The sequence below is a fragment of the Kocuria subflava genome (assembly GCF_012163155.1).
Classification (GTDB): domain Bacteria; phylum Actinomycetota; class Actinomycetes; order Actinomycetales; family Micrococcaceae; genus Kocuria; species Kocuria subflava.
Window position 1 is genome coordinate 1 of the sequence record NZ_JAAVUN010000007.1, and the last position, 106818, is coordinate 106818.

98 protein-coding genes, 1 tRNA gene and 3 pseudogenes are annotated in these 106818 nt (G+C 65.2%); 56 read left to right on the plus strand and 46 right to left on the minus strand.

All coding sequences use genetic code 11. The features are described from left to right. A partial coding sequence (locus tag GTW58_RS04945; RefSeq protein ID WP_168023464.1) for a transposase occupies positions 1 to 522 on the plus strand: 522 nt, incomplete at its 5' end. Positions 523 to 664: 142 nt separating this feature from the next. Here GTW58_RS04945 and GTW58_RS04950 read toward each other — a convergent pair. Beyond that, a complete protein-coding gene (locus tag GTW58_RS04950; protein ID WP_119932686.1) occupies positions 665 to 1162 on the minus strand; it encodes a TetR/AcrR family transcriptional regulator in 498 nt (165 codons plus the stop codon). Positions 1163 to 1222: 60 nt separating this feature from the next. On the opposite strand from GTW58_RS04950, the gene GTW58_RS04955 reads away from it, so the two are divergent. Then, positions 1223 to 1561 (plus strand): VOC family protein, encoded by a 339-nt coding sequence (locus GTW58_RS04955; protein ID WP_068478672.1) that lies wholly within the window; start codon positions 1223 to 1225, stop codon positions 1559 to 1561. A gap of 85 nt (positions 1562 to 1646) precedes the next feature. On the opposite strand, the gene GTW58_RS04960 is transcribed toward GTW58_RS04955, so the two are convergent. Further along, the gene (locus GTW58_RS04960; RefSeq protein WP_369792959.1) at positions 1647 to 2651 is read right to left on the minus strand and encodes an HAD family hydrolase; all 1005 of its coding nucleotides are present in this window, start codon (positions 2649 to 2651) and stop codon (positions 1647 to 1649) included. 308 nt (positions 2652 to 2959) lie between these two features. Between GTW58_RS04960 and GTW58_RS04965 the strand changes: the two genes are divergently transcribed. Continuing rightward, positions 2960 to 3955 (plus strand): hypothetical protein, encoded by a 996-nt coding sequence (locus GTW58_RS04965; protein WP_157980467.1) that lies wholly within the window; start codon positions 2960 to 2962, stop codon positions 3953 to 3955. A 118-nt stretch (positions 3956 to 4073) separates the two neighbouring features. On the opposite strand, the gene serS is transcribed toward GTW58_RS04965, so the two are convergent. Next, positions 4074 to 5381, minus strand: coding sequence for a serine--tRNA ligase (gene serS, locus GTW58_RS04970; protein ID WP_119932698.1), 1308 nt, complete (start codon positions 5379 to 5381; stop codon positions 4074 to 4076). Between the two features lie 156 nt (positions 5382 to 5537). Here serS and GTW58_RS04975 point away from each other — a divergent pair, with 156 nt between their 5' ends. Further along, positions 5538 to 6497, plus strand: coding sequence for a diacylglycerol/lipid kinase family protein (locus tag GTW58_RS04975; RefSeq protein ID WP_119932684.1), 960 nt, complete (start codon positions 5538 to 5540; stop codon positions 6495 to 6497). Between the two features lie 114 nt (positions 6498 to 6611). Here the strand turns inward: GTW58_RS04975 and GTW58_RS04980 are convergent, their stop codons facing one another. The 3 genes from GTW58_RS04980 to GTW58_RS04990 all read right to left on the minus strand — a co-directional run bounded on the left by GTW58_RS04980 (position 6612) and on the right by GTW58_RS04990 (position 9408). Further along, on the minus strand, positions 6612 to 8012 hold the full coding sequence (locus GTW58_RS04980; RefSeq protein ID WP_119932683.1) for a GntP family permease: 1401 nt from the start codon (positions 8010 to 8012) through the stop codon (positions 6612 to 6614). Positions 8013 to 8135: 123 nt separating this feature from the next. After that, on the minus strand, positions 8136 to 9059 hold the full coding sequence (gene pheA / locus GTW58_RS04985; RefSeq protein ID WP_119932682.1) for a prephenate dehydratase: 924 nt from the start codon (positions 9057 to 9059) through the stop codon (positions 8136 to 8138). A gap of 13 nt (positions 9060 to 9072) precedes the next feature. Beyond that, positions 9073 to 9408 carry a rhodanese-like domain-containing protein gene (locus tag GTW58_RS04990; protein WP_047692267.1) on the minus strand — a complete coding sequence of 112 codons (336 nt, stop codon included), beginning with the start codon at positions 9406 to 9408 and terminating at the stop codon, positions 9073 to 9075. Positions 9409 to 9614: 206 nt separating this feature from the next. On the opposite strand from GTW58_RS04990, the gene GTW58_RS04995 reads away from it, so the two are divergent. Then, positions 9615 to 9986, plus strand: a complete 372-nt coding sequence (locus tag GTW58_RS04995; RefSeq protein WP_119932681.1) for an ArsR/SmtB family transcription factor — start codon at positions 9615 to 9617, stop codon at positions 9984 to 9986. Positions 9987 to 10028: 42 nt separating this feature from the next. Here GTW58_RS04995 and GTW58_RS05000 read toward each other — a convergent pair whose 3' ends face one another. Beyond that, entirely contained in the window at positions 10029 to 12431 is a 2403-nt protein-coding gene (locus GTW58_RS05000) for an ATP-binding cassette domain-containing protein (protein ID WP_198673420.1), read from the minus strand. A 152-nt stretch (positions 12432 to 12583) separates the two neighbouring features. Between GTW58_RS05000 and GTW58_RS05005 the strand changes: the two genes are divergently transcribed. The 5 genes from GTW58_RS05005 to GTW58_RS14540 all read left to right on the plus strand — a co-directional run bounded on the left by GTW58_RS05005 (position 12584) and on the right by GTW58_RS14540 (position 19379). Continuing rightward, positions 12584 to 14062 carry an APC family permease gene (locus GTW58_RS05005; protein WP_370448267.1) on the plus strand — a complete coding sequence of 493 codons (1479 nt, stop codon included), beginning with the start codon at positions 12584 to 12586 and terminating at the stop codon, positions 14060 to 14062. 272 nt (positions 14063 to 14334) lie between these two features. Next, complete coding sequence (locus tag GTW58_RS05010) at positions 14335 to 15846, plus strand: NAD-dependent succinate-semialdehyde dehydrogenase (protein ID WP_052209438.1); 1512 nt, start codon at positions 14335 to 14337, stop codon at positions 15844 to 15846. Positions 15847 to 15989: 143 nt separating this feature from the next. After that, on the plus strand, positions 15990 to 17339 hold the full coding sequence (gene gabT / locus GTW58_RS05015; RefSeq protein WP_119932679.1) for a 4-aminobutyrate--2-oxoglutarate transaminase: 1350 nt from the start codon (positions 15990 to 15992) through the stop codon (positions 17337 to 17339). Further along, the gene (locus GTW58_RS05020) at positions 17308 to 18921 is read left to right on the plus strand and encodes an amidase (RefSeq protein WP_119932678.1); all 1614 of its coding nucleotides are present in this window, start codon (positions 17308 to 17310) and stop codon (positions 18919 to 18921) included. Before gabT ends, GTW58_RS05020 begins: the two co-directional genes overlap by 32 nt. Positions 18922 to 19058: 137 nt before the next feature. Next, on the plus strand, positions 19059 to 19379 hold the full coding sequence (locus GTW58_RS14540; protein ID WP_119932677.1) for a putative quinol monooxygenase: 321 nt from the start codon (positions 19059 to 19061) through the stop codon (positions 19377 to 19379). A 9-nt stretch (positions 19380 to 19388) separates the two neighbouring features. Here the strand turns inward: GTW58_RS14540 and GTW58_RS05030 are convergent, their stop codons facing one another. Beyond that, positions 19389 to 19961: a PIN domain-containing protein gene (locus tag GTW58_RS05030; protein WP_119932676.1), complete on the minus strand. Its 573-nt coding sequence runs from the start codon at positions 19959 to 19961 to the stop codon at positions 19389 to 19391. A gap of 36 nt (positions 19962 to 19997) precedes the next feature. Further along, positions 19998 to 20447 (minus strand): helix-turn-helix domain-containing protein, encoded by a 450-nt coding sequence (locus tag GTW58_RS05035; protein WP_047689328.1) that lies wholly within the window; start codon positions 20445 to 20447, stop codon positions 19998 to 20000. A 135-nt stretch (positions 20448 to 20582) separates the two neighbouring features. Here GTW58_RS05035 and GTW58_RS05040 point away from each other — a divergent pair, with 135 nt between their 5' ends. From GTW58_RS05040 to GTW58_RS05060, 5 genes are all read left to right on the plus strand, one after another. Next, a complete protein-coding gene (locus tag GTW58_RS05040; RefSeq protein WP_119932675.1) occupies positions 20583 to 21545 on the plus strand; it encodes a nucleoside hydrolase in 963 nt (320 codons plus the stop codon). 1 nt (position 21546) lies between these two features. Continuing rightward, positions 21547 to 22512: a ribokinase gene (locus GTW58_RS05045; RefSeq protein ID WP_119932674.1), complete on the plus strand. Its 966-nt coding sequence runs from the start codon at positions 21547 to 21549 to the stop codon at positions 22510 to 22512. A 153-nt stretch (positions 22513 to 22665) separates the two neighbouring features. Then, positions 22666 to 23247, plus strand: a complete 582-nt coding sequence (locus tag GTW58_RS05050) for a YceI family protein (RefSeq protein ID WP_047689322.1) — start codon at positions 22666 to 22668, stop codon at positions 23245 to 23247. A gap of 86 nt (positions 23248 to 23333) precedes the next feature. Beyond that, on the plus strand, positions 23334 to 24968 hold the full coding sequence (gene pgm / locus GTW58_RS05055) for a phosphoglucomutase (alpha-D-glucose-1,6-bisphosphate-dependent) (RefSeq protein WP_047689366.1): 1635 nt from the start codon (positions 23334 to 23336) through the stop codon (positions 24966 to 24968). A gap of 159 nt (positions 24969 to 25127) precedes the next feature. Then, on the plus strand, positions 25128 to 25601 hold the full coding sequence (locus GTW58_RS05060) for a nucleotidyltransferase family protein (RefSeq protein ID WP_232817999.1): 474 nt from the start codon (positions 25128 to 25130) through the stop codon (positions 25599 to 25601). A 232-nt stretch (positions 25602 to 25833) separates the two neighbouring features. Here GTW58_RS05060 and GTW58_RS05065 read toward each other — a convergent pair whose 3' ends face one another. Beyond that, entirely contained in the window at positions 25834 to 26859 is a 1026-nt protein-coding gene (locus GTW58_RS05065; RefSeq protein WP_157980466.1) for a hypothetical protein, read from the minus strand. Between the two features lie 218 nt (positions 26860 to 27077). On the opposite strand from GTW58_RS05065, the gene GTW58_RS05070 reads away from it, so the two are divergent. The 6 genes from GTW58_RS05070 (at position 27078) to GTW58_RS05095 (ending at position 33226) form a co-directional block, all read left to right on the plus strand. Next, positions 27078 to 27605: a DUF4242 domain-containing protein gene (locus GTW58_RS05070; protein WP_119932672.1), complete on the plus strand. Its 528-nt coding sequence runs from the start codon at positions 27078 to 27080 to the stop codon at positions 27603 to 27605. 113 nt (positions 27606 to 27718) lie between these two features. Beyond that, the gene (locus tag GTW58_RS05075; RefSeq protein ID WP_119932671.1) at positions 27719 to 28798 is read left to right on the plus strand and encodes an acyl-CoA dehydrogenase family protein; all 1080 of its coding nucleotides are present in this window, start codon (positions 27719 to 27721) and stop codon (positions 28796 to 28798) included. Then, positions 28795 to 29556, plus strand: a complete 762-nt coding sequence (locus GTW58_RS05080) for an ABC transporter ATP-binding protein (RefSeq protein ID WP_119932670.1) — start codon at positions 28795 to 28797, stop codon at positions 29554 to 29556. Before GTW58_RS05075 ends, GTW58_RS05080 begins: the two co-directional genes overlap by 4 nt. Positions 29557 to 29603: 47 nt before the next feature. Then, the gene (locus tag GTW58_RS05085; protein ID WP_245195080.1) at positions 29604 to 30755 is read left to right on the plus strand and encodes an ABC transporter substrate-binding protein; all 1152 of its coding nucleotides are present in this window, start codon (positions 29604 to 29606) and stop codon (positions 30753 to 30755) included. Continuing rightward, positions 30752 to 31651 carry an ABC transporter permease gene (locus GTW58_RS05090; RefSeq protein ID WP_198673419.1) on the plus strand — a complete coding sequence of 300 codons (900 nt, stop codon included), beginning with the start codon at positions 30752 to 30754 and terminating at the stop codon, positions 31649 to 31651. Before GTW58_RS05085 ends, GTW58_RS05090 begins: the two co-directional genes overlap by 4 nt. Before the next feature lie 150 nt (positions 31652 to 31801). Further along, positions 31802 to 33226 carry a uracil-xanthine permease family protein gene (locus GTW58_RS05095; protein WP_119932668.1) on the plus strand — a complete coding sequence of 475 codons (1425 nt, stop codon included), beginning with the start codon at positions 31802 to 31804 and terminating at the stop codon, positions 33224 to 33226. 228 nt (positions 33227 to 33454) lie between these two features. Here GTW58_RS05095 and GTW58_RS05100 read toward each other — a convergent pair whose 3' ends face one another. The 11 genes from GTW58_RS05100 to ptsP all read right to left on the minus strand — a co-directional run bounded on the left by GTW58_RS05100 (position 33455) and on the right by ptsP (position 45100). Then, positions 33455 to 34516 carry an enoyl-CoA hydratase/isomerase family protein gene (locus GTW58_RS05100; RefSeq protein ID WP_119932667.1) on the minus strand — a complete coding sequence of 354 codons (1062 nt, stop codon included), beginning with the start codon at positions 34514 to 34516 and terminating at the stop codon, positions 33455 to 33457. 42 nt (positions 34517 to 34558) lie between these two features. Further along, the gene (locus GTW58_RS05105; protein WP_119932666.1) at positions 34559 to 35458 is read right to left on the minus strand and encodes a glycerophosphodiester phosphodiesterase family protein; all 900 of its coding nucleotides are present in this window, start codon (positions 35456 to 35458) and stop codon (positions 34559 to 34561) included. 81 nt (positions 35459 to 35539) lie between these two features. After that, positions 35540 to 36364, minus strand: coding sequence for an HAD family hydrolase (locus tag GTW58_RS05110; RefSeq protein WP_231559378.1), 825 nt, complete (start codon positions 36362 to 36364; stop codon positions 35540 to 35542). Between the two features lie 50 nt (positions 36365 to 36414). Further along, positions 36415 to 36933, minus strand: coding sequence for a YbhB/YbcL family Raf kinase inhibitor-like protein (locus GTW58_RS05115; RefSeq protein ID WP_047689307.1), 519 nt, complete (start codon positions 36931 to 36933; stop codon positions 36415 to 36417). A 355-nt stretch (positions 36934 to 37288) separates the two neighbouring features. Beyond that, positions 37289 to 37540, minus strand: coding sequence for a type II toxin-antitoxin system prevent-host-death family antitoxin (locus GTW58_RS05125; RefSeq protein ID WP_047689303.1), 252 nt, complete (start codon positions 37538 to 37540; stop codon positions 37289 to 37291). Between the two features lie 79 nt (positions 37541 to 37619). Further along, entirely contained in the window at positions 37620 to 38564 is a 945-nt protein-coding gene (locus tag GTW58_RS05130; protein WP_119932665.1) for a carbohydrate kinase family protein, read from the minus strand. Positions 38565 to 38640: 76 nt separating this feature from the next. Then, on the minus strand, positions 38641 to 39978 hold the full coding sequence (locus tag GTW58_RS05135) for a M18 family aminopeptidase (RefSeq protein ID WP_119932694.1): 1338 nt from the start codon (positions 39976 to 39978) through the stop codon (positions 38641 to 38643). A 35-nt stretch (positions 39979 to 40013) separates the two neighbouring features. Beyond that, the gene (locus tag GTW58_RS05140) at positions 40014 to 41567 is read right to left on the minus strand and encodes a CPBP family intramembrane glutamic endopeptidase (RefSeq protein WP_119932664.1); all 1554 of its coding nucleotides are present in this window, start codon (positions 41565 to 41567) and stop codon (positions 40014 to 40016) included. A 51-nt stretch (positions 41568 to 41618) separates the two neighbouring features. Then, the gene (locus GTW58_RS05145; protein WP_119932693.1) at positions 41619 to 42368 is read right to left on the minus strand and encodes a glutamine amidotransferase; all 750 of its coding nucleotides are present in this window, start codon (positions 42366 to 42368) and stop codon (positions 41619 to 41621) included. 43 nt (positions 42369 to 42411) lie between these two features. After that, positions 42412 to 43311: a formate dehydrogenase accessory sulfurtransferase FdhD gene (gene fdhD, locus GTW58_RS05150; protein WP_119932663.1), complete on the minus strand. Its 900-nt coding sequence runs from the start codon at positions 43309 to 43311 to the stop codon at positions 42412 to 42414. 22 nt (positions 43312 to 43333) lie between these two features. Next, the gene (gene ptsP / locus GTW58_RS05155; RefSeq protein WP_119932662.1) at positions 43334 to 45100 is read right to left on the minus strand and encodes a phosphoenolpyruvate--protein phosphotransferase; all 1767 of its coding nucleotides are present in this window, start codon (positions 45098 to 45100) and stop codon (positions 43334 to 43336) included. A 128-nt stretch (positions 45101 to 45228) separates the two neighbouring features. Here ptsP and GTW58_RS05160 point away from each other — a divergent pair, with 128 nt between their 5' ends. The 6 genes from GTW58_RS05160 to GTW58_RS14545 all read left to right on the plus strand — a co-directional run bounded on the left by GTW58_RS05160 (position 45229) and on the right by GTW58_RS14545 (position 51195). Next, a complete protein-coding gene (locus tag GTW58_RS05160; protein WP_198673418.1) occupies positions 45229 to 46164 on the plus strand; it encodes a DeoR/GlpR family DNA-binding transcription regulator in 936 nt (311 codons plus the stop codon). After that, entirely contained in the window at positions 46161 to 47126 is a 966-nt protein-coding gene (locus tag GTW58_RS05165) for a 1-phosphofructokinase family hexose kinase (protein ID WP_119932661.1), read from the plus strand. The genes GTW58_RS05160 and GTW58_RS05165 overlap by 4 nt, the downstream gene beginning before the upstream one ends. 41 nt (positions 47127 to 47167) lie before the next feature. After that, complete coding sequence (locus GTW58_RS05170; RefSeq protein ID WP_119932660.1) at positions 47168 to 49300, plus strand: PTS fructose transporter subunit IIABC; 2133 nt, start codon at positions 47168 to 47170, stop codon at positions 49298 to 49300. A 238-nt stretch (positions 49301 to 49538) separates the two neighbouring features. Then, entirely contained in the window at positions 49539 to 49808 is a 270-nt protein-coding gene (locus tag GTW58_RS05175; RefSeq protein WP_047689288.1) for an HPr family phosphocarrier protein, read from the plus strand. A gap of 118 nt (positions 49809 to 49926) precedes the next feature. Beyond that, positions 49927 to 51033 carry a hypothetical protein gene (locus tag GTW58_RS05180; RefSeq protein WP_232817998.1) on the plus strand — a complete coding sequence of 369 codons (1107 nt, stop codon included), beginning with the start codon at positions 49927 to 49929 and terminating at the stop codon, positions 51031 to 51033. A gap of 12 nt (positions 51034 to 51045) precedes the next feature. Next, complete coding sequence (locus GTW58_RS14545) at positions 51046 to 51195, plus strand: hypothetical protein (protein WP_232817997.1); 150 nt, start codon at positions 51046 to 51048, stop codon at positions 51193 to 51195. Here the strand turns inward: GTW58_RS14545 and GTW58_RS05185 are convergent. Continuing rightward, complete coding sequence (locus GTW58_RS05185; protein ID WP_052209430.1) at positions 51176 to 52528, minus strand: glycosyltransferase 87 family protein; 1353 nt, start codon at positions 52526 to 52528, stop codon at positions 51176 to 51178. The genes GTW58_RS14545 and GTW58_RS05185 overlap by 20 nt on opposite strands. Before the next feature lie 365 nt (positions 52529 to 52893). On the opposite strand from GTW58_RS05185, the gene GTW58_RS14290 reads away from it, so the two are divergent. From GTW58_RS14290 to GTW58_RS05200, 3 genes are all read left to right on the plus strand, one after another. Continuing rightward, positions 52894 to 53424 (plus strand): hypothetical protein, encoded by a 531-nt coding sequence (locus GTW58_RS14290; protein WP_119932659.1) that lies wholly within the window; start codon positions 52894 to 52896, stop codon positions 53422 to 53424. A 92-nt stretch (positions 53425 to 53516) separates the two neighbouring features. Continuing rightward, positions 53517 to 54077 (plus strand): hypothetical protein, encoded by a 561-nt coding sequence (locus tag GTW58_RS05195; protein WP_047689283.1) that lies wholly within the window; start codon positions 53517 to 53519, stop codon positions 54075 to 54077. 185 nt (positions 54078 to 54262) lie between these two features. After that, a complete protein-coding gene (locus GTW58_RS05200; RefSeq protein WP_168023466.1) occupies positions 54263 to 54712 on the plus strand; it encodes a hypothetical protein in 450 nt (149 codons plus the stop codon). An 82-nt stretch (positions 54713 to 54794) separates the two neighbouring features. On the opposite strand, the gene GTW58_RS05205 is transcribed toward GTW58_RS05200, so the two are convergent. Continuing rightward, a complete protein-coding gene (locus GTW58_RS05205) occupies positions 54795 to 56255 on the minus strand; it encodes a metallophosphoesterase (protein WP_157980463.1) in 1461 nt (486 codons plus the stop codon). A gap of 207 nt (positions 56256 to 56462) precedes the next feature. Here GTW58_RS05205 and GTW58_RS05210 point away from each other — a divergent pair, with 207 nt between their 5' ends. Then, positions 56463 to 57068 carry a hypothetical protein gene (locus tag GTW58_RS05210; RefSeq protein ID WP_119932656.1) on the plus strand — a complete coding sequence of 202 codons (606 nt, stop codon included), beginning with the start codon at positions 56463 to 56465 and terminating at the stop codon, positions 57066 to 57068. Between the two features lie 78 nt (positions 57069 to 57146). Here the strand turns inward: GTW58_RS05210 and GTW58_RS05215 are convergent, their stop codons facing one another. The 12 genes from GTW58_RS05215 to GTW58_RS05270 form a co-directional block, all read right to left on the minus strand. Further along, positions 57147 to 58457, minus strand: coding sequence for a ThiF family adenylyltransferase (locus GTW58_RS05215; RefSeq protein ID WP_198673417.1), 1311 nt, complete (start codon positions 58455 to 58457; stop codon positions 57147 to 57149). Next, positions 58442 to 59536, minus strand: coding sequence for a molybdenum cofactor biosynthesis protein MoaE (locus GTW58_RS05220; protein ID WP_119932654.1), 1095 nt, complete (start codon positions 59534 to 59536; stop codon positions 58442 to 58444). The genes GTW58_RS05215 and GTW58_RS05220 overlap by 16 nt, the downstream gene beginning before the upstream one ends. Continuing rightward, complete coding sequence (gene moaC / locus GTW58_RS05225) at positions 59533 to 60060, minus strand: cyclic pyranopterin monophosphate synthase MoaC (protein WP_304999791.1); 528 nt, start codon at positions 60058 to 60060, stop codon at positions 59533 to 59535. The genes GTW58_RS05220 and moaC overlap by 4 nt, the downstream gene beginning before the upstream one ends. Before the next feature lie 112 nt (positions 60061 to 60172). After that, positions 60173 to 61411, minus strand: a complete 1239-nt coding sequence (locus tag GTW58_RS05230) for an MFS transporter (protein WP_047692222.1) — start codon at positions 61409 to 61411, stop codon at positions 60173 to 60175. Positions 61412 to 61512: 101 nt separating this feature from the next. Further along, entirely contained in the window at positions 61513 to 62331 is an 819-nt protein-coding gene (gene narI / locus GTW58_RS05235) for a respiratory nitrate reductase subunit gamma (RefSeq protein WP_047692221.1), read from the minus strand. After that, positions 62328 to 63089 (minus strand): nitrate reductase molybdenum cofactor assembly chaperone, encoded by a 762-nt coding sequence (gene narJ / locus GTW58_RS05240; protein ID WP_119932653.1) that lies wholly within the window; start codon positions 63087 to 63089, stop codon positions 62328 to 62330. The genes narI and narJ overlap by 4 nt, the downstream gene beginning before the upstream one ends. Then, positions 63086 to 64780, minus strand: a complete 1695-nt coding sequence (gene narH / locus GTW58_RS05245) for a nitrate reductase subunit beta (protein ID WP_047692220.1) — start codon at positions 64778 to 64780, stop codon at positions 63086 to 63088. The genes narJ and narH overlap by 4 nt, the downstream gene beginning before the upstream one ends. Then, positions 64780 to 68517, minus strand: a complete 3738-nt coding sequence (locus tag GTW58_RS05250) for a nitrate reductase subunit alpha (RefSeq protein WP_119932652.1) — start codon at positions 68515 to 68517, stop codon at positions 64780 to 64782. Before GTW58_RS05250 ends, narH begins: the two co-directional genes overlap by 1 nt. A 186-nt stretch (positions 68518 to 68703) precedes the next feature. Beyond that, positions 68704 to 69198, minus strand: coding sequence for a hypothetical protein (locus tag GTW58_RS05255; protein WP_119932651.1), 495 nt, complete (start codon positions 69196 to 69198; stop codon positions 68704 to 68706). A gap of 140 nt (positions 69199 to 69338) precedes the next feature. Continuing rightward, positions 69339 to 70130, minus strand: coding sequence for a hypothetical protein (locus tag GTW58_RS05260; protein ID WP_119932650.1), 792 nt, complete (start codon positions 70128 to 70130; stop codon positions 69339 to 69341). After that, a complete protein-coding gene (locus tag GTW58_RS05265; protein ID WP_119932649.1) occupies positions 70127 to 70489 on the minus strand; it encodes a PadR family transcriptional regulator in 363 nt (120 codons plus the stop codon). Before GTW58_RS05265 ends, GTW58_RS05260 begins: the two co-directional genes overlap by 4 nt. A 77-nt stretch (positions 70490 to 70566) precedes the next feature. Next, a complete protein-coding gene (locus GTW58_RS05270) occupies positions 70567 to 71850 on the minus strand; it encodes a molybdopterin molybdotransferase MoeA (RefSeq protein ID WP_119932648.1) in 1284 nt (427 codons plus the stop codon). A 96-nt stretch (positions 71851 to 71946) separates the two neighbouring features. Here GTW58_RS05270 and moaA point away from each other — a divergent pair, with 96 nt between their 5' ends. From moaA to GTW58_RS05290, 4 genes are read left to right on the plus strand one after another with little or no spacing between them, the layout of a single operon-like run. Continuing rightward, positions 71947 to 73098: a GTP 3',8-cyclase MoaA gene (moaA, locus tag GTW58_RS05275; protein ID WP_047692681.1), complete on the plus strand. Its 1152-nt coding sequence runs from the start codon at positions 71947 to 71949 to the stop codon at positions 73096 to 73098. Between the two features lie 19 nt (positions 73099 to 73117). Then, the gene (locus tag GTW58_RS05280) at positions 73118 to 73393 is read left to right on the plus strand and encodes a molybdopterin synthase (protein ID WP_047692678.1); all 276 of its coding nucleotides are present in this window, start codon (positions 73118 to 73120) and stop codon (positions 73391 to 73393) included. Next, entirely contained in the window at positions 73390 to 74001 is a 612-nt protein-coding gene (mobA, locus tag GTW58_RS05285; protein WP_119932647.1) for a molybdenum cofactor guanylyltransferase, read from the plus strand. The genes GTW58_RS05280 and mobA overlap by 4 nt, the downstream gene beginning before the upstream one ends. A gap of 33 nt (positions 74002 to 74034) precedes the next feature. Next, a complete protein-coding gene (locus GTW58_RS05290) occupies positions 74035 to 75351 on the plus strand; it encodes a molybdopterin molybdotransferase MoeA (RefSeq protein WP_168023467.1) in 1317 nt (438 codons plus the stop codon). Positions 75352 to 75455: 104 nt separating this feature from the next. Here the strand turns inward: GTW58_RS05290 and GTW58_RS05295 are convergent, their stop codons facing one another. Together GTW58_RS05295 and GTW58_RS05300 are read right to left on the minus strand one after the other, a co-directional pair. Further along, a complete protein-coding gene (locus tag GTW58_RS05295; RefSeq protein WP_047692640.1) occupies positions 75456 to 75959 on the minus strand; it encodes a DUF456 domain-containing protein in 504 nt (167 codons plus the stop codon). A 78-nt stretch (positions 75960 to 76037) separates the two neighbouring features. Further along, the gene (locus tag GTW58_RS05300) at positions 76038 to 77483 is read right to left on the minus strand and encodes a phytoene desaturase family protein (protein ID WP_119932645.1); all 1446 of its coding nucleotides are present in this window, start codon (positions 77481 to 77483) and stop codon (positions 76038 to 76040) included. A gap of 137 nt (positions 77484 to 77620) precedes the next feature. On the opposite strand from GTW58_RS05300, the gene GTW58_RS05305 reads away from it, so the two are divergent. Together GTW58_RS05305 and GTW58_RS05310 are read left to right on the plus strand one after the other, a co-directional pair. Beyond that, on the plus strand, positions 77621 to 79558 hold the full coding sequence (locus GTW58_RS05305) for a BCCT family transporter (protein ID WP_119932644.1): 1938 nt from the start codon (positions 77621 to 77623) through the stop codon (positions 79556 to 79558). A gap of 71 nt (positions 79559 to 79629) precedes the next feature. Beyond that, positions 79630 to 80322, plus strand: coding sequence for a lytic transglycosylase domain-containing protein (locus GTW58_RS05310; RefSeq protein WP_232817996.1), 693 nt, complete (start codon positions 79630 to 79632; stop codon positions 80320 to 80322). A 77-nt stretch (positions 80323 to 80399) separates the two neighbouring features. Here GTW58_RS05310 and GTW58_RS05315 read toward each other — a convergent pair whose 3' ends face one another. Continuing rightward, a complete protein-coding gene (locus GTW58_RS05315; RefSeq protein ID WP_119932689.1) occupies positions 80400 to 85241 on the minus strand; it encodes an NAD-glutamate dehydrogenase in 4842 nt (1613 codons plus the stop codon). Positions 85242 to 85474: 233 nt separating this feature from the next. Between GTW58_RS05315 and GTW58_RS05320 the strand changes: the two genes are divergently transcribed. Continuing rightward, positions 85475 to 86551 (plus strand): glycerophosphodiester phosphodiesterase family protein, encoded by a 1077-nt coding sequence (locus GTW58_RS05320; protein ID WP_232817995.1) that lies wholly within the window; start codon positions 85475 to 85477, stop codon positions 86549 to 86551. 8 nt (positions 86552 to 86559) lie between these two features. On the opposite strand, the gene GTW58_RS05325 is transcribed toward GTW58_RS05320, so the two are convergent. Continuing rightward, the gene (locus GTW58_RS05325; RefSeq protein WP_047692708.1) at positions 86560 to 87093 is read right to left on the minus strand and encodes a histidine phosphatase family protein; all 534 of its coding nucleotides are present in this window, start codon (positions 87091 to 87093) and stop codon (positions 86560 to 86562) included. A gap of 61 nt (positions 87094 to 87154) precedes the next feature. On the opposite strand from GTW58_RS05325, the gene GTW58_RS05330 reads away from it, so the two are divergent. The 4 genes from GTW58_RS05330 to GTW58_RS05345 all read left to right on the plus strand — a co-directional run bounded on the left by GTW58_RS05330 (position 87155) and on the right by GTW58_RS05345 (position 91594). Then, positions 87155 to 88171 (plus strand): aldo/keto reductase, encoded by a 1017-nt coding sequence (locus tag GTW58_RS05330; protein ID WP_119932643.1) that lies wholly within the window; start codon positions 87155 to 87157, stop codon positions 88169 to 88171. 115 nt (positions 88172 to 88286) lie between these two features. Then, a complete protein-coding gene (locus tag GTW58_RS05335; RefSeq protein ID WP_119932642.1) occupies positions 88287 to 88730 on the plus strand; it encodes a DUF350 domain-containing protein in 444 nt (147 codons plus the stop codon). Between the two features lie 276 nt (positions 88731 to 89006). Continuing rightward, positions 89007 to 89621 (plus strand): DUF2617 family protein, encoded by a 615-nt coding sequence (locus GTW58_RS05340; RefSeq protein ID WP_119932641.1) that lies wholly within the window; start codon positions 89007 to 89009, stop codon positions 89619 to 89621. A gap of 68 nt (positions 89622 to 89689) precedes the next feature. Then, positions 89690 to 91594: a bifunctional sugar phosphate isomerase/epimerase/4-hydroxyphenylpyruvate dioxygenase family protein gene (locus GTW58_RS05345; protein WP_119932640.1), complete on the plus strand. Its 1905-nt coding sequence runs from the start codon at positions 89690 to 89692 to the stop codon at positions 91592 to 91594. Between the two features lie 68 nt (positions 91595 to 91662). Here GTW58_RS05345 and GTW58_RS05350 read toward each other — a convergent pair whose 3' ends face one another. Beyond that, positions 91663 to 92094: an acyl-CoA thioesterase gene (locus GTW58_RS05350; RefSeq protein WP_232818000.1), complete on the minus strand. Its 432-nt coding sequence runs from the start codon at positions 92092 to 92094 to the stop codon at positions 91663 to 91665. Between the two features lie 250 nt (positions 92095 to 92344). Here GTW58_RS05350 and GTW58_RS05355 point away from each other — a divergent pair, with 250 nt between their 5' ends. After that, a complete protein-coding gene (locus tag GTW58_RS05355; protein WP_198673416.1) occupies positions 92345 to 92980 on the plus strand; it encodes a YdcF family protein in 636 nt (211 codons plus the stop codon). Positions 92981 to 93168: 188 nt separating this feature from the next. Next, positions 93169 to 93252: transfer RNA gene (locus tag GTW58_RS05360), tRNA-Leu, on the plus strand. A gap of 213 nt (positions 93253 to 93465) precedes the next feature. Here GTW58_RS05360 and GTW58_RS05365 read toward each other — a convergent pair. From GTW58_RS05365 to GTW58_RS05385, 5 genes are all read right to left on the minus strand, one after another. Next, on the minus strand, positions 93466 to 94578 hold the full coding sequence (locus GTW58_RS05365) for a transposase (protein WP_119932638.1): 1113 nt from the start codon (positions 94576 to 94578) through the stop codon (positions 93466 to 93468). After that, complete coding sequence (locus GTW58_RS05370; protein WP_119932637.1) at positions 94521 to 95186, minus strand: hypothetical protein; 666 nt, start codon at positions 95184 to 95186, stop codon at positions 94521 to 94523. Before GTW58_RS05370 ends, GTW58_RS05365 begins: the two co-directional genes overlap by 58 nt. Then, on the minus strand, positions 95176 to 96156 hold the full coding sequence (locus GTW58_RS05375) for a hypothetical protein (protein ID WP_157980462.1): 981 nt from the start codon (positions 96154 to 96156) through the stop codon (positions 95176 to 95178). Before GTW58_RS05375 ends, GTW58_RS05370 begins: the two co-directional genes overlap by 11 nt. 240 nt (positions 96157 to 96396) lie before the next feature. Next, a complete protein-coding gene (locus GTW58_RS05380) occupies positions 96397 to 96849 on the minus strand; it encodes a hypothetical protein (RefSeq protein WP_157980461.1) in 453 nt (150 codons plus the stop codon). 511 nt (positions 96850 to 97360) lie between these two features. Next, entirely contained in the window at positions 97361 to 97612 is a 252-nt protein-coding gene (locus GTW58_RS05385) for a helix-turn-helix domain-containing protein (RefSeq protein WP_119932634.1), read from the minus strand. 130 nt (positions 97613 to 97742) lie between these two features. Here GTW58_RS05385 and GTW58_RS05390 point away from each other — a divergent pair, with 130 nt between their 5' ends. From GTW58_RS05390 to GTW58_RS14855, 7 genes and pseudogenes are all read left to right on the plus strand, one after another. Next, positions 97743 to 98303 carry a hypothetical protein gene (locus tag GTW58_RS05390; protein WP_157980460.1) on the plus strand — a complete coding sequence of 187 codons (561 nt, stop codon included), beginning with the start codon at positions 97743 to 97745 and terminating at the stop codon, positions 98301 to 98303. Between the two features lie 71 nt (positions 98304 to 98374). Next, positions 98375 to 99181, plus strand: a complete 807-nt coding sequence (locus GTW58_RS14850) for a DUF4357 domain-containing protein (RefSeq protein WP_157980459.1) — start codon at positions 98375 to 98377, stop codon at positions 99179 to 99181. A 134-nt stretch (positions 99182 to 99315) separates the two neighbouring features. Further along, a protein-coding gene (locus tag GTW58_RS05400) for an IS3 family transposase (RefSeq protein ID WP_119932632.1) occupies positions 99316 to 100550 on the plus strand; the annotation gives its coding sequence in 2 pieces (ribosomal slippage) (positions 99316 to 99625 and positions 99625 to 100550; 1236 coding nt in all). A gap of 27 nt (positions 100551 to 100577) precedes the next feature. Beyond that, a pseudogene (locus tag GTW58_RS05405) lies at positions 100578 to 100889 on the plus strand (heavy metal translocating P-type ATPase); the annotation flags it as partial. Positions 100890 to 101071: 182 nt separating this feature from the next. Next, positions 101072 to 101686: a TlpA family protein disulfide reductase gene (locus GTW58_RS05410; RefSeq protein WP_119932631.1), complete on the plus strand. Its 615-nt coding sequence runs from the start codon at positions 101072 to 101074 to the stop codon at positions 101684 to 101686. Positions 101687 to 101862: 176 nt separating this feature from the next. Continuing rightward, positions 101863 to 102462: pseudogene (locus GTW58_RS05415) on the plus strand (cytochrome c biogenesis ResB family protein); the annotation flags it as partial. A gap of 76 nt (positions 102463 to 102538) precedes the next feature. After that, positions 102539 to 102670: a hypothetical protein gene (locus GTW58_RS14855; RefSeq protein WP_280842277.1), complete on the plus strand. Its 132-nt coding sequence runs from the start codon at positions 102539 to 102541 to the stop codon at positions 102668 to 102670. Between the two features lie 91 nt (positions 102671 to 102761). On the opposite strand, the gene lspA is transcribed toward GTW58_RS14855, so the two are convergent. Next, entirely contained in the window at positions 102762 to 103256 is a 495-nt protein-coding gene (gene lspA, locus GTW58_RS05420; protein ID WP_035930604.1) for a signal peptidase II, read from the minus strand. 223 nt (positions 103257 to 103479) lie between these two features. On the opposite strand from lspA, the gene GTW58_RS05425 reads away from it, so the two are divergent. The 5 genes and pseudogenes from GTW58_RS05425 to GTW58_RS15090 all read left to right on the plus strand — a co-directional run. After that, positions 103480 to 104163, plus strand: a complete 684-nt coding sequence (locus GTW58_RS05425; RefSeq protein WP_119932629.1) for a DsbA family protein — start codon at positions 103480 to 103482, stop codon at positions 104161 to 104163. Between the two features lie 48 nt (positions 104164 to 104211). Next, the gene (locus GTW58_RS05430) at positions 104212 to 104856 is read left to right on the plus strand and encodes a vitamin K epoxide reductase family protein (RefSeq protein WP_115163724.1); all 645 of its coding nucleotides are present in this window, start codon (positions 104212 to 104214) and stop codon (positions 104854 to 104856) included. 301 nt (positions 104857 to 105157) lie between these two features. Continuing rightward, positions 105158 to 105790 carry a class I SAM-dependent methyltransferase gene (locus GTW58_RS05435; protein ID WP_115163723.1) on the plus strand — a complete coding sequence of 211 codons (633 nt, stop codon included), beginning with the start codon at positions 105158 to 105160 and terminating at the stop codon, positions 105788 to 105790. After that, positions 105787 to 106323: a DinB family protein gene (locus tag GTW58_RS05440; protein ID WP_115163722.1), complete on the plus strand. Its 537-nt coding sequence runs from the start codon at positions 105787 to 105789 to the stop codon at positions 106321 to 106323. Before GTW58_RS05435 ends, GTW58_RS05440 begins: the two co-directional genes overlap by 4 nt. A 139-nt stretch (positions 106324 to 106462) precedes the next feature. Then, positions 106463 to 106750: pseudogene (locus tag GTW58_RS15090) on the plus strand (transposase); the annotation flags it as partial. Positions 106751 to 106818: the final 68 nt, after the last annotated feature.

A 106818-nucleotide genomic window follows, 5' to 3' on the forward strand; every position in this document is an offset into this window, starting at 1 on the left:
GCTCTGGACGACTGTCGGCGCCGGATCCAGCAGCAGCTCCACAAACGCAGAGGCCGTAAGGACGACCCGCTCTACAAGGCCCGCCGCACCCTCCACACCGGGTCCAAGTTCCTTACCGAGCGGCAGAGCGAGCGCCTCAGCACTCTGTTCAGCAGTGAGAAGCACGCCGCGGTCGAGGCGACCTGGGAGATATACCAGGCCATGATCGCCGCCTATCGAGAAGCCGACCGGGTCCGAGCCAGAACGATGATGGAGAAGGTCATCGCGGCACTCAGCGCGAAGGCCCCGGACGCCCTCGTCGAGCTGGGAAAGCTGGGCCGGACGCTGGCCAAACGCGCTGACGACGTCCTGGCATTCTTCGACCGACCCGGCACCAGCAACGGTCCCACCGAGGCGATCAATGGCCGGCTCGAACACCTCCGCGGCTCCGCCCTCGGCTTCCGCAACCTCCCCAACTACATCGCCCGCAGCCTCCTCGAATCAGGCGGCTTCAGAAACCAGCTACACCCTCGGATGCGATGAGCCGAGAATCTCCGCCCTGGACTGCCCGTCGGCTTCGGCAACATCGGCTCGATCAACGACCATTGAGCATCCGAGAGCGACTGAAACCGTGACACGTGTTCAAGGCTCTCAGTCCGCAGACGCACCCTCGGTCAGCCGCGCCCTAGTAGTTCAGCGCCGACAGCGCATCCCTGGCGTCGTTCACGGATACGCCACCAGCCACCGCGAGCAATGCTGCCCGCCAGCCAGCCGCGAGCACCTGACCCACCGGCTCCTTGCGCGGCGCAAGGAGCCGGTGGAGCATCTCCACCAGCAGATCGTCTTCAGCGCCGAGAGGCGGCTGGACGAGCAGGTGTAGGAATCCTTGCCCGGTTGCGAAATCGAACCCAACCTGCAGCGCGGCACGCACCGCGTGCTGCCCCGCGAACTCGGCAGCGCCCTCCATGCGGTCGATCAGCCTTCGTTCGACGTCGCGCCGAACGAAGGCGTACAGGCCGAGCTTGCTGCCGAAATGATGGTAGATCGCTCCGGTGGTCACGTCGGCCGCAGCGGCGAGCTCACCGACCGTCACATCGCCAAAGGGGCGTGCGCCGAACTCTTTGACCGCCGCGAGCGCCAGACGCCCCTTCGGCGAAGTTGAGATCGGAATCCACTCGCGCATAACCACATAATGCCATTATGCTCTGAGGAAAAGCCGCTACGACGCGAAAGTGATGGACCCATGAAGCTCGAACTCCTCTTCTTGCCGACCACCGACCTTGACGCCACGCTCGCGACTTATCGCGATCTCGGATTCGAGGAGGTCTGGCGCGAAGGCGACAGCACCGCCGCCATCACTCTTCCCGGAAGCGAAGTGCAGATCATGCTCGACTCGAACGATCCGACCGCAGTCGCAGGGCCGATGCTCGTGGTGGACAACGTGCAGACGTTCCATGACGCCCGACCGGCGGCGCTCGAAGTCCTGCAAGCACCCGCCGAGATCCCCGACGGGTTCATGGCGACCTACCGCGACGCGGGCGGCACCACCATCTACGTACTCGACCAATCGACCGCGGGCTGAATCCTCTACCGCGCCGCCGTCCTCATCCACGCTGCTATCGCTTGGGCCCGGGCTTTGTCAGACACGCCCTAGGAGTGAATGAGACTCACACCAAACTGCGCAGGATGCGGGCGGCACCGTCGTCGTAGACGCTGTTGGTGACTTCCCGTGCCACGGCCACCACTTCATCGGGTGCCTGTCCCATGGCCACGCCGCGGGCGGCCCAGTCGAGCATTTCGACGTCGTTGCGGCCATCCCCTACGGCAACGGTGTGGGCGGGATCAACGCCCAGGTGGCGCCGGACCTGCTCCAGGGCACTGGCCTTGGAGACGCCGGCGGCGGCAACGTCCAACCATGCGGTCCAGCCGACTGCGTAGGCCACGCCGTGCAGACCGGCGGCCTCGATGGCATCAGCAAAGTTCTCCGGGGTGTCCTCCGAGCTGTAAACCACCAGGCGCACCGCATCCAGCTCGGCAAGCTGGTGAATGTCCGTGCCGATGGCTTGAATGCCGAATGACCGGTCCTGGAACCGCTCGGTGGCAAAAAAGTTCCCGTCGGCGGTTTCCAGGGCGAACTTGGCGGTGGGCAAAGCGTCCTTGAGAGCCTGGAGCGCGGGTCCGGGGTTGAAAGTGACAGCGTCCAGGACGCGGTAGTGGTCAGGGGCGCTCGGATCCAGCTGCAAGGTGATGCCGCCGTTGGATGCCACGGCAAAACCCTCCTCCAAGCCGAGTTGTTCACAGACCGGCAGGGTGGCTCCGCGGGAGCGGCCGGTGGAGATCACCAGGTGGTGACCGGCCGCGATGGCGGCCAGTGCTGCGTCCTTGACCTCGGGGGACATCACGCCGTCGTGGTCCACCAGGGTGCCGTCCACGTCCAAGGCAACCAGGTACTTGACCCCAGGCTCCAGCTCCCAGTCGCTGCCAACCGGTTCACGGTCCGGCTCGGGGAACGGGGAAGTGCCTGATTGGAGGAACTCGGGGGTCTCCACGGCGTCATCGAAATCCTGGAGCGTGTCCGCGGAGGAGCTTGCCAAGTGGGCAGTGTCTTGCTGGGCTGCGGGGCTTTGGGCGTTGTGCCGGTCATCGATGCCGGCGTTGTTCTGCGTAGTCATGACAGTCATGCTGTCACACCACCACGGGACCGTGCCTGCCAGTCAACAGCGGGTGAGCTGTGAGGTGAACTTCTGTTGACGCTGCCCTGGCCCCCGATGTTCAGTGGTCAATTTCCTGGCCCATCAGCGCTGATGGGCCAGGAAATTGACCACTGAACTGAGTACGGGTCGCGACCGTGAGTGGCCGCTGCAAACCATTGGGCACCACGCCTCCACAGACGACGACGCCCCCTGGCCACGCTGGAGGCTGTCCACATCTGGCGGACGTGGCCGTGTTGTGCTCAAAACCATGAGGCTCTACTGGTCACATGCCCACTCCTCAACATGTCCCACCACCCGAACTGAGGGACAGGTGTTTCAGCCTGCGTGATGCCACCCGCACAGGGTTGACCGGCCACCAGCTCTTTGGCCCTGGGTATGAGTCCGTGATGACCGGGGTGTGGCGCTCGGTGCATCATTCAGTGCATCAGGACCCGGTGGCACGGTTGCTGGATGCTCTGCCACCGCTGCTGTCGTCTCTGCCCACCACGGCTGCCAGCCACCTGACATCCGCCCTGCTCCTGGGTCTGCGGCTACCTGGATGGTTGCGCACGAGCACACCGATTCACCTGACCCGGTGGGTTGCCGGGCGTGCCCCGCGGGTCGCCGGGGTGACAGGGCACGTGGCACAGCTGGATCCGCAGGATCGCTGGAGCTCAGGAGACGTCAGGGTGGTGGGGCCCACGCGGACCGTCGTCGACCTGGCGGGAATGAAAGACCCACACAGTGGCACCAACCTGATCACCGATGACGCATTGGTTGCCGTGCTGGACGGCTTGATCAGCTTCCACCAGACGGGTATCCACGCGGGAAAACCTCCTCTGAGGGCCTTGGCCGAGGTGGAGGCGGATCTGGAACGGATGGGGCGTCGTCGTGGAGTGGCTCGGGTGCGGCGAAATCTGAGCCGATGTGCGGCGGGCGTGGACTCCGCCTTGGAGACCCACGCTCGGCTGGCCTTGGAACACGCGGGGTTGGCCGGGTTTGTCACGGACCGGGAAATCCGGGTACCCGGAATGGGATCCGCCAACCCGGGCCTGGCCCATGAGCAGTGGAAGATCGCGATTCGGGTGGAAGGGCCTCACCATGACCAACAGGGCCAGCGCACCAGAGACATCAAGCGTCAACGCATCACGGAAGCTGCCGGCTGGATTGAGATCCGTGTGACTGCCGCGGACCTGGTTCCGCCGTACCCCGGTGGTGAGCCACGCATTGTGAACCTGGTGAGGGAGGCAATGAAGCAGCGCGTGGCCAGCTCCCGGCGTTGAGTGGTCAAAATCCTCAAGCCTGCCTGTGAGTGGTCAAAATCCCCGCTCATCAGCGCTGATGGGCCAGGAAATTGACCACCCAACGCGACGAACGGGGATTTCGACCAGTCAAACCACCTCAGGCGGCGTTGACCACCTCAATGCGCTCCTGATTGCGCATGTAAGGGCGCAGTGCCTCCGGGATGATCACGGATCCATCGGCCTGCTGGTGGGTTTCCAGGATGGCCACCAACCAGCGCGTGGTGGCCAGCGTGCCGTTCAGTGTTGCCACCGCGCGGGTGCCACCCTTCTTGACCTTGCCGTCCACCGTGGTGTCTGCCTGACGCTCACGGATGTTGAGGCGGCGGGCCTGGTAGGTGGTGCAGTTGGAGGTGGAGGTCAGCTCGCGGTAGCGGCCCTGGGTGGGGATCCAGGCCTCACAGTCGAACTTGCGGGCTGCGGAGGTGCCCAGGTCACCGGCGGCGGTGTCGATCACGCGGTAGGCCAGACCGCAGGCCTGGAGCATCTGCTCCTCCCACTCCAGCAGGCGGGCGTGCTCCGCCTCAGCCTCTTCCACCGGGCAGTACACAAACATTTCCAGCTTGTTGAACTGGTGCACGCGGATGATGCCGCGGGTGTCCTTGCCCGCCGAGCCTGCTTCACGGCGGTAGCAGGAGGACCATCCGGCGTAGCGCAGCGGACCGTCGGAGAGGTTCAGGATTTCGTCCGCGTGGTAGCCGGCAATGGCCACCTCAGAGGTGCCCACCAGGTAGAGGTCGTCCTTCTCCAGCCGGTAGATCTCAGCATCGTGTTCGACGTCGAATCCCGTGCCCGCCATAATCTCCGGGCGCACCAGGGTGGGGGTGGTCAGGCTGATGAAGTTGTTGTCCACCGCCAGGTCCTGGCCCATGCGCAGCAGTGCGGTTTCCAGTCGGGCGATGTCTCGCTTGAGGAAGTAGAACCGGGAGCCGCCCACCTTGGCGCCGCGCTCCATGTCAATGCCGTCCACCAGCTCACCAATGGCCAGGTGGTCGCGAGGTTCAAAGCCCTCGGCCTGGAAGTCGCGTGGGGTGCCCACGTGCTTGAGCACAGTGAAGTCGTCCTCGCCACCGGTGGGCACGCCGTCGATGATCAGGTTGGGCATGGCCTTCAGGAGGTCGTCAATGCCCTCCTGAGCAGCACTGGCGCGGGTGTCAGCATCCTTGACGCGGGCGGCCAGATCCTTGACCTCGGCCAGCAGCGCCTGCTTCTCCTCGCCCTGAGCCTGGGCGACCGTCTTGCCGAACACCTTCTGTTCGGCACGGAGGTTCTCGTACTCCGTGATGGCGGAACGCCTGGCGGAATCAGCTTCCAGAACTTGGTCCACGCTCTCCGGGGAGAGGCCTCGGGCGGTCTGTGAGGCGCGGAACTGGTCAGGGTGCTCACGAAGAAGATTGATGTCGATCACCATGCCAGGGTATCGGAGTATTGCAGGTTCAAGGCATCATGGGCCCGACCGGACACTCTCCGTGGTCGTTGTGCCCACACCGTGCCTGTAGCGTGGGTGCCAAGTAATCAGCAGGCTCATTATGTGGTGCCGTGGCACCGTTGCAAGGAGTACCCCGTGGCTTCACAGCCCTCCCCCCAGCGCGTGGCAGTGGTCATCAACCCGTCCAAGTACGACGCCGATTCCGCCCGGGACACCATTGTTGTGTCCTGCCGCAAGGCCGGATGGGCGGATCCCGTGTTCTACGAGACCACTGTGGATGACCCAGGTACGTCCATGGCGCAGGCCGCCTTGGCGGACAACGTTGACGTGGTGCTGGCGGCCGGCGGTGACGGAACGGTGCGCACCGTGGCCGAGGTGATGGCCAATTCCGGCACCCCGCTGGGCGTGATTCCGCTGGGCACCGGCAACCTGTTGGCCCGCAACCTCGGTGCGCAGCTGGATGACGTTCACCACTCGGTGGACATTGCCTTGTTCGGTGACCAGCGCCAGATCGACATGGTTTCCTTTGCCACGGAGAACATGCGCGGCGAGAAGTTCAAACATTCCCTGTGCGTGATGGGCGGCGCCGGATTCGATGCCGAGATCATGTCCAACACCCGCGACGAACTCAAGCGCCAGATCGGGTGGATGGCCTACACGGAGGCCGGTATGCGCCGTCTTGCCGTGGACCCCGTGTGGACGCGATTCAGCATCGACGACGGCCCGTGGCAAACCAAACGCCTGCGCTCCATCATGGCTGCCAACTGCGGCGTACTGACCGGCGGACTGGTGTTGGTGCCCGGTGCCAAGCTCAATGACGGGCGCATGGATGTGGTGGTCATTGCCCCGCGTGGACCCCTGGGTTGGGTGACATTGACCAGCAAGATCATTTTCAAGCACCGGCATGATCTTCCGTCCATGGACCATTTCATGTGCAAGAAGGTCCGCGCTGAGTTCCACAAGCCCACGGAGTCCCAGATCGATGGCGACGGTTTGGGCCGCATCACCTCTTTCGAAGCAGAGATCATGCCGGAGGCGCTGTCCCTACGGGTCCCGCCGTCCCAGGGCGACGACGTCCACGACGTCATCGGCTGACACCAGCCCTCCACACGCCCAAGGCCGGTGGTGGGGTTCCGCAGACCGTCCAGCGAAGGAGGTCACGGAACCCAACCACCGGCCTTGGTTCAAGAAGCCGGTCTCACGGCAGCCTCAGAAGGCTCCGGCCAGCGCAAAGATCACGGCCGAGAGGGCAAAGCCCACCACACCGATGATGGTCTCCAGCACGGTCCAGGTCTTGAACGTGGTCTTGACGTCCATCTCCAGCAGGCGGCCCACCAGCCAGAAGCCGGAGTCGTTGACGTGAGACAGGGCAACCGAACCTGCGGCCACAGCCAACACCAGTGCAGCCACCTGGACCTCGTTGTAACCACCGGCGAGGATGGCAGGAGCCACCAGACCGGCCGCCGTCGTCAATGCAACGGTTGCCGAGCCCTGTGCCACACGCAGGATCAAGGAGATCAGGAAGCCGGCCACGATCACCGGAACGCCGAGGTCGGAGAGGACGTCCGCCAGCGCGTCACCGATGCCAGAGGCCCGCAGCACGCCACCGAACATGCCGCCGGCACCGGTGATCAGGATGACCGAGCAGACGGGGCCGAGTGCGGATTCAAAGGTCTTCTCAATGGCTGAGCCGCTGACCCCACGCGCCGTGCCGATCAACAGTGCGGCCACGATCAAGGTGATGGTCAGCGCAACCGGGGTCTGGCCGATGGCCACCAGGGACTGGTACCAGAGGTCATCCCCCACGGATTCCGGCAGGGTGCCCGAGTTCAGCAGCGTGGACAGCCCGGTGTTCAGGAAGATCAGCACCAGCGGCAACAGCAGGATGAGCACCACGGTGGTGGTCTTGGGCGGGTTCTGAACGTCCTCAGCCTTGCCCAGGATGGCGGGCACGGGCAGGTTGATGCGCTTGCCCATGTAGAGGCCGAACAGGTAGGAGCTCAGGTACCAGGCGGGGATGGCCACCACCAGGCCCAGCAGGAGGACCACACCCACGTTGGCTTCAAAGAACGCCGACGCTGCCACCGGGCCCGGGTGTGGTGGCAGGAAGATGTGCATGGCGGAGAACGCGCCCACGGCCGGCAGCGCGTAAAGCAGCACGGAGCCGCCCAATCTGCGCGCCACAGAGAAGACCACCGGCAGCATGACCACCAGGCCGGCGTCGAAGAAAATGGGGAACCCGAAGAGCAGGGAGGCGACGCCCAAGGCCAGTGGCGCGCGCTTTTCCCCGAACACGCCGATCAGCTTGTCCGCCAGGACTTGAGCGCCACCGGAGGTTTCCAGCAGGCGCCCCAGCATGGCACCCAGGCCGACCAGAAGCGCCACGCTGGCCAGGGTGTTGCCGAATCCGCTGGTCAGAACGGGGACCACGGCATTCATGGGGATGCCGGTGGCCACTGCGGTCAGACCGCTGATCACAATCAGCGCCAGAAAGGCGTGGACCTTGAACTTGATGATCAGCACCAGCAGCACGGCGATGGCCGCGGCCGCAATGGCCAGGAGGGGTCCGGCTGTGAGGGTCTGCTCCCAGCCTTCGAGTTGTTCAACCATGGGTGACGTCACTTCCTTGTGGTGTCATGTGCGCCCCGCCGAGACCTCCGTCATGCCCCAAAAATCCCAAGATTCTGGGCCATGACGGAGGTCTGGGCGGGGTTACTGATTACTGATTACTGATTACTGGGTGCGCAGGGCGGAGACCCACTCGCGGGCCTGAGTGAAGGCCCCGTCCGTGTGATGCCCTGCAACGACGGCGGCCTTGCGGTCCGCCCGGGCGTAAGAGCCCAAGAACCGGGTGGTGGGACAGATCCGGCGCAGTCCCACCAGGGCCTCAGCCACGCGTTCGTCCTGGATGTGGCCGTCGATGTCCACGCTGAAGAAGTAGTCCCCCAAGTAGTTGCCCGTGGGACGAGATTCAATGCGGCTAAGGTTGACTCCGCGCGTGGAGAACTGCTCCAGGATTTCCATCAGCGCACCGGCACGGTCCGCCCACAAAGGAATCACCAGCGTGGTGCGGTCCGCCCCGGTGCGTTCCGGCAACGGGGCATCCGCGGAACCCAGATGCACAAAGCGGGTCACGGCCTGCGGGTTGTCCCCGATGTTCTCGGCCAGTACCGCCAGTTCGGGGTGAGCCGCGCTGATGGTGGGTGCACAGATGGCGGCGTCATGCCCAACTGTCCCGGAACCACTCAACGCCAAGGCACCTGCCGCGGTGGAGGACGCTGGAATGTATTCCGCTTGCGGAATGTTTTCCTCGGTCCACTGACGCACCTGCGCCCAAGCGTGGGAATGGGTCGAGACCGCGCGAACCTCCCCCAGCGGCTTGGGTTCACGGGCCACCAGGTTGAAGCGGATGGGTACCAGCATTTCCGCCAGGATCCGCACTTCCGGACCTGCAGCCACGGCATCCAGCGTGGCGGAGACTCCCCCCTCCACGGAATTCTCAATGGGCACCACGGCGGATTTAGCACGACCCTCACGCAGGGCCGCCAACGCCGCCGGGACAGAGCTGACAGGAAGGTGGTCCGTTCCGTGGGGATCGATCTGCAGCAGAGCGGCCTGGGTGAAGGTCCCGGAGGGACCCAGGTAGGCGATCGTCATGGGTGGTGGGCCGTCACTTCACGGTGGGTTCGGCGTCGGTCTCCGAGACCATGGGCTTGTCAGCATCAGCCCATGCACCCATGCCGCCCAGAACGTTGATGGGGTCGAATCCGGTGTTGGCCAGGAAGGCTGTGGCCTGCAGGGACCGTCCACCGGAGCGGCAGATCACGTAGACGTCCTCATCCACGGGCACCTCCCCGTAGCGCTCGGAGAGCTGGCCCAGGGGAATGTGCTGGGCCCCGTCAATGTGGCCGGCTTCCCATTCAAAATCCTCCCGCACGTCCAGGATCTTGGCGTCGGCGGGGATGTCCTCCACGGAGGTGTTGGGCAGGTTGTTGACGTTGTCCACGGTCTCTCCTCGTTGATGCTCATGGGTAGGAACTGTTCATACACGGCCGGTGCCCGCACCATGGCTGCGCGGGCGGTTTGGGCCACTAGAGTTCAGGCGGTCTGTTGTGTTGACCCCCAGGGTACGCACGGCAGCGCACCCGCAGTGACCACGAACACCGCACGTTGGCGCTTAGTCTGGTGACCAGTCCCCGTGAGGAGCCGACCATGATCGAGAACAACGCGCACCTGAGCCCGTACACCCAGGTGTCGTTGATCTTCTCCGCCCTGGCCAATCCGGCGCGCTCGGCAATCGTCCACCGGCTGACGGTCTCCCCGTGTTTTGTGGCTGAGCTGGTGGAGCACCTGGGCGTGGCCCAACCGTTGGTCTCCCAACACTTGAAGGTCCTGCGGCAGGCGCACTTGGTCTGCGCAGTCCGTCACGGTCGGCAGCACCGCTACGAACTCACGGATCAGCACGTCACCCACCTGTTCCTGGACGCCTTACAGCACACCCAGGAACACTCCGACTCCACCGTTCCCGGATCGACCGACCCCGCAGACTCCGCAGAGCACAACGACGACGCCCCACTCACCTGACCCCCACCAGCACCCCCACCGTGGGGTCAGGAACTAAACCCGTCAGGCGTTGACGTATTCCGCCAAGTGTTGACCGGTGAGGGTTTCAGCGGAGTCCACCAGCTGAGCCGGGGTGCCCTGGAATACCACCCGTCCGCCGTCGCTACCGGCCCCCGGGCCCAAGTCGATGATCCAGTCCGCATGTGCCATGACCGCCTGGTGGTGTTCGATCACGATCACCGATTTGCCCAAGTCCACCAACTTGTCCAACAGCGCCAACAACTGCTGGACATCCGCCAGGTGCAGGCCGGTGGTGGGCTCGTCCAGCACGTAGATGCCGCCGGATTCCGCCATGTTGGTGGCCAGTTTCAACCGTTGGCGCTCGCCACCGGAGAGTGTGGTCAGTGGCTGGCCCAGGGTGATGTAGCCCAGTCCCACGTCATCCAGGCGCACCAGGATCTTGTGGGCTGCGGGAATCCGGGCCTCCTCCGATCCCTCCACGGAACCTGAGAAGAACTCCCGGGCCTGTGCCACGGACATGCCCAGGACCTCACTGACGTTCTTGGTCCCCAGCGTGTACTCCAACACGGCCGGCTGGAATCTCTTGCCTTCGCAGTCCTCACATTCGGTGGCCACACCGGCCATCATGGCCAGGTCCGTGTAGATCACCCCGGCGCCCTTGCAGGTGGGACATGCCCCTTCAGAGTTGGCGCTGAACAGGGCGGGCTTGACCCCGTTGGCTTTGGCGAAGGCCTTGCGGATGGGCTCCAGCAGACCCGTGTACGTGGCCGGGTTGGACCGCCGGGATCCCTTGATGGCGGTCTGGTCAATGGCGATCACCTGGGTGTCACCCGCGGCGTCGTTCAAGAATCCGTGGATCAGCGAACTCTTGCCGGATCCTGCAACACCGGTGACCACGGTGAGCACACCCAGGGGAACGTCCACGTCCACGCCGCGCAGGTTGTGCCGGTCAGCGCCCCGGATCTCAACCGCCCCCGTGGAAGTGCGCACCGATTCCTTCAACTGCACCCGGTCCCCCAGGTGCCGCCCGGTCAGGGTGTCGCTGGAGCGCAGCCCCTCCACGGAGCCTTCATACATCAGCTCACCACCGGCGGTTCCGGCCCGCGGCCCCAGGTCCACCACGTGATCGGCAATCAGGATGGTCTCCGGTTTGTGCTCCACCACCAGCACCGTGTTGCCCTTGTCCCGCAGCTGCAGCAGCAACTCGTTCATCCGCTGGATGTCATGCGGGTGCAGCCCCACGGTGGGCTCGTCGAACACGTAGGTCACATCCGTCAAGGGGGAGCCCAGATGCCGAATCATCTTGGTCCGCTGCGCCTCACCCCCGGACAACGACGACGACGACCGTTCCAACGCCAAGTACCCCAACCCGATCTGCACGAATGAATCCAACAGCTCGGTCAAGGAGGTCAGCAGCGGAGCCACGGAGGTGTCCCGGATGCCGCGGACCCATTCAGCCAGGTCACTGATCTGCATGGCACAGGCATCCGCAATGGAGATGCCGTTGATGGTGGAGGAACGCGCGGCCTGGTTCAGGCGGGTGCCCTGGCAGTCCGGGCAGGCCGTGAACGTGATGGCCCGGTCCACGAACGCGCGGATGTGGGACTGCAGGGACTCCCGCTCCTTGGAGAGCATGGACTTCTGGATCCGCGGGATCACGCCCTCATAGGTCAGGTTGATGCCTTCCACCTTGATCTTGGTGGGTTCCCGGTAGAGCAGGTCGTGGAACTCCTGGTCGGTGAACTGCCCAATGGGCTTGCCCATGTCGAAGTAGCCGGAGCCACCGTAGATCCGCCCGTACCAGCCGTCCATCGAATAGCCGGGGACAATCAGGCCGCCGTCGTTCAACGATTTTTGGGCGTCGTAAATTGCGGTGAAGTCGAAGTCGGAGACTCGCCCCAGGCCCTCACAGGTGGGGCACATGCCACCCGTGATGCTGAACTCCCGGCGCTCCTTGACCTCTTTTCCGCCCTTGGTCACGGTCACGGCACCCTTGCCGCTGACGGTGGCCACGTTGAAGGAAAAGGCCTTGGCGGAGCCGATGTGCGGGGTGCCCAGCCGGGAGAAGAGGATGCGCAACATGGCATTGGCATCCGTCACGGTGCCCACGGTGGAGCGGACGTTGGCGCCCATACGCTCCTGATCCACAATGATCGCCGTCGTCAGCCCCTCCAGGAGGTCCACGTCCGGGCGGGCCAGGGTGGGCATGAAGCCTTGGACAAAGCTGCTGTAGGTCTCGTTGATCAACCGCTGGGACTCCGCGGCAATGGTGCCGAACACCAGGGAGCTCTTGCCTGAGCCAGAAACTCCGGTGAACACGGTCAGGCGGCGCTTGGGGATGGCGACGTCAATACCTTTGAGGTTGTTCTCCCGAGCTCCCTTGACCCGGATGTACTCGTGGCTGTCCGCGGAGCCGGCCGAGGCGGCCGTGGTCTGCGTGTTCACAGTGGGGCTCAATCAAGTCTCCGTTCGTCACAACCGGGGCCCGCGGTGGTTCGTCACCTTGCTGACACAGATCGTCCCTAAGCTTCCGGCTCACACACTGTAGTTGGCGCCGGACGTTTTCATGACCGGTCAATCACACATCAGGAGGCACGGTGAGCACCTCGAGCGGCAGCACCGCGGGCCCGCAGCCCACATCCCCCGCCGGCCACGACCCCGCCGAGCACGACCGCGGTTTCAAAAAGGTCCTGGGCGGACTGGACGCCATTGTCCTGGGCTTTGGAGCCATGATCGGCTTTGGCTGGGTGATCCTCACCGGGGGTTGGATCAACGACGCCGGAACGTGGGGTGCCGTTCTGGCCATGCTGGCCGGTGGCGGGATCATGGCCGTGGTGGGCCTGGTCTATGGGGAGCTGGTGGCCTCCATGCCGGCAGCCGGTGGTGAGCACAACTACCTGATGCGTGGCATGGGTGCCCGGTGGGCCTTTGTGGGTTCCTGGGCCATCACGGTCGGCTACATCACCATCGTGGCCTTCGAGGCCGTGGCCGTCCCGCGCACCGTGGGCTACATCCTGCCCGGGGCCCTGGACCAGGTGAAGCTGTGGTCCGTGGCAGGTTCAGACGTCTATCTGGTCTGGGCCCTGGTGGGCACCGCGTGTGCGGTGATCATCACGGGCATCAACATCCTGGGCGTCAAACAAGCCTCCGTGGTGCAGACCTTTGTGGTGCTGTTCCTGCTGATCATCGGGGCCATGATGGTGGTGGGGGCCTTCACCGGTGGTTCAGCTTCCAACATGGAACCCGCATTCACGGGAGGGCTCGGCGGATTTTTCCTGGTGCTGGTGGTGGTGCCGTTCCTGTTCGTGGGCTTTGACGTGATCCCGCAGGTCTCCGAGGAAATGAACATTCCTGCCAAGAAGCTGGGCGGGACGATCGTGATCTCGGTGATGATGGCAGCTGCCTGGTACGTGATTGTTGTGCTGGCCACCTCGGCCTCTCTTCCGGCGGACCAACTGGTCGTGGCAGACATTGCCGTGGCTGATGCCATCGGTGCAGTGTTCCACTCCCAGGTTTTCGCCAACCTGCTGCTGGCAGGTGGTCTGGCCGGAATCCTGACCTCCTGGAACTCCTTGCTCATGGGTGCCAGCCGACTTCTGTGGGCACTCGGTGCCTCCCGCATGATCCCCACGTGGTTCGCCCGCATCCACCCCCGATTCGGAACCCCGGTGAACGCTTTGTTGTTCGTGGGCGTGATCTCTGCGGTGGCCCCGTTCTTCGGCGCGCAAATGCTGGGCTGGCTGGTGGATTCCGGGTCACCGTCGATTGTGATCGCCTACCTGATGGTCTCCATCGTGTTCGTGATTCTGCGCCGCCGCGAACCTGAGATGCCGCGTCCGTTCCGGATCGGTGGACGTGGACCCGGGGGGTTGGTGATCGGTGCACTGTCCATCGTTTTGACTGCCGCGTTGCTGTCCCTCTACATCCCCGGGATGCCGACCTCCTTGACCCTGCCGCCATACATCGTGTTCGCCCTGTGGTGGGTGTTGGGAGCCGTCTTCCTGTTCCGCATCCCGCGCGGCATCGGCCCCGGCCCGGATGCGGAAGAACGGTTGGTTGCCGCCAAACAGCGCTGACCCGCACCCCACCCACGCCGAGCGGCGACTTGTGCCGCCCATGAGCGCTCATGGGCGGCCCAACTCACTGCTGGACGGAGGTCAGCGGAACAAGTCGCGGCCCAGCGGCACGGAGTACTCCCGCGCCGTGCACTGAAGGCCAACTCCTCGGACCGTGAGGCCTGGTGCCGAGGCGGGCCGGGATGCCTACTATGAGCTGAACGTGCCGGGCATCACCGTGCCCGCCCATCCCCCAGGCTGCCGATGGAGACAGCCATGCAAAGGAGCCCCACATGGCTGAACACGCTGTTCTGGCAACCGGCAAGTCGTCCGTGACCGCCGAGCGCATTCAGGAGGTCCTGGATCGCACGCCCAAGGGTTTGCTGATCAACGGCCAGTGGAGGGAGGCATCGGACGGTGGGTCGTTCGACGTCGAAAATCCCGCCACCGGCGAGGTGCTGGCAACCCTGGCCTCCGCCACCCCGGAGGACGCTCAGGCTGCCATGGACGCTGCCGCGCAGGCGCAGGCCGACTGGGCCCGTACGGCCCCGCGCGAGCGCGCGGAAATCCTGCGCAGGGCCTTCGACCTGGTCCAGGAACGCCGGGATGATCTGGCGCTGCTGATGACGCTGGAGATGGGCAAGCCCCTGGCCGAGGCCAACGGCGAGGTCACCTACGGCGGCGAGTTCCTGCGGTGGTTCTCCGAGGAGGCCGTGCGGCATTACGGGCGCAATGCCTCCACCCCGGAGGGCAATCTGCAGATGGTGGTCCGGCACAAGCCTGTGGGGCCGTGCTATCTGATCACGCCGTGGAACTTCCCGCTGGCCATGGCCACCCGCAAGGTGGCCCCTGCTGTGGCGGCCGGTTGCACCATGGTGCTCAAATCCGCCAAGTTGACCCCGCTGACCTCCCAGTACTTTGCGCAGATCATGCTGGATGCGGGTCTGCCGGACGGGGTGCTCAACGTAGTGGCATCCACGTCCGCATCAGCGGTCTCCAAGCCGATCATGTCCGATCCGCGCCTGCGCAAGATCTCCTTCACGGGCTCCACCCCGGTGGGCAAACAACTGATGAAGGACGCTGCGGACAGCGTGCTGCGCACCTCCATGGAGCTGGGTGGCAACGGGCCGCTGCTGGTGTTCCAGGATGCGGACCTGGACAAGGCCGTGGCCGGCGCCGTGGCCGCCAAGATGCGCAACATGGGTGAGGCCTGCACCGCAGCCAACCGGATCCTGGTGGAGGAATCCGTGGCGGAGGAGTTCACCTCACGGTTGGCGCAGAAGCTGTCCGAGCTGGCAGTGGGGGATGGCACCCTGGAGGACTCCACAGTGGGTCCCCTGGTGGACGCCAACGCCTTGGAATCCGTGACGGCCTTTGTGGACGACGCCGTGGCCAAGGGCGCCCGCGTGGTCACCGGTGGCCATCGGGTGGGTGAGAAGGGTTACTTCTACGCCCCCACCGTGCTGGCTGATGTCCCGGAAGATGCCCGGGTTTCCTGCGAGGAGATCTTTGGCCCCGTGGCACCGGTGATCACCTTCACGGACGAGGACGACGCCGTGCGGATCGCCAACACCACCGAGCACGGCCTGGCCTCCTACGTGTTCACGGAGGACTACAAGCGTGCCTACCGGGTGGCGGACCGGATCGAATTCGGTTTGCTGGGTCTGAACCTGGGCGTGATCTCCAATGCGGCAGCACCGTTCGGCGGCGTCAAGCAGTCCGGCATCGGCCGGGAGGGTGGCTCCGAAGGCATCGAGGAATACAGCATCGTGCAGTACATCGGCGTGGAGAACCACTGGGGCTGACAGCCGCACCCGTTTGTCAGGGAAATGACCGATTCCGCTCACGGAATTTGGCCATTTCCCTGTCAAACGCGAGTGGATCCACCCGGTTCCACCCGTGAGACCATGATCACAACATCGCAGCTTCATCCCAGGAAGGACCCCCAATGACTGAGATCCAGTACCGGCTCCCGCAGAAGCGTGAGATCGTCACCGACTTCCCGGGGCCCAAATCCCAGAAGTTGGCTGGGCGCCGGTCATCAGTCATCGCAGCCGGAGTGGTCTCCTCCGTTCCGGTGTACGCAGCGGATGTGGACGGCGGCGTCGTCGTGGATGTGGACGGCAACTCCCTGATCGACTTCGGTTCCGGAATTGCGGTGACCACCGTGGGAGGCTCCGCACCCAAGGTGGTGGAAAACGTCCAGCAGGCCGTGGAGCGCTTCACCCACACGTGCTTCATGGTGACCCCCTATGAGGGTTATGTGGAGCTGGCCGAGCGCCTTGCTGAGATCACACCCGGGGACCACGCCAAGAAGGTGGCGCTGTTCAACTCGGGGGCTGAAGCCGTGGAGAACGCGGTCAAGATCGCGCGTGTGGCAACGGGCCGGGACGCCATTGTGGTGTTTGACCACGCCTATCACGGGCGCACCAACGTGACCATGGCCATGACGGCCAAAAACATGCCGTACAAGAACGGCTTTGGCCCGTTCGCCCCGGAGATCTACCGGGTTCCCGTCTCCTATCCGTTCCGCGACCCGCAGGGCATGGACGGCACTGAGGCCGCCCAGCGCGCTCTGGAGATGGTGGACAAGCAGGTGGGGGCTGAGAACGTGGCGGCCGTGGTGATTGAACCGATCCTGGGTGAGGGCGGGTTCATTGTCCCGGCGGACGGTTTCCTGCCGACTCTGGCGGATTGGTGCCAATCCAACGGCGCTCTTTTCGTGGCGGACGAGGTCCAGTCCGGCGTGGCCCGCACCGGCGAGTGGTTTGCCGTGGATCACGACGGTGTGGTGCCGGATTTGATGACCATGGCCAAGGGTGTGGCCGGTGGCATGCCGCTGTCCGCCGTGGTGGGACGGGCCGAGCTGCTGGACGCCGTGCACGGCGGTGGCCTGGGCGGCACTTACGGCGGCAACCCAGTGGCGTGCGCTGCCGCCATCGGCGCCCTGGACACCATTGAGGACTGGGATCTGAAGTCCCGGGCCAAGCACATTGAAGCCGTCATCCACGCATCCCTTGACTCCCTGGTGGAGAGTACGGACGTGGTGGGTGAAATCCGCGGGCGCGGGGCCATGATCGCCCTGGAATTCGTGAAGCCCGGCGGGAAGCAACCCCATCCGGAACTGGCCAAGGCCGTGGCCACCGAATGTCTCCAACAGGGTCTGATCATCCTGACCTGCGGCACGTACGGGAACATCGTCCGACTTCTGCCGCCGCTGACCATCACGGACGATCTTCTGTGTGAGGGCTTGGAGGTCTTCTCAGATGCAATCGTCAAACACGAACAATCACATTGATCTCACCGATGCCGTAGCCCTGCGTGACGCCCTGCGCCACGGTCACGTTTCTGCCGTGGAGGTCATGGAGGCGGTGCGGCAGCGGGCGGTCGCCGTCGAAAACCCCGACGCGGGGCCTCCCCTGGGTACCTTTGTGCACGTTGCTGCGGCGGAGGACCTGGCCGAGCAGGCCCGGGAAGCAGACGGTCGTGATGATTGGGACCGCGGGCGTTGGCATGCCCTGCCCATGGCGTTGAAGGACCTCCAAGAGGTCAAGGGGCTGCCCACCACCCAGGGCTCGCGCGTCCTGGCCCCTGACGGCCCCGATTCTGCACCGGTTGCGGAGGCGGACGACGACGCCGCCGCCCTCCACCGCGCCCACGGCGCCCTGATGTTCGCCAAGACTCAGGTCCCGGAGTTCGGACTCAACTGCTACTCCGAGAACCTGGTGGGTCCACCGTCCCGCAACCCGTACGACCTCGAATGCGGTTCCGGTGGCTCCTCGGGTGGTCAGGCCGCTGCTGTTGCCGCAGGCGCGTTGCCGGTGGCGGTGGGTTCCGACGGCGGCGGGTCCATCCGTATTCCCGCTGCCGCATGCGGGCTGGTCGGATTGAAGCCTTCCCGCGGTGCGGTGCCGTGTGGCGATGCCATGAGTGACCATGCCCAGCTGACGGTGCAGGGTCCGATCGCACGGACCCCGGCAGAAGCCGCCATGGTGCTGGACGGCCTGACGGCACACGCCCCTGTGCTGCCCGGTGAGAACTGGCTGTACCGGCCGGTGGGTGCACCGCATGCCGTGCGAATGCGGGATCCGTGGCGCAATGCAGGCCTTGACGACGTGCGCGATCCCCTTCCCGGGGAGTTCCGCACCGCGGTTGAGGGCACCTCACCGGCGCTGAATGCCGTTCTGCGGGTACCGGCCGGTCGGTTCCCGTGGGGGCAACGGCCACTGCGCGTGGGTGTGTCCACGGCATCGGCCTTTGAGTCGGCTTTCCCCACGACGGTCTCCCCTGAAGCTCATTCCGCCCTGACTGCGGGCATTGACGCCTTGCACGAGGCAGGGCACAAGGTGGAGGAGGCGGATCTGCGCTTTGACCCCCGCTACCCGGAGGCGTTCTTTGCCCTGTGGACCACGTCCCTGGGGCTGGCTCCGCTGACCGCCGAGCAGGAGGACCGACTCACGGGCTTGGCCAAGCACTACCGTCGTGCCGCGCTGAACCGTCCCGCCACGGAACTGGCGTTGGCCATCCGTACCCTGCGTGAGATCGAGAAGGCCACGCTGCGCGCCTGGGATTCGTACGACGTCATCCTGACCCCCGCGTTGGCCCAGACCCCACGGCCCTTGGGTTGGTGGTGGGAGGACCATGACCCCACCGATCCGGCCTCCGCCGGGCAGGATTACCAACGGCAGTGTCAGTACACGCCCTTCACATCACTGATCAACGTGATCGGGCTGCCGGCGGTTGTTCTGCCCACCACGTGGGAGCGCTCCGAATTCAGCGATTCCCGTGTGCCCATGGGGGTTCAGCTCATCGGCCGCCCCGGCGGTGACATCGGGCTGCTGGCGCTGGCTGAGCAGATGCGGTCTCGGTTGACGCTCTAGCCTGGGACCAGTCCGTCAGCCTGTGGCGAAGAGGTGACCTGCGGGGCGTCGTCGTCATGGTTGCACGCCACCCCCGTGTGTCACGATCGGCACAGAGGGTCGGGCACCGGTCCGCCACTGACTCAAGGAGTGAATCCGTGATTTTCATTGTTGTGAAGTTCCCCGTGAAGCCCGAATACGTGGACCAGTGGCCTGAGTTGGTGCGCGAGTTCACGGACGCCACACGCGCCGAGCCCGGCAACAAGTGGTTCGACTGGTCCCGCTCCTTGGAGGACCCCTACGAATTCGTCCTGGTGGAGGCCTTTGACGACGACGCCGCCGGCGACCACGTCAACTCCCCGCACTTTGAGAAGATGACGCGCGATTTCCCGCAGTACCTGCGTGCCACCCCCAAGATCATTTCCCGTCAGATGGAGGGCGATGACTGGGACGAGATGGGCGAACTGCAGGTGGGCTGAGCCATGGGCTCAGCCCGGACGGTGGGCCAGGACCTGCACAGCCTGGCCCACCCGCCGGGCAAAATCAGGACATCCCGCACGCCGTAGTGCCTCGTCAAGTGGCAGAGAGTTGACTTTCCGACCCCAGTATTGGGCCTGACGGTCGACAACAGCCAAGAACGCAGATGGCGCAGAGTTGGCCACCAGCGTGAAGAATGCATCCGGATGGATGACTTCATAAGGTTCGTCGCCAGTAGCGATGTCTTCAGGGTCATTGGATGTCAGGATGAAGTCAGCGCGCCCAGAGTGAGCTGCAGCGTGGAGGTGATAGTCACCCTGATCCGTGCCAGTGAAGCTCAATCCCGCTGGGAAGTCTTCAAGAATTTCATCCACGTTCTCACGGATCAGCTTCACCCGGTTGGCAGTTACAGCGCCTGCAACCAGGGGTCGCTTGTTCCGGTAGGAGGAGATGGCTTCACTGATGGCGTCCTCAGTGGTGAAAGCCATGTACATACCGCCGGTGTGGTTGCGCAGGAGAAATACCCAGTCGGTCAGGGTTCGACTGAAGAATGTGTTGGCATCCACCAAGACGCGTTGGGTCACCGTTTGATCCTCACGGTGACCCAACGGGCAAGACTGTCAGTCAGTGAAGTCTTCGCCGAACTCATCATCGAAGGCACGCAGCTCATTGAAGGCAGTACGCTGCCGGGCAGCAATCTCAGCCTTCTTGGCCAACACAACCTCACGCCGAAATCGAGTGTGGCTACCCACTCTGTAGGAGTCGATCTCCCCGTCGCGGACCCACTTCATCAATGTGGGACGGGAAACGCTCAGGAGGTCGGCCGCAACAGTGCTCGTGAGCTCTTCAGGCAGTTGCCCCATGCTGACGGAACCCTGCTGGATCAACGCACGAACCGCGTCCCCCAGGAGAGTTTCCAGCTTGGTCGGCAGTTCACGCTCGGTTCCGTCCGGGAAACGCAGAACCAGCACGGCATCCTTGACGTCAGGCAGCGCAATGGTCTCTTGCGCTTCACGCATGGTCTGGTCATCCACTTGAATCCGGGCGGCAGGAAGCAACTCGGTGCTCATATCCACTCCATTCATACCGGCGATGCAACATCACCGTGAACGTCACGGTAACGTAGTTGCACTTATAAGTGCAACCCATAGTGTGGGTGGGCTGACCCATGATCATCCACCGGTTGAACCGATAGTTTGGTGCCCATGACCCACAAAGTTCTGATCGACTGTGACCCCGGAGTGGACGATGCCCTGGCGCTGATGCTGGCCCACGGCAGCCCGGAGCTCAATGTCCTGGCAGTGACCACGTGTGGCGGCAATCAGACCTTGGAGAAGGTCACCCGTAACGCGTTGAGCCTTGCCGATGAGTTGGGGAAGGACTGGATCCCTGTGGCCGCCGGTGCGCAACGCCCCCTGGTGCGCGAACCGTTGACTGCCGGACACGTGCACGGAGACACCGGCCTGGGCCTGGTGGAGCTGCCGGACCCCCAACATGCCCTGGATGAACGTCACGCCGTGGAGGTCATCGCCCAGACCGTGCTGACCCATGCCCCGGGGGAGGTCACCATCATCGCCACCGGGCCGCTGACCAACCTGGCTCTGGCCATCCGGCAGTACCCGGAGATTGTTGAGCGCGTCCATGAGGTGGTGTTGATGGGCGGCGGCGTGACCACCGGCAACCTGACACCGGTGGCAGAGTTCAACATTGCCGTGGACCCGGAGGCTGCCCGGGCGGTGTTCACCGCGGGCTGGCCGGTGACCATGGTGGGCCTGGACACCACCCATCAGGCGTTGGCCACCCCGGAGGTTGAGGCTCAGTTCGCAGCCTTGGGCACCCGACTGGGCCAGATCGCGGTGGAGCTGATCCGCAGTTACCGGGAGGCCTACAAGAACAATCAAGCCTTCGCGAACCCGCCGTGTCACGATCCCGTGGCTGTGGCCCGCGTGATCGCACCCGAGTTGGTCTCAGTTCGGCGGGCCCCGGTGGACGTGGAGCTCCGCGGCGAACTGACCACGGGACAGACCGTCGTGGACCTGCGCGGCTCGGCCCCCGAGGACTGCGCGACGGCGGTGGCCACCGGGCTCGACCACGGCGGGTTCTGGGCTCTGGTGGTGGACGCGGTCCGCAACCTGGGTGCACCCACACCTCACGGAAAGCAGGCCTGACATGCAGATCCACACCGGTTCCGTGTGCGTGGTGGGTTCCTTGAACGCGGACCTGATGGTCCGCACGCAGCGTCATCCCCGGCCCGGCGAAACCCTGACCGGCGGACCCTTGGCCATTGCACCCGGAGGAAAGTCCGCCAACCAGGCCGTTGCAGCGGCACGGCTGGGTGCAGATGTTCGTCTGGTGGGGGCCGTTGGCGACGACGCCCACGGTCACCTTCTGCTGGAATCCCTTACCCAGGACGGCGTTGCCACCGACCACATTCGGCAGTTGCCGGAAACTCCCACGGGGACCGCCGTGATCACGGTTTCCGCGGACGGTGAGAACACCATTGTGATCTCACCGGGTGCCAACGGTGAACTGCGTCCGGAGGACATCCCCACCTCCGCCCTGGCCGACGCCGGAGCCCTTGGCCTGACCTTTGAGATCCCCGGGGACACGGTGATCGCCGCCGCCCAACGGGCGCACGCACTCGGTGTTCCTGTCTTCTTGAACCCGTCGCCCTTCCGGATTCCGGAGCCGGACCTGTTGGCGGCCACCGATGTCCTGGTGGTCAACGAACACGAACGCCTCCAGGTCTTGGAGGCTTTTGACACCTCGGCGGGCGCGTCGTGGGAGGACCGTGGCTCCGCCCTGCGGGCGGTCACGGGAGTGCCGTCCCTGGTGGTGACGCTGGGCGCGCGCGGCGCCGTCGTCGTCGAATCGGCAGCGGGAAACGGTGGCGCCACGGACGACGCCACCCCCACGGTCACGGAAGTACCCGGCGTGGAAGTGCATGCGGTGGACACCACCGGATGCGGAGATGCCGTGCTGGGTGCCCTGCTGGCGACGACCTCCGGCGGAATGCCCCTGGTGGAGGCCACAGAGGTGGCCATGACGGTGGCAGCCCACGCCGCAACCGCGCCCGGTGCCCAACCGTCATATCCCACGACGTCGGAGCTTGGCCTCGACTCGTCATCGCGATGAGGACTCCGTAACGCACCACCGCACCTTGGGGGACAACTGGGCGTTCCAGAGCTCGGGAGTGACCCCCTGACTTAGGATGTGTGAAACCGGCAGCCGACGTGACCGTCCTGAAGTCTCCGGGATTCCGACAGGATCTACCGCACAAGGAATTCAATGAACCTCGAATCACAATTCTCCGGGCATTGGAACATCGATCCCGCACACAGCCGGATCGGCTTTTCAACTCGTCACGCCATGGTCACGAAGGTCCGAGGGGCGTTCAACGACGTTCAGGGCTTCGCGGAGATCGACCCGCATGACCTGACCAGGTCAACCGTCGAGGTCAAATTGCGAGTCGAGAGCATCGACACCCGGGATGCCAACAGGGACGCCCACCTCAAGTCGGAGGACTTTTTCCACGCGGAGGACCATCCCTACATCACCTTCGCGTCATCGGCGATCGACGAGGTGGACGAAGGGCAGTTCATCGTCTCCGGGGATCTCACGATTCGCGACATCACCCGGCCCATCACCATCCCGTTGGAACTCACGGGCATCGACACCGACCCTTTCGGGCAAACGAGAGCCGGCCTCGAGGGCAGTCGCCGCATCGACCGCAAGGACTGGGGCGTGCAATGGAACACTCCACTGGATTCCGGTGGTGTCCTGGTCAGTGACAAAGTCACCCTCGAGTTCGAGTTGTCCTTGATCAAGGACCAAGAGGCACCCGCGGAGACCGGCAACCAAACCTCCTGACCACGGCAGCGGTCCCCCATGCAACACGGGGCGTAATCACATGAGGGACAGTGACTCCCCACCCGCTGCGGTCCTACGCTTGGATCATGGCTAATCGCGCGGGCACTGTGGCCCTTCCCGAAGACCTTGTCGACATCGTCGAACTCCTGGAGGCCTACACCTCACGGGAACCGGATCTGAGCAATCCGGACCAGCGTGTGGCGTTCGGAACCTCGGGGCACCGCGGGTCGTCTCTCAAGACGTCCTTCAACGACGCCCACATCGCCGCGATCACCCAGGCGATCGTCGAGTACCGCGCGTCCCAGGGCACCACCGGCCCGTTGTTCATGGGCAAGGACACGCACGCACTGTCCGACGTCGCGCAGGACACGGCGTTGCAGGTCCTGGCGGCCCACGGCGTTGACGTGCTGCTGGATTCCCGCGACGGTTACACGCCCACCCCGGCGCTGTCCCACGCGATCCTGAAGTACAACGCGGGACGGGATACCGACCTGGCGGACGGCATCGTGATCACGCCATCCCACAACCCGCCGGCGGACGGCGGTTTCAAGTACAACCCGACCCACGGTGGCCCCGCTGATTCGGATGCCACAGGGTGGATCGCTGACCGCGCCAATGAGCTGCTGGAGGCCGGCAACACCCAGGTCAAGCGCGTTTCCCTGGAGGAGGCCCGCGCAGCTGAAACCACCGGCACGTTCGACTTCCTGGACTCCTACGTCTCCGAGTTGCCGGAGATCATTGACCTGGATGCCATCCGCGAGTCCAACCTGCACATCGGTGCCGACCCCATGGGATCTGCCTCCGTGGAGTACTGGAAGGAAATCGCCTCCAGGTACGAGCTCAACATGGAGATCGTCAACCCGGAGATCGACCCCCAATGGGCCTTCATGACGCTGGACTGGGATGAAAAGATCCGCATGGACTGCTCCTCCCCCAACGCCATGGCCTCCTTGATCGGCAACCGCGACAAATACGACATCGCCACCGGCAACGACGCCGACACCGACCGCCACGGCATTGTGACCCCTGATGCCGGGTTGATGAACCCCAACCACTACCTTGCAGTGGCCATCGACTACCTCTACTCCCACCGCGACGGGTGGAGCCAGGATGCCGGGATCGGCAAGACCTTGGTGTCCTCGTCCATCATCGACCGGGTTGCCGAGTCCTTGGGACGCAAGCTGGTGGAGGTCCCTGTGGGCTTCAAGTACTTCGTTCCCGGTCTGCTGGAAGGTTCGATCGGTTTTGGTGGCGAGGAGTCCGCAGGTGCTTCCTTCCTGCGCCGTGACGGCTCCGTGTGGTCCACGGACAAGGACGGCATCATCCTTGCCCTGTTGGCTGCAGAGATCACAGCGGTCACGGGCAAGACGCCGTCGCAGCGTTACGCCGAGTTGACTGAGAAGTTTGGCGCCCCCGTGTACCAGCGCATTGACGCACCGGCCAACCGGGAGCAGAAGGCTGCATTGAAGAAGCTCTCCCCGGAGCAGGTCACGGCTGAAACCCTGGCTGGGGACCCCATCACCGCCAAGCTCACGGAGGCACCGGGCAACGGTGAGGCCATCGGCGGGTTGAAGGTCACCACGGACAACGCCTGGTTCGCCGCCCGGCCCTCTGGGACTGAGGACGTCTACAAGATCTATGCCGAGTCGTTCATTGGGGAAGATCATTTGAAGCGCGTCCAGGAGGAAGCCAAGGCCTTGGTGGACTCGGTCATTTCCTGACCCTTACTTCCCCCCTCCCCCCTGCCCCGCCGAGTAGGCCTTTTGATCGCCCCTGAGCGCTGAGCAGCGATCGAACGGCCTACTCGGCGGTGAAAGGGAGCTTGTAGCTAACTAAACAGCTTCTGGAGAGGTAGTGATAGCAGTTGCTATCATGAGGCCATGGATGAGGGTTCTCTTCGTGAGGCAGTCGAAGCCGCTGATGAACAAGTCCGCAGCGGCCGCCAGCTGCTGACCGAATCCGTACGCGCAGCCCACAGGTCTGGCATGTCTCAACGCCAAATCGCGGCCGTCAGCAATCGAAGCCAACCTGAGATCGCACGCCTGCTTCGGTTCCGCGGGACGTCTTTCAAAGCCAAGCTGCTACGCAGTCACCGGGCGGAACTCCTTGCTCTGTTACGGGAGTACGGACTGACCAACGTTCGCGTCTTCGGGTCCTTGGCCACCGGCACGGAAACCGGTGACTCTGACATTGACCTCTTGGTCACCCCGAGTCGCCCCATGGGCCTCCTGGAGCAGGCCCGGGCAGAGGTGGCGGCCGCGGACCTCCTGGGCGTGACCGTGGACCTGGCCATAGATGATTCCATCCGTGATGACCTGCAAGAACGCATCGACGCAGAAGCCATCCAACTGTGAGTCGCACAGTCCGGGAACTCATCACAGAAGCTCTCACGCACTTGGACAAGGTCCAGACCTACGCCCTGTCAGATCTAGACCAAGACCTCGTCATCGACGCCATAGCGTTGCGCATCGCGTCGTGCATCGATTCACCGCCCCGAGCCAGTATCCGGCGAGCAGGCCTTTTGATCGCCCCTGAGTGCTGAGGGGCGATCAAAAGGCCTACTCGGCGGGGGAACTCGGGATCACGTCACCTGCGGGAGGATTCCCGCTCACGATGGGAAGTCATGGCCCCATCGAGAGCCCATACAGCGCCGTAGAGCACGCCGGCGAACGGCCAGATCAACCAGGAGATTCCCCAGGCGTCCCAGATGAAGCTCCAAGCCAGGAAGATGACCACCACCAAGGGCCAGTACACGGCCGTGATCACTCGGATGACGGGGTTGCTGGGTTCGTCGTCGTCGTCGATTTCCGGATCCGCCAACAAAGTTTCTGCAACGCCCTCCGTCCAGTTGGTCAGCGTCGCAATCACCAGACCAATGGCCACCATGCACAAGGTGAGGATCACCCCGAACAACACCAGCGAGCCGTTGTCTTCGCCCAACAGACTGAACAGCAAAACGGGCACCGGGGACAAAACCCACAAGCCGACCGAGATCATCCGAGCCCGGATCACCCCTGCGCGATTGTCGTCCCAGAGTTCGTGAGCGACGGCGTCGCTACGGGACGTGCGGGTGAACTCGCCGGATTCGATGTCGTAGAACTCCTCCAGCATGGCGCCACGCCGGACCTGAAGCAGCAATCCCATGGTCACGATCACCAGCAGTGTCACCACCCCAGCGGCAAGCGCCCCGTTGGGCAGACCGTCCGCGCCGGAACGGTCGAACACCGCGATCAGCCCCAGGAGAGGTACCGGGCTGAGCACGAACAGGGCCGTGGAGACGGCCCTGATCAAGGCGGAGCCGCGGACCGCCTCTGCGTAACGGCGGGTGCGTTCGGGCTGAAGGGTGGGAAACGTGCTGTGCGCACGAGTGTTGGGTACCGCACCGAGTTCAGCATCGATGCCGAGTGCCGGCGCCACTTCATCCAGGGAGCCGGATTCGGCAATGACCTGCCCGACTGCCTCCGGCTCCGGAACCCCTTGGCCAAGGAGGTCGTTGAATTTGTCTTCCATCATGTCCCGCAGCTCCAGACGAGCCCGCTGCATGTTGGTGGAGTTGGGGTACGGGGCGAACAGAGTGTCCAGAGGTACGCCTAAGTGCGATTTTGAACACACGGGGATTGCCTAATTCCCACCCAGGGTTGCCATCACGAACCAGCAAGCACCTCCGTCAGCAGAAACCAAACAGATCAGTTCGTGTGAAGAAACGTGACGCAACGGGAAGATCCAAGGCTGTGCGTTGTTACGTTCAACAGACCGAAGACATCAGCGGTCCGCTGCCCACCAACGAAAGGCAGCTGGAATCCCGACCACCAACTTTCAGGAGGACCACCATGTCCCTGTTCCTTGTTGAATTCGCCCCCTCCAACACGGAGAAGTCGGCTGTGACCGAGCTGCTGGAGACCGTTTCCCAGGCCCTGTCCGCCACCGGTGCCGAGCTGATCGAATCCCAGGTCACCGCAGGTCATGAGCGCGTTTTCGTGATCCTGGAGGCCACCTCCCAAGACGGCATCTTCAACTCCGTCAAGGACGCTGTGGGAGAGATCGACGTCGACGGCCCGCACGAGGTCCGCCTGGTGGGTGCCGAGCTGGAGGACATCAAGAACCTCAAGAAGTCGGCCGAGTACCTGGTGGAGTGGGACATCCCCGCAGAGATCACCATGGACCAGTACCTGACCCGCAAGAAGGCCAACGCCCCCAAGTACGCGGAGGTCCCCGAGGTCCAGTTCCTACGCACCTACGTGCGTGAGGACACCGCCAAGTGCCTGTGCTTCTACGACGCCCCGGATGAGGACGCCGTGGTGCGCGCCCGCGAGGCCGTCTCCACCCCGATTGACCGGATGCACAAGCTGGACGCCTGAGCCGCAAGCCCACCGTCTGCCCCGTTCTGCGGGACAGCACACGTCAATGATCGGACGCCCCGCCTCATCACTGAGCGGGGCGTCTGACGTGGATCCGAACGTCAGGAGATTTCATGAGCACCGACTCCCTTTTCGCCGTCGCACCCTTGGTGGACTACCCGCAGCGCGAGCAGGTGATTACTGCCGCCGCGGCCAATGCCAAGGCCGTTGACGTCAACGATGAATCCCCGTTTGCCGTCCTGCGTTCCCTGGGCCAGGAGGGGTTGTTGACCCTTGGCCTGGACGGTTCCTTGGCACAGCAGGCGGCTGTGGTCCACGATCTCGCCACCGAATGCACCGCCACCGCGTTCTCCCTGTGGGCCCACCGATCCAGCGTCGAGTACCTTCACGCCACCGGCCACGATCTGCCGCAGGGCATGGTGGACGGATCACAGCCCGGCTCCACGGCCATGGCCCCGGCCTTCAAGGCCTCCGCCGGGATCGGAGAGATCCCGGTGACCCTCACCCGCGCAGGTGATGGTTGGGTTCTCAACGGCGTGATCCCGTGGGCCTCCAACCTCTACCCGGAAGGTTGGGTGGTGCTCCCCGCTGTGCGCACCAACGACGACGGCGTTACCCAGCCCGTCATTGTGCTCACCCGCACGGCTGCGGAGGGAATCTCCGTTCGGCCGCTGCAGGACCTGATGGCGCTGGACTCCACGGCATCGGGAATCCTGAAGTTCCAGGACTCTCCCGTGGCTGATGACGCTGTGCTGACTGATGACGTCCCCACGTTCCTGGCAACTGTGCGTGGCCCGTTCCTGTTGCTGCAGGCCGCCTTCTGCGTGGGCCTGTCCGGTGCTGCCCTGGAGTCTGCGGATGCCGCCCTGACCGGGGTCTTAGAGGTTTTCCGGCCCGAGCGTGACGCCGTGATGGCCGAATACCAACGTGTGCGCTCCACTCTGTTGACCTATGTGGAGACCCCGCGCGACCTGCCGTTCAAGGATGTTCTCCAGCTGCGGTTGGACGCGGCCGTCCTGACCGGTGAGGCAACGCGCCTGGAGTCCAAGGTGGTGGGCGGCAAGGGCTATGCCTTGCGCTCGGCCACGGCACGGCGCGCCCGTGAGGCTGCGTTCCTGCCCGTCCAGTCCCCCACCGAATCTCATCTGCGTCACGTCCTGGCTCAGCTGGCCAGCCAGGAAACAGGCGCATGAGCACCCACACGGAACCCACCCGTTCAGGCGGTACTGCCTCCGCGGCCCTGCGGGTCACGGAGGTCTCGAAGACCTACCCGGGCTCATCCACCCCGGCGCTGGACAACGTCTCCATGACCTTGCGCGCCGGCGAGCTGTTGGCCGTGTTGGGCCCGTCGGGGTCGGGCAAGTCCACGCTGCTGCGCGCCATCGCAGGCCTGGAGTCCCTGGACTCAGGCTCCGTGGAAGCACAACCGGCCCACGACCGAGTCGCCGTCGTTTTCCAGTCCCCCGGGCTGTTCCCGTGGCTGAGCGTGCGGGAGAACGTGGCCCTGGGCGGACGGTACAAGCGCAACCGGGACCGGTTCGATCACGACGCCGTGGAGGACCTCCTGGGCGTTCTGGGCCTTGCGGGCCTGGCGGATGTTCCGGTCACGGAGCTCTCCGGCGGTCAGGCGCAGCGCGTTGCAGTGGGGCGGGCCCTGGCGGTGCGCCCCGACGTCGTGCTGTTGGACGAGCCCTTCTCCGCCCTGGATCCGGCCACCCGCGAGGACCTGCAGGTCTGGTTGCGCAACGTGGCCCGTGAGCTGAATCTGACCATCTTCCTGGTGACCCACGATGTTGCCGAGGCGGTGGCCCTGGGCGACCGGATCGGGTTCTTTGGCGGGCCGCAAGGCTTCAGCCGGGAATGGGTTCCAGCTCGTGACGGCACCACGGTGGAGGAAATCGTGGCCTACTACCGCAATGGCGGGGACGTTCCGGGGAGTTGGGTCATTTGAGCGGGGTCCCACACAATCGCAGTGGCGCACCCCTGAACCGTCGTCAGTTGCTGACCGCTGGAGCCACCGCGGCCGGTCTGGGTGGCCTGGCCTGGGGCGCCGGAGCCGTGTATGCAGGCAACCGGCAATCGGCCAGGGACACCACCGATGCCGATGCCCCCGTGCGCATCGGATATTTGCCCATCACGGATGCCACCCCGCTCCTGGTGGGGCACGGCAACGGGTACTACGCAGATGCCGGGGTCACGGTGGCCAAACCCACCATGTTCCGCAGCTGGTCATCCCTGTCAGAGGCCTTTGTGTCCGGGCAGGTGGAGGCCATTCACATGCTGATGCCCATGGCCCTCTACATGCGCTACGGATTGCAAGCGGATGTGCGGATCACGGCCTGGAACCACACCAACGGTTCCGCCCTGACCACCGGCCCGGAGATCACCTCCATCCAAGATTTGGCCGGGCGTTCCGTGGCGATCCCCGCGTGGTGGTCCGTGCACAACGTGGTGATCCAGAAGATGTTGCGCGCCGGTGGCCTGACCCCGGTCATGCGGGAGGCACCCTCCCGCGAGCGCAACACAGTGACCCTGCTGCCCATGGCCCCGGCAGACATGCTGCCTGCGTTGAACAACGGGGTGATCGGGGGCTACACCGTGGCGGATCCGTTCAATGCGGCGGCGGAAGCTCGGGAGGTGGGGCACATCCACCGATTCACGGGCGATGTGTGGGAGAACCACGTGTGCTGCGTGACCATGATGCGCGGTGAACTGCTGCGCAACCGCCCCACCGTGGCCTCCGGGTTCATGGACGGGCTGGTCCGGGCACAGGCCTGGTCCCGGGAGAACCGGCCGGAGGTTGCCGCCCTGTTAGCCGCCAACTACCTGCCCCAGCCGCCCAAGGTGATCCAGAAGGCCCTGACCCGCTCCCAGGAGCAGCACGCGGACACCATTGCCCACCCGGACTGGCACGGTGAGCGGATCGATTTCCGCCCCTGGCCGTATGAATCCACCACCGAACTTCTGGTCCGCTCCATGAAGGAGACCGTGGTGGATGCCCCCACGGACTTCCTCTCCGGCCTGGACCCGGCCCAAGCCCACCGGGAGCTGGTGGATGACTCCCTGGTGAAGGACAGCATTGATCGGCTGGGTGGCATGGAGATCTTTGGCATGACCAGCACTCAACGCTCGGAGGAGTTCTCCGCATGAACACCGCAGATTCTGGATCCCGAACAGGGATCACACCTGCCGGCTCGGGTTCACATCACGAATCCGAGCACTCACCATCCACGGACCTGGATGCCGCCGGCGGCTCACGTCAGCACCGCCCGGGTTCCCGCCGGGGCCACCGCCGCCAACCGTTGGCCCCGCGGCTGATCTGGGGTGCGTTCGGGCTGCTGGTCACCGTGGCCGTGTGGTGGATCTTCACCCACGCCGCTGGTGGCGCCAACTCCATGCTGGCCGCCTTCCAACCGGAACGGCTGCCTGCTGCACTGGGGTCCCTGTGGGAACGCGGGGTGATCCTTCAGGACGCCTCCACCTCCCTGTGGCGCCTGTTGTGCGGGCTGGCGCTTGCCGTGGTGATCGGCGTCCCGCTGGGTCTGCTGATCGGTTTCTCCAAGCCCTTCAAGTGGGCCTCCACTCCCCCGGTGCAGTTCCTGCGCATGGTCTCCCCGCTGTCCTGGGCACCCGTTGCGGTGGCTTTGTTCGGCGTGGGGCACGCGCCGGTGATCTTCCTGGTGGCAGCCGCCGCGGTGTGGCCCATCACCATGAACACCGCCGCCGGCGTGGCAGCGCTTGACCCTCTGCACATGCGCGTGGCCCGGACCCTGGGGGCCACCCCGTGGGAGCAGGTCCGCACCGTGGTGCTGCCCAGCATCCGCCCGTACGTGATGACCGGCGTGCGCCTTGCCCTGGGCATCGCGTGGGTGGTGATCGTCCCGGCCGAAATGTTGGGCGTGTCCTCCGGTCTGGGTTACGAAATCCTCAATGCCCGCGACCGCCTGGCCTACGACGAGATGCTGGTGGTCATCATCGTGATCGGGCTGATCGGCATCGCGATGGACGCCCTGGCGCAATGGTTGCTGCGCGACCGTCGTCGTTGATCCCTGCCGAACCCTCACGTCACTCGCCCATCACGCCCTGATGAGCGAGTGACGTGAGGGTTCGGTGCGCGCACACGGCTGGGACTACGCTGTCTCTGGTCCGCCAACGCACCGCCGGGCCGCTCACCCTCGTCCTCCAGGAGCAGCCCCATGCCCACCTCCACGGCCTCACCCGCCCCCGGTTCACCGCATCAGCAACCCCCTACGACGCCGCAGCGCCAGTCCTCGCTGGCCCGTCGCCTGGGTCTGGGGTGGTCTTTGCACGGTGACGGCCACAACGTGTCCCAGGGTTCCGTGGTGCGTCCGGATGAACGGCTGAGCTGGCCCCGGACCATCGGAATCGGTGCCCAGCACGTGGTGGCCATGTTCGGTGCCACGTTCCTGGTGCCGCTGATCACCGGCTTCCCGCCGTCCACCACGCTGTTCTTCTCCGGGATCGGCACCATCCTGTTCCTGGTGATCACGGCCGGGCGGGTGCCGTCCTACCTGGGCTCGTCCTTTGCCTTCATCGCCCCGATCGCTGCCGCCATGGGCCAGTACGGGCCCGGCGGTGCGCTCGGTGGGATCGTGATGGCCGGTGCCGCCTTGTTCCTGATCGGCCTGCTGGTGCAGTTCGTGGGAACCGGCTGGCTGCAGGCGCTCATGCCGCCGTTGGTCACGGGCACCATCGTGGCGCTGATCGGGTTCAACCTGGCACCGGCGGCCAAGGACAACTTCATGCTGGCCCCGGTCACCGCCCTGATCACCCTGGCCACCATCATCCTGGTCTCCGTGCTCTTCCGCGGGATCCTGGGACGACTGTCCATCCTGGTGGGTGTGGTGGTCGGCTACCTGACGGCCGTGGTGCGCGGCGAGGTGGACTTTGCCCCCATCCGCGCAGCCTGGGAGTCCGACGGTCTGGTGGGGCTGCCGCAGTTCCACGCACCCGAGTTCCATCTGTCCCTGATCGGATTGTTCGTGCCGGTGATCCTGGTGCTGGTGGCGGAGAACATCGGGCATGTGAAGTCCGTGGCCCTGATGACTGGCGATGACCTGGACCCCGTCATGGGCCGCGCCATCATGGCCGATGGCCTTGCCACCGTGCTGGCCGGCTCCGGCGGTGGATCGGGCACCACCACATACGCGGAGAACATCGGCGTCATGGCCGCCACCAAGGTCTACTCCACGGCCGCATACTGGGTGGCCGCCGTGGTGGCCCTGCTGCTGTCCTTCATGCCCGTGTTCGGTGCTGCCGTGGCCTCCGTGCCCGCCGGTGTGCTGGGCGGTGCCGCCACGGTGCTCTACGGCATGATCGGGATGTTGGGCATCCGCATCTGGGTGCAGAACCGCGTGGACTTCTCCAACCCGGTCAACCTGACCACCGCCGCCATTGCCATGATCATCGGCATTGCGGATTACACCTGGGACGCGTTCGGCATCCAGTTTGCGGGCATCGCGTTGGGGACTGCTGCCACGTTGGTCATCTTCCACGGCATGCGCGGTCTGGCGCTGTGGCGCGGCACGGCCGGTGGAGTCGACCCCATCACCCCGGACTACACCCCGGTTCCCAAGGAGCAAACCGGCCCCATGGGTTGAGCTTCCGCAGTTTGTCCCGACTGAGCAGCGACTTCCGCCGCTGGTCCAGCCCCCATCCGACGCCCGGCCCCAGCCGAACAGCGACTTCTGCCGGTCATCGGCTCCCCCTCCCTGCCGAGAAGTGTTTTGTGCTGCCCATCAACTCTGATGGGCAGCACAATTCGCTTCTCGGCAGGGTGCAGCGGAGGAACTCACTTCTCGGCGGAAGGGGCCGGAGGACGTCGACTCTCAGGGGCGGGTTCGCAGTGAACGTGATGTCTTCAGCGCCGAACGGATGTGATCAACATCCACCTCAGCCGCGGTGGCCGGCTGCCAAGCGGGGTCGTCTTCTTTGTCGATCAGAGTGCACCGCACCCCCTCGTTGAAGTCCGGGGCCGTGATGGTGTCCGCGCCCAACGCCAGCTCACGTTCCAGGCACTCGGTGACCGATTCGGAGGCTGCTCCCACATCCAATAGTTCCCAGGTCCGCACCAGGGACGACGGCGAAGCCCCCGCCAGGTCCTCCCCCGCTGCCGCCATGACTTCTTCCAAGGTGTCTGCCCCGTAGACCGCTTCGATCTGGTCCCAGCGTTCGGGAAGCGTGGCGTGGGCGACGTCGTCGTCGTTGGTGGCCGCGAACTGCGCCACCGCAGCCTCCACGCCGTCGGTGATGGCAGCCTCCCGGAAGGCTTCCAAGCGGTCGGAAGGCACCAGGTGGTCGGCCAGGCCGATGGCCACGGCGTCGGCACCGGTGATCCGCTGACCTCCCAGGCCCATCCACCGGCCCACCGCCAGGGAGGGGCCCCTACCGAGCAAGCTGACGCGCGGCAGGAACCAGGAGGCGCCGATGTCCGGGAAGAAGCCGATGGCGCATTCCGGCATGGCCATCACGGTGTTCTCCGTGACCACACGGTGGCTGCCGTGCACCGAAAGTCCCATGCCACCGCCCATGGTGTAGCCCTCCATCAGGGCGATGTACGGCTTGGGGTAGGTGGCAATCAGGTTGTTGAGCGTGTATTCATCCGTGAAGGCGGCCATGCCGGCCTCAACGTTGCCGTCCACCACGGCTTGACGGATCTGGCGGATGTCGCCGCCTGCGCAGAACGCCCGGGGGGCACTGGCATGAATCAGCACCTGCTCCACCTGAGGATCATCCGACCAGGCCCACAGGGTCTCCAGCAGGTCCCGGTACATCTGGGCGGTCAGGGCGTTCAAGGCCTTGGGCCGATCCAGAGTAATGACCCCGGTGCCGTTGCGCACCTCCGTGCGGACGTACTGTTCAGGATCTGCGGCAACTGTGCTTTGCGTCATGGTTCCAAGCCTGTCACACGCCGTGGAGGTTGGGGGTCTGCCTCAGCAGGGAGATTCGCTCATGGGGTCCTTCTGGCCGTGGGATCCCGGCGGCCACAGGCCACCCACCACGGCCAGGGCCACATCCGCCCGGTCCGTGACCAGGCCGTCGTACCCCATCTCCATCAGGGACTGCATGTCCTTGGGGCTGTTGACGGTCCACACGTGGACGTCCTTGCCATAACGGTGCGCGGCATCCAGAAAACGTTGCGTGGCCAGGCGGGTCCACCCCAACCGGCGCCCGATCTTGGGGATTTTCTTGACCTTGGGCAGTATCCACCCCAGGTACATGGGCATCTGGATGGAGTCGAACGGCGGAACCCAGCGCGCCAACACACGGTGCACCACAGGCCAGGCAGCCGGAACGGTGTTGAAGACCACCATGGCCGCCACAAAACCCGTTGTTCCCGCTGATGTGCTCAGTGGCCGGACCCCTCGATCGCTCAGCGCCTTCAGGGTGCGACCACGACGAGCATCCGAGAAGGAGGCAATGCGGACCCGGCCTGCCGCATCCATCTCCACCAACAGATCTGCCAGCGCCGTCACGGAAGCCTCGTCCTTGACGTCTATGTTCACCTGCATGGTGGGCAGTGCTTCCAGGACCTCGCGCAGCGTGGGCACGGGGCTCTCCCCAGCCACACGGAGGTCAGCCAGGTCCTTGTGTCGGACGTCGTTGACCTGCCCAGCGCCTTGGGTGACACGGTCCAACGTGGTGTCGTGGAAGGCCAGCACCACACCGTCACAGGTGGTGTTGACGTCGGTCTCGATCCACACGCACCCAAGATCGTGGGCGGCTTGGAAAGCAGGCATGGTGTTCTCCGCGCCGTTGGGCGCGAATCCGCGGTGGGCCAGCACCTTGTGGGTATTGGTGACCGATCGCCTGGATCCGGGTTCAGCAGTCATGGGGTGAGCTTAATGCCCCGGGTTACCCATGCGTAACTTAAGCCTCTTGATGACGCATGCTCAACGGGGTTCGGGTGCTCTTCACCGCGCTTGGCGCAGCTGCTCACGCCGAGCCAAGAACTGCTCAATCACCTGAGCCACACCGTCCTCCTCGAAGGCAGGTGCCGTCCGCTCCACAGCTTCGACGACGGCGGGAGCACCCGAGGCCAACGCGAATCCATAACCGGCCCAGGTCAACATCTCCAGGTCATTGGTCATGTCACCAAAGGCCATGACTTGATGGCTCTCCACACCGAGTTCCGCGCAGACCGACTTCAACGTCTCCGCCTTGCTCAAACCCAAACGGGACATCTCAGCCAAGGGTGAGCTGGGCACCGAGTGGGTCACGGACATGTGCGGTGCCGCATGCTCTCTGACCTGCTGAACGAACTGGGCGGGGTCATGGTCATCACGCTTGGCCAGGAACTTGACCACGGCATCATCCGGGCGCAGCAGGGATTCAAAAGGCCCCACGGTGACTTTGTCCGAACCCGTGCGATCCGTGGGAATCCACCCGGGTTCTGCCACCACACCGCGCAGGGTTTCAGCACTGAAGTAGACCCCGGGAATCGCCTCCCGCAGTTGCCCGGCCACCCGCAGGGCAATGTGACCGTCAAAGGTGTTGGCTGCCAAAACTTTGTCTGCGGCCAGGTCATAGACCATGGCCCCGTTGGCGCAGATCACGGTGCCCACGGAGCTGACCAACGGACTGACCTGCTCACTGAGCGGATGCAGCCACCGGGAGGGCCGGCCCGTGACAAAAACCACCGGAACCCCCGCCTCCTCCAACGCGGTGAGCGCACGGAGGGAGCGGGGGCGGAACCGGAAGTCCTCCCCAATCAACGTCCCGTCAAGATCGCTGGCCACCAGGCAAACGTCTTGAACCAACCGTTGGGGGTCGGCACCCAGGAGATTGCTCAGTCCTCAGTCTCCTCATGCGTACCGGTCAACATGGCGCGTCCAATGCCGTGGAAGAACAGGTTGAAGTTCACCACCGCAGGGCTTGCGCCCTCCACATCCAAGTGGTCCGTGTCCACTGCGGTCACGCAGAAGATGTAGCGGTGGGCACCATGACCTGGCGGGGGTGCCGCACCCTCGAAGGCATCCGAACCGCCGTCGGTCCGGTGGGTGGTGGCCCCTTGAGGCGGCTGTGCTGCGGCACCGGTGTCCAAGCTGGTCACATCCGCGGGAATGTTGGACACGCACCAGTGCCAGTACCCGGACGGGGTGGGAGCATCAGGGTCAAAACAGGTCACCACATAGGACTTGGTGCCTTCAGGTGCCCCGGACCAGGACAGCTGCGGTGAGGTGTCCGATCCACCCAGGCTTTCGGTCACCTGTGCTGTGGGCAGCGGCTGACCGTCCGTGATGTCCTCTGAAGTCAGCGTGAATGTGGGCAGTTCCGGGAGATCGGCGTAGGGATCGCGGTTGAGCACAGTTCCTCCTTGAGCTTGCTCGACTGTGGTCGCCTGACATCTTGCGCGCCACCAGGCGTGAACGCCTGTCCCTTTACGCTACCCAAGCTTTGCCCAGGATGCCCATGCTGCAATCCCGCGTGAACACCTAAGAATGCCGGAGCTGTCCCGATGTGCTTGTCCGTCCGTGAGGTCGCAGCGGCCTCTACCCTCACAGATCCCATGGATTCAGCAGGCTGACTCCCGTGCGTTGGAAGTCCTTGGTGTTGCGGGTGACCAGTGTGAGGCGGTGCTCCAGAGCGGTTGCGCCCATGAGGGCATCCATCTCTGGCATCGGATCGGGCATGGCTGAGGACGTTGGTGTCCAGCAGGTACTTCACAGATCGATTGCCCGTTCGGGGTCGATGCGGCGCTCAGGCAGGTCGAGTTCGATGTTGCGGTCCTGCCCCCTCCAGAGACGGTCACCCATTGGTTCCTGTCTGCCCGAAAGTCGATCGAACTCCGCGGCGGTGAGCAACACGTGCGAGGGTCGCCCGTGATCCGTGATGGTGACCGGCCCGTTCTCGGCAGCCCGTTTGGCGGCGGAGACGTCCCGATTGAAGTCGCGACTGGTGATGGTGGTGTTCACGAGCATCCTCCCGCGGGTACGAATTGTACCTACAGTAGGCAGCATAACGGGTGAACCCGCAGCGCATCCGGTCCAAGGATCAGTCAGTGGGCTGCTCCAAGGCATCCAGCTCGTCGCGGCGCGGCAGATCCGCACCAGCGCGGGAGACCGTGATGGCGGCAGCATCCGCCGAACGCCGCAGGATGGCTTCCACATCCGTGGCTGGCAGCGCGTTGATCCGCTCCCCAGCACCGGCTCCGTCCAGGCCACGGTCCGTGAACTGGCTGATGAGTGCTGCCATGAAGGTGTCCCCGGCACCCACCGTGTCCACCACATCGGTCTTGCGGGCGGGAACTTCCACGCCCTCGGCTCCTGTGGATTCAGTGATGGCCCACGGGCCCAGTTCACCGCGGGTGACCACCACCATCTTGGCGCCCAGACGGTGCCAGGCTCGAGCCGATTCCTGCAGGGTGGAGGTGGGGTAGAGCCACTGCAGGTCCTCGTCAGAGGCTTTGACCACGTCCGCACGGGAGGCCAGGTGCTCGGCGCGGGCGCGCACCGCTTCCACGTCCGTGGTGATCTGCGGGCGGCAGTTGGGGTCATAGGTGACCAGGATCTGACCTGAGGCGGCTTCCACGGCCTTGACCACGTTTTCCGCACCGGGTTCCACAACGGTGGCAATCGAACCCACGTGCAGGGCGCTGGACTCGGTGACCATGGCCTCCAACTCCGCCTGCTCCACGGGCAACTCCCATGTCATCTGGAAGTTGTAGTCAGCCGCACCGTTTTCCCCGATCACGGCTTCTGCCACGGAGGTGGCCGAGTCGTGGGTGGGCAGCGGAAGTTCAATGCCCTCAGCACCCAGGTGCTGTGCCAGGAGTTGGCCGTCGTCGTCGTTGCCCCAGGCGCCCAGGAAACGGACGGGATGCCCCAGCCTGGCCAGGCCGAGGGCAACGTTCATGGGGCTGCCGCCGGGGTGCCGCACGGGCTCCCGATCCGGGCGCGAAACAACGTCAATGAGGGCTTCCCCGATCACAGTCAGCATGCCCAAACACTAACACCGGGGACCTGCGCCACAGGCGGGGATGACGCTGGTTGACGGGCCCCGCACCCAGGCGTTCTCAGCCCATCCACCAAGCCTCAACGGCGCGCTTCAGACCGTAAAGATCCTCCACGTGCACCATCTCCCGGGCTGAGTGCATGGACAGCAACCCCACGCCCACATCCACGGTCCGCACACCCAGCCTGGCGGCGGTGATGGGACCGATGGTTGACCCACACGGCACCGTGTTGTTGGACACGAATTCCTGCGTGGCGACACCTGCCGCCTGGCAGGCCAGCTTCCACTGCGCGGCACCTTCAGCATCCGTGGTGTAGCGCTGGTTGGCGTTGATCTTCAGCAGCGGACCGCCGCCGGGGACGGGCTTGTTGGCGGGGTCGTGGTGGCCTGGATAGTTGGGGTGCACCAGGTGCCCGGCATCTGAGGACAAGCACCACGACGACGCCCACGCCACCTGCCGCTGCTCATCCGACCAGCCCAGCCCTGCACCGATCCGGGTCAGCACATCGCCCAGCAGCGGCCCACCGGCACCCGAGCGGGTCTGGGATCCGATTTCCTCGTGATCAAAAGCCGCCAACACGGTGATGGTGGGGGCAGATTCCAAATCCTCCACGTGCTCGGTCACAACGCTCACGCTTGCATGAACGGAGGTCAGATTGTCCAGCCGGCCGGAGGCCAGGAACTCACCGTGGGCACCGAACCGTTGGGCTGGCTGGGTGTCTGCCAGCACGACGTCCCACCCCAGGATCTCCTGCGCGGCCACCGCTGGCCCTTCAGCGTGCGCTCCGAGATGCGCCAGGACGTCCCCTGGCTGGGGACCGCAGCCCCACACCGGTTGTGTGTGCTGCTGCGGATCCAGCGTGAGCCCCTGGTTGGCACTGCGATCCAGGTGAATGGCCAACTGCGGAATGCGCGCCACCGGCCCGGTGGACACCAGACGAGTCTCCACACCCGAATCCGTGCGCACCGTGATCCGCCCCGCGATGCACAGATCCCGGTCCAGCCACGAGTTCAGCAGCGGCCCGCCATAAACCTCCACACCGGCCTGCCACCACGTGTGCGCACCCGTGCTCGGCTGGGGCTTGAGCTTGAACGACGGCGAGTCCGTGTGTGCCCCCAGGATCCTGAATCCCACCGGGGTGTTGTCCAGGTGGGCGGGAAGCACCCAGGCAACCAGAGCGCCGTCGCGAATCACGTAGCAGCGCCTGCCGGTGGTGGATTCGGGGTCGGCAGCGGGCCAGGGCTGGGTTTCGGACAACTGCGTGAAGCCGGCTTGCTCCAGGCGTCGGGCAGCCTCCGCCACGGCGTGGTAGGAACTCGGCGCAGCCTGGACGAACTTCCCCAGGTCCTCAGCGTGGGCGACCGCCTGTGCTGACGGCCCTGAACCTGACGTGGACACGCCCGAGTCCGATGTTGATTCGGCGCGACGTTGGGTCACAGCTGTTCTCCTTGTTGCGTGCCGCTGGTTGCCTGCTGCCCACCGGATGCCGGCTCAGCACGGGCCATCCACACCACCGGGTGGGCATGAACGGGCGGATCCGAGCCCGGGATCAGCTCTGTCTCCGGTGCGGCGTAGGCGATGAGTCCATCGGCGGGGACAAGGCGCAGGCTGCCGTCCGGGTTGATCTGATGGGGCTGCGCATAGGCCATGGATGCAGGGATCACCACGGGCACCAGATTCGCGGACTCGGGAGCAGAATTCCCGGGCAACTGGTGGGCTGCACTGGAAGGCTGGCCTGTATTGGATGGCTGGCCTGTGGCAAATCGCGGGGATGCTGTGAACTGGTGGCCACCCGGCATCTGCGGGTACCCCTGACCGACCGCCCCCTGTGTCTGCGGTGCCACACCGAATGGGCCGAACTGAGCGGCCTGGGCAGCGTAGGCGGCACGCACCTGGTGGTACCAGGCGTCCTGATCCTTCTTGGGCCACACCACAGCCCTGCGGGTCACTGCGATCCGTCCGCGCTTGATGAGCAGCAGCACGATCAGCGCGTACACGGTTTCAATCACAAAAATCACACCGAAGCCGAACACTCCCACGGAGGCATCCTCCGCCGTGGCCGGCTGAACGGGCCACGCAACTGCCAGCAGGGTGGCCACCATGTTGTTGACCACGTGCAGGCTGATGGCAGCTTCCAAGCCACCTGTTCGCCAGGTCAGGAAGCCGGTGATGACGGCCATCCACAGCACGGAGAGCTGGCCCCAGACGTCGTACATGTGCCCCAGCATGAACAGCGGTGCCGGCAGCAGGATGGCCCACGCGGGGTTCTTCAACCACCGGCCAATCGACTGGGCCAGGTAGCCGCGGAACACCACTTCCTCCGCGGTGCACTGAATGGGCACCACCAGAAAGGCGAACACCAGGGTCAACCACCACAGGGGGTGGCGTTCGGCCAGAACGACGTCGGCAGCAGGATCCCCTGAGGTGAGAGCCATCTGCAGAAGGGTGGCAGCACCGTAGATCACCACAAACACGGCGGTGGCCAGACCCATGGTCGCAAGCAGCCACTTCCACCGGATCCTGCCGGTCACGGACCAGATCAACCCCACGGGCCTGGGACGCAGAAGCCATCTGGTCAGCAGCGCAATGGGCAGCCAGATGGCCACGGAGCCGAACAGGAACAGCAACAACCAGGGGTTGGTCATGTCCATCTGGGCCATGTCCCCGGTGCTCACGTCCGTGAGGAAGTTCTGACCCCCCACAACAACGGCAATCAGAGCTCCCACGATGAAGAACGCAATGGAGGCAACCACAACACCCACCAGCAGGGCGCCGCCTTCAGCCAGCGGTGACCACCTGCGGTGCTTGGGGTCAGACAGCGCCAAACGGTGATAGGCAAGATCCCGGTACTGCGCCCCCGTGGGCAAACCGGTCTGCGGGTTCAACGGCGGCAGTTGCGGGACACCCACCGGGGCCGCGCCGGGACCGGCACCCCACGACTGTGATGGCGCTGTGGCTTGTGGAAACGGCCCGGTCTGGAGAGTCATGCCTTCACCGTATCCAAGACCGGGGACACCAAGAATCCACCTTAGGAACGATTACTTGGCAAAAACCCGCACAAAAGCACTGAGCAATTGGGACGGGACCTCCACCTTTGGGCCGTCCGTGACCTGCTGTTTGACTGCCTCGGCATCTTCCACCCGGAAGTAACCGTGGTGTTTGTAGGCCTCAATCCGGCTGATCAGGGCGGGAGCATCAAGCTCAGGGTGGAACTGTGTGGCGTAGGCACTGGGCCCCACGCGGAACATCTGTGCCGGGCAGTTGATGCCTGTGGCCAGCAGGACTGCTCCTGGCGGGAGGTCCCGGATGGCCTCTTTGTGACCCACATAGGCGTGAAAAGTCCGCGGAAGATCAGCCAGCAGGGGGTCCTGGGCGCCGTCGTCGGTCACGGTGACCTCAATTGCGCCCACGTCCTCACCGTAGGTGCCGTCCACCACCCCGCCCTGGTGCACGCCCAGCGTGCCGACTCCGTAGCAGGCTCCGAAGAACGGGATCTGCTGCGCCATGACCCGGTCCAAAAGTTCACCCAGGGAAAGCTCCACCCGAACCTGAGTGGCAGTTTTCTCCGCCTGCGGATGGGAGGTGTTGAACGGTGAGCCGCCCACAAAAACACCGGAATACCGGCTCAGGTCCACTGCAGCCAGTTCGCGAGTGGCTTCCTCACCCTGTTCCAGACGGATCTGGTGGAGCTGGTCCGGATCCAGTCCGGAGAACCGGCAGAACGTCTCGTGTTCCTCCGCAGCAATCACGTCTTCGGGCCGCGTGGAGACCAGCAGGAAAGGCAGCATGCTCACACTGTAGTGCCGCCGCACTGCCCTTCAGACCAGCCGGTCAGAGCTCAGATTCATCAGGGGTGGTGAGCCGGATGCGCTGTGCGCCGGTGTACACATTGGCCCCGTCCCCGCGGTTGAAACCCACCAGGGTCAACCCGGTCCGGTCCGCCACGTCAACGGCCAACGCAGAGGGTGCTGAGACTGCAGACATCACGGGGATTCCCGCCATCACGGCCTTCTGCACCAGTTCAAAGGACGCCCGGGCAGAGACCTGCAGCACCGTGGCTTCAAGCGGCAGAAGGTTGTGCTCCAGGGCCCACCCCACCACTTTGTCCACGGCGTTGTGACGGCCCACGTCCTCTCGCACACACAGCAGTTCCGGCTCACCAGGTGCCGCGCCGTCGTCGTCGGCCTGGGGAGAGATCCGGAAAAGGGCAGCGGCGTGCACACCACCGGTTGAGGAGAACAGGCGCTGCTGCGAGCGCAGCGCGGCAGGCAGCCCCAGCACCATGGGCAGCTCCACCACCAACGGATCGGTCAGGGGCTCGTACGGGGAAACCTTGAGCACCCCGTCAATGGAGGCCGTCCCGCACACCCCGCACGACGACGACGTGTAAACCTCCCGCCGTTTGGTCTCCGCCCTGGCTGCCACGGCCGGGTCCAGGCGGACGTCCACCACGTTGTAGTCCCGTGTCCCCTCGGCATTGATCCCGGAGCGGTAGTCCATGCGCAGGATCTCCGACTGCCGGGTGATGATCCCCTCCGAGACCAGGAACCCCGCGGCCATGTGGAAGTCATGGCCCGGGGTTCGCATGGTCACGGCAAAGGACTGCCCGTTGAGCCTGATTTCCAGGGGCTCCTCGCCCACCAGGGTGTCAGCGCGAGCCTCAGCCCGCAGCTGCCCTGATGCGTCCGTGCGGATCCGCTGGATGCGGCGCCGCTGGGTGGAGCGAGTCATCGCAGGCCACCCCGGGTGAGGGTCACTTACCGCCCTTGAGGATGTCGAATGCGGCATCCTGCGCGGCCTGACCGGTGGGTGCGGTCACGGCGGCCTGGGCGGCACGGGCGATCTGGTCATCAGTGGCCTGACCCAACTGCACACCCACGGCGGCAAGAGCAGGAGCGGCTGCAGACAGAGACGTCACACCGAGCCCCACCAACACGCAGGCCAGCAGCGGGTCCGCAGCGGCCTCACCGCACACACCCACAGGCTTGCCGGCACGCTGCCCGGCGTCCGCAGCCATCTTGATGAGCTTGAGCACTGCCGGCTGCCAGGGGTCGGTCAGCTCGGAGAGCTGGGATGCCATGCGGTCAGCTGCCATGGCGTACTGCGTGAGGTCATTGGTGCCGATGGAGAAGAACTCCACGTGCTCCAGCAGCTCATCTCCCATGAGTGCTGCGGAGGGAACCTCGATCATCACACCGGGGATCAGACCGCGGTCACGGCACATCTCCCCGTACCACTTGGCCTCATCCACTGTGGCGATCATGGGTGCCATGACCCAGGGCTCGGCCCCGGTGCCCTTGGCGGCAACCGCCACCGCATCGAGTTGGCGTTCCAGAACACCGGGCTGCTCAAAAGCAATGCGCACACCGCGCACACCCAGGGACGGGTTGGGCTCATCCGGCATGGTGGCAAATGCCAACGGCTTGTCCGAACCCGCATCCAGGGTCCGCACCACAACCTTCTGCTCCGGGAAGGCCTCAAAGACCTCGCGATAGATCCCGGCCTGGGTTTCCACGGAGGGCTCGGACTGGGCGGAGAGGAAGCACAGTTCAGTGCGGAACAACCCAACACCTTCGGGCAGGCCCGTACCGGCAGCGGCGCGGGCGCCTGCACCGTCCTGCACGTTGGCCAGCAGCTGCACACGCGTTCCATCGGCCGTGACAGCGGGTCCGGACCAGGCACGGATCTTGGCCTGCATCTGCGCGGACTCATCCGCACGCTCCTTGGCCTTTGCGGGGTCCGGGGTGGTTTCAATCTCCCCGCGCTCACCGTCCAACAGGATCAAAGCCCCGTCCTCAACACCTTCCAGTGCTGCACCCACACCCACCACACACGGGATGCCGAACTGGCGGGCAATGATGGCGGTGTGGCTGGTCTTGCCGCCCAGCTGGGTGGCAATGCCGCGCACGAACTCCGGGTCGAGCCCTGCGGTGTCTGCCGGGGCAAGGTCATCGGCCAGCAGGATCACGGGCTCATCCGGGCTGGGCACACCGGGCTCGGGCTCACCGCGCAGTTCGGCCACCACGCGGTCACGGATGTCCTTGAGGTCGGTGGTGCGCTCAGCCATGAGGCCACCGATTTTCTCGAACTTGGCAACAAACGTGTCCGTTGCACGCACCGTGGCAACCACAGCGTTGACACCGGCCTCAACGTGCTTGTTCACGGCACGGCGCCAGCCCTTGTCCGTGACCAAGGATGCGGTGGCTTCCAACACCTCAGCGGCGTGACCCTCAGCCTTCTCCGCGCGACCCTGCAGTCGGCCCGAAACGGTTGCCGCGGCGGTATCGAACTGCTGCTTCTGCTCCGCACGGTCCGCCTCAGGGACCTCTGGACCGTCCGTGGGCAATTGCGGGCGTGGCCTGGCCCAAAGGGCGGGGCTGGCGGCGATGCCGGCAACCACTCCGATGCCCTGGAGGGTGGCGCCTCCAGCCGGTGCAGCAGTTTCTCGCGACTCTGACGGCTGGCCGTCAGCAGACTCACCATTGGTGGCGGCCGGGTCGAAACGGGCATCAACAGGCATGGGGTGCGCTCCTCGTCCTTGAGATCTCCTGCACACATGAAAGTGGCGGAATTCCCAGGATACGTGGCCCGTCGAACCCACGACAACATGGGTTGACAAGCAACAAATTCGGGCATACTCATTCATATATGGGCGTAACAGAGATCACGCAGGGCGCTGACGGTCAGTTCCGTGGCGCCGGATCCGCCGGGGGATCACAGAATCTTCCCTCCGGCGTTGAACCCCCTGTGTCCACGCCCGATTCCAAGCGTTCCGGTGACTCACCAGCCCCCACCATGTACGCGGAGGAGCGGCGCCAGGCGATTGTTCGCATGGCATCAGCTCGCGGGCGAGTGGCGGTGACCGATCTGGCCGCCACCTTTGCGGTGGCCCCTGAAACAATTCGCCGGGACCTGGACGTGCTTGTCCGATCTGGTTTGGTTGACCGCGTGCACGGCGGGGCCATTCCCCGATCCTCCTACGGCACCGCCGAATCCACCGCCCGGGAGCGGCGCACCACCCGCGGGGAGGCCAAGGCCGCCATTGCCCGCGTAGCCATGGCGTATCTGCCGGCGGCCCACGGGAGCATCATCCTGGACGGTGGCACCACCACCGGTGCCCTGGCCGCGGAGATCACCTTGCGCGCGGAACAGGACCCGTCCACCGGACCACTGACCGTCATCACGGACTCAGTGCGCACCGGACTGGAGCTGTCCACCACTCACAACCTGTCCGTCCACCTCTTGGGTGGTGTGATCCGTGAGGTCACGGAGACCGTGGTGGGTGCAACCGCCTTGACCATGCTGGGCCGGGTTGCCGCGGATGTTGCCTTCCTGGGCACCAACGGGCTGTCTGCCGCCTACGGACTGACCACCCCGGATGTTGAGGAAGCCGCCGTGAAACGCCTGATGGCCACGCGTTCCCAGCGCTGTGTCCTGCTGGCTGACTCCTCCAAGTTCGACTCCGACTTCTTGTGCACTTTTGCGGAACTGGACCAGATAGACGTCCTGATCACCGATGCCGAGCCCCCCACACGACTTGCCCAGGCCCTTGCCCAGAATGAAATCGAGGTTGTGATCGCATGATCATCACATTCACCGCCAATCCGAGCATTGACCGCACCGCTGATCTCTCCACCGTCCTGGAACGCGGCGGGGTCAACCGTGTGGTTGCCGTTCATGACGGGCCCGGCGGCAAGGGAATCAACGTGTCCCGTGCTCTCACCCTGGCAGGTACGGCCACCACTGCGGTTTTCCCGGCGCCTGCAGGTGACCCCCTGGTTCAGGCCGTGAAGGAAGCAGAAGTTCCTTTTTCCCTGGTGGAGCGTGACGTCCGTGTCCGCACCAACCTGACCGTCACGGAACCGGACGGGACCACCACCAAGATCAACGAGCCCGGCGCACCTTTGGATGCAGACGCCCAACGCACGTGCTTGGATGCCTTGCTGGCTGCCGCCAAGCCGGGTGACTGGGTGGCACTGTGCGGCTCCCTTCCTCCCGGCCCGTCAGAGGACTGGTACGCCCAGATGGTGGCGGAACTCAAGCAGGCGGGTGTGCGAATCGCCGTCGACACCTCCGATGCCCCATTGATCGCACTGGCCGGGGATCTGGACACCGCAGCCCCTGACCTGCTCAAGCCCAACGGCCTGGAGCTGGGGCAGTTGGTGGGGGCTGATGGCCCCGCCATTGAGGCCGCCGCCGAAAACGGCGACTTCCTTCCTGCGGCCCAGGCCGCACGCAAACTCGTGGAGCGCGGCGTCACCGCCGTGTTGGCCACGCTCGGCGCTGCCGGGGCGGTACTGGTCACCGCTGACGGCGCCTGGGTGGGCAATCCCCCACCCATCACTCCGGTGTCCACCGTGGGCGCCGGGGATTCCTCCCTGGCCGGTTTGCTGCTGGCCTTCACCCAGAACTTGGATCCCGCCGAATGCCTGCGGCACGCCGTGGCCTACGGCTCCGGCGCCACCGCCCTTGCCGGCACCGGTGTTCCCAGTCCCGATCAGGTCGACCTCGACCGAACCTCCGTCACCGAGCTCACGCTCGACTGACACCCACCTGTCCGATCCCTTCACACAGCAAGGATTCACCCATGTCAGAGCTACCTCTGATCGTCCCAGAGCTGGTCGTCCTCGATCAGAACCTAGGCGCTCACAAGAATGATGTGATCACGCAACTCTCCGGCGTCGTGGCTGCTGCAGGCCGCGCTGATTCCGCTGACGGCCTGGCCTCCGATGCCCTGGCTCGCGAGGGCCAGTCCCCCACCGGTCAGCCCGGTGGCATCGGCATCCCGCACTGCCGCTCCGCACACGTGAAGACCACGTCCCTGGGTTTCGCCCGTTTGGCAGAGCCGGTTGATTTTGGCGCCAAGGACGGCCCTGCGGACCTGATCTTCCTGATTGCCGCCGCGGATGGCGAAGGCAAGGAGCACCTCAAGCTGCTCTCCAAGCTGGCGCGCGCCATGGCCCGCAAGACGTTCCTGAGCTCCCTGCGGGAAGCCCAGACCGCTGAGGAAGTCGTGGCGATCGTGGAGGAGGTCCTGGCTCCCAAGCAGACCCAGACCTCCAACGACGCCGCAGCATCCGCCGGCAACGCAGGCTCCGGTTCCAGCGGCGCAACTGCCGCTGGTGCCACTGCAGCCGGTGCTGCTGGTGCAGGTGCCGCCGGCGCGGGTACGGGTGCCGGTGAGGGTGGTGCCAAGCGCCGCCTGGTGGCCGTGACCTCCTGCCCCACGGGCATTGCCCACACCTACATGGCCGCGGAGGCCCTGGAGCAGAAGGCCCAGGAGATGGGCCACGAGCTGGTGGTGGAGACCCAGGGTTCCTCCGGTGGCACCAACCTGACGCAGGAGCAGATCGACTCCGCTGACGCCGTGGTCTTTGCCGTGGGTGTGGGTGTGCGTGACCGCGAGCGTTTTGCCGGCAAGCCCGGTGTGGAAGCCGGCGTGAACGTTGGTGTTTCCGATCCGGAGGGTCTGATCAACCGCGCACTGGCGGCAGCGGATGACCCCAATGGTCACCGCATTGCCGGTGGTGCCGGGTCCGGTGCCGGTGCCGGTGAGTCCTCGGGCTCCTCGGAGGGGCAGTCCTGGGGCCGTCGCATCCAGCAGGCGCTGATGACCGGTGTGTCCTACATGATCCCGTTCGTGGCCGCCGGCGGTCTGTTGATCGCTCTGGGCTTTGCCATGGGTGGCGCCGAGCGTGTGGCCGAGGTGGCACCGGATGTGGTTGCCCAGAACACGTTGTTCAACCTGCCTGCTGATGGCGGTTTGATGCTCTACCTGGGTGCGGTGTTCTTCACCATCGGTGGGCTCGCCATGAACTTCCTGGTACCGGCCCTGTCCGGCTACATCGCTTACGCGCTGGCCGGCCGTCCCGGCATTGCCCCGGGCTTTGTGGGCGGTGCCATCGCCGTCGCCGTGGGCGCGGGCTTCATCGGCGGTTTGGTCACGGGTCTTGTGGCCGGTCTGATCGCCATGTGGATCGCCTCCATCAAGGTTCCGCGCTGGCTGGCGGGCCTCATGCCCGTGGTCATCATCCCGCTGGTCACCACCACCCTGGTCGGCCTGCTCATGTACCTGCTGCTGGGCAAGCCGTTGGCCTCCCTCATGACCTGGCTGCAGGACGGCCTGAACTCCATGACCGGCACCTCCGCCATTCTCCTGGGCGTCATCCTGGGCCTCATGATGTGCTTCGACCTGGGCGGCCCCGTCAACAAGGCTGCGTACCTGTTCGCCACGGCCGGTCTGGCCCAGGGCACCGATGCCGCGATGAGCATCATGGCCACCGTCATGGCTACCGGCATGGTTCCCCCGTTGGCCATGGCCCTGTCCACCACGGTCCGCGGCAAGCTGTACTCGGAGGCCGAGCGTGAGAACGGGCGCACCGCGTGGTTGTTGGGTGCCTCCTTCATCTCCGAAGGTGCCATCCCGTTCGCTGCAGCCGACCCGCTGCGCGTGATCCCGTCCATGATGGCCGGCGGCGCCGTGACCGGTGCTCTCACGATGGCCTTGAACGTCACCCTCAACGCCCCGCACGGCGGCATCTTTGTGGTGCCGGCCATGGGCAACCCGTGGGGCTTCCTGATCGCCCTGGTGGCCGGTGTGCTGGTTTCCGCACTGATCGTGACCTTGCTCAAGACTCAGCGTCAGAAGTCCCTGATGGCTGCTGCTCAGCGTGAGGCTCAGACGGAGAACGCTCCCCGCGCAGCATCCGTGAACGCCTGATGTCCTGAGTTTCCTGGCACGCAGGCACCGAACCCTCACGCCACTACGCCATCACCCGTTGATGGCGTAGTGGCGTGAGGGTTCGTTCACATCCAGGACCGTTACAGGCACACTTCGGCCACAACTCGTGGCTGGCCCCTGAGACCTGACAGACTGTTGCCAGGGCTCGGCGGATGTGGCTGTAGTCTCAGCTGCACCATCGGGCCACCCCGAAAGCATCGATCCTGTAGGAGGAAGCATGCCCAGCAAGAAGGTTTCCGTCGGTTCCGCCGTCGGCCTGCACGCACGTCCCGCCGCCATCATCGCCGAGGCTGCTGGTGAGTTCGACGACGAGATCTTGATCGGCCTGGTCAACGATCCCGATGAAGAGCCCGCAGACGCCTCCTCCTCCCTGCTGATCATGGCTCTGGGCGCGGAGAAGGGCACCGAGGTTGAGGTCAGCTCCGAGAACGCTGAGGCCGTGGAGAAGATCGCCGCCCTGATCGAGAAGGATCTGGACGCCGAGTGATCTGCTGATCCGAACCACCGATTCAACTGCCCCGGAAGTGTGATCTTCCGGGGCAGTTTCATGTCCATGGCACCCCCCCTATTTGAGAATGATTCTCATTTGTGCGTACTGTGTGCCCATGCTGACGCCTTCACGCACCCTGCAGATCACCGCCGGACTTGCTGCCACCGCACTGCTTCTCTCCGCCTGCGGCACGCCACAGGACACCTCCGTTGCGTCGTCGTCGCCCGCGATCACGCCCACCGAACAACGCCAGGAGGTCACCTCCCTGACACCGCGGGTGGTCATGACCTACGACGGCGGCATCATGACTCTGGATGGCCACACCGGCCAGGTGATCGCAGAAACCCAGGCCCCCGGATTCCTGCGCCTGAGCCACCTGGGAGATGGCAGGCATGTGGCGGTCTCCTCCGGGGACAAGTTCACGGTCTTTGACACGGGCCTGAGTGCTGAGGCCCACGGGGACCATTCCCACTACTACACAACACAGCCCACGTTGACCGACGTCGAGCTCCAGGCACCTGAGGCCGGGCACGTGGTGACCAATGGCGGGCGCACCGCGCTGTTTGCCGATGGCACCGGGGCCGTGAGCATGGCCGAAACCAACCAGCTGCTGGCCGACCTGCGGGACGGGGACCTGGAGACCGCAAGGACGCAAGACCCCCACCACGGCGTTGCCATTCCCCTGAAGGACAACAAGCTACTGATCACGCAGGGGACCCCAGAGCAGCGCACCACCGTGCAGGTCCTGGACGCCCACGGTGAAGTGATGGCAGAAACTCATGACTGCCCCGGAGTACACGGGGAGGCCGTGGCTGAACCCACGGAAACCGACGACGTCGTGACTCTGGGCTGTGAGAACGGGCCGGTGATCTACCGTGACGGCGCATTCCACAAGGTTGCCGTTGCGGAGAGCTACCAACGATCAGGCAACCAATTCGGGACCACGGGCTCTGCCGTGGTGCTGGCCGACTACAAAGTGGATCCGGATGTCGAGCTGGAACGACCCACCAGGATCGGCCTGATCAACACTCGCACCGATTCCGTGCAGACCGTGGATCTGGGCTCCGCGTACTGGTTCCGGTCCATGGCCCGCGGCCCACGCGGTGAGGCGTTGGTGCTGACCTACAACGGGGAGCTGAACATCCTGGACCAGCATTCCGGTGAGGTCCTGCACCGGGTTGCGGTGGTCGACCCGTGGGAGGAGAACGACGAGTGGCAATAGCCCGGCCCGGCCGTGCAGGTCTCAGGTGATCACGCCTACGTCACGGATGCTGCGCGGCAGAAGCTACACGTGGTGGAGATCGCCTCCGGCACGGTCATGGACTCGTTCGAGCTGCCGCACACGCCCAATGAGTTCGTGGTGGTCAGTGGGCGGACTCGGTGAGGTTGGCACCGCGGCGTCGTCGTGACTGGAGAATCACGGCCCCGCACCAGAGCAGCAGGAGGAGGAAGAGCATCACGTACGGGAAGATCCAGATGGTTTCGGATGCGTGCAGGTCGATCCCCAACCGCTCGGTCATGAACAACCCGCGCATGGGTCCGATGTAGGCACCGATCAGCCAGATCCAGGCCAACACCCCCGCAATGATCCGGGTGGCCCCGCGAAACACCTGCGGGAAGGCCTCCAACCACAAGGCCAGGGCGATCACCGGGTAGTAGACCTGGTGATGGGACCAGGAAATCGGTGACATGAACAGCATCACCAAGGCGTTGACGGAGATCGCAGAGAGGATCATGCCGCGGCGCGTCATGTAGATCAATGCCACCGCAACCAGGGCGATCATGATCAGCACCAGCGGGTAGCGGATGGGATCCACCAGATCCGCAGGAATGCCGTTCTTGATGAGCAGACCGGTGATGGCGGTGTTGTCGATGTACTTGATGGAACCCACGCGGTCGGAGGATGAGACCGAATCAGTCCAGAACTGGATGGAGTCGTTGTAGAGCACCATGAACCCCAGCGCCACGGTTGCCACAAAGGTCACGCCCATGGACAGGATCGCCCGGAAATTCTTCTGCATCAGGAAAATCAGGCCGAAAGCCAGCGGCGTGAGTTTGATGCCGGCTGCAATGCCGATCAGCACACCACGCGGAATGGAAGCCGTGACACGCTCAATCCAGGATCCTGTGCCATCCGTGCGACGCACCAGGTCCAGGAAGATCAATCCGAACAGCAGGATGTTGACTTGCCCCAAGGAGATGGTGCGGATGTACGGGCCGCTGAAAAGGATCGCCGCCAGCACCAGGGCAAACATGGCGCGGCTGCCCAGGTAGTTGGTCAGCGGAATGGGGCGGCCCTTGCGGATCGCGTAAGACACCAACGCGCCGGCCAAAGGAACCGCCACCACAAGATCGGCCACCAGCAGCAGGTAGCGGGTGACGTCAAAAGGAATCCACGCCAGCAGACCGAACAGCAACGCCGCAAAAGGCGGGTAGGTGAACGGCAGGGTGTCGTTGCCCCAGGGGACCGGGAATGCAAGATCGTAGAGCGGTTCCTGGCGGATGTTGGGGTTGGCAACCCACTGCGCACCCATGTTGTAGACCATCAGGTCCAGGGAGCCCCACGCCACCTGGAGTACAGACCACACCAGCACCAGTGCCAGGAACACATAGGCCAGGACCTGCGCCCACATGGGTCCAGTGCCCGGGGCGTGAGGGACCAGCCAGCGGTGGGAGTACGCGGACTCTGACTGGTGGGAACGGACGGATGCGGACACGCGCGCCTCCTGGGGTTGCGCGCACCGGTGTTGCGCGTGAACGGCCTGGGAATGCTGACAGACCCGGGTCCGGGTCCTGAACAGCGTACCCGCGGCCCCGTTTGACGGCCTACGCATTCACGACGACGACGCCCATGTGATCCGTCACGCCGGCCCCAATGTGCCCATAACGATTTGTTGATGAACCTGGCCACAGGGTCACCAGCTGACTAGGGTGAACACCAAAGAATGCATTGCCTCTGCGATTGTGAGGTGAAATCACCATGGACTCACCGCAAGAACCCCGATACCCACTACCCAAGCCAATATCTGCCAAGGACCGCCTGTGGCCCTTTTGGGCCTCGCTCCTGGGGCTCATGATCTCCATGCCAATTCTGATGGGAGTGATCCCCATTCCCGACTGGGTTGGCAGGTTCAGTTTGGCCGTGATCCTCATGGTCGTGGTCATGTGGGAAGTGCACCGAGTCCATGGTCGCAGCACCAGCGGCCGGGAGGTCCGCCGTTCGATCACTGACAACATGCCCAATGGCGCAAGCCACCAGGAGTGGTCAGGGGCAATCCCAGGCATGAATCTGGCGTCTCTCAAGACTGCCGCTGACGTTTTTGCCCAATCCCCGCAGTTCGCGGTTCATGGATTCGACCCCAATTCCCTGGTGTTGATGCTGCGCCGTCGGTTGGATGGATCCAGCTTTGGTTACGCAATCACTGTTCGGTGCACTCCGAATGCTGACAATGCGCGAGTCACGGTTACCTGCGCTCCCTACAGCTCCGCGAGCTTGTTGACAGGTGTTGCAGCCAAGGAGAATGTGGCCCGGGTAGTGGCAACGCTGCAGGCCCTTGCGGCCCTCACCCAAGAGCCCCTGCCAGCTTCCTCGGCCGGTGCAGTACGGCCATGAGCAAAGGATCAACATTGTCGCGGACGAACGTCACGCCTCCGAGCTCGTGGCGGCGTCGAAGTTGGATTCTTGCGGGCCTTGGGCTCGCCCCCATGGCATACATGGCCGTTGTGATGTTCGGGCCAGACGTCGGTGACTCCCCGTGGTGGCTGGTGTGGGTGGTTTGGCCCGTGTGTCTGCTGGTGCTCGCCATTGGTATCCGCACGTTCCTGAAGAGCCAACGCGCAAACTTTGACCGCTCGGACCCTGTCCTCAAAGACATCAAAGCAATTGACGACGGCGTCCGGTGGACCGGCCGCATCGCTGGACTGACAAGCCACAACATGGAGTCCACCATGAATCACGCAACCTCCCTTTACTCCAGGTTGAAGATTCAGGCAGTTTCCGCAGAACAGCTGCGCGCTGATCTGCAAACCACCTCCGGGTGGACCACACCCGGAACCGACATCACCGTCCGTGGCTTACCGCCCGCGTCCCCGCTCAATGACGACCAACAAGATGACCCGGTGTTCCAGGTCTCCAACACCACGCAATTCGCCAGGATTGACGGCCTGCAAGCGGCCGATGACCTTGCACGACTGGTGTATCTGTTGCGGGAGATCGCACCTCAGCATGCCCCTGTGACGAGCCCTTCAACTGACCCGGGCCTCTGAAGCAAGCACCGGTGACATCTCCCTCCGGCCGTCACAGGCTCCCCGAACCCGCCTACTGGAAATGGCGAACGCTCGTGGTCCGGCACGGGGTCTTGCTCCCCTTCTTGCCCATGGGTTTGGTGGGGATCTTTGGCAGGACCAGCGATCTGCCGTGGTTCGCTTGGCTGCCGTTCTTACTGGGATTCATGTTCTTGAGTTTCGCCGGCCCCAAGTTCTCCCGCAGCACACGGTTGCTGGGTGCCCAACGTGACCCGGTTGCTGCAGCCGTGGTCCACGATGCCGACTCCAGCTACTGGACCGGCCCCATCCGGGGACTAGGTCCACACAACCTGGAGACTGTCCTGACGGAGATCGCAGAGGGGTACCGCCGTTTCAAACTCTTGTCCGTGGCTCCGGACGGGCGCCTGGCCACCATCAGCGTTGATCAGAGCTGGAACAGTTCAGGCTCAGACATCACCGTGCGCGCGTTGGATGACCCGGGTGAGCATCACAGCTCTCATGATCCGATCGTTTATCAGGTGGTCCACGGAGCGGACCTGGGCTCACTGACCAGTGACCCCTTGCGCCAGCAGGACAATCTGATGCGCCTGGTTCACCTGATGCGGGCTCTGGCCGCGCTTCCGCCCGCCGAATAACCACCCGAGACCTCCGAAAAAGCCCTTTTCAGCACGATTCTTGGGCAGAAACGGAGGTCTCGGCGCCAGGGGGACGGGGGTTTCAGCGGCGCCGGAGTTTTCGCAGGGCGACTGCCGCACCCACGGCACCGGCCACCGTCAGCGCAGTCCCCCACTTGTCGGCAACAGCGCGGCCTGACACATCAGCTTCAGCATGATCCAGCCCCGGCAGAGTCTTTCCGTGAGCGGGCTGCGTGAGGGGGCCTGCGGCGTCGTCGTCGGTGAGGGCTGGGGCCGCGGAGGCCAACGTGCGATCCGGCGAGGACCGGCGACCGCCGGGGGCATGCGAGCGCAATTCCACCGGGAGGATCAGGTGATCCGGGTCCACCCACGGCTGAGCGGCAATCTCCTCCGCGCTGCGCCCGCCCCGCAGGCGATCCAACTGGGACTGCGGGGCAAAATCCAGTGGACGAAAACTGTCCAGGACCGGCGAGTACGTGGTCACGCGCACGGTTCCGTCCGACACCCGGAACTGCAGCAGCCGCAGAAAACCGGTTCGGCGCTCGCCATTGGCCTGCCGGTAACCGGCGGGGAAGTTCTCGTCCGGCATGCGGTGGGTCTGGTAGTCGGCCAGCAAACCCGGGGACGGGTAAGCCGCCTGGTCCTCCACCTGCCAGCCCGTGCCGGAAATGTGGCCACTGAGCACCAGCACCACGTTGGAGTTCTGGGTGACAACCTCGCGGTGGACCTTGACGCCGTCGTTGGGACCGTAGGAACCGGGTCCACCAAAAGAGGCGCCGGATCCATCAGGGCGAATCCCCTGGTCAAGATAATAATGCGTGCACACGATCGCATCCCGGTCCGCATGTTCACGCAGCACGGTGTTGGCCCAGGCCGTGTGTTCGTCCCGCACCCCGTAGCCCAGGTGCACAATCACCAAGCGGGTGTCGCCGACCTCCACCAGGTCGTAATGGCAGCTGTTCTCCCCGGCCTTCCACGGCCCGCCGTAGCTGGCCCGCACGGGCAGACTCCCGGCACTGGGCCGCCATTTGCGCGCAGCCAAGGTGCTCCGGATGGGTCCAAAGGCTTTGTTGAACTTCTTCAACTCAGGCGACCCGCGGCCCTCGTCCGAGCCCCAGCGGTTGTCATGGTTGCCGGGCAGGACCCCCACCGGCACGCCGTGGTCCTCGATCATGGAGATCAGCCGTTCAGCTTCCTTGAACTCGCGGGTGGCCGTGGAACGACGGTTCCAGAACCAGCACCAGTTCTCGATCAGGTCCCCGGTGTGGGCCAGGTACACGATCTTGCGTGCAGCGGCGTTCTCCCCCACCCAACGCGCAATGGCATCGTGGGAGGCCTTGAACCGCGCCTGGCGCTCGGGATCGGACGGGTCCGCAGCACCTTCGGCGATGTACTGCGTGTCCGTCAGGTGCACAATCGCAAAGTCGTAGTCGTCCGGGTCTGCAAATCCCACTTCCGCGGGCCGCGCCGGGCCGGTCGCGGGATCATACGCATCCCCATGCACGACGACGGGCGCCTGCCCCTCCTGATCCTTCTTGCCCACGGTCCTGGCTCCTCCCGGTGATGGCTTGATGTGCGTGGCCGGAAACCTGCTCCCGTTGATGGTGGCATCACCCGGTGGGAAAACGGTGAATGCCAGATGGTGAGGAGGGATCCGGGTGACTTAACGGGAGTTTTCAACGCATTCGAACAGATGTCACATCCCGCAATCAGACTTCCATCACAGCTTGTCAGCGGCTATATCTGGCACATGGGGTCATTTGCATCGATCATCACTCTGGCCATCAGTTCGGGCGCTTTGGTGGTCGCAGTCTTGGCGTTCTTGGAGTCGCGGAGACTGCGTCGCATCGAGGAGGCGCGGGAGGACCGAGCCTCCGTGGAACGGCGCCGCGAGCAGGCGGCACGGCTCGCCATATGGATGTCCGTGGAAACGCTGGACTCCACCTGGGAGCAAGCCAACGGCGTCATCCGTAATCACACCCAGATCATTCTTGAGGTCAAGAACACCTCGGACGCACCTGTGTACGACATCTGCATTTCAGCCACGGACGTGCAGTACTTGCAGGGAAAGCGACTGGACACACCCAAAGAACTTGAAGATCTGGTGGTCCACACGATGCCCCCGGGGCATCTGGTCTTTGGCCCGGGACAGGGCGTCCATGCATGGGACCTGGGCAAATCACCGGAAGCCCATGGGGCTCTGGTCCCAGTCACCAAATCCAAGTTGAAGCGAATCACCGAGTTCACGTTCACGGATGCTGACGGTGTCCAATGGTGCCGAGACGCGGATGGTTCGCTCAAAGAGCTGGCTTCTCGGCACGCACAAAAAGTCACCCAGTCCCCACTGGGTGATTGATCTCCCCCGAAACGCGCAAAACCCCACGGTGTAGGCGGTGATCTCGCAATCCGGTGGGGTCTCAACGGTGGGGTGGGGTCAGGTGTTCTCGTTTACGCGGTTCCAGGCGTTCATGCCGCCGGAGAGGTGGCGGGTGGTGCGAGTGATGCCGTGGTGGGCGTCGGAGGCTCGCAGCAGGTCCAGCGCCTCCGCGGAGCGAACACCGCCCTGGCAGTGGAGCACCACCGAGGGGGCGTCAGCCATCCGGGGGAAGGCCGCACCGGAGCGGAACTCCCCCAGCGAGATCAGCACAGCGCCGGGGATGGAGGACAACTGGTGCTCCCAGGATTCGCGGACGTCCACCAGCACAAAATCAGAACCACCGTCAGCGCGGGTCTCCAACATTTCTTGTAATTCCAAAACTTCCACGGTGTCCGGCACCTGGGAGGTGGCACTCACGGCGGCACCTCCGTCAGCCGTGTGCACGCGCACAGCCACGCGGAGAGCCTCGGCCCGGTAGGGAACCGCTGACACACCGGCGGCAACAACATCAGCCGGAACCGCGCATGCAGAATCAGCAGGGGAATCGCCGTAACCATCACGGTCAACCTGTCCGAACGGGTGCATCCGGGTCACAGGAGTCTGCGAGCGCACCAGCGGGATGGCGGCCCACGTACCGTCCAATCCGTCGTAGGTGCTGACCCGCCCCACCAGCGGAGATCCCACACCCATGATGACCTTCATGGCCTCCAGCGCCATGGCGGAGCCGATCACCCCGGGCAGAGCCCCCAGTACACCGGCCTCCGCGCAGCTCGGCACGGAACCGGGAGCCGGTGGCACTGGATGCAGGTCCCGGTACGTGGGGCCGTGTTGCGCCCAGAACACGGCCAGCTGACCGTCAAAACGCAGAATGGATCCCCAGACGTGCGGCACACCCGCCAATGAACAAGCGTCCGAGAGCACGTAGCGGGTCTCAAAGGTGTCGGAGCCGTCCAGGACAAGGTCGTATCCGGAGACCAGCTCCACCGCGTTGGCTGCCGTCAACCGTTCCCGGTGTTCCACCACGGTCACATCCGGGTTCAGATCCGCCACACGGGCTGCTGCCGAACCAGCCTTGGACACACCCACGGTGGCTTCACCGTGCAGCACTTGGCGTTGAAGGTTGGAGATCTCCACGGCGTCGTCGTCAACGATTCCCAAGGTGCCCACGCCCGCAGCGGCCAGGTAGAGGATGGCCGGGGACCCCAGTCCACCGGCACCCAGGCACAGCACGCGCGCCGCGCGCAGCCTGCGCTGCCCAACCTCCCCGATGGTGGGAACCGACAGGTTGCGGGCGTAGCGCTGAATCTCCGGCAGGCTCAGGGCGGGCCCCGGTTCAACCAAGGGTGGGAGGTTCACAGGTTCACCCATTCGTGGGTGCCGTCCTCCAAGTGCTGTTCCTTCCAAATGGGCACACGTTCCTTGATCCGGTCCACCAGGGCGTCACACACCTGGAAGGCGATCTTGCGGTGAGAAGCGGCAACGGCCACTTCCATGGCGGAATCTCCCACGCCCAGACGGCCGATGCGGTGTTCAGCCACCACCCGCACTCCGGGGAACTCCTGCGCGACTTCCTCACACACGCGCTGCAACACGGTGGATGCTGTGGGGTGGGCGGTGTAGTCGAGCTCGGTCACGGATCGTCCGGCGTCGTGATTGCGGATCAGACCGCTGAAGCCCACCACGGCACCTGTGGTCTCCGATGCAGCAGTGGCCTGGACCGTAGCCGCGTCCAAGGGCTCCTCCGTCACCCGAACGGAAACCACCACGGAGTCCGCTCTGTCCACCGGATGATCTCCCTGAACCCCGCTGGGCTGGAAGCCTGCAGCCGGGGTGGCCACTGATTCGTCTGCGGCAGGGGAGCGGTGGCCCGCGTCCCGGTGCCCGTTGAGCTGCTGGAACACGTGGTCCAGAAGCGGCAACACCACACCCATGCCGTCCTTGACCCCACCGCCGGACCCGGGCAGGTTGACCACCAGCGTGCGCCCTGCAACCCCCACCTCACCGCGGGACAAACCTGCGGTGTGAATGTGCTCCAACCCGGCTGCCCAAATGGCGTGCATGACACCCGGCAATTGCCGGTCCAGGAACTCACGGGTCAGCTCAGGGGTGAGGTCATCCGGCATCAGACCGGTCCCACCGGAGGTGACCAACAGATCAGGGCGCTGGCCAACCGGCAGATCCCGCAGGAAGTGCTGCATCTGGGCCCGCAGAGGCTCCCCGTCGGCCACCACAATCGGGTCAGCACACTCATGACCCGCCTCCCGGATCATGGACACCGCTGTGGGCCCGGACTTGTCCGGGTACCTCCCCGCTGCGGCCCGGGTGGAGGCCACCAGGACCACAGCCCGGTAGGTGCCGTAGACCTCCGCGTGCCGCCGGGACGAGTGGTAGGCATCCACCGCAGGTGTTCCCGTGATCGTGTTCTGGTCGAATGGTTGGTCGCTCATGCGTCCTCCCGCTGCCAGTCCCCGGACTTTCCACCGGACTTGGCCAGCACTTTGGTTTCTGCGATCACCGCGAACTTGTCCACGGCCTTGATCATGTCGAACAGCGTCAGCGCAGCCACGCTCACGGCCGTCAGGGCCTCCATCTCCACACCGGTCACACCGCGGGTCTTGACGGTGGCTGAAATTTCTACGCCCACCGCCAGGCGCCGGAAGTCCACGGTCACCTTGCTGATGGGCAGCGGGTGGCACAGCGGCACCAGCTCTGGGGTCTTCTTGGCGGCCATGATCCCGGCCACCCGCGCCACGGTCAGTGCATCCCCCTTGGGCAGGTCAGCGGCAAAGATCATCTCCACCACGTCCTCCCGGGTCACGACGACGGCGACCGCCGTTGCCTCCCGCGTGGTTTCCTGCTTGGCGGAGACATCCACCATGTGGGCGGAACCATCCGCCCGGACGTGGGTCAGACCCTGCGATTCGTGCGGCTTTGGATCGGAACGATGGGGCGGGGTGCTGTGAGGGGACACGTCATCTCCGTACGGCGTCGGGGTGAATGCGGTGGGAACGGAAAAGTGGTGGGTGGGTACTCGAACCCGAGCACCCGCCCACCACCCTAAGTCGAGGGCATGACCCCCAAGATCACGCAGCAGCGGTGCGCTCGTCCACGCGGCCACCGTTGCGCAGGATGAAGCACGTGATCAGGCCCAGCACGCAGAACAAGGCCAACAGCATGAGCCCAACGAAGTAGGAGTTCTGCGCCTCGTTGTACGTGGCACCCATGACCAGCGGCGGGAAGTAACCGCCCAAGCCACCGGCGGCGGCGATGATGCCGGAGACGGTGCCCACGGTACGGGCCTCGGAGGCGCGGGCTACCCAGGCGAACACGCCACCGGTGCCCAGCCCCAGGAACAACGCCATCAGGATGAAGATCGGGCCGTAGACGTGTTCGGCATCCGGCTGGAAGGCCACCACCACGGCCAGTGCGGCTGCACCCACGTAGGAAGCGATGGAAACCAACTTGGGCCCCACCTTGTCGGCCAAGGTGCCACCAATGGGACGGGCCACCACGGCGGCTGCCGCGAAACCGGCGGTGCGGGTTCCGGCGCCGGTGGCGTCAAAGTCGTAGACGTTGCCCAGGTAGGTGGGTAGGTAGTTGGAGAAGGCCACGAACGCACCGAAAACAATCGCGTACATGAAGCACAGCAGCCAGGTTTCCTTCAGGCCAAAGGCCACCTTCAGCTTGGGCAGCATGGGCGTGGGTTCCACGCCGCGACGCGTGGGGGATTCACGCAGGAACAACCAGCAGATCACGGCCATCACAGCCACCAAGGCGGCAATCAGGATGTGCGCGCCCATGTAGCCCAGACCTGCCACCAGGCGCGGGGTGAAGAACGCGGACACGGCAGTGCCCACCATGCCGGCCCCGAACACACCGGTGGCAAAGCCCTTGCGGTGGGATTCATACCAGGCGGAGCAGAACGGGATGCCTATGGCAAACACCGTGCCGGCAATGCCCAGGAAAAAGGCCACGAACACCAACATGCCAAAGTTGTTCATCTGACCCACCATGGCGGTGAGCAACACCAGGGGTGCGGTGATGCCCAGAATCACCGTGAACATCAGGCGCCCGCCGTAGCGGTCCGTCATGGCGCCCACGGGCACGCGGGCAACAGCACCCACCAGGATGGGCATGGCCACCAGGATGGAGGTCTGGCCGGCGCCCAAGTCCATGTTGGCCGCATAGGTTTTGGCCAAGGGGCCAATGATGGTCCAGGCCCAGAAACCCATGGTGGAGGCCAGGGTGGCCAGCAAGAGGTTGCGGGTCTGGCCCGCTTTCATCTCCTGAGCCAGAGTGTTCTCCGGCGCGGCGGAAGACATTGCTGTGGTTCTCCTCAGTACATGAATCCGAGCAGGTCATGCCCAGAACGTGGTGCCCAAACGGTGGTTCAGGCGGTGAAGGGGGTGATGAGGCTGGGTGCTCAGCGTCTGCCGGAGCCGGTTTTCTCCCGGCGGGTGGAACCGGATCCACTGCGGCGGTAGCCGGAGTTGTGCCGGTCCTGGGTTCCCACCGGATCCCAACCGCGGCGGGTGGGAACGGAACCGGAGCGGGTCACCCGATCCCGCGAGCGGTACACGATGTAGGGCCGGAACAGGTAGTGCAGCGGTGCCGTGAAGGCGTGCACCAGGCGCGTGAACGGCCAGGCCATGAACAGCACGAAGGCAAAGAGCACGTGCACTTTGAAGGACAGCCCGGCCTCTGACATGGCGGCCACATCCGGTTGCAGGATCCAGATGGACCGGAACCACGGGGAAACGGTGTCCCGGTAACTGGTTTCACTGGTGTCCCACAGGGACAGGATGGTGGTGGCAAGCCCCGCCGTCAGGGTGACCACCAGCAGGATGTACATCAGTTTGTCATTGGCGGTGGTGGCCATGAACACAGGGCCGGTCTTGCGGCGTCGGTAGATCAACAGGGCCATGCCCACAAAGGTGCCAACGCCTGCAAAGATGCCGATGGTCAGAGCCAACATGTGGTACATGTGCTCGGTCACGCCCACGGCATCAGTCCAGGACTTGGGGATCACCAGGCCCACAATGTGCCCCACCAGCACCGCAAGGATGCCGAAGTGGAACAACGGGGAAGCGATCCTCAACAGCCGGGATTCATACAGCTGGGAGGAGCGGGTGGTCCACCCGAACTGGTCGTACTTGTAGCGCCAGATGGTGCCACCGATCACCACCAGCAGCACCACGTAGGGCAGTACACCCCACAGCAGGATGTCGACGACGGAACTCATGCGGATCCCCTAGCGCTCGTGAGGTTGGATGGGCTTGTCAAGCTGGCTGCCTCCAGTCCCGCGGACTGGTCACCGTCCACCACGGGCAGCAGACGCGGGTCAAAGGGTTGCAGCCCCACGGTTTCGGTGGGTGGGCCGTAACCGGCCATCCTCATCACGGCGTCACGGTCCTCCGGGGAGGGGCCGGGCAATGTGGAGCAGACCAGTTCCAGGGCACCCAGTTGTGGCAGGGAGTCGTCCTTCAGCGCCAAGCGCAGCAACTCCAGGGAGGGCCGGTAACGCTGCAGAAGCTGCGCACCGTCCTCCGGGTTCACCAGTGCTGCGAACTCCAGCACCACGGGCAGGTGGTCCGGCAGTTCGGAGTCATCCAGCTCCCGGCCGTTCTCCCGGTACATCTGTTTGAAGGCCAGCAGGGCCTCCCCACGACGCCGGGTGTCACCGTCCGTCCAGTAGGTCAGGTGCAGTGGGTGGCGCCGGGAGAGGTCGAACTCCTGGACGTAGTCACCCTGGACATCGGCCAGCGGCCGGTCCGTCAACCACTTCATCAGGGGTTCGACGGCGGCCACGTCCGCACCAACTTCTGCAAGAGCTTCCCGGATGGCGGGCAGACGTTCGATCAGCTCACGGTCCGGATACCCCAGCAGCATGGCGGCGGCCTGCCGGATCACGGCGGAACGGGCAGGGTCGCGATCCTCCCAGGGCTCGGATTCCACCGTGCCCTTCTTGGCCAAACCGAAGAGTCGGGCAAGCCGGCTCATCGGCTGCCACCTGCATCACCGCGTGCTGCACCGTCACCCTGGCCGGCCGGGAACAGGCCATCCGGATTGCCCTGGCCGTCCCAGTTGAGCAGGTTGACGCGCCCGGACAACTCCGAGTTCCCTGTGGGGTCCTCGGAGGTCTGGCGGGCCCGCAGGGCGTTGAAGTTCTCGATCGCCACTGGTGTGGGACGCCCGGATGCCTCCCCCAGACCACCCATCTGGCCCATGCCCGGGCCGCCGTCCACATCCAGGGAGCAGCCCATTTCCTCCAGGCCGTGAGCTTCCTCCAGGTGGGCGGTGGGGATCACGTAGCGTTCGTCGTACTTGGCGATCGCCATCAGCCGGTACATCTTCTGGATCTGGCTGCCGGTCATGCCCACGGCTTCCGCAATGGACTCGTCCGGATCCTGTCCCAGGGTCAGATCCCGCATGTAGGAGCGCATGGCCGCGAGTTTGCGCAACACGTTGGTGACCACATCCGTGTCACCGGCGGTGAACAGCTCCGCGAGGTACTCCACGGGGATCCGCAGTGAATCAATGGCGCCGAACAGAACGTCCGCATCCTCGCCGTCGTGACCCTGACCGCGCAGCAGATCCACGATCGGTGACAGCGGCGGGACGTACCAGACCATGGGCATGGTGCGGTATTCGGGGTGCAGCGGCAGGGCCACCTTCAATTCCTTGGCCAAGGTGTAGACCGGGGACTTCTTGGCAGCCTCCAGCCAGTCCTCCGGGATGCCCTCGGCACGTGCTGCCCGCTGGACCTCGGGATCATTGGGGTCCAGGAGGATGTCCAACTGGGCCTCGTACAGATCCTTCTCATCCGGGGTGGCAGCAGCCTCGGTGACGCGGTCGGCGTCGTAGAGGAAGATGCCGATGTAACGCATGCGGCCCACGCAGGTTTCCGCGCACACCGTGGGGATGCCCACCTCCACACGCGGGTAGCAGAAGGTGCACTTCTCGGCCTTGCCTGACTTGTGGTTGTAGTAGATCTTCTTGTACGGGCAGCCCGTGATGCACTGACGCCAACCGCGGCAACGGTCCTGGTCCACCAGAACAATGCCGTCCTCGGAGCGCTTGTAGATGGCACCGGAGGGGCAGGAAGCCATGCAGGACGGGTTCAAGCAGTGCTCACAGATGCGCGGCAGGTAGAACATGAACGTCTTTTCGAATTCAAGACGAATCTGTTCTTCCGACTGCTCACGGATCTTCTGCAGGACCGGGTCCTGCTCGTCCGTGTTGGCGGTGCCGCCCAAGGAGTCATCCCAGTTGGCGGACCACTCCACCTTGGTGTCCTTGCCCGTGATCAGGGACTTGGGCCGGGCCACCGGGAAGTCGTCGGTCGCCGGGGAGGCCACCAGGTTCTCGTAGTCGTAGGTCCAGGGCTCGTAGTAGTCATCGAGCTCCGGCTGCACCGGGGAGGCGAAGATGCCGAACAGCTTCTGCAGGCGGTTGCCCGACTTCAGCTGCAGGTTGCCGCGGCGGTTGAGCGTCCAGCCACCGCGCCACTTCTCCTGGTCCTCGTAACGGCGCGGGTAACCCTGCCCGGGGCGGGTTTCCACGTTGTTGAACCACACGTACTCCGTACCGGCACGGTTGGTCCACGCTTGTTTGCATGTGACCGAACAGGTGTGGCACCCGATGCACTTGTCGAGTGTCATCACCATGGCGGTCTGGGCCATGACTCGCATCAGTACTGAACCTCCTGGGAGCGCTTACGGACCACGGAGATGATGTCGCGCTGGTTGCCCGTGGGACCGTGATAGTTGAACGCCCACGACTGTTGGGCGTAGCCGCCGATCATGTGGGTTGGTTTGAGCAGGATTCGGGTCACCGAGTTGTGAATGCCGCCGCGGCGACCTGTGGCCTCCGACTTGGGAACATCGATGGTGCGTTCCTGCGCATGGTGTACGTAGACCACACCGGCGGGCATGCGGTGGGAGACGATGGCTCGTCCCACGAACACACCGTTGGTGTTCACGCACTCCACCCAGTCGTTGTCCTTGGCCTCGATCAGCTCGGCGTCCTGCGGGGACATCCAGACGCTGGTGCCACCGCGGGAGAGGGAGAGCATGAACAGGTTGTCCTGGTACTCCGAGTGGATGGACCACTTGTTGTGCGGGGTCAGGTAACGCACGGAGATGGACAGATCCCCACGTTCCCCGAGCCTGGGCTCACCAAAGAGCGCACTCATGTTCAATGGCGGACGGTAGGTGGGCAACATCTCGCCCATGTCCTTCATCCAGTCGTGATCCAGGAAGAAGTGCATGCGCCCGGTCAGCGTGTGGAACGGCTTGAGACGTTCGATGTTGACCGTGAACGGTGCGTAGCGCCGCCCACCGGTTTCCGATCCGGACCACTCCGGTGAGGTGATCACCGGCACGGGGGCTGCCTGGGTGTCCTTGAAGGTGATGCGTTTCTCCTCCGAGCCCAAGGCGAGGTCGTGCAGCTGCTTGCCCACCCGCTTTTCCAGCGTCTTGAAGCCTTGTACGGCCAGCTCACCGTTGGTGGTGCCGGACAGCGTCAGGATGGCTTCTGCCATGCGGGAATCGGAGTCAATGGCCGGACGCCCTGCCGCCACACCGGAGTCGAACACACCGTGCTGACGGGCCAGCCGGTTGGTTTCGTGGGTGACGTCAAAGGTGATGTTCTTGGTGGTCAACCCCAGCTTGTCCGCCAGCGGGCCGACGGAGACGAACTTCTGGCCGATCGCCGTGTAGTCGCGCTCCACCACCTTGAAAGCCGGCATGTTCCTGCCGGGGATCGCGGGCAGATCCGTGTTCTTCCAGTCCGGGGCGTGACCGCCGGGCTGTCCGATCTCACCGGGGGTGTCGTGGGTCAGGGCCGTGGCCACCACGTCCTTGACGGTGTCCAGGCGCCCCGCGGACAGGCGCGAAACCTCGTCCGAGAGCAACCGGAACATCTCCCAGTCGGTCTTGGCCTCCCACGGCGGGTTGATGGCCGGGGTGAAGGCGTGCACGTAGGGGTGCATGTCCGTGGAGGACAGATCGTGCTTCTCGTACCAGGTGGCAGCCGGGAACACGACGTCGGAGAGCAGCGTGGAAGAGGTCATGCGGAAGTCCGCGGAGACCAACAGGTCCAACTTTCCTTCCGGCGCCTGCTCATGCCACGCCACATCCTTGGGCTTTGCGTGCACGTGGTCCTCGCCCAGCACGTTGTGATGGGTTCCCAGCAGGTGCTTGAGGAAGTACTCCTCACCCTTGGCGGAGGAACCCAGCAGGTTGGAGCGCCACAGCACCAGGGTGCGCGGCCAGTTGCGGGCGTCGTCGGGGTCTTCGACGGCGAACCTCAGGTTGCCTGCCTTCAGTTGCGCTGCGATCCACGTGCCTTCGTCCTCGGCCTCCCCGGCTTCCACGGCGGCAGCAGCCTGCTGCGCCACCTCAATGGGGTTCTCGAAGAACTGCGGGTAGAACGGCATCCAGCCCAGTCGAGTCGCCTTGGAGACGACGTCGGCGGTGTGCATGCCGTCCAGGTGACCTTCGGCCAGCGGGGACTGCAACGACGCCGAGGAATGGCCGTCCTGGCGGAATTGGTCCGTGTGCATGTACCAGAACGCGGTGCCGATCATGAACCGCGGCGGACGGGACCAGTCACCGGCCGATGCCATGGTGGCCCAGCCCGTGATGGGACGAGCTTTCTCCTGGCCCACGTAGTGCGCCCAGCCGCCGCCGTTGCGGCCCTGGCAGCCGCACAGCATGAGCAGCGCCAGGATGGCCCGGTAGGTGGCGTCCCCGTGGTACCACTGGCAGATGCCGGCACCCAGGATGATCATGGACCGACCACCCGACTTCACCGCGTTGGTGGCGAACTCGCGGGCAATGCGAATCACGGCCTCCGCCGGAACGGAGGTCACGGCCTCCTGCCAGGCGGGGGTGTAGGCGGTGTTGACGTCGTCGTAACCCGTGGCCCAGTCGCCGGGCAGGCCGTCACGGCCCACGCCGTACTGGGCGAGCATCAGGTCCAGGACCGTGGTCACGGTCTTGCCCGCCACCTGCGTGACCGGCACACCGCGGTTGATCACGGAACCGGTGCCGTCGTCGTCAACAAAGGCGGGGAGGGCAACTGGGGAGGTGGCGCCGTCGTAGTCGGCGGTGTCAGAGATGGACAGCGACGGCTTGCGACCCTGCAGGTCCAGGTTCCATCGGCCCTCGTCCTCCTGGTTGTACCGGAAGCCCATGGAGCCCTGTGGGATGAACTCCTCACCGGTGTTGCGGTCCAACAGGATGGTCTTGAACTGGGCATCGGCCTGATCCTCAGCGCCCAGATCCGCGGCGGTCAGGAACTTGCCCGGGACCACGGTGCCACCTGCGCGGGTGTCCAGTGTGATCAGGAACGGCAGGTCCGTGAACTGCTGAACGTAGTCCTCAAAGAACTCGGTGCGCTGATCCACAAAGTGTTCCTTGAGGATCACGTGCCCCATGGACATGGCCAGGGCGGCATCCGAACCGGCCTGGGCGGGCAGCCATTCATCCGCGAACTTGGTGTTGTCCGCGTAGTCCGGAGAAACGGAGACCACCTTGGTGCCGCGGTAACGGACCTCAGCCACCCAGTGGGCGTCCGGGGTACGGGTCACGGGGATGTTGGAGCCCCACATCATCAGGTAGGTGGCATCCCACCAGTCACCGGACTCGGGGACATCGGTCTGGTCACCAAACACCTGTGGGGAAGCCACGGGAAGATCCGCGTACCAGTCGTAGAAGCTGTTCATCACACCTCCGATGAGGTTGATGAACCGGGCGCCGGCAGCGTGGGACACCATGGACATGGCCGGGATTGGAGAGAACCCGATGCAGCGGTCCGGGCCGTGCTTGGCAATGGTGTGCACGTGGGCGGCGGCCGTCATCTCCACGGCTTCCTGCCAGGAAGCACGCACCAGCCCACCCTTGCCACGGGCCTGCTGGAAGGCACGGCGCTTGGCTTCGTCATTGACGATCGAAGCCCAGGCCTCCACGGGGTCCCCGCCCACCGCACTCTTGGCCTCGCGGTACATCTCCAGCAGCACGCCGCGCACGTACGGGTAGCGCACACGAGTGGGAGAGTAGGTGTACCAGGAGAAAGCGGCGCCGCGGGGGCAACCGCGGGGCTCGTACTCCGGGCGGTCCGGCCCCACGGAGGGATAGTCGGTCTCCTGCGCCTCCCAGGTGATGATGCCGTCCTTGACGTACACCTTCCAGGAACAGGAACCAGTGCAGTTCACACCATGGGTGGAGCGGACAACTTTGTCGTGGCTCCACCGGCTGCGGTAGAAGGAATCCCCGGACCGGCCACCCTCGCGGAAGACCGCGCGGCCATCCTCCGTTTCATCCCAGCGGGAAAAGAATTTCCCAACCTTGAGCAAGGCATTCGATGCAGGTCCATCAAGGCGGGCGGGCTCCCGCGTCTCCCCTGGCGGCGTGGAAGTACTCATGCTCCTCAAGTTAGCCAGTCAGCCGTTTGGGGTAGGTACGCGTTCAGGCGGTTGCCAGCAATTGCCGGACCAACTCAAATTACGACTTGACCTGCGTCAAGGAACTTAGTGAGCGGTTTGTGATCCGTTCAATTCGACAATTTCTCCATGCCCTATTTCGGCATTAGTTCATGCCGCTGCAACGTTTTATTTGCGGGTGGTGCGCCATCCGCCGTCGGACTCTGATGCAGCACTCTGCGCCGTCCGGGAGTGGCCGTCAGGTGCGCTGAAATCGTCTGCTGACCGACCCTCTGCTGCTTCCTCGACGTCACCCTGATCCCGTTCCGCGCGCTGCTGCTTGGCGGACGGCGTTGAGATCACGGCCACCACCGCGCTGATCACCAGCAGCGCGAATGCTGCGTAGTACACCCAGATGGAGGGGTAGAACCAGAACAGGGTCATCCCCCACCCCACGGCCGTCAGCACAAGCACCAGCACGGCCAGAATCAGCACAGCGAGCTTGACCGTGGAGTACGCATGGGAGCGCCCCCGCATGCCGTAGAAGATGCTCACACCGGCCAAGAAGATGGGAAAGAACATCTCCCCCACCACCACAATCGGGTCCTGGTGGTAGACGTAACGCCCCAACGCCTGGACCACCGCAGCAGCGGCAAGCAACACGGGTGCAATGGCGTACTTCATGGGGTGGTCTCCTGAACACGAGCGTGGTGATTCAGCGGCCGAGTCTATGCCCACGCCCCCAAAGCCCCCGAAACGCAACCCGGCACCCACCTGCGGACCAGGTGGGTGCCGGGCGCCCGGTGAACACCGGATCCACGACGTCAGGCGGTCAACCAGCTGACCACACTGAGGAGAACGTAGAAGACCGGGAACACCACGGCCATCAACAACGCCACACCACGGCTCCCGCCAGCTGCCTTGCCCTCAGCAGATGTTGCAGTGCCGAATGCGGACAGAGGTGAGGTGACCGGGTCCTGCGAGGAGCTCAGGTCGCGGTAGGACACCCAGCCGAGCACCACGGTGACCACAAACAACCCAACGGTGACCAGAGCTGCCGGGGCGGTGATCAGTGCTGGCAGATCCAATTCACCAGCCAGTACCGCCCCCAGAGCCAACGCCATGAAGCTGGCAAAGTACGGGAGTCCGGTGAGCAATGGCCGCTGAAGAAGGAAACGCAGAGCCACAGGCAAGAGCACCAACACGGCCGCAGCCAGTGCCAGGCACAGCACCTGCACCGCGTTGTAGGCCACCGATTCACCAGCTGCCCACGCACCAGCAGCCCGGGTACCCACCAGCAGAGCCAGAACCTGACCCACGCTCAAGGCTGCAGTCGCCCAGAGACCACCTGCAGACTCCTTGGGAGACTCAGCCCCCACGGTCTTGGCGTAAGCGACCGGCTCGCCGAATGCCTCGTCAGGTGTTTCCCCACTTTCTGCGCAGTGGGCCTCCACCTCTGCCAGGCGGTCCCCGATCACATCACCGGGGACATCCATCAGACGCAGTTCCATCACAAAGTCATCGCACCAGCTCTTGTGGCCCTTGTAGAACGGCCGGTCCCACACCTGCGCAGAGACACCGGAGCGGGCGGGGTTGTGGTGTTCGGTGGTGTTCATGATGTGACCTCCTGCTGGGACTGGACGGATGACAGGTCCAGGTGGGTTGAAATGGTGGTGTTGAATGCTCGCCAGGCGAGTTTGGCTTCATGCAGTTCGGTCAGGCCGTCGGCGGTGAGCGCAAAGTACTTGCGCCCCGGTCCGCCGTCGCCGGCGCGCCATTCCACGGAGACCAGACCCTTTTTCTCCAGGCGAGCCAGCAGCGGGTAGATCGTCCCGCCCTTGAGCTCGCCCAGACCTGCCTCAGCCAGTTGAGTGGTGATCTGGTAGCCGTAGGTGGGCCCGGCAACCATGGTCTGCAGGACGCAGGTTTCCAGAACTCCCCGGAGCCATTCGCTGTTGGGGGCTCGTTCGTTCATGACTAAATAGTCTCGCTAAGTAGTCAGACTGTCTAGTCGTCCGAAAGGATGACTTTGCCCCACCTCGACCTAACGCCTCACACCATCAGCCGGACCGACACCAGGCTTCCAGCGGGCACCGGTTCGCTGCCCGGGGGCAACAGAATCAGCGCATTGGTACTCACCGCCGCAGCCAGCAGGTGGGATCCGTAACCGCCCACCCGCCGCACCGCGGAACCATCCCAGCACGCCCGCACCACCCGCATTCGCCCGGGCAACGGGTGAAGTTCGTCCTTACACCGCACCTGGGTCTCCGGACACGACGACGCCGCACCCCACCTCACCAGCGCCGGGCGCAAGAACATCTCCGTGGACACCCACGTGGAGATCGGATTGCCCGGGAAGCACAGGAACGGCACCCCGTTCACCTGCGCCAGCCCCTGCGGCCCGCCCGGCTGCATGGCCACGTGCAGGAACTCGCTGAACTCGGCGACCTCCGGATCGCTGAGGACCCGACGAACCACCTCAAAGGCACCTTCCGAAATCCCGCCTGAACTGATCCACAGATCCGGGGCCTCTGCGCTTTCTCCCGGGGCGTGGGAGGACAGGAGGTGGCGGAGGGCGTCGTCGTGATCCGGGACGTGGAAGTGGCCCACGATCTCCAGGCAGGGGTCCGTGAGGGCTGCGCGGAGGATCTGGGCGTTGGAATCAAAGATTTGTGCCGGGCCGCGGTCCTGGCCCGGGGCCACCACCTCATCCCCCGTGGTGATCAAACCGATGCGCAGGCGCGGGCGAACCTGGACCCGGGTCAGACCGGCGGCCGCACACGCACCCAGCGCGAGCGGTGTGAGACGCTCACCGGAGGCGACCACGGTGGTTCCGGCGGCAACGTCGTCCCCGACGGGGCGAATGAACCGGCCCATCTCCTGGTCTGCGGGAAGGCGCACAGTGCGGCCCGCCTCCAGGAACTCAGATGGCTCCACCACTTCAATGGGCACCACCGCATCCGCGCCGGCGGGGACCGGCGCCCCGGTCATCACGGGCGCCGCGTGGCCCGGCTTCAGAGGTCCTGGCTGATACCCGGCGGCAACGGTGGCAGCCACGGTCAGATCCACTACCTGTCCAGCGCCCAGGGTGTCGGCCGCCCGCACGGCATACCCGTCCATCTGGGAATTGGTGAACGGCGGCAGATCCAGAGCAGCCACCACATCGCACGCCGCTACGCGCCCGGCCGCCTGATGTAACTCCACCCACTCGGGGTTGCGCTCACTCCACGGGCCCTGCCCCAGCAGCTTCACGACGGCGCCCGCGTGCTCCTCCACCGAGCGAGCCTCATGACGATGCGGTGTGGAATGCGAGGTGGGTGGCTTGACCGGTGTCATGGAGGCCAGCGTAGATGGCTCATAGACTGGTCAACTTGTATCGTCGCCACAAGGACGCACAGAGGAGAGGTGATTGCGGTGACCACCGCGCTGGGTATGCCCACGTTGCGTACCCGTTTGGAGCCTTCCCCCGCAGATCCCTCACAGGGGCTGGTGGACCGGTTCGGGCGTCGCGCAACGGATCTACGGATCTCCCTGACGGACAAGTGCAATTTGCGCTGCACCTACTGCATGCCAGCCGAAGGCATGCAGTGGCTGCCCAAGCAAGATCTGCTGACCGCCACGGAAATCCAGCACCTGGTGCAGGTGGGCGTTGAACACCTGGGTGTCCGCGAGTTGCGGTTGACCGGTGGCGAACCCCTGATCCGCGCTGATCTGGAACAGATCATTTCCGGTGTCCGTCACGCCCATCCCGAGTTGCCCATCTCCATCACCACCAATGCCATCGGCCTGGCCCACCGCGCTGCAGGACTCAATCAGGCCGGCCTGACCCGGTTGAACGTCTCCTTGGACACCCTCAACCGGGAAACCTTCAAGCGTTTGGCTCGCAGGGACCGGCTGGAGGATGTGCTGGAAGGTGTGCAGGCCGCCGTCGTGGCTGGGCTGACCCCGGTCAAACTCAATGCCGTGCTGATGCGCGGGGTCAATGACCACGAGGCCCCTGAGTTGCTGGCCTGGGCGCTGGCCAACGGGCTGTCCCTGCGGTTCATCGAGCAGATGCCGCTGGACGCGGACCACGGGTGGACCCGGGAGGGCATGGTCACCGCGCAGGAGATCCGGGACTCCGTGAGCACCCGATTCCACCTGACCCCCCACCCAGCTGACCGCGACGGCGCCCCTGCCGAGCTGTGGGATGTCCGCGAGCGCTCGTCAGATGCCGATGACCCCGGAGAACCTGCGCCCTTGGAATCACGTCCCGTTCTGGGCACGGTGGGGATCATCGCCTCCGTGACGGAGCCCTTCTGCGGGGACTGCAAACGCACTCGGATCACGGCTGAAGGCGAGGTCCGCTCCTGCCTGTTCTCCCACCAGGAGTTCAGTCTGAGGGACCTGCTGCGCGATCCACTGGCCGCAGGAGAATCCGCCGAACAACGCGATCGCAGGATCGCCGATCACTGGCGCGCTGCCATGTGGATCAAACCCGCTGCTCACGGCATGGATCCCTCTGAGACTGACGGCTCCGTGGTGGGCCTGGACTCCGCTGAGTTCATCCAACCTGAACGCTCCATGTCCGCCATTGGCGGCTGACCCGAATGAGGACCGAATCATGTTGACAGTCCGCTACTTTGCCGCGGCCAAGGCGGCGGCCGGTGTTGCCACTGAGCAGGTGGATCTGGCCCAGGTGGACGCGGATCCCACCCGTGGTGCGGTGGAGAATCATTTGATCTCCCTCCATCCGCAATCCCCGGCCGGGGAACCGCCGCTGGCCGATGTGCTGGCCCGCAGCTCCTTCCTGTTGGACGGCCAGTCCTGCCCCACGCCGCAATCACCCGTGCACGGCAACGCCACCCTGGACGTGTTGCCGCCCTTCGCCGGCGGATGAGCACTCATCCCCTGGGCGCTCAGGCCCAAGCAGTGGTGTTGGCCGGTGGCCGCTCCTCCCGTCTGGGAGGCACCCCCAAGGCCTTGTTCCGCACTGATTCAGAAACCCCCACTCTGGTGGAGGGCACGGTCAACGCTTTGTTGGAGCGGGGGCTTCCCGCGGACGACGTCGTGGTGGTGGGTCCCACTGATCTGCCGAGCATGCCGGTGCGCTTGACCCGCGAGGACCCACCGTTTGCGGGCCCAGCCGCGGGCATTGTGGCGGGACTGGAGGCATTGCCCGGTGAGCAGGCGTGGACCCTGTTGCTGGCCTGCGACATGCCCCGCGTGAGCCATGTCATCGGCGGGCTGCTGTCTGCAGCCCAGGGTTCGGATGACTCCACTCGCGGGATCGTGGTGGTGGATGACGGTCGCCTGCAACCACTGGCCGCGATCTACCGAACAGCACACCTGCTGCAGACCGTGGCGGATCAGCCGAGCGTGAACCGTTCCGTGCGCTCACTGGTGGGAACGCTGTGGGACAGGCAACTGACGCTCACCGGGGCCACGGACGATGTGGACACGTGGGACGATGTCGAAAGGTTCGGCCTGAGACCACCCCAAGGCTGATCCTGGATGCCGACCACAAGGAGCCTGGAACCGATGACTGACGCCACCGCCCTGCCACCCACGGTCTCGCACGCCACCTGGGATCAGGCGCGCACCGCCGCCCACGCCGCAGCGGCACCGCTGCCGGAGCAGTGGTTGCCGTTGAACGAAACCCTGGGCGAAACCCTGGCGCAGGACGTCACCGCACAGACGCCCTTGCCCCACTATTCGTCATCTGCCATGGACGGTTGGGCCGTCAACGGCTCCGGGCCGTGGGAAGTCGTGGTCCCCACCCCGGAAGAGGACGACCCTCGACTGACCTGGGCCCTCACCGGCCATGAGCCCGTGGAGCGGGTCAAGTCTCTGGGCCTCAACCAGGCCACCGCCATTGTCACCGGTGGCCTGGTGCCAGAGGGCGCCACCGCGGTGCTGCGCTCGGAATGGGGTACGGAACAGGACGGCCAGTTGGTCCTCAACCACGACGCCGCCCCCGGTGCGCCCCGTCCCGGAGACCACATCCGCCCCGCCGGGGAGGAGGCCTCCGTGGGAGATGTTCTGCTCACCGCAGGTGCTCGGTTGAATCCAGCTCACATTGCTTTTGCGGCCGTGACGGGTCAGGACATGTTGCCGGTACGTAGGCGCCCCCGGGTGACCCTGCTGCTGACCGGGGACGAGGTTGATGAGGCGGGACTACCGGAGCCCGGACGAGTCCGTGACGCCTTTGGTCCGCAGCTGCCACAGTTCGTGCACATGCTGGGTGGGCAGGTGGATGCCGTGCACCGGCTAGGTGATGACCTGGAGGTCTTAACCGAACGTCTGACCGTGGCGGAGACAGGTGCCGAATCCGTCCTGGATTCCCGCGCTCAACTGATCATCACCACAGGCGGGACCGGGGGTTCTTCCGCGGATCATCTGCGCACCGCTCTGGCTGATTCCGGGGCGCACCTGATTGTGGACGAGTTGGCTCTGCGCCCTGGGCACCCTGCGCTGCTGGCCCGGATGCCCGACGACGGCCCGTTTGTGCTCGGCCTGCCCGGCAACCCCCTGGCGGCCATGTCCGCCTTGATGCTGCTGGGCGCTCCCCTGCTGGCGGCATTCGGCGGCGCCGGCTTGCCACCCACGGTGGAGGTCTCCTTGACCCGGGAGGTGGACGCCTTCAAGTCGGTCCGCCTGCTGCCGGGTCTGGCTGCCACGCTGGTCTCAGATGCACACCCGTGGGCGCGTTCCTCAGCGCCTTCGGCGGCCCCGTTGGCTTATGCGGGAGCCAACATGATGCGCGGTTTCTCCCAGGCCAACGTGCTGTTGGTCATTCCGGCTGAGGGCGTCCCGGAAGGTGGGACCGCCGTCGCCGTCCCACTGCCCTGGCTCTGAGGTTCCGGCGGCAGCCCACCGCTCCGGTGAAATCATGGGGCACGTACGTATTCCAGGCTGAAAACGTACCTGCGCCATGATCTCGCGGGTGTGATTCGGCGGGCTCAGGCGGTGCGGACCAGCAGGGAGACCGCGCAGACCACGAAGGTGGAGGCTGCCGCGAGCGCGCAGGTCAGTTCCACCAGGATCCCGATGCCCATGGCCTTGGCAGCCACCCAGGAGGATTCAAGTGCTGCCGGCAGGTTCTTCTGGCGGTAGGTCTCGGAGGCCAGCAGGCCCACGATGAAGCCCACGAACAAGCCCACCACCGGGATCACGAACACACCCACGATCGCACCGATCACTCCGAACAGCAGTGATCGGTTGGGGATCTGGCGTTGTTTGAGGCGGTTGCCGGTGAGGATCCATGAGGCGGACATACCCGCTATCACCAACATTCCACCCAGTGCCAGGGCGATCCAGCCTTCAACTGCCTGCACCACCACGGCCCAGATGATCAGCCCGATCAGAATGGTGATGGAGCCTGGCAGGACCGGCACGATGATTCCGATGGTGCCCACCACAATCAGCATGACGGTGACCATGGTGGCGATGATTTCAGCAGTCATGGGTTCATCTTTGCATCGTTTGCAACACGCTTTGAGCCGCAGAATCGCCAGCGTTCTGGTCGAAAGCGTGTTCTGACGTCACGTCAGATCGCGCAGTGCTGTGGTGGCCGCGTTGTAGCCACCCATCCCGTGCACTCCCCCGCCGGGTGGTGTGGAGGATGAGCACAGGTACACGCCGGGCGCTCCTGTGCGGTACGGATTGAGTCGAGGTGCCGGCCGGAACACCTGCTGCAAACCGCTCAGCGCACCTCCACCAATGCTCCCACCCACCAGATTGGGGTTCATGGCTTCCAAGTCCCGGGGACTGTGGTCCACGCGGTGCAGGATTCGCTCCCGCAGCCCCGGTGCAAACCGTTCGATCTGTTGGACCAGCCGGTCCCCCGCAAGATTTGGTTTGCTCTCCGGGCCGCGATACCCGTGGGGTATCTGGGCGTAGGCCCACAGAATGTGGCGTCCTTCCGGTGCCCTGGAGGGGTCGACGGCGGTGGGTTGCGCCGCGATTACAAACGGACGTTCCGGCATGGTCCCCCGTGCAGCCAGGCGTGCTGCCTGATTGATCTCCTTCAAGGTGCCACCCACGTGAACGGTTCCGGCCTGAGTTATCCGGGAGTCGTACCAGGGCACGGGGCCATCCAGCAGAAGATCCACCTTGTGCACCGCCGTTCCGTAACTCCAGCGGCTCAACGACTTCCGGTACCGGGCGGGCAGTTTCAACCCACGCATGCGCAACACCTGACGCGGGGTGAGGTCCAGCATCAAGACTTCGGGTTCCCCCAGTTCGCGCGTATCTGTGACCAGTCGCCCCGTTTCAATCCGTCCGCCGTGCGCCGTCAGATCGGCCACCAATGCCTCCACGATCGCCTGGGTGCCGCCCTTGGCAACCGGCCACCCATTGGACATGCCCAGCAGGTTGAACAGCACGGCGAATGCACCGGTCAGAGGTGCTGACATGGGAAAACTTGCGTGGGCTGCGGATCCTGCCAGCAACCCTTTGGCCTGCTCGGTGGAGAACAAACGTGCCAGCATGGAGGCTGGCCAGGGTGCACGCAGGCCGAATCCAGCCATGGCCGCTGGGTGATCTGGCCACTGCAACAGCGGCCCCAACGCGCCGCTCAAGATCTGGGGAAGATGGTTCAGAGGACCGTTGTGCAGGGCCCGCCAGGCTGCGGCGTCGTTGTGGGTGGCATGGCGCAGACCCTCGGTGGTGTTGTCCAAGCCCTGCAAGAGCAGCCCCGGCGCCTGACCCTCCAGCGGGTGAGCGGCAGCAACCTCCGGCGTGAGCCATTCAAGGCCCTTCTCCTGGAGTCCCAGCGCTGCAAAAGCGGGCGAGGCCGCCCCGAACGGGTGACATGCCGCCCCCAGATCCACGGTGGTGCCAGGCCCCAACACATCAGCGGACCGGGCCGCACCACCTACGGTGGGCTGCGCTTCCGCCACCGTGACATCCATCCCGGCCCGCGCCAGGACGCAGGCAGCGGTCAACCCGTTGGGGCCCGATCCGACCACCACTGCACGCGCGTTCATACTCACCTTCGTTCAAGCCTTTGTGCTGCATTGTGTCTCCCGCATTGAGGTGTGACATGCAACACTTTGCTAGGTTCTACTTTCCGCACCAAGGACCTCATCCTGTCCCAGCAGCGCCAGCCCCGTGAGGAGATCCCGTGAGCAGCACCAACTCTGCCCCACCCTCCCCGTCATCGGACTCGGATTCCGTGTTCAATGCCTCCCCGGAGACCACGCAGGAGCGTCAGCAGCGCCTGCTCTCGCGCCTCAAAGAGTCCTTGACGCGCCCCGAGCCGGAAACCCGTCAGGGTCTGGACAAGGTGGTCTTTTTTGTGGCCGGCGCCTTGGCCATCGCCTTTGTGTCCTGGGGGTTCATCAGCCCCCATAGCCTTGGTGAGATTTCCTCGCAGGCACTGGCCTGGACCATGGAGAACTTCGGTTGGCTGTTTGTGGTGGCTGCCTCCGTGTTTGTGGCCTTTGTGGTGTTCGTGGCGCTCTCCCGGTTCGGTCGGATCCCGTTGGGCCGCGATGGTGAGGCACCCGAGTTCCGCACCAGTTCCTGGATCGCCATGATGTTTGCCACCGGCATGGGCATCGGCCTGATGTTCTACGGCGTGGGTGAGCCCCTGTGGTTCTACATGTCACCCCCGCCAGGCACGGTGGACGCCCAATCTGTAGAGGCAGCTGCCACCGCCATGGGCACCACCTTGTTCCACTGGACGCTGTACCCGTGGGCCATGTACGCACTGGTGGGTCTGGGCATGGCCTACGGCACGTTCCGCCTGGGCCGTTCGCAGTTGTTCTCCTCCATGTTCACCTCGCTGTTCGGTTACAAGGCCGTCAACGGTGTTGGCGGGAGGATCATCAACATCCTGGCCATTGCGGCCACCCTGTTCGGTTCGGCCTGTTCACTGGGTCTGGGCGCGTTGCAGATCGGTGGCGGTCTGCAGGCAACCGGCATGTTCGAGCAGATGACCTCGCCCATCCTGGTGGGCATCATCGCCATCCTCACCGCAGGCTTTGTGGCCTCCGCCGTCTCTGGTGTGGCCCGCGGCATTCAGTGGCTGTCCAACATCAACATGGTCCTGGCCCTGCTCCTGGCCCTGATCGTGTTCATCGGTGGCCCCACGCTGTTCATCCTGAACATCGTCCCGTCGGCCATCGGCAACTTCATCTCCGAGCTGCCGGGCATGGCTTCCCGCACCTCTGCGGTTGGCGATGAAGCCGTGGCCACGTGGCTGTCCTCCTGGACCATATTCTACTGGGCCTGGTGGATCTCCTGGACGCCCTTTGTGGGCATGTTCATCGCCCGGATCTCCCGCGGGCGCACCGTCCGCCAGTTCATTGCCGGTGTGATGTTTGTGCCCTCCGTGGTGTCTCTGTTGTGGTTCGCCATCTTTGGTGGCGGTGCCATCGGCCTGCAGGAGCGTGCCGAGCGTGCCGGGGACACCGGGGCCATGCTGGTTCAGCAGACCGCAGAAGGTCCGGACCTGAACTTTGACCTGGTGCTCTTTGACCTCCTGAATGCCCTTCCCGTACCGCAGATCGTGACCATCATCCTGATGGTGCTGGCCGTGCTGCTGGTGGCGATCTTCTTCATCACCGGTGCGGACTCCGCCTCCATCGTGATGGGCGGCATTTCTGAGAACGGTGCCGTGGAGCCGTCCAAGGGCTCCGTGATCTTCTGGGGTGTGGCCACCGGTGCTGTTGCGGCAGCCATGCTGCTGGCCGGCGGATCGGACCCCAGTGAGGCCTTGAGAGGGTTGCGGAACATCACGATTGTGGCCGCCGTGCCGTTCGTCGTCGTGATGTTGCTGTTGTGCGTGGCCATCTACAAGGACGTGAGCAGCGATCCTCTGGTGCTGCGTCACCAGCTGGCCAGCCAGGTGCTGGTGGATTCGGTGACCACCGCCACCACCAGCATTGACGGTGAGCAGGTGGAGACCGTTGAGCTGCAGACCGCCAGGGTCAAGACCGGCCAGATCCCGATTGTCCAGGCCAACCAGGACGGTGTGCGGATCACCAGCCGCACCCTGGGTGTGCGCGGTTCAGCCCCGTACGAACACCGGCAGAAGCTTGACGACGACGCCACCTGAGGCCGTTCACCCAGCGAAAAGTAGATCATCCCGGTCAGTTCCGGCCAGCTTCATGGCCTACGCTGACCGGGATGTCTGCATCCTCAGCCAAAAAACCCCAGAACTCCAAGGGCCGCAAGCCTGCGGGGCCCCAGGGGTCCAAGAAGTCCTCGGCCCGTCGTGGCGGCACCAAGCGCTCGCCAGCGGCCAAGGGCGCTGCCTCGGGCCAGCTGGGCACCCAGACCCTCAAGGACAACTGGATCGCGCTCACCGCGGTGGGACTGCTGACGGTGGGCGCCATTGGCGCGGTGGCCCAGAACATGTCCCCCACCTGCGCCGACCGAAACGGTGTGATACCGGAACAGTGGGCCGACGACGTCGTGGCTGCCGCTGAAGTCTCCGGTTTCTCCCCGTCCGTGGTGGCCGCTCAGATCCAGACGGAGAGCAACTGGAATCCTGATGCCGAGAGCCCCGTGGGGGCCCGTGGTCTGGCGCAGTTCATGCCGGAGACGTGGGGCATCTACGGTCAGGGTGACATTGCGGACCCGGAGGCCTCCATCCAGGCACAGGGTTACTACCTGCGGGATCTTCGAAACATGATGGCCGGGCTGGAACCTGCCAATGAACAAGAAGAACTGGACCTGGTACTGGCCTCCTACAACGCCGGGCCCACCGTGGTCCTGGAAGAGGGCGGGATCCCCAACTTCCAGGAGACGGAGAACTACGTCTCCCAGATCAATGAACTGGCAGCCACCCGCTACGCCAACGTGTGTTCAGCGGACTGAGCGCAACGGCTCAACGCACGGCCAGTGGCGGGGTGCACGAGCACTGATGGTCGTGCACCCCGCCCTGAGCCGTTCTTTCAGTCCTGAACCGCGGCCCTCATGGTGCGCAGTGCCACGGACAGGGCAGCCAGATCACCGGCGGGGTCCCCGGTGTTGCTGGCGGCAATGTCCTCCAAGGTGGAGCGCAGTCGCGCCAGTTGGGCCTCGCTGACGGATTCCCAGGCCTCCACACGGTCCTCCGGGCTCTGCCCGTCCACACGCAGCGCCTGTGCGGCCATGGCCACCAGGGTGGAGTAGACGTCCTCCCGCATGGAGATCCGGGCCAGTGCCTCCCACCGGGTGTTCTGTGGAAGTTCACCGATCCGCTTGAGCAGGGACTCAATGTTGAAGCGGTCGTAGAGCAGGAAGTAGACCCGGCCCACAACTTCCAGGTCCTCACCAGCCTGGGTGCCCAGTCGCACCACGTCCAGCAGCGGGTAGGAGTCCAGCATCCAGGACCACTCGCGGGCCAACCCCTCAGGCACACCCTGCCGTGTGGCGATCGCCAACAACTCATCATCCCGGGATGCGGATTCATGGCCCAACAGCACGGTGTCGCTGCTGCGCAGGGCAGCAATGGGCTCGTAGCGCTGGATGACATCCGTAATGGGGTGAGAGGTCTCGTCCCGGCTGATGAGCCACCGCACGGAGCGGTCCACCAGGCGGCGTTGATCCTGCAGCATCCGCACCCACAGTTCGGTGGGAATCTCCGCCGAAAGGTGTGCCACCTGGTCCAGGTAGGGGTCGACGTCGAAAATCGCCACCGTGGCCAAGAACGCCTTGGCAAGATCAGCCGGTGTGCAGGAGGTCTCGTCCATCGCCCGGAAGGCGAAGGAGGCCCCACCCACGTTGATCATGTGATTGGCCACCATGGTGCACAGGATCTGGCGCCGCAGAGGGTGGGTCTGAAGATCCTCCCCAAAGCGTTCCAGAACCGGTGCCGGGAAGTAGGTCTCCACTACCGTTGAGGTCCAGGGGTCCTCGGCCAGATCAGAATCGATCAGAGCTTCCGAGAGCTGGATCTTGGCGTAAGCCATCAGCACGGACAGCTCCGGGGAGGTCATGGTTTCCCCGGCGGCAATCCGTTCCTCCATGGGTTCCGTGTCCGGCAAGAACTCGATGGCGCGGTCCAGATCCGCCGCCTCCTCCAGCCAGTCCATGAGGCGCTCATAGGTGACCATGTAGTCTGCGGCCTTCCACCGGTCCACGGTCAACGTGACGTTCTGTGCCACGTTGGTGCGCAGCACCAGGTCCGCCACGTCATCCGTCATGGATTCGATGAACTCCGCGCGGGCCTCGGCCTTGAGTCGCCCGGCGGTGACCATCCGGTCCACCAGAATCTTGATGTTGACCTCACGGTCGGAAGACTCCACGCCACCGGAGTTGTCGATGGCATCCGTGTTGATCAGCACCCCGTTGCGTGCAGTCTCGATCCGGCCCAGCTGGGTGACGCCAAGGTTGCCGCCTTCGCCCACCACCTTGACCCGCAATTCCTGGCCGTCCACGCGGATGGCGTCATTGGCTTTGTCTCCGACCTCCGCGTGGGTCTCCGTGGAGCCCTTGATATAGGTGCCGATACCGCCGTTGTAGAACAGGTCCGCAGGTGCCTGGAGGATGGCCCGCATCAGCTCAATCGGAGACAGCTGCGTGGTGGACTCCGGAAGTTCCAGCAGTGCGCGGACTTCTTCCGAAACCGGCACGGACTTGGCCTCGCGGGAGAACACGCCACCGCCGGCGGAAATCTTGGCGGAGTCGTAGTCCTGCCAGGAGGAACGTGTCAAACCGAACAAGCGTTCGCGTTCTGCGTAGGACACTGCAGGATCCGGGTTGGGATCCAGGAAGATGTCCCGGTGGTCAAAGGCCGCCACCACTTTGATGTGTTCGGACAGCAGCATCCCGTTGCCGAACACGTCCCCGGACATGTCTCCCACACCTACCACGGTGAAGTCCTGGGTCTGGGTGTCATGACCGAGCTCAAAGAAGTGCCGTTTGACGGACTCCCAGGCGCCGCGTGCGGTGATGCCCATGGCCTTGTGGTCGTAACCAACAGAGCCACCGGAGGCAAAGGCATCCCCCAGCCAGAATCCACGGTCCAGGCTGATGGCATTGGCGGTGTCGGAGAACCGGGCCGTGCCCTTGTCCGCTGCCACCACCAGATAGGAGTCGTCCCCGTCCTTCCGGACCGTGCGAGCAGGTGGGACGGTGCGGTCACCGGCCCCACCGGCGTCGTCGTTGCCAGAGGATCCGGCAGCGATCTCCAGATTGTCCGTGACATCCAGCAGCGCGCCCACGAATTCCTTGTAGGCTTCCTCGCCTTCAGCAGCCCACGCCCCGCGATCCACGGAGGGATCCGGCAACTGCTTGGGGAAGAAGCAGCCCTTGGCACCGTTGGGGATGATCACCGCGTTCTTGACCATCTGCGCCTTGACCAGGCCCAGGACCTCCGTGCGGAAGTCCTCGCGGCGGTCCGACCACCGCAGGCCACCGCGGGAGACCGGACCAAAGCGCAGGTGAGTGCCTTCCACCCGCGGGGACCAGACCCAGATTTCGAACTGCGGCCGCGGAAGCGGGGCAGCCGAGATGCGCTGGGGGTTGAGCTTGAGGGCAATGGTGGGCCGGTCCGTCTGATAGGCGTTGGTGCGCAGCGTGGCATCCACCACCTCCACCAGCGTCCGCAGGAAACGGTCCGCATCCAGGGTGGGCACTTCCTCCAGGGCTGCTGAAACCGCCTCCCGGGCCTCCTTCCGAGCCTGTTGACGCGCCTGATCATCAGCGGCGCCGTCGTGAGTCAGGAACCGGTCCGGGTCGAAGGAGGTTTCAAACAGCTCCACCACGGCCCGGGTGACCCCCGGGTAGCTCAGCAACGTGGCTGCCATGAACTCGAAGGAGTGCGGGACCCCCAGTTGCAGGAGGTACTTCACGTAGGCCCGCAGCACGGCAATGGTGCGCCAGTGCAGGCGTTCCACCAGCACCAGGCGGTCCAGGGCATCCGATTCCGACTGCCCGGAGAGCACAGCGCACAGGACTTCCTCAATCAGGTCCTCGGTCCGGGCCTCAGGCGGCCCCACCGGGTCCACGCCTGCCGGCAGCTCCACACCGAAGTCGTAGAGCTGGAACTCGCGACCATCAGCGGGGGTGATCTCGTAAGGCTTCTGATCCACCACGGTCATGCCCAGGTTCTGCTCCATGGGCAGCATTTCCGTCAGGGTCAACCGGCGGGTCAGGTACACGTTCAGGCGCACCTGGTCCTGCTCCCCGTCAGAGACCGTGGCCACGCGCACCTCAGCGGCTTGTTCCGGTTCCTGGCCGGAGAGCATCTCGCAGCGCTGGAGATCGGCCACGGCTTCATCAATCTCGTAATCCGCCCGGTACGCCGGGGGGAAGGCTTCAGCCCAGTTGTAGGCGTACTCGCGGGCCTGCTCACCGGAGAACTCCGCCCCGATGGCACGCACCAAGGCATCCGGCCAGGAACGCACGGCGGAGCGCACCCGTGATTCCAACTCTGCCATGTTGACCGGGGGTGGGGTGTCCCCGGGCAGGCGTAGCCGGAAGAACACCCGGGCCAGTGCGGAGGAGGACAGGCGCACCTGGAAGTCCACGTCCGTGGCACCGTAGGTGTCCGTGAGGACATCGGAGATCCGCTGCCGCACGGAGGTGTTGTACCGGTCCCTGGGCAGATAAACGACGGCGGAGACGAACCGTCCGAACAGGTCCGGGCGGACAAAGATCTTGGTCACGCGCCGCTCATCCAGGCCCAGGACACCGCGCGCCACCTCGGCAAGCTCGTCCACGGACATGTGCAGCAGTTCGTCCCGGGGGTACTCCTCCATGATGCTCAGCAGGTCCCGAGCCGAATGGGAGTCCTCACGGAAACCGAACTGGGTGGCCACCGCCTGGATCTTGTCCTTGACCCAAGGAGTTTCACGGGCCGGGGTGGCATAGGCCTTGCGGGCGAACAACCCAATGATCAGGTGTTCGCCGTCCACCTGGCCGTTCGCGTTGAACCGGCGGATGCCGATGTAGTCCAGGAACTCACTGCGGTGCAGTTCCGAGCGGGTGTTGGCCTTGGTGACAAACAGGGTTTCCGCGTCCTTGGCGTGTTCCTGTGCCTGCTGGGTGAGTTGACGCCGGTACGGATTGCGCCCGGATTCGCTCAACAGCCCCAAGCCCGTGTCCGGACGGGATTCCAGGTACAGCTGTTCATCAGGGCCGTTGAGGTCGTACTCCTTGATGCCCATGAGCACAAAGTTTCCGTCCAGCATCCACCGCAGGAAGTCCTGGGCGGCAGCCACGTCCCCCAGGTGCAGCCCGTCCTGCTCATCCCGCCGGGCCAGTCCGTCCAAGGAGACCACCAGGTTCTGCACGGAGTCCCGCATGGCCTCATGGTCCCTGGCGATCACAGCCACATCGGCAAGCACAGGGTGCAGTTCGCTGATGAGTTGGGCTGCGGCGTCGTCGTCCAGTTCCCGGGTCAGGACCACCTGCACCCAGGACTCCATGGCGGCCCGCTCCCCCAGGCCACCGATGGCAGGGATGGTCTGAGTGTCCCCGCTGGAATGAGCCGCAAAATTGGGGACCTCCATGACCGAACCCAAGCCACCGTCCTCATCCCGGGTGACCTGCAGGATCGGGTGAACCACCAGGCGAGCGCCGCCCCACTTCTGGGCGATCTGGGTGTTGATGGTAGAGACCACGTAGGGAACGTCCTCCGTGACCACGTACAGGACGGCACGCTGAGCCTCCCGGTCCACGTGGATCAAGGTCTGCCCGGGAGCACGGGTCTGTGCCACCCGGCGGTGCTTGTTGGCCCGCTCGGTCAGGGATTCGCTGGGCCGGGAGGCCAGATCCTCCGGGGAAACACCCGCGTAGTAGGCCCGCATCCACGCGTTGTCGCCTGCGAACTGCGGAGCCTGAGCCACCACGGGAATCGCCCCCGTGTGGTCATCTACCTCTGCACGGTACTTGTCCTGTGTCACTACTCGATCACGCCTTTGTGAGGGATGGTGAGGTCACGCGCCGCGCTGGTGGAGCCGCCGCGGACGTTGGGTACCTCACTCACACTAGCCGTCCACGCGCCGTTGCGAAGGGACACATCTTGGGATTCCCTTGTGCTGTGGAGAAACCCCCAGCACAGCCACCATTCGACCTCCAGTCCCACCGGGGCGGGCGCGGGCAGTGGACGGAAAGTTCCCTCTACGCCTTTGCCCGTTCCCTGGAACTCGGGGTGACCACCTTGGAACTGGACACTCACCTGACACAAGACGGTGTGGTCCTGGTGTGGCATGACCACACCATCGAGACCGCAAAGTGCCAGGACACCGCCCCGGCAACCCCCAATGACCCCGACTTCCCGTACGTGGGAGACCGCGTCCGGGACCTGACCTACGCGCAGATCCAGACCTTGGACTGCGGTTACCAACAGCTGCCCGGCTATCCGCAGCAAATGGTGGTGGAGCGCAACAGGATTGCCACTCTGGAGCAGCTCTTTGAGCTGGTGCGCGATCACCGTGCGGATGGTGTGGGGTTCAACATCGAGACCAAGGTGGAGGACCCCTCCAACGCCGCTGAACGTGATGCCTTGGTGGATGCCGTTCTGGAGCAGATCTACACCAACGGTTGGCCTGAGCGCACCCAGTTGCAGTCCTTCGACTGGGCAGCACTGGACCGTACCGCACCCGTGGCCCCGGAGTTGGAGCTGGTGGCTCTTGCCGAGGCAGAGAACCCCGGGGGCGCAGGTCTCACACCACAAGAGGTGGCTGACCGTGGGTACGACGTCTGGTCACCTCAGCACGTAGTGCTGACGCAGGCCAACATTGCTCAGGCACATGATCTGGGTCTGAAAGTGGCGCCGTGGACCGTGAATGACCCGGCGGACATGGCCAGGCTGATGGACTGGGGTGTGGACGGCCTGATCACCGATTACCCGTGGCAGCTGCGCCAGCTGATGCAACAGCGTGGCATGCCGCTGCCCACGGCTTACGCCGCACAGGATCAACCGTCTGATCCCCAGGCCCGCCCGGGCAGAAGCGGCACCGCGCCCGGCAAGGCCCGCCCCGCAGAATCCCCTGCCTCCACCGGAGGCCCGGACAGTCCTGGCCGGGAGCACGGTCACAGCCAGGGCCGCGGCCCGGAGCACAAGCAGGGCCCCAAACAGGGGCAGCACGGCGCAGGGACTCCCGGCCGCAACTGAGCTGGGGTTCAGGACGCCGTGGCTGCCAGGAGGTCCTGATCCACAGGAACCACTTCCGCGTTGGCCACGCGTTTGGGTTCCGTGTTCTGCAGGTGGGCCACGGTGAAGCGGATCAGCGCACCGTGGGCCACCAGCAGGATGTTGCGCTCCGGGAATTGGCCGTGCACCTCATGAAGGACCTCCAATGCACGCTCCACCACCTGATCTTCCGGTTCGGCCACCTCCAGCAGCTTCTGGTAACCCTCTGGGGAGATCTCCGCAATGCTCTCGCCTTCATTGGACCCGAAGGACCGCTCCACCAGGCCCTGGTACATGGGTCCAAGCTCAATGCCGAGTTCCTGGGCCACAATGCGCCCGGTTTCCCGCGCCCGGCTCAGCGGTGAGGTGACCACCAGGTCCCATCCCGGATCTTCGTCACGCATCAGGTGTGCCGCGTCCACCGCTTGTTGCCGGCCCGTGCTGTTGAGCGGGATGTCGGACCCGCCCTGCAGCCTCTGGGCCCGGTTCCAGTCGGTTTCGCCGTGGCGCATGAATGCGAGCATGCAGATTCCTCCTGCGGTGGTGGGCTCTGGGGTTGTCGGCGGCCTCGGACATAATTGCCCAATGAGCGCACCGTCAGATGTCTCCCCCATTCTCCCCGACTCCGCAAGCACAGCCCACGAGCCCAGCCGTAGTTCCTCCCGCTTGATCTACGGTGCCATGGCCTTGGGCGGGTCCTGGGACCTTTCGGCCCTGACTGACGACGACGTCGCCACCGGGTTCCGTGCCCTGGATGCTGCCGCGGCTGCGGGTCTGACGGAGATCGACCTGGCGGACATCTACACCGCCGGCAAGTCGGAGTCCGTGGTGGGTCAGTGGCTGGCCGAGCGCGCCGGCCGGCGCGAAAGCGTCACGTTGCAGACCAAGGCCGGCATCCGGATCCCCGGGAACACGGCGGCAGATGACGCCCCCATGCACTACCGCCTGGATGAACACACGCTGCGCGGCGGGTTGGAAGGATCCTTGACGCGACTGGGCGTTGAGTCGGTGGATCGGTTCCTGATTCACCGGTGGGATCCCCTGGCTGATCCCACCCAGGTGGCAGCTGTTCTGGATCAGCTGGTGGATGACGGCCTGACCGCGGCTTTGGGCATCTCCAATGTGTCCTGGCACCGGATCCGGGGTCTTCAAAGCCACCTCCGCCACCCGCTGGAAGCCGTTCAGGTTCAGCTCAGCCTGGGTCACCGGGACTTTGTGGAGCGCCAGATCCTGTGGGACCACCCGGAAGGCTCAGGAGTGGACTTCGACGAATCTCTGTTGGAGAACTGTGCCGCCGTAGGGATCCAGGTCCAGGCTTGGGGAGCACTGGACCAGGGCCGGTACACTCGCAGCCCGCAGGACAGCACTGACCCGGCCACTGCTGAGTTGACCGCCGCCATTGCCGCAGAGATCGGCACTTCTGCGGAGGCGGTGGCCCTGGCGTGGATCATGCGCCTTCCGCAACGCATCCGGCCTGTGATCGGTACCAGCAACCCGGAGCGGATCGTGGCCTGCGCACAAGCACTGGACGTCGTGGACAAGCTGACGCACGAGCACTGGTACGCGCTGCTGAATTCGGCCCGCGGCCACAACGTGCCCTGAGCACGGCACACCACCACAAGCCTCATCGCACAATGGCGGCAGCGCGGGCCGCCACCACGCATACTGACAGTGCCCGCAGTCCGCATGGCACCGTTCACGATTGGTTGGAGACACCATGGATTCAGTTGTTCTGAGCACTCTGCTGTATTCCGCAGCCGGTGCCGCCGCCTATGGGCTGGTGGGGTTGGTCCTGCTGGCTGCCGGCTACTGGGTGATCGATCTGCTGACCCCGGGCAAGCTGCACCACGTGATCTGGGCCGAACGCAACCACGGCGCCGTCCTGGTCCTGGGAGCCTCCATCCTGGCCATGGCCCTAATTGTGCGGGCAGCCATCCTGGCCTCTGCCTCCGTGTTGTGGCTGGGTCTGGTGACCACCTTGATCTACGGGTTGATCGGTCTGTTGCTCATGGCGGTGTCGTTTTTCCTCATGGACCTTCTGGCGCCGGGCAAGCTGGGCGAACTGATTGTGGACAACGATCACAAGATGCACCCGGCTGTGTGGGTCACCGCGGCAACTCACCTGGCCGTGGGAATTGTGGTGGCTGCAGCCATCGCCTGACCCCCGCGGAGTTTCCCCACCTCCACGGGTGTACCCCTCTTGTACCTGCGGCGTTACGCAGGCGCCGTTGCGCAATCGTTGTGCAATCGTTGTGCAACGCTCACCTCACGGATCACCTGCGCCAATGCCCTGTTCACTGCCATGTGTGCCGTGAATCATCAGGCAACTTGCTTGCAGGCAGCACCGAGCGCACGTAATTTGCAAAAAAATCGTGCGCGGCGGTGATCGCCTGGCTGTCCCCCCGCAGCCCCGTGCATGGTGAGAGGAGCTTGACCTTTGAACACCCCTTCCCCGGTGACGCACCACTTGGACCGCACACTACCCACGCCTGTTCCGGCAGCACACACCCCGGCCTATTCGGAAGCCTTGAGCTTTGGCCCCCGGGTGGATCTGGGTCCCGCTCTGGCCTCCACGGTTGTGGTCATGCCCACGGGAGGCCCCGGTGCGGCCGCAGAAGTCACCGTGGAACTGCGGTTGGTGGGCACCGGGCACCAGGTCATCATCACCGTGGACGAGCATCAGTGGATGGAGACCTTCACCGTCCCCGGCCTTGACACAGCCCACCTGCCCGTCACCCAGCGCCAGGACGACCCCCTCAGCGGAAGCTTGCTCTATCAGGCGCATTGCACCGTGACCCAACACTCCCCCCGCGGTTTCGCCCGCCAGCGTCAGAAGGTGGAGCATGCCTGCAACGCTTCGGCAGGCTTCACCTCTCACCAGGTGGATGCGGCCGGTACCGCAGGTGCGGGTTTGTGCGTGTTCGGCTTCAACGACGACGACGAAATTCTGTGGCGTTCCTGGCACGTTGCCCCCGGTGAGAACCGCTTGGTCCAGACCACCAGCACCGTGTGGCTCTCTGCCATCGGGGCGGGGCTGCGCCGCGCCAGTTGAGTCCTCCGCTGCTATCGTCCGGAACAGGTGAGTCGGCCCTCACGGTCCGGCCAACAGCAGGAGGATGAATGCACACGTCAATCGCCACGGTCTGCCTTTCCGGCACCCTTGAGGAAAAGCTCCAGGCTGCCGCTTCAGCCGGGTTTGACGGAGTGGAGATCTTCACCCAGGACCTGGTGGTCTCCCCCACCTCACCGGACCAGATTCGTCGTCGTGCACAGGACGCCGGGTTGTCACTGGATCTCTACCAGCCCTTCCGCAACGGCGTGGAGTTGGAAGCCCATGCCTTCCAGGACAGCTTGCGGCGCCTCAACCGCACCGGCGAGCTGATGAATCAGCTGGGCACGGACACATTGCTGGTGTGCTCCAACGTGGCAAGCAGCGCCGTTGCGGATGATGCCCTGGTGGCCGAACAACTGCACCAACTGGGGGAAGTGGCCCAGGAACATGGGATCCGCCTGGCCTACGAGGCCCTTGCCTGGGGCACCCACGTCAACACCCACGATCACGCCCATCAGCTGGTGATGGATGCCGATCACCCCGCTGTGGGGACCTGCCTGGACTCGTTCCACATTCTCTCCCGGGGGTCTGATCCAGCCGACATCGCGGAGATGGACCCGCAGAAGCTGTTTTTCGTCCAGCTTGCTGACGCCCCTCTCATGCACCTGGATGTGCTCTCCTGGTCACGCCACCACAGGGTGTTCCCCGGTGAAGGTGACTTTGACCTGGTGAATCTGATGTCCCATCTGGTTCGTTCCGGTTACAGCGGCCCGGTCTCCCTGGAGATCTTCAACGACTCCTTCCGCCAGGCTGACGTGCACCGCACCGCCGTCGACGGCCTGCGCTCCCTGCGGTGGTTGGAGGACCAGACCCGCCGCACGTTGGCCGGGGAAATGCACGACGGCGCCGTCCGGGACCGGGTTGAGCTGCAAGCCCTGCCGGAAGCATCAGCACCATCGGACTGGGACTTTGTGGAGCTGCGCACCACCAGCCTGGGGCACACCACCCGGCTGCTGCACCGCCTCGGTTTCCGGTTGGGTGGTCACCACCGCAGCAAGGACGTCCAGGTGTGGCTGCAAGGACCGGTTCGTGTGGTGGTCTCAGAGGCCGGCCACAGCACACGGCGTGAACCGCACGTTGACCCCCGCGCGCGCTCCGAGCACCAGGCCGTGGCTGAAGTCTCCGGGCTGGGGTTCCACGTGGAGGACCCCGCGGCCGCGTTTGCACGCGCCGTGGAACTGGGCTCCACACCCGTGCCCCGCGAACAACTCCCCGGGGAGGTGACCCTGCACGGGGTTTACGCTCCGGACGGCACGGAGATTTTCTTCGGCACCGGCTGTGCTGATGGCCTCCCGGAGTGGCTCAGCGAGTTCGGGGTGGAGGAAGACCCCCTGGGGGCAGGCGATCTGATCACCGGCATCGACCACGTCAACGTGGCCCAGAAGTGGCAGCACTATGACGAAGATGTGCTGTTCTACACCTCAGCACTGGGCCTGACCTCCACCCCGGCGCAAGAGGTCCCCGGCCCCTCCGGGCTGGTGCGCTCCCAGGTGATGTGCAGCCCGGACCAAACCATCCAGCTGCCGCTGAACCTGGCACCCACCGCCGCGGAACAAGGATCCTTTGTGGGCGTGGCCTACCCCGAACACATTGCTCTGGCCAGCACAGACGTGCGTGAAGTGGCCCGCCGTGCCCATCGCCGCGGCCTGAAGTTTCTGGGTATCCCGGAGAATTACTACCAAGATCTGATCACCCGATTCGACCTTGACGCCCAGACCGTGGACGAACTACGGGAACTCAACCTGCTCTACGACCGTGACGACCACGGAGACTTCCTGCACTTCTACACCCGCACCCTGGGGGACGTGTTCATGGAAGTGGTTGAACGCCGCGGATACACGGGCTTTGGCGCAGAGGATGCACCGGTGCGTCTGGCGGCCCAGTACCGGCTGCAGCAGTCACACCAGGGGTGAGCACGTGGCGTCGTCGTGGGATGGAGTCAAGAAGCCGGTCTCAGCCACCCGCTGCCAACGGACCCGCCTCAGCGGAACAGGGACGGGCCGGCCCACGGCTCCAGCGCCTCCTGCTGCTGCTTGGTCAGGCGCAGCACCCGCTGCTCGGCCGGGTCAAAAAACGCCAGCTGGGTGTGGGCGCGGACGCAGACCTGACCGGTGGCGGCGTCGTGAATCTCCAGGCCCAGGACCAATGCGGCGCCCGCGGCGCGAACCACCCGCACCCTGACCGGGGCCGGGGCGTTGCGGTACTCCAGCGCCTTGACGTACTTGACCCGGTGCTCAGCAACCAGGGCTTGGGTGCCCTCCGGAAGGGTGTCGAATATGGGGACCACCGGAGGCACAACCTGGTGACCGGCACCCACCGGAACACCAAAGGCCGCAATACGCGCCTCCTCCAACATGCGCACCACCTCCACGTTGTTCACGTGCCCGTAGGAGTCCATGTCCCCCCAGCGCATGGGGATCCGCACCACGGTCCCGGGGCCGTCGTCCTGACCGGCGGCCGTGATGTGGGCACTTGCGGGGGTGTGAGGAAGATCTAGCGGGTTGGGCGTCGTCATGGGTGGGACGGTCTCCTTATGATTCGTAGCTGGGTGTGAGCACCGAGTCGGCCACCTGGACCTGGCATTCGTGAGGTCCGGGCCGCATGGGACCAGCCAGCCCAAGATTAGCCCCGGTCGGGCGGGGCTTGGGGAAGGGGCATTCAGGTTGCAGGGGAAGAACCGCACCGTTCGTGTTGTGGGCACCGCCGTTGGTTCGGTGGTTGCTCTGACCTGCGCGTGGTTGCTGGTGTGCACCGGTGTGCTGCTGCACCCGGATGTCACGGAGCAACCGGAACCCGCAGATGCCCTGTTGGTGCTGGGACCCCCCGATCCCACGCGAGTTGCCATGGCGGCCCAGATCATGGAAGCCGGCCTGGCACCCGTGGCAGTGGTGGCAACACCGGATTCTGTGCCGGGCACCTGGCCCTCGGATGCCGAGTTCATTGAGAACCGCCCATACTGCAACGACCCTGACCTCCCCTACGAGGTCATCTGCTTCAAGCCCGACCCCTCCACCACGCAGGGCGAGGCCATGAAACTGCGGGAGCTTGCCGATGAACGCGGATGGGACAACGTGATCGTGTTGACCTACCGCCCGCACGTGGCACGGTCCCAAATGATTGTGGAACGCTGTTTTGACGGCACCACCCAGTGGCCCACCTTTGACTATCAGGAGAACTACTCCCTGTTCAGCCGCGCCACATGGCGGGAGTACATCTACCAATCGGCTGGCTTCCTCAAGGCCTGGGTCACCCCCGGCTGTGACACCCAACTCCCCTGGCATCCCAAGACCGGGTCCTGAGCCTGGTCCCCGCGATGGGGCCGGGTGGCCGTGTGTCTGGTGGGTGGGCCGCGGCGTCGTCGATCCCCCACCCCTCCCACAACGACGCCGCCCCTCACCACCCGCTGCGCCCTCGATTGGCGTCTTGGGTTCAGTGTGGGTATGATTTTCGTCGTTGCCCAGCGAGGAAGATCCCCGCTGAACACCACGCGCGAGTGGCGGAATAGGCAGACGCGCACGGTTCAGGTCCGTGTGCCCGAGAGGGCGTGGGGGTTCAACTCCCCCCTCGCGCACAAGGGGAGGTTCACTTAAGTGTGTGCTTCCAGTTCACAGAACTCCCGATCAGACGTTTCTGATCGGGAGTTCTGTCGTTCGCAGCTGGCCTGGGGTCCACTGCCGCCCCTGCTGCGCCCGTTCAGGCCCTTCAGATCGCCGCCCCCGTATGTTTTTAGTCACAAGAATGCCCCTGTCCGGGGTTTCCGGGCAGGGGCTATCGCCAGGTGATCTCAGCGCTTGTGGGCTTTGGTGGCTGGCACCCAATCCGTCGTGTCAGTCGGCGTCCGAGGCGGTGGGCCCTTCGCCCGGTGTGGCCCGGTGCCGCGTTTGGGGGTCCGGGTTCGGCGTGGTCGTCGACCGGTGCCACCAGCAGCTTGTGACTGCTGTTCTGATGCGCTGGCTGGGGCGGGGGCGCTGATGTCACGAGCGTAGGCCTCGGCGAGAACCCTGATGTTCGTGGCCGCCAGGACCAGTGCGGCCAGCAGCCCAGTGCGCTGGAGGGTCTGGACGCGGATGCTTCCTCGGCGCAGGCCTCCGTGATGGATCTTGAGGCTCGCGTTGAGGGATTCGACGTGATTGCGTCGACCGTAATCCTTGGCCCATTTCGTGGTGCCGTAGAGGTGGTCCTGCCGTTCCCGCAGGTAGTCACCGGGGCCCAGTGTGATGGTGCGCGAGCAGTAGCATTCCCGGCCCGCGCAGTTCGTCGTCGGCCTCGTGGCTGGATCCCGCCGCATTGAGGCCGGATTGTTCGGGCACCGCACCTTTCCCGTCACCGCCGGGCCGCGGTACCGCTGCGTACCCCTCGTCCGATTGGGTTGACCGAGCTTCGAAAACGCGTAAAAAACTCGTGCGTCATATGCGGCGATGCGCTGCAACCGCTCTTCGGCGCTCTGCATCAGCGGGAACCCGCCGGGGTCGCGCAGGTTCTGCGGCAGGGAGTCGATGAACAGATGCCCGTCGACGAAGATCGTGCCCGGCACCGGCCCGGGGTGGGTGGTGCGCTGGGTGGCATGCAGGTCAATGGTCTGATCGATACCCCGGCGCTGCAGCTCCCTCGCCCACCCCGCCGCCAGGCGATACGAGTAGCCTCGGTCGACGCAGACCCGGTCCACGGCATCCCCCTGTCTTGTAAGGGCGTCGATGACCTGGAGTCCAGCCCGGTCGCTATCAGCACCGGCGGGGCAGAATACGAGCCCCTGGGCCAGGGCCGCCTGGGCACGCTTCCCCTCCGGCGGAACACCAACGGCGATATGCAGGTTGAAGCCGATAAATGTTTCCTTCGGTTTCAAGTTTTTGCCCGCTCGATAGCCTTCTCGGGCATCGGGGTCGACGGTGTACTGCATCCGCCCATCAGCGCCGAGGACAGGCAAGTCGCTACCTCGCTGTCGCCTTGGAGGCACCAGAGACTGGTCCTCCGCAGTCGCTGCTCCTTGGGCCGCCCGGTTGCCTGCCCTGGCGTTGGTGCGCCCATGGGGCTGTAGTAGGTCTCCAGATCGGTGGCGTCGATCGCGACGGTTGTGTGGCTGAGGAGATCGTCCGGGATCGGTGCTCGCACGATGTTCGTGAGCAGATCGCTCAGCGACACCTTCGAGCCCACCTCACCGGTAGATGGATCGGCCGTTTCGGTCGCGGCACGCCCGAGGGCTTCGACCGCACCGGTGAGCTGCCGATACGTCAGCCGCCCGGTCAGCCCGATCCGGGCGCGCTGGCGGGGAGTGAGCCTTTCGGCGACATGGCAGGCTCGAGTGCAGAGCAGTTCGCCGGGGCGCTCGAGCGCGTCGATGAGCAGCACCGTGAGCAACGTGCGCCAGGTGTGGGCTCGAGGGCGGCCCGTGGAGGCCGTCATCTGCTGCTGCAGGTCCTCCACGAACGGCTGGTCCAAGGCGGTCACGGCACGGTTGAAGGTCTCGTTCGCCACACTGTCGGCCAGGACCCGTTGCTTACGAGGCATCGGCGCCGCCTCGTGGGCTCAACCCGGCCCCTGCCATCAGGTACCGGTCTTGATCGTCACGGTCCGCGACGTAGGGCAGCAGCTTCTCGAGCACAGACCCGCTGCTCAGGCCCGCGATCGTCATGAACTCCGTGATCCTCACATCCATGGACAGCAGCTGCACCATCCACGTGGTCCGCAACTGCGCCTGCCGCAGCGGAGGCAGGTACGACGGGATCTCCAGGCTCGAACGCAGCTTGCCCACCGGGTCCCTGGAATTCCTGTTGTGCGGACCGATCAGCGGGCCTTCCGGGTACTTCTCCGTCAGACGTGCCAGTGCCGGCACGTACTCGATCAATACCGGCACAGTCCGATCGCTGAGCACAACGACCCAGAGACGGGGCTCCTGAGGATGGATCAGGACATCGCCTGCCGTAACGCGCAGGAGCTCACCAGCATTCACCCCAGCGCCGAGTCCGAGGGTCAGCATCGTGGTGAGCACCCGGGTGCGCGCCTCGGTGGCCTGGACCTCGGCTGCAGCCCAGTAGCCGGCGATCTCCCGGGCCGTATACGGCGGGGCAATCGGACGCGCCCGCCCCACCGGGGCGGGCAGCCCATGCCAGGGCGCCGTGGTCGTGGCATGCCAGGCCAGCCGATGCAAATACGACGCCGCGGTAGCGCGGCCAGCTTCCGACCAGCCGGCGCCCTCAGTGGCCAGGAACGCCCGCACATTGTCCTGGGTGAACACCACCTCAGGGTCCAGCGGCTGGCCCCGTCGATAGGCCCACACCAGCATCCGGGTGGCGTACCGCAGTGCCTGCCGGGCCGACGATGGCGCCTCATACCCGGCGGTCTTGGTCGCAGCGACCGCATGGGATCGCACCTGGCCCCACTCGTGCGGTGAGATCAGTTCGGGATTGGGCGCGTAGGCCTCGACTACCTCGTCAGCAGTGGATGCGACGCCGCCGGCGACTCGGATCGGCTTCACCACCCCGACCACCCGCACAGCCCCGATCCGGGAAAGGGTGCCGAAGCAGCCAGCCACGAGGCAGCCACGCAGCGATGAGCGAGGAGAATATGGGTGCGCGCAGACGACCCATCCACTTGCCGCCAGTGGGAGAAAGCGGTAGCCTGTAAAGTGTATCCAGCACTCTCGAGGCCCCTGCAGACGCACTCAGCGTTTGTGGGGGTTTCGTTTTGTCTCCGCGCCCGTGGGCGCAACATCATTGGGTTATACGGTCCTCTCTCGTAGCTCCGAGGTCGCTACGTACTGGCCGCGCTGTGGTGAGACAACTTCGCCAGCCCGCTTCAGTCGAGCCAGGCACGCATCGATCTGATCGCCGGTCAAGGGCTCTCGCGTTAGCCCCCGGGCATCCTGGCGCTCGAAGACCGCACGGTTCACGGCTAGTTTGATCTGGTAGGAGCGCATGGGCTTGCCGGGGCGCAGGACGTCGCGGACGAGGTCCGCCAGGGAGCCGGCACCTACCGCACGAATGCGTCCGGGAGGTGCGCCTGATGGCACCGAGCGTGGGACTCCTGCTTGGACGCGCAGTGCCCGCCAATCTGGTTGGTCGCTGACATCGTGGCCGAGTTGGCGGAAGTGCTCCGTTAGCCGGTCCAGCTGGGCGAGATCGTGCTGGACTCGTGAGGCAAGTCGGCGCAGACCATCTGCATCGGGGTCCATGCGTCCTGGTCCTCCGCTCGGGGTTGTCGGTCGGCGATCGCGTTCATGATGCGCACCGACCTGGCCCGACCTGACCCTCCGCTCGGGTTTCCGGTCTTGCTGTAGCACCCCGCCCGGACCCTCCAAGTAATGCTGCAGGCACCACCGGCAGTGCACACCAAGTTCTGGGTCGTCCAGCACCGCCTGGAGCTCAGGAAGCCTGAGCCAACGGGCGCCTTGGTACGTGGAACGAAAACGCTCAATCCCCATGCCAAGGCGGGGGGCGAAGTGCCGGTAGAGCGTCTTGAGGTGCCCGCCGTCAGACTCGTCGGTCCAGGCGCGACGACCATGCTCGGCCTCGAAGTAGTCAGCCAGACAACGCGTGAACGCGAAAGCGATAGCCTCGGCGACGGTGTTGGGGGTCACCTCCCCCGATTGGACCCTCGAAGCCCATGAATACGCGCCGTCCGACGCGGAGGGGTGATGATCCCGGGGACCTGTCATGTACCCACAGTAGAGATTCGGCGATGACTTATGTGCCGTCTTCCAACAGGTGTCCCACGAGTTCTGGCAGAGGCACCCCTAGGGCGAAAGCCAGACGGTGGGCAGTGTCCAGGGACACCGTCTTGTGGTTGTTCTCGACATTGAGAATGGTCTGCCGGGAGACCCCGGATGCAGCTGCAAGGCCTTCGAGCGTCAGGCTCCGGTCTCTGCGCATCCGACCGACCGCCACCCCGAAGGCGCGGTAGTTGAGCTCGGGTGGCTGTCTTGCGGGGGAATCCATCCCTGCTACACAAGTCTCGAGGCCTCGAATCCACAGCCAACCGCAGTTGGCAAAGTCAACTGCGGTTGGCAGACTGTGCCGACATACACACCCGAACTAGGCCTGACCAGCGCAGACACGAGGCACTACCATGAACCTGCTGACCACCGCGACCTGGAGCACCCTGGGCGGCGCCGCTCTCGGCGGCAGCCTCCTCGCCAAGGACCAGGCCAAATGGGCCGAAGTCGACAACTGGGCCGAGGAGCTCGCCGCCGCCGACCGCCACCAGCTCCTCAACGGCCAGCCTCTCCCGGCGATCCAAGAACCCCCGCAACCACCGCCACCGAACCTGCCCACCACGAAGACCTGGTTGCTGATCCCCCTGGCGGTCTGGCTCGTCCCCGCAGCACTGATCGCCATCATCATCGGGGCAGGCCTCAGCGCTGGGGAGACACCGGCAGCAGCTGCCCTCGGCGGAGTGCTTGTGTTCGTCGTCGCCTCCATCCCCACACTGCTGCTGGCAGTGATCGTGGGCCTGATCCTCAAGACGGCCCGGATGCGCCGAGCACAGCGCGCCACGCTGGAGCACCAGATCCAGGCCGCCTACCACGACGTCTGGGCCCTGCGCGAAGACGCCCGTCATCAGCTCGCCAACGGCTCCAAACCTGTCCGCTACCTCGAAGCCATCGGCCTGAACCCCCAGCAGCTATGACACCACCAGGGGACCCCACCACCGGGCACCCATCGGGCACGTGGGGTGCAGATCGCCCTGAGCCCACCGTCGTGATCCGCACCGATGCCCACGGCGCCCGGCATATGAGGACCACGGCCGGCCACGTCGGCGTCGTCGATGCTCCCCGCATGGCTGCGGTGCGACTGGCCCGCTCGGATGCCCTGGCCGCCTGCGCCGTCTGCCTCGTCGTCAACGACACCGCAGGCGTCGGCCTGCCCGCACAGGTGCACATCCTCAGCACCACCGACCCCACTTCTTCTCTCCTGGCCAGCCATGATGCTGGCTCGCCAGACTGGGCCCGAGTCCTGGTCGCCTCCCCGCTGCGTGGCACCTGGGCGGCGCACGAGGCCCAGCTCATCGCGACCGAGATCGCAGACGGGGCCGAGCGAGCAGGCAGACTCCGCATCAGCAGTTCACCAAGTCCACCCCCGGGTCTATCGCTGTCCACCCGCCATGCCTCCGAACTGCACGACATCGCCGCTCTCACTGAAGCGGCAGGCCTGCCCCTCCTCAGCTCACCCGCCCAGCGCGAGCTCACGCACACACCGCTGTTGCACCTGCGCGGCCTGCCCGATACCACCCAAGCGACAGCCTCGCCCCAAGGCATCGTCATCCACGCCGGCACCCGGCTTGAGAACCTCGAACCCAACGGCACCCACACCGTCGAGATCGGATACCGCCGGATCGCACTGCTACAGATGGGGGTGCTTCAAGGCACGGGCCGCGAGCTGGAGTTCGTGCGAGATCACCTCTTCGAGGACCCCAGCTCCGCAGCTGCGCTCATCCGCGGGCGTCCGACGAACGGATGGGCCTCATGGCTGGACCGCGCGGGAAGGGCCCTGCGCGAACTGATCTGATAATGCGGGGCATCAACGCAGCACGAGGCCTCAGAGGCACAGCGTCCGGTCACTGATGTCCGCCCAGAGGGGCTTAACCCCTGATCTTGGACACGCGGAATCCAGCACGATGCTGGGGAAGCGAGAATCCAAGGATGGCAAGGAAGAACTACACCGACGAGTTCCGTCGCCGGGCGGTGGACTTGTACGAGTCCACGCCGGGCGCGACGCTCAAGGGGATCGCGGCGGATCTGGGCGTGTCCCGGGGCTCGTTGAAGGAGTGGGTCGACAAGCTCGGCTCCGGGACCACGAGGACCGGGGAGGTGGTCGCTCCGGTCGCGGGGCGGTCGGAGTCGCAGGCGGCGAAGGTCAGGAGGCTGGAAGCCGAGCTGGCCGCAGCGCAAGCCGAGGCCCACAAGCTCGCGCAGGAGCGGGACATCCTCCGTCAGGCGGCGAAGTATTTCGCCGGGGAGACGAACTGGTGAACCGCTTCCAGTTCGTCGAGGACCACAAGGACGCCTGGGGCGTGAAGCGGTTGTGCGAGGTCGTCGAGGTCGCCCGGTCATCGTTCTACGCGTGGCTGGCCGCCGCGCCGACACGGGCAGCGAGAGCGGCGGCCGACGCGGCGCTGGTGGCGCGGATCCAGGTGCTGCAGGATCCCGCCCGGGGCGGGGACCGCGCCTACGGCGCGCCCCGGGTCACGGCCGACCTCAACGAGGGCACGACGCCCGGCGATCGGGTCAACCACAAGCGAGTAGCCCGCGTGATGCGCGAGCACGGCCTGGCCGGTATCCGGTTGCGCAAGCGCGTGAGGACCACGCTCCCGGACCAGTCCGGCAGGCGGTTCCCCGACCTGCTCGGCCGCGGCTTCAGCATCGGCGTGCCGTGCCGCCGCTACGTCGGGGACATCACCTACCTGCCCATCGCCGACGGCACGAACCTCTACCTCGCGTCCTGCATCGATCTGGGCTCACGCAAGCTCGCCGGCTGGAGCATGGCCGATCACATGCGCACCGAGCTCGTCGAGGACGCGCTGAAGGCCGCCTGGCACGAGCGCGGGACGCTGGCCGGGACGGTGTTCCACTCCGACCACGGCGCCGTCTACACATCGAAGGCCTACGCGCAGCTCTGCACGGACCTGGGCGTGACGCAGTCGATGGGCGCGATCGGCTCCTCGGCCGACAACGCCCTCGCCGAGAGCTTCAACGCCGCCCTCAAACGCGAGCTGCTCGAGGGTCGGGCGGGGTTCCCCGACGCGCCGACGGCATACCGGGCCGTGTTCCGGTGGGCGAACCGTTACAACACCCGCAGGCGCCACTGCGCGATCGGCAACATCGCTCCGAACGCCTACGAAGCCGCCGCCTCCGCTACACTCCCGGAAGCGGCATAACCGAAATGACACCGTGTCCAAGATTCAGGGTCAAGGCCCGCCATCGAGACCGCCGACATCGCCCTGATGGGCGAGGACCTCCACCACCTGCCCCAGGCCCTCGACCACGCGAGGCGGACCCGGTCGATCATGCTGCAGAACGTCGGGGTGTCCCTGGCGCTGATCGCGGTGCTGATCCCCCTGGCCCTGTTCGGGATCCTCGGGTTGGCCGCCGTGGTGCTGGTGCATGAGGTCGCCGAGATCCTGATCATCGCCAACGGCGTGCGGGCCGGGCGGATCACCGGCCGCACCGTGCTCCCGGCCGCGGCCCCGGCCCCGGCCGAGAAGGTCACGGTCTGAACGACACCGTCTCACCTGGCAGCGGGGCCCCGCACGGGGCTCCGCTGCCAGGCACGGTCACCCCGTCCGCTGGCCCACCACCGAGCCGTCCGCCCCGGCCCCGGGGCCCCACCAGCTTCCCCCGCCATGCTCCCAGGCGGTTCTCCCCGCCGCGCCCCTTCCACACACCAGGTGATTCCTCCGTGACCTCATCCACCTCGCCCCTCTCCCGCCCGTCCCGCCGCCGCGTGCTGTCCCTGGCCGGTCTGGGGGTCCTCGCCCTGGCCGGCTGTACCGAGGAAGACTCCCTGGCCGAGCAGGCCAACGCCGGGGACGGCAAGGGCTACATCGCCGGGGACGGCACCGTCTCGAAGTACCCGGTAGGGGAGCGTGGGGAGCCGGTGCAGTTCACCGGCACCCTCTACGACGGCACTCCAGTGACGGCCGAGGACCTGCGCGGGACCCCGGCGCTGCTGAACTTCTGGTACGCCGCCTGCGCCCCGTGCCGGGTGGAGGCCCCGGACCTCAAGGCGCTTGCCGAGCGGTTCGAGGGGCAGGTCACCTTCTACGGGGTGAACCTGCGCGACGAGCAGGCCACCGCGCAAGCCTTCGAACGGAATTTCGACATCCCCTACCCCTCCTTCCAGGACAAGGACGGAGAGGTGCTGATGGCTCTGAGCGCCTATGTGCCCCCGCAGGCCGTGCCCACCACCCTGGTGCTCGACGCCGAGGGGCGGGTGGCGGCGCGCATCCTGGGCCTGGCCGATCGGTCGATCCTGGACACCCTGCTGGCCGACACGGTGGCCGAGACGGCATGAGCGCCCCCTCCGATCCCCGCCCCGGGAGCAGCAAGACGACCATGACCACCCGTGACGCGGAGCACTTCACCACGGACCCCGATGGCAGCGGCCCACCGGGCCCCCGGGGTGCTTCCTCCGGCCGGACCGGCACGGGCCGCGGAAACGTCGAGGTTCCGGCGCTGGGCCCGGTGGGGATGGCCCGGTGGGCCTGGGCGCAGCTGACGAAGATGAACACCGCGCTGTTCCTGCTGCTGCTGCTGGCCGTGGCCGCGGTGCCCGGGTCGATCTTCCCCCAACGCATCCAGGACCCGGCGAAGGTCAGCGACTACATCACCAACAACCCGGTCCTGGGGGAGTGGCTGGACCGGCTGCAGTTCTTCGACGTGTTCTCCTCGGCGTGGTTCTCGGCCATCTACCTCCTGCTGTTCGTCTCGCTGATCGGGTGCGTGCTCCCGCGGGCCAGAAAGCACTGGCGGGCCTGGCGGTCCCAGCCCCCGCGCACCCCCCAGCGGCTGCAGCGGCTGCCCGAACACGGGGTGCTCATCCTCGGCGAGGACGGCGCCGCCCCGGATCCCGATGGCGTGGTCGCCGAGGCCGCCCGGCTGCTACGCAAGCGCGGCTACCGGGTGGCCGTGCGCGACACCGCCACGTCGACGCCGTCGGTGGCCGCCGAGCGGGGGATGTGGAAGGAGGTCGGCAACGTCGTCTTCCACCTGGCGCTACTGGGGGTGCTGATCTCCGTGGCCGTGGGCTCCCTGTTCGGGTACAAGGGCCAGAAGATCCTGGTGGGAGGAACACCCCAACACCTTGATCGCCCAAGGGGCCGGCCGCCATGAGGACGACCACCGGTGTCCCGGGGAGTGGGCCACCGTGGAACTGCTCAAGCGCGCCGTGCGCCTGCTGGCCACCACCGACTACGAGGTCCCGCCCCAGGACCTGTCCATCCGGCTCAACCGGCTGCCGGCCATCCCCCGCAGCCGCTTCCTCCTCGTGCGCCGATGACCCCAGCGCACGCACTCCTGGAGGCCCGGTAAGGCGGACACCACCCCGCACCGGGGCCCGGGCACCGCTCCGGTCGCCGGACCTAGGACGTCTACTGGTCCTCAGGGCGGGAACGAGGCTCCCCCAGGGTGCCCAGGAGTACCCCTGCCACCCCGACGGTGACGAAGACGTCGGCGGCGTTGAAAGTGGGGAACCAACCGGTGTGCAGATAATCCACTACCCCGGCCCCGTCCAGCCGGTCCAGGAAGTTGCCCACAGCCCCACCCAGCAGCAGGGTCGCCCCAGTCCGGGCCACACCGGTCATGGTGTGGATCGCGGTCAGCAGGTACCACACCAGCACAGCGATGATCGCCCCCGTCCCGGCGATCACCACCCACGACGGCAAGGACGACCCCAGGCTGAAAGCCACCCCGGGGTTATAGAACACCCGGAAATTGATCCAGCCCAGATCAACCATCCGCCCTCCGGCCAGCGTCGCTTGGGCCACGGTCTTGAGCCCCAGATCCACCAGCGCCAGCACCCCGGCCCCGCCCAGCAACCCCACCGCGGAACGGCGCCGTGAGCGCGCCGCGGCCTGCCCGCTCACCGGCTCACCTGCCGGCCGCACGCCGCGACAACACCCGGGGAAGCTGGGATCCCTCGGCAACGTCCCCACACACCCTCCCGGGGGTTGTTCCCCCTGATGCCGCTGGGCTGCCCCAGCAGCCAGGATGGTCCCAGCTCACTCCCAATACTCTTTATCGTCATCCGTCGATAATAATGGTTGAAGCCGTTGTCCCCTCTCCCACCAGCACAGAACGGAACCCCCTGTGAGCACTGCCTCCCCCGCCACTGCCGGCCAGCGGAAGTCACCGAAGGCCAAGATCGTCGTCTGGGCCCTCCTGGCCGCGGTCGTGGCCGCTGCGGTGATCGCCTTCCTCGTCGCCCGCGGCTCCTCCACCGCCGCCGCCCCGGAGGATGTGGGGCAGGTGGTGCGGGAGAACAGCCGGGTGCTCTCGAAGGCCCCGGATGAGCAGGCGGTGCTGGTGGAGTTCCTGGACTATGAGTGTGAGTCCTGCCGGGCGGCCTACCCTTTCATCGAGGAGCTGCGGACCGACTACGCCGACACGGTGACCTTCGTGCACCGCTACTTCCCGTTGCCCGGGCACCGCAACTCCATGAACGCTGCCGTGGCCGTGGAGGCCGCCGCCCAGCAGGGGAAGTACGAGGCGATGTACCAGCGCATGTACGAAACCCAGGCCCAGTGGGGCGAGTCTGCCGAGGACAAGAGCGCGGTCTTCCGCGGCTTCGCCCAGGACCTGGGCTTGGACATGGCCGCCTTTGACGCCGCGGTGGCCGACCCGGCCACCCAGGAGCGGGTGGAACTGGATGTGGCCGACGGTGAGGCGCTGGGCGTGGGCGGGACCCCGACCTTCTATCTCGACGGGGAAGTCCTCAACCCGGAGTCCCTGGAGCAGTTCCGGGCCGCGGTCGAAGCCGCCGCCACCGACTGATCCCCCCGCCACGTGATCATCGACCACACACCCCGAGGGATCCCTTCCATGACTGCTCCCACGACCATCAAGCTCACCGCGGGCGCAGGGCCTGCCGCCGAGCCAGACCTGCCTCGCTTCGTCCGCCACCGGCCCTTCGCCCTGGTCCTGCTGGTGACCGGGGTCATCGGGTGGATCGCCTCGGGCATCCTGGTGCTCGAACGCCTGGAGCTTTACAAGGACCCGGGCCACGTGACCAGCTGCGACATCAACCCGTGGGTGTCCTGCGGGCAGGTGATGGGCACCTGGCAGTCAGAGCTGTTCGGCTTCCCCAACCCGCTGATCGGCATCGTGGCCTTTGCCGTGGTCATCACCACCGCCATGGCGATGCTCTCGGGGGCACAGTTCGGGCGCTGGTACTGGGTGGGCCTGCAGGTCGGGGTCACCGCCGGTGCGGTGTTCGTGGCCTGGCTGTGGTCCCAGGCACTGTTCTCCATCTACATCTTGTGCCTGTACTGCATGATCGTGTGGGCGGCGATGATCCCGCTGACCATCCTGCTCACCGTGCGCAACCTCGCCCACGGCGTCATCCCCGCCCCGCCCCGGGTGGTGCGCTTCGCCACCGAGTGGGCCTGGATTCTGGTCGCCATCACCTACGTGGCCGTGGCCGCCTCGGTGTTCTTCCGCTTCTTCACCGCCTTCACCGGCCTCTGACACGCGACTGGCCCCGGCACCCTGTGATCAGAGGTGCCGGGGCCGTGGTCTGCCCGGGCTCAGGCAGTGGTACTGGACTCGTCCAGCGTGCAGCCGTTCCCGGTACTCCTTGTGGAGTCCTCCCCCCGCGGGCATATCGTTCCTGCAGGATTGCCCGTACCCTGCAGTTCTTATTCCCGGCCCCGAGCCCGCCGAGACGATCAGTGATGGTGCTCCGGGCTCCGCCCGGACGGGTTCACTGCCGTCGATCGGGGAGCTACGCTCGGCGGAAACCCCGCAGGCGCCCCGAGAGGCGGAGACCATGCCGAAGATGTCGGCCCTGGAGTCCTCCTTCTGCCGCAGCGCCCCGTGGGCTCTGGTGGCCCGGCGGATCGTTCCCTGGGCGACCCAGGGGCTTCCCGTCACCGGGGATGTGCTGGAGATCGGCGGGGGCAGCGCCGCCATGGCCGCCGCCCTCGCACGGTCCCACCCCCAGGTGCGACTCACCACCACCGATGCCGACCCGGTGATGGTCGAGGCCGCCCAGCAACGCCTCACCGGATTCCCCCTGGCCGAGGCGCGTCAGGCCGATGCCACCCGGTTGCCCTTCGAGGACGCCTCCTTCGACACGGTTGTGAGCTTCCTGATGCTCCACCACGTCATCGAGTGGGAACGCACGGTGACCGAGGTCGCCCGGGTCCTGCGACCGGGTGGGGCCTTCGTGGGATACGACCTGCTCGCCTCCCGCGCCGCTTCCTGGGTGCACCTGGCCGACCGATCCCCCCACCGGCTCATCGAGCCGGGAGCCTTCGCACCAGCCCTCCGACAAGCCGGCCTGGAGCCGGTGCACCTGCGCGACTCCTTCGGGGGTCGAGTGCTGCGCTTTATCGCCCAGAAGCCGACCAGCACGCAGGGCGCTGCCGACAACGACAACGCGTCGAGGAGGACCCGGTGAACAGCGCACCCCTCACCCGCCAGGTGATCCACGAGGAACTGGAGCGGGTCCGGGCCGACTTCCACACCTTGGTGACCGCAGCGAGCCCGGCGGATCTGCGCCGCCCCTCGGCCGGCACCCGCTGGACCAACGGGCAACTGCTGTTCCACATGTTCTTCGGCTACCTGGTCGTCCTGCGCCTGCTGCCCCTGGTGCGCCTGATGGGCCGGCTCCCTGATCCGGTCAGCCGCACCTTCGCCCGGGTCCTGGAGGCCGGCACCCGGCCCTTCCACATGATCAATTACCTCAGCGACCGCGGGGCGGCCCGGGTGGTTCGCGGCCCGCGAATGCTCCGGTGGTTCGACCGCACTCTCGACACCCTGCAGACCCGGCTTCAGGCCGAACCGGAGGACGTGCTGGCCCGGGGCATGCACATGCCCGTGCACTGGGACCCCTACTTCCGGGACTGGATGAACCTGGCAGAGATCTATCACTACGGCACCCAGCACTACGACCACCACCGAGAGCAGCTGACCATCAACCACACAGCGTGATACCAGCCCGGTGATGCAGGCGAGAGAAGTTGTGCGCGTGCGCCTACCGCTAAGGCGCCCACGGGCAGGCCCGATGCTCACGCTGATTGAATCGCCCCGGGTCTGGTGGAGGCTCTGAATCCACGGGAGGATGAGGAGCATGGCAGCACCGAGGAAGTACCCCGACGAGCTTCGGGAGAGAGCCACAAGGATGGCAGTTCAGTCACGGCGCGATCCATCGACGAGGTCGGGAACGTTTCGCCGTGTGGGCGAGCAGCTCGGGATCAATCCCGAGACTCTGAGGAACTGGGTCGTGCAGGCCGAGGTTGACGAGGGGCACCGTCCCGGGACCACGACCAGCGAGTCCCAACGCCTGGTCGAGCTGGAGAAGGAAGTGCGTGAGCTGCGCCGGGCGAACTCGATCCTGAGGTCAGCCTCGGCTTTTTTCGCGTCAGTACCAGAATGAGGGTATCCCGGCGGGGCTGGCTCGTTTATTCGCTGCTTTCGTAGCTTGTC

What these genes read in the sequence shown, in the direction of transcription:
- GTW58_RS05105 (WP_119932666.1), bottom strand. Translation starts at nt 35,458, where the DNA reads ATGACTGCTGAACCCGGATCCAGGCGATCGGTCACCAATACCCACAAG.
- GTW58_RS05310 (WP_232817996.1), top strand. Translation starts at nt 79,630, where the DNA reads ATGTCTGCATCCTCAGCCAAAAAACCCCAGAACTCCAAGGGCCGCAAG.
- GTW58_RS05385 (WP_119932634.1), bottom strand. Translation starts at nt 97,612, where the DNA reads ATGGATTCCCCCGCAAGACAGCCACCCGAGCTCAACTACCGCGCCTTC.
- GTW58_RS14290 (WP_119932659.1), top strand. Translation starts at nt 52,894, where the DNA reads ATGCCAATTCTGATGGGAGTGATCCCCATTCCCGACTGGGTTGGCAGG.
- GTW58_RS05080 (WP_119932670.1), top strand. Translation starts at nt 28,795, where the DNA reads ATGAGCACCCACACGGAACCCACCCGTTCAGGCGGTACTGCCTCCGCG.
- GTW58_RS05220 (WP_119932654.1), bottom strand. Translation starts at nt 59,536, where the DNA reads ATGAGCGACCAACCATTCGACCAGAACACGATCACGGGAACACCTGCG.
- narH (WP_047692220.1), bottom strand. Translation starts at nt 64,780, where the DNA reads ATGCGAGTCATGGCCCAGACCGCCATGGTGATGACACTCGACAAGTGC.
- gabT (WP_119932679.1), top strand. Translation starts at nt 15,990, where the DNA reads ATGACTGAGATCCAGTACCGGCTCCCGCAGAAGCGTGAGATCGTCACC.
- GTW58_RS05390 (WP_157980460.1), top strand. Translation starts at nt 97,743, where the DNA reads ATGAACCTGCTGACCACCGCGACCTGGAGCACCCTGGGCGGCGCCGCT.
- GTW58_RS05140 (WP_119932664.1), bottom strand. Translation starts at nt 41,567, where the DNA reads ATGACTCTCCAGACCGGGCCGTTTCCACAAGCCACAGCGCCATCACAG.
- GTW58_RS05145 (WP_119932693.1), bottom strand. Translation starts at nt 42,368, where the DNA reads ATGCTGCCTTTCCTGCTGGTCTCCACGCGGCCCGAAGACGTGATTGCT.
- GTW58_RS05250 (WP_119932652.1), bottom strand. Translation starts at nt 68,517, where the DNA reads ATGAGTACTTCCACGCCGCCAGGGGAGACGCGGGAGCCCGCCCGCCTT.
- GTW58_RS05370 (WP_119932637.1), bottom strand. Translation starts at nt 95,186, where the DNA reads ATGCCTCGTAAGCAACGGGTCCTGGCCGACAGTGTGGCGAACGAGACC.
- mobA (WP_119932647.1), top strand. Translation starts at nt 73,390, where the DNA reads ATGAGCACTCATCCCCTGGGCGCTCAGGCCCAAGCAGTGGTGTTGGCC.
- narJ (WP_119932653.1), bottom strand. Translation starts at nt 63,089, where the DNA reads ATGAGCCGGCTTGCCCGACTCTTCGGTTTGGCCAAGAAGGGCACGGTG.
- GTW58_RS05165 (WP_119932661.1), top strand. Translation starts at nt 46,161, where the DNA reads ATGATCATCACATTCACCGCCAATCCGAGCATTGACCGCACCGCTGAT.
- GTW58_RS05325 (WP_047692708.1), bottom strand. Translation starts at nt 87,093, where the DNA reads ATGCTCGCATTCATGCGCCACGGCGAAACCGACTGGAACCGGGCCCAG.
- GTW58_RS05160 (WP_198673418.1), top strand. Translation starts at nt 45,229, where the DNA reads ATGGGCGTAACAGAGATCACGCAGGGCGCTGACGGTCAGTTCCGTGGC.
- GTW58_RS05195 (WP_047689283.1), top strand. Translation starts at nt 53,517, where the DNA reads ATGGCATACATGGCCGTTGTGATGTTCGGGCCAGACGTCGGTGACTCC.
- GTW58_RS05040 (WP_119932675.1), top strand. Translation starts at nt 20,583, where the DNA reads ATGACCCACAAAGTTCTGATCGACTGTGACCCCGGAGTGGACGATGCC.
- narI (WP_047692221.1), bottom strand. Translation starts at nt 62,331, where the DNA reads ATGAGTTCCGTCGTCGACATCCTGCTGTGGGGTGTACTGCCCTACGTG.
- GTW58_RS04960 (WP_369792959.1), bottom strand. Translation starts at nt 2,651, where the DNA reads ATGACTACGCAGAACAACGCCGGCATCGATGACCGGCACAACGCCCAA.
- pheA (WP_119932682.1), bottom strand. Translation starts at nt 9,059, where the DNA reads ATGACGATCGCCTACCTGGGTCCCTCCGGGACCTTCACCCAGGCCGCT.
- GTW58_RS04950 (WP_119932686.1), bottom strand. Translation starts at nt 1,162, where the DNA reads ATGCGCGAGTGGATTCCGATCTCAACTTCGCCGAAGGGGCGTCTGGCG.
- GTW58_RS05315 (WP_119932689.1), bottom strand. Translation starts at nt 85,241, where the DNA reads ATGCGGGCCTACTACGCGGGTGTTTCCCCGGAGGATCTGGCCTCCCGG.
- GTW58_RS05350 (WP_232818000.1), bottom strand. Translation starts at nt 92,094, where the DNA reads ATGCGCTGGGGGGACATGGACTCCTACGGGCACGTGAACAACGTGGAG.
- GTW58_RS05210 (WP_119932656.1), top strand. Translation starts at nt 56,463, where the DNA reads ATGGGGTCATTTGCATCGATCATCACTCTGGCCATCAGTTCGGGCGCT.
- GTW58_RS05010 (WP_052209438.1), top strand. Translation starts at nt 14,335, where the DNA reads ATGGCTGAACACGCTGTTCTGGCAACCGGCAAGTCGTCCGTGACCGCC.
- GTW58_RS05435 (WP_115163723.1), top strand. Translation starts at nt 105,158, where the DNA reads ATGCCGAAGATGTCGGCCCTGGAGTCCTCCTTCTGCCGCAGCGCCCCG.
- GTW58_RS05430 (WP_115163724.1), top strand. Translation starts at nt 104,212, where the DNA reads ATGACTGCTCCCACGACCATCAAGCTCACCGCGGGCGCAGGGCCTGCC.
- GTW58_RS05060 (WP_232817999.1), top strand. Translation starts at nt 25,128, where the DNA reads ATGGATGAGGGTTCTCTTCGTGAGGCAGTCGAAGCCGCTGATGAACAA.
- GTW58_RS05170 (WP_119932660.1), top strand. Translation starts at nt 47,168, where the DNA reads ATGTCAGAGCTACCTCTGATCGTCCCAGAGCTGGTCGTCCTCGATCAG.
- GTW58_RS05255 (WP_119932651.1), bottom strand. Translation starts at nt 69,198, where the DNA reads ATGAAGTACGCCATTGCACCCGTGTTGCTTGCCGCTGCTGCGGTGGTC.
- GTW58_RS05090 (WP_198673419.1), top strand. Translation starts at nt 30,752, where the DNA reads ATGAACACCGCAGATTCTGGATCCCGAACAGGGATCACACCTGCCGGC.
- GTW58_RS04965 (WP_157980467.1), top strand. Translation starts at nt 2,960, where the DNA reads ATGCCCACTCCTCAACATGTCCCACCACCCGAACTGAGGGACAGGTGT.
- GTW58_RS05130 (WP_119932665.1), bottom strand. Translation starts at nt 38,564, where the DNA reads ATGCTGACTGTGATCGGGGAAGCCCTCATTGACGTTGTTTCGCGCCCG.
- GTW58_RS05265 (WP_119932649.1), bottom strand. Translation starts at nt 70,489, where the DNA reads ATGAACGAACGAGCCCCCAACAGCGAATGGCTCCGGGGAGTTCTGGAA.
- GTW58_RS05035 (WP_047689328.1), bottom strand. Translation starts at nt 20,447, where the DNA reads ATGAGCACCGAGTTGCTTCCTGCCGCCCGGATTCAAGTGGATGACCAG.
- GTW58_RS05075 (WP_119932671.1), top strand. Translation starts at nt 27,719, where the DNA reads ATGAGCACCGACTCCCTTTTCGCCGTCGCACCCTTGGTGGACTACCCG.
- GTW58_RS05260 (WP_119932650.1), bottom strand. Translation starts at nt 70,130, where the DNA reads ATGAACACCACCGAACACCACAACCCCGCCCGCTCCGGTGTCTCTGCG.
- GTW58_RS05045 (WP_119932674.1), top strand. Translation starts at nt 21,547, where the DNA reads ATGCAGATCCACACCGGTTCCGTGTGCGTGGTGGGTTCCTTGAACGCG.
- GTW58_RS05335 (WP_119932642.1), top strand. Translation starts at nt 88,287, where the DNA reads ATGGATTCAGTTGTTCTGAGCACTCTGCTGTATTCCGCAGCCGGTGCC.
- GTW58_RS05020 (WP_119932678.1), top strand. Translation starts at nt 17,308, where the DNA reads ATGCAATCGTCAAACACGAACAATCACATTGATCTCACCGATGCCGTA.
- GTW58_RS05175 (WP_047689288.1), top strand. Translation starts at nt 49,539, where the DNA reads ATGCCCAGCAAGAAGGTTTCCGTCGGTTCCGCCGTCGGCCTGCACGCA.
- GTW58_RS05290 (WP_168023467.1), top strand. Translation starts at nt 74,035, where the DNA reads ATGACTGACGCCACCGCCCTGCCACCCACGGTCTCGCACGCCACCTGG.
- GTW58_RS04980 (WP_119932683.1), bottom strand. Translation starts at nt 8,012, where the DNA reads ATGGTTGAACAACTCGAAGGCTGGGAGCAGACCCTCACAGCCGGACCC.
- moaA (WP_047692681.1), top strand. Translation starts at nt 71,947, where the DNA reads ATGCCCACGTTGCGTACCCGTTTGGAGCCTTCCCCCGCAGATCCCTCA.
- GTW58_RS05095 (WP_119932668.1), top strand. Translation starts at nt 31,802, where the DNA reads ATGCCCACCTCCACGGCCTCACCCGCCCCCGGTTCACCGCATCAGCAA.
- GTW58_RS05230 (WP_047692222.1), bottom strand. Translation starts at nt 61,411, where the DNA reads ATGTCTTCCGCCGCGCCGGAGAACACTCTGGCTCAGGAGATGAAAGCG.
- GTW58_RS05070 (WP_119932672.1), top strand. Translation starts at nt 27,078, where the DNA reads ATGTCCCTGTTCCTTGTTGAATTCGCCCCCTCCAACACGGAGAAGTCG.
- GTW58_RS04955 (WP_068478672.1), top strand. Translation starts at nt 1,223, where the DNA reads ATGAAGCTCGAACTCCTCTTCTTGCCGACCACCGACCTTGACGCCACG.
- GTW58_RS05365 (WP_119932638.1), bottom strand. Translation starts at nt 94,578, where the DNA reads ATGCAGTACACCGTCGACCCCGATGCCCGAGAAGGCTATCGAGCGGGC.
- GTW58_RS05215 (WP_198673417.1), bottom strand. Translation starts at nt 58,457, where the DNA reads ATGGGTGAACCTGTGAACCTCCCACCCTTGGTTGAACCGGGGCCCGCC.
- ptsP (WP_119932662.1), bottom strand. Translation starts at nt 45,100, where the DNA reads ATGCCTGTTGATGCCCGTTTCGACCCGGCCGCCACCAATGGTGAGTCT.
- GTW58_RS05200 (WP_168023466.1), top strand. Translation starts at nt 54,263, where the DNA reads ATGTTCTTGAGTTTCGCCGGCCCCAAGTTCTCCCGCAGCACACGGTTG.
- GTW58_RS05300 (WP_119932645.1), bottom strand. Translation starts at nt 77,483, where the DNA reads ATGAACGCGCGTGCAGTGGTGGTCGGATCGGGCCCCAACGGGTTGACC.
- GTW58_RS05280 (WP_047692678.1), top strand. Translation starts at nt 73,118, where the DNA reads ATGTTGACAGTCCGCTACTTTGCCGCGGCCAAGGCGGCGGCCGGTGTT.
- GTW58_RS05100 (WP_119932667.1), bottom strand. Translation starts at nt 34,516, where the DNA reads ATGACGCAAAGCACAGTTGCCGCAGATCCTGAACAGTACGTCCGCACG.
- GTW58_RS05270 (WP_119932648.1), bottom strand. Translation starts at nt 71,850, where the DNA reads ATGACACCGGTCAAGCCACCCACCTCGCATTCCACACCGCATCGTCAT.
- GTW58_RS05050 (WP_047689322.1), top strand. Translation starts at nt 22,666, where the DNA reads ATGAACCTCGAATCACAATTCTCCGGGCATTGGAACATCGATCCCGCA.
- GTW58_RS04995 (WP_119932681.1), top strand. Translation starts at nt 9,615, where the DNA reads ATGATCGAGAACAACGCGCACCTGAGCCCGTACACCCAGGTGTCGTTG.
- GTW58_RS05380 (WP_157980461.1), bottom strand. Translation starts at nt 96,849, where the DNA reads ATGGACCCCGATGCAGATGGTCTGCGCCGACTTGCCTCACGAGTCCAG.
- GTW58_RS05345 (WP_119932640.1), top strand. Translation starts at nt 89,690, where the DNA reads ATGCACACGTCAATCGCCACGGTCTGCCTTTCCGGCACCCTTGAGGAA.
- pgm (WP_047689366.1), top strand. Translation starts at nt 23,334, where the DNA reads ATGGCTAATCGCGCGGGCACTGTGGCCCTTCCCGAAGACCTTGTCGAC.
- GTW58_RS05180 (WP_232817998.1), top strand. Translation starts at nt 49,927, where the DNA reads ATGCTGACGCCTTCACGCACCCTGCAGATCACCGCCGGACTTGCTGCC.
- GTW58_RS05295 (WP_047692640.1), bottom strand. Translation starts at nt 75,959, where the DNA reads ATGACTGCTGAAATCATCGCCACCATGGTCACCGTCATGCTGATTGTG.
- GTW58_RS05330 (WP_119932643.1), top strand. Translation starts at nt 87,155, where the DNA reads ATGAGCGCACCGTCAGATGTCTCCCCCATTCTCCCCGACTCCGCAAGC.
- fdhD (WP_119932663.1), bottom strand. Translation starts at nt 43,311, where the DNA reads ATGACTCGCTCCACCCAGCGGCGCCGCATCCAGCGGATCCGCACGGAC.